At 55.9% G+C, this 114,280-nt stretch carries 106 protein-coding genes, 6 tRNA genes and 1 other annotated feature (1 of these 113 cut by a window edge); of the genes, 51 read left to right on the forward strand and 61 right to left on the reverse strand.

The features are described from left to right. Positions 1–95, forward strand: a 95-nt coding sequence (locus WFN87_RS10015; protein ID WP_000306640.1) for an IS1 family transposase, incomplete at its 5' end; no start/stop codon positions are given. Here the strand turns inward: WFN87_RS10015 and WFN87_RS10020 are convergent. From WFN87_RS10020 to WFN87_RS10035, 4 genes are all read right to left on the reverse strand, one after another. After that, positions 89–604 carry a hypothetical protein gene (locus tag WFN87_RS10020; protein ID WP_336982117.1) on the reverse strand — a complete coding sequence of 172 codons (516 nt, stop codon included), beginning with the start codon at positions 602–604 and terminating at the stop codon, positions 89–91. The genes WFN87_RS10015 and WFN87_RS10020 overlap by 7 nt on opposite strands. Before the next feature lie 32 nt (positions 605–636). Then, on the reverse strand, positions 637–2,820 hold the full coding sequence (locus WFN87_RS10025; RefSeq protein WP_336982115.1) for a sensor domain-containing phosphodiesterase: 2,184 nt from the start codon (positions 2,818–2,820) through the stop codon (positions 637–639). Positions 2,821–3,053: 233 nt separating this feature from the next. Beyond that, positions 3,054–3,129, reverse strand: a tRNA-Ala gene (locus WFN87_RS10030). A 46-nt stretch (positions 3,130–3,175) separates the two neighbouring features. Continuing rightward, a tRNA-Ala gene (locus tag WFN87_RS10035) sits at positions 3,176–3,251 on the reverse strand. A gap of 230 nt (positions 3,252–3,481) precedes the next feature. Between WFN87_RS10035 and WFN87_RS10040 the strand changes: the two genes are divergently transcribed. Together WFN87_RS10040 and WFN87_RS10045 are read left to right on the forward strand one after the other, a co-directional pair. Further along, on the forward strand, positions 3,482–3,838 hold the full coding sequence (locus WFN87_RS10040; protein ID WP_166990751.1) for a YfeC-like transcriptional regulator: 357 nt from the start codon (positions 3,482–3,484) through the stop codon (positions 3,836–3,838). Positions 3,839–3,886: 48 nt separating this feature from the next. Next, a complete protein-coding gene (locus WFN87_RS10045; protein WP_008459606.1) occupies positions 3,887–4,243 on the forward strand; it encodes a YfeC-like transcriptional regulator in 357 nt (118 codons plus the stop codon). 52 nt (positions 4,244–4,295) lie between these two features. On the opposite strand, the gene gltX is transcribed toward WFN87_RS10045, so the two are convergent. Next, the gene (gene gltX / locus WFN87_RS10050) at positions 4,296–5,711 is read right to left on the reverse strand and encodes a glutamate--tRNA ligase (protein WP_008459604.1); all 1,416 of its coding nucleotides are present in this window, start codon (positions 5,709–5,711) and stop codon (positions 4,296–4,298) included. A gap of 259 nt (positions 5,712–5,970) precedes the next feature. On the opposite strand from gltX, the gene WFN87_RS10055 reads away from it, so the two are divergent. The 5 genes from WFN87_RS10055 to WFN87_RS10075 all read left to right on the forward strand — a co-directional run bounded on the left by WFN87_RS10055 (position 5,971) and on the right by WFN87_RS10075 (position 6,993). Beyond that, positions 5,971–6,046: transfer RNA gene (locus tag WFN87_RS10055), tRNA-Val, on the forward strand. Positions 6,047–6,089: 43 nt separating this feature from the next. Then, positions 6,090–6,165, forward strand: a tRNA-Val gene (locus tag WFN87_RS10060). A 33-nt stretch (positions 6,166–6,198) separates the two neighbouring features. Beyond that, a tRNA-Val gene (locus WFN87_RS10065) sits at positions 6,199–6,274 on the forward strand. A gap of 2 nt (positions 6,275–6,276) precedes the next feature. Further along, positions 6,277–6,352: transfer RNA gene (locus WFN87_RS10070), tRNA-Lys, on the forward strand. Between the two features lie 275 nt (positions 6,353–6,627). Further along, a complete protein-coding gene (locus tag WFN87_RS10075) occupies positions 6,628–6,993 on the forward strand; it encodes a FlxA-like family protein (protein ID WP_008459602.1) in 366 nt (121 codons plus the stop codon). On the opposite strand, the gene WFN87_RS10080 is transcribed toward WFN87_RS10075, so the two are convergent. Next, positions 6,990–7,919, reverse strand: coding sequence for a LysR family transcriptional regulator (locus WFN87_RS10080; protein ID WP_336982112.1), 930 nt, complete (start codon positions 7,917–7,919; stop codon positions 6,990–6,992). The two genes, WFN87_RS10075 and WFN87_RS10080, sit on opposite strands and share 4 nt — an antisense overlap. A 90-nt stretch (positions 7,920–8,009) precedes the next feature. Between WFN87_RS10080 and WFN87_RS10085 the strand changes: the two genes are divergently transcribed. Continuing rightward, complete coding sequence (locus WFN87_RS10085; RefSeq protein WP_336982110.1) at positions 8,010–9,005, forward strand: bile acid:sodium symporter family protein; 996 nt, start codon at positions 8,010–8,012, stop codon at positions 9,003–9,005. Here the strand turns inward: WFN87_RS10085 and WFN87_RS10090 are convergent. The 3 genes from WFN87_RS10090 to zipA form a co-directional block, all read right to left on the reverse strand. Further along, entirely contained in the window at positions 9,002–9,217 is a 216-nt protein-coding gene (locus WFN87_RS10090; protein WP_336982108.1) for a DUF3820 family protein, read from the reverse strand. The two genes, WFN87_RS10085 and WFN87_RS10090, sit on opposite strands and share 4 nt — an antisense overlap. Continuing rightward, on the reverse strand, positions 9,218–11,236 hold the full coding sequence (gene ligA / locus WFN87_RS10095; protein WP_336982106.1) for an NAD-dependent DNA ligase LigA: 2,019 nt from the start codon (positions 11,234–11,236) through the stop codon (positions 9,218–9,220). 66 nt (positions 11,237–11,302) lie between these two features. Next, on the reverse strand, positions 11,303–12,259 hold the full coding sequence (gene zipA / locus WFN87_RS10100) for a cell division protein ZipA (RefSeq protein WP_336982104.1): 957 nt from the start codon (positions 12,257–12,259) through the stop codon (positions 11,303–11,305). Between the two features lie 232 nt (positions 12,260–12,491). Here zipA and cysZ point away from each other — a divergent pair, with 232 nt between their 5' ends. From cysZ to crr, 5 genes are all read left to right on the forward strand, one after another. Further along, positions 12,492–13,253: a sulfate transporter CysZ gene (gene cysZ, locus WFN87_RS10105; RefSeq protein ID WP_008459591.1), complete on the forward strand. Its 762-nt coding sequence runs from the start codon at positions 12,492–12,494 to the stop codon at positions 13,251–13,253. 159 nt (positions 13,254–13,412) lie between these two features. Next, positions 13,413–14,384 carry a cysteine synthase A gene (gene cysK / locus WFN87_RS10110; protein ID WP_008459590.1) on the forward strand — a complete coding sequence of 324 codons (972 nt, stop codon included), beginning with the start codon at positions 13,413–13,415 and terminating at the stop codon, positions 14,382–14,384. A gap of 371 nt (positions 14,385–14,755) precedes the next feature. Beyond that, positions 14,756–15,013 carry a phosphocarrier protein Hpr gene (ptsH, locus tag WFN87_RS10115; RefSeq protein ID WP_002913505.1) on the forward strand — a complete coding sequence of 86 codons (258 nt, stop codon included), beginning with the start codon at positions 14,756–14,758 and terminating at the stop codon, positions 15,011–15,013. A 44-nt stretch (positions 15,014–15,057) separates the two neighbouring features. Further along, the gene (gene ptsI / locus WFN87_RS10120) at positions 15,058–16,785 is read left to right on the forward strand and encodes a phosphoenolpyruvate-protein phosphotransferase PtsI (protein WP_045783391.1); all 1,728 of its coding nucleotides are present in this window, start codon (positions 15,058–15,060) and stop codon (positions 16,783–16,785) included. Between the two features lie 43 nt (positions 16,786–16,828). Next, positions 16,829–17,332 carry a PTS glucose transporter subunit IIA gene (crr, locus tag WFN87_RS10125; RefSeq protein ID WP_008459580.1) on the forward strand — a complete coding sequence of 168 codons (504 nt, stop codon included), beginning with the start codon at positions 16,829–16,831 and terminating at the stop codon, positions 17,330–17,332. 52 nt (positions 17,333–17,384) lie between these two features. Here the strand turns inward: crr and pdxK are convergent, their stop codons facing one another. Continuing rightward, positions 17,385–18,236, reverse strand: a complete 852-nt coding sequence (pdxK, locus tag WFN87_RS10130) for a pyridoxine/pyridoxal/pyridoxamine kinase (RefSeq protein WP_336982098.1) — start codon at positions 18,234–18,236, stop codon at positions 17,385–17,387. Between the two features lie 447 nt (positions 18,237–18,683). Between pdxK and WFN87_RS10135 the strand changes: the two genes are divergently transcribed. Further along, a complete protein-coding gene (locus tag WFN87_RS10135; RefSeq protein WP_336982096.1) occupies positions 18,684–19,895 on the forward strand; it encodes an oxalate decarboxylase family bicupin in 1,212 nt (403 codons plus the stop codon). 52 nt (positions 19,896–19,947) lie between these two features. Here WFN87_RS10135 and cysM read toward each other — a convergent pair whose 3' ends face one another. The 9 genes from cysM to WFN87_RS10180 form a co-directional block, all read right to left on the reverse strand. After that, positions 19,948–20,859: a cysteine synthase CysM gene (gene cysM / locus WFN87_RS10140; protein ID WP_039295805.1), complete on the reverse strand. Its 912-nt coding sequence runs from the start codon at positions 20,857–20,859 to the stop codon at positions 19,948–19,950. 70 nt (positions 20,860–20,929) lie between these two features. Then, positions 20,930–22,015 carry a sulfate/thiosulfate ABC transporter ATP-binding protein CysA gene (gene cysA, locus WFN87_RS10145; RefSeq protein ID WP_166990733.1) on the reverse strand — a complete coding sequence of 362 codons (1,086 nt, stop codon included), beginning with the start codon at positions 22,013–22,015 and terminating at the stop codon, positions 20,930–20,932. After that, positions 22,005–22,880: a sulfate/thiosulfate ABC transporter permease CysW gene (gene cysW / locus WFN87_RS10150; protein WP_336982094.1), complete on the reverse strand. Its 876-nt coding sequence runs from the start codon at positions 22,878–22,880 to the stop codon at positions 22,005–22,007. The genes cysA and cysW overlap by 11 nt, the downstream gene beginning before the upstream one ends. Continuing rightward, the gene (cysT, locus tag WFN87_RS10155; RefSeq protein WP_008459572.1) at positions 22,880–23,713 is read right to left on the reverse strand and encodes a sulfate/thiosulfate ABC transporter permease CysT; all 834 of its coding nucleotides are present in this window, start codon (positions 23,711–23,713) and stop codon (positions 22,880–22,882) included. Before cysT ends, cysW begins: the two co-directional genes overlap by 1 nt. Beyond that, the gene (locus WFN87_RS10160) at positions 23,713–24,729 is read right to left on the reverse strand and encodes a sulfate ABC transporter substrate-binding protein (RefSeq protein ID WP_039305348.1); all 1,017 of its coding nucleotides are present in this window, start codon (positions 24,727–24,729) and stop codon (positions 23,713–23,715) included. Before WFN87_RS10160 ends, cysT begins: the two co-directional genes overlap by 1 nt. A 157-nt stretch (positions 24,730–24,886) precedes the next feature. Beyond that, a complete protein-coding gene (locus WFN87_RS10165; RefSeq protein WP_166871987.1) occupies positions 24,887–25,786 on the reverse strand; it encodes a Dyp-type peroxidase in 900 nt (299 codons plus the stop codon). A 130-nt stretch (positions 25,787–25,916) separates the two neighbouring features. Then, positions 25,917–26,492 (reverse strand): RpoE-regulated lipoprotein, encoded by a 576-nt coding sequence (locus tag WFN87_RS10170; protein ID WP_336982091.1) that lies wholly within the window; start codon positions 26,490–26,492, stop codon positions 25,917–25,919. Between the two features lie 49 nt (positions 26,493–26,541). Beyond that, positions 26,542–26,994, reverse strand: a complete 453-nt coding sequence (locus tag WFN87_RS10175; RefSeq protein WP_336982089.1) for a DUF2919 domain-containing protein — start codon at positions 26,992–26,994, stop codon at positions 26,542–26,544. A gap of 20 nt (positions 26,995–27,014) precedes the next feature. Beyond that, positions 27,015–27,440: a GNAT family acetyltransferase gene (locus WFN87_RS10180; protein ID WP_008459564.1), complete on the reverse strand. Its 426-nt coding sequence runs from the start codon at positions 27,438–27,440 to the stop codon at positions 27,015–27,017. Between the two features lie 216 nt (positions 27,441–27,656). On the opposite strand from WFN87_RS10180, the gene amiA reads away from it, so the two are divergent. Beyond that, positions 27,657–28,529, forward strand: coding sequence for an N-acetylmuramoyl-L-alanine amidase AmiA (amiA, locus tag WFN87_RS10185; RefSeq protein WP_336982086.1), 873 nt, complete (start codon positions 27,657–27,659; stop codon positions 28,527–28,529). Positions 28,530–28,534: 5 nt separating this feature from the next. Then, entirely contained in the window at positions 28,535–29,440 is a 906-nt protein-coding gene (hemF, locus tag WFN87_RS10190) for an oxygen-dependent coproporphyrinogen oxidase (RefSeq protein ID WP_008459561.1), read from the forward strand. Between the two features lie 155 nt (positions 29,441–29,595). Here hemF and maeB read toward each other — a convergent pair whose 3' ends face one another. Further along, entirely contained in the window at positions 29,596–31,875 is a 2,280-nt protein-coding gene (gene maeB / locus WFN87_RS10195; RefSeq protein ID WP_008459558.1) for an NADP-dependent oxaloacetate-decarboxylating malate dehydrogenase, read from the reverse strand. Between the two features lie 256 nt (positions 31,876–32,131). On the opposite strand from maeB, the gene tal reads away from it, so the two are divergent. After that, entirely contained in the window at positions 32,132–33,082 is a 951-nt protein-coding gene (gene tal, locus WFN87_RS10200) for a transaldolase (protein WP_336982084.1), read from the forward strand. Between the two features lie 18 nt (positions 33,083–33,100). Then, positions 33,101–35,101, forward strand: a complete 2,001-nt coding sequence (gene tkt / locus WFN87_RS10205; protein WP_336982082.1) for a transketolase — start codon at positions 33,101–33,103, stop codon at positions 35,099–35,101. A 59-nt stretch (positions 35,102–35,160) separates the two neighbouring features. On the opposite strand, the gene WFN87_RS10210 is transcribed toward tkt, so the two are convergent. From WFN87_RS10210 to napF, 7 genes are all read right to left on the reverse strand, one after another. After that, on the reverse strand, positions 35,161–36,204 hold the full coding sequence (locus tag WFN87_RS10210) for a DUF1176 domain-containing protein (protein WP_336982080.1): 1,044 nt from the start codon (positions 36,202–36,204) through the stop codon (positions 35,161–35,163). 143 nt (positions 36,205–36,347) lie between these two features. After that, positions 36,348–36,923, reverse strand: coding sequence for a GDP-mannose pyrophosphatase NudK (gene nudK / locus WFN87_RS10215; protein ID WP_336982078.1), 576 nt, complete (start codon positions 36,921–36,923; stop codon positions 36,348–36,350). Between the two features lie 743 nt (positions 36,924–37,666). Further along, complete coding sequence (gene napC, locus WFN87_RS10220; RefSeq protein WP_008460173.1) at positions 37,667–38,269, reverse strand: cytochrome c-type protein NapC; 603 nt, start codon at positions 38,267–38,269, stop codon at positions 37,667–37,669. Positions 38,270–38,272: 3 nt separating this feature from the next. Beyond that, on the reverse strand, positions 38,273–38,722 hold the full coding sequence (gene napB, locus WFN87_RS10225) for a nitrate reductase cytochrome c-type subunit (RefSeq protein ID WP_166871960.1): 450 nt from the start codon (positions 38,720–38,722) through the stop codon (positions 38,273–38,275). An 86-nt stretch (positions 38,723–38,808) separates the two neighbouring features. Beyond that, complete coding sequence (gene napA / locus WFN87_RS10230) at positions 38,809–41,295, reverse strand: nitrate reductase catalytic subunit NapA (RefSeq protein WP_336982075.1); 2,487 nt, start codon at positions 41,293–41,295, stop codon at positions 38,809–38,811. Then, positions 41,292–41,555, reverse strand: a complete 264-nt coding sequence (napD, locus tag WFN87_RS10235; protein ID WP_039295845.1) for a chaperone NapD — start codon at positions 41,553–41,555, stop codon at positions 41,292–41,294. The genes napA and napD overlap by 4 nt, the downstream gene beginning before the upstream one ends. Further along, positions 41,545–42,036, reverse strand: coding sequence for a ferredoxin-type protein NapF (gene napF / locus WFN87_RS10240; protein WP_336982073.1), 492 nt, complete (start codon positions 42,034–42,036; stop codon positions 41,545–41,547). The genes napD and napF overlap by 11 nt, the downstream gene beginning before the upstream one ends. Positions 42,037–42,387: 351 nt before the next feature. Here napF and narQ point away from each other — a divergent pair, with 351 nt between their 5' ends. From narQ to acrD, 3 genes are all read left to right on the forward strand, one after another. Continuing rightward, positions 42,388–44,097, forward strand: a complete 1,710-nt coding sequence (gene narQ, locus WFN87_RS10245; RefSeq protein ID WP_336982071.1) for a nitrate/nitrite two-component system sensor histidine kinase NarQ — start codon at positions 42,388–42,390, stop codon at positions 44,095–44,097. A 19-nt stretch (positions 44,098–44,116) separates the two neighbouring features. Further along, positions 44,117–44,758, forward strand: a complete 642-nt coding sequence (narP, locus tag WFN87_RS10250) for a nitrate/nitrite response regulator protein NarP (RefSeq protein ID WP_166871949.1) — start codon at positions 44,117–44,119, stop codon at positions 44,756–44,758. A gap of 152 nt (positions 44,759–44,910) precedes the next feature. Further along, positions 44,911–48,021, forward strand: coding sequence for a multidrug efflux RND transporter permease AcrD (gene acrD, locus WFN87_RS10255; RefSeq protein ID WP_008460186.1), 3,111 nt, complete (start codon positions 44,911–44,913; stop codon positions 48,019–48,021). A 113-nt stretch (positions 48,022–48,134) separates the two neighbouring features. Here acrD and ypfM read toward each other — a convergent pair whose 3' ends face one another. Next, a complete protein-coding gene (gene ypfM / locus WFN87_RS10260) occupies positions 48,135–48,194 on the reverse strand; it encodes a protein YpfM (RefSeq protein ID WP_139827443.1) in 60 nt (19 codons plus the stop codon). Between the two features lie 202 nt (positions 48,195–48,396). Here ypfM and WFN87_RS10265 point away from each other — a divergent pair, with 202 nt between their 5' ends. From WFN87_RS10265 to WFN87_RS10275, 3 genes are read left to right on the forward strand one after another with little or no spacing between them, the layout of a single operon-like run. Next, positions 48,397–48,753 (forward strand): ArsC family reductase, encoded by a 357-nt coding sequence (locus tag WFN87_RS10265; protein WP_166990691.1) that lies wholly within the window; start codon positions 48,397–48,399, stop codon positions 48,751–48,753. Between the two features lie 4 nt (positions 48,754–48,757). Beyond that, positions 48,758–49,885 carry a succinyl-diaminopimelate desuccinylase gene (dapE, locus tag WFN87_RS10270; protein ID WP_166990688.1) on the forward strand — a complete coding sequence of 376 codons (1,128 nt, stop codon included), beginning with the start codon at positions 48,758–48,760 and terminating at the stop codon, positions 49,883–49,885. 27 nt (positions 49,886–49,912) lie between these two features. Continuing rightward, a complete protein-coding gene (locus tag WFN87_RS10275; RefSeq protein WP_008460189.1) occupies positions 49,913–50,101 on the forward strand; it encodes a YpfN family protein in 189 nt (62 codons plus the stop codon). Between the two features lie 42 nt (positions 50,102–50,143). Here the strand turns inward: WFN87_RS10275 and ypfH are convergent, their stop codons facing one another. From ypfH to dapA, 6 genes are all read right to left on the reverse strand, one after another. Beyond that, positions 50,144–50,839, reverse strand: a complete 696-nt coding sequence (gene ypfH, locus WFN87_RS10280) for an esterase (RefSeq protein ID WP_008460190.1) — start codon at positions 50,837–50,839, stop codon at positions 50,144–50,146. A 72-nt stretch (positions 50,840–50,911) separates the two neighbouring features. Beyond that, positions 50,912–52,897, reverse strand: coding sequence for a tRNA(Met) cytidine acetyltransferase TmcA (locus WFN87_RS10285; RefSeq protein ID WP_336982131.1), 1,986 nt, complete (start codon positions 52,895–52,897; stop codon positions 50,912–50,914). A 51-nt stretch (positions 52,898–52,948) separates the two neighbouring features. Next, positions 52,949–53,827 carry a KPN_02809 family neutral zinc metallopeptidase gene (gene ypfJ / locus WFN87_RS10290; RefSeq protein WP_034809797.1) on the reverse strand — a complete coding sequence of 293 codons (879 nt, stop codon included), beginning with the start codon at positions 53,825–53,827 and terminating at the stop codon, positions 52,949–52,951. A 139-nt stretch (positions 53,828–53,966) separates the two neighbouring features. After that, the gene (gene purC, locus WFN87_RS10295) at positions 53,967–54,680 is read right to left on the reverse strand and encodes a phosphoribosylaminoimidazolesuccinocarboxamide synthase (RefSeq protein ID WP_008460193.1); all 714 of its coding nucleotides are present in this window, start codon (positions 54,678–54,680) and stop codon (positions 53,967–53,969) included. Positions 54,681–54,777: 97 nt separating this feature from the next. Then, positions 54,778–55,812 carry an outer membrane protein assembly factor BamC gene (gene bamC / locus WFN87_RS10300; RefSeq protein WP_008460194.1) on the reverse strand — a complete coding sequence of 345 codons (1,035 nt, stop codon included), beginning with the start codon at positions 55,810–55,812 and terminating at the stop codon, positions 54,778–54,780. 16 nt (positions 55,813–55,828) lie between these two features. After that, complete coding sequence (dapA, locus tag WFN87_RS10305) at positions 55,829–56,707, reverse strand: 4-hydroxy-tetrahydrodipicolinate synthase (protein ID WP_008460195.1); 879 nt, start codon at positions 56,705–56,707, stop codon at positions 55,829–55,831. A gap of 146 nt (positions 56,708–56,853) precedes the next feature. On the opposite strand from dapA, the gene WFN87_RS10310 reads away from it, so the two are divergent. Together WFN87_RS10310 and bcp are read left to right on the forward strand one after the other, a co-directional pair. Further along, positions 56,854–57,408, forward strand: coding sequence for a glycine cleavage system transcriptional repressor (locus tag WFN87_RS10310; RefSeq protein ID WP_336706795.1), 555 nt, complete (start codon positions 56,854–56,856; stop codon positions 57,406–57,408). A gap of 15 nt (positions 57,409–57,423) precedes the next feature. Beyond that, the gene (gene bcp / locus WFN87_RS10315) at positions 57,424–57,894 is read left to right on the forward strand and encodes a thioredoxin-dependent thiol peroxidase (RefSeq protein ID WP_008460197.1); all 471 of its coding nucleotides are present in this window, start codon (positions 57,424–57,426) and stop codon (positions 57,892–57,894) included. 56 nt (positions 57,895–57,950) lie between these two features. Here the strand turns inward: bcp and WFN87_RS10320 are convergent, their stop codons facing one another. After that, on the reverse strand, positions 57,951–59,027 hold the full coding sequence (locus WFN87_RS10320) for an AI-2E family transporter (protein WP_008460198.1): 1,077 nt from the start codon (positions 59,025–59,027) through the stop codon (positions 57,951–57,953). A gap of 202 nt (positions 59,028–59,229) precedes the next feature. Between WFN87_RS10320 and bepA the strand changes: the two genes are divergently transcribed. Together bepA and arsC are read left to right on the forward strand one after the other, a co-directional pair. Next, positions 59,230–60,693 carry a beta-barrel assembly-enhancing protease gene (gene bepA, locus WFN87_RS10325; protein ID WP_008460199.1) on the forward strand — a complete coding sequence of 488 codons (1,464 nt, stop codon included), beginning with the start codon at positions 59,230–59,232 and terminating at the stop codon, positions 60,691–60,693. Between the two features lie 11 nt (positions 60,694–60,704). Next, a complete protein-coding gene (gene arsC, locus WFN87_RS10330; RefSeq protein ID WP_166990681.1) occupies positions 60,705–61,061 on the forward strand; it encodes an arsenate reductase (glutaredoxin) in 357 nt (118 codons plus the stop codon). Positions 61,062–61,093: 32 nt separating this feature from the next. Here the strand turns inward: arsC and opgB are convergent, their stop codons facing one another. Beyond that, a complete protein-coding gene (gene opgB / locus WFN87_RS10335; RefSeq protein ID WP_336982065.1) occupies positions 61,094–63,382 on the reverse strand; it encodes a phosphatidylglycerol--membrane-oligosaccharide glycerophosphotransferase in 2,289 nt (762 codons plus the stop codon). 433 nt (positions 63,383–63,815) lie between these two features. Between opgB and ahpC the strand changes: the two genes are divergently transcribed. After that, on the forward strand, positions 63,816–64,379 hold the full coding sequence (ahpC, locus tag WFN87_RS10340; protein WP_008460202.1) for an alkyl hydroperoxide reductase subunit C: 564 nt from the start codon (positions 63,816–63,818) through the stop codon (positions 64,377–64,379). A gap of 77 nt (positions 64,380–64,456) precedes the next feature. Further along, positions 64,457–66,025, forward strand: coding sequence for an alkyl hydroperoxide reductase subunit F (gene ahpF / locus WFN87_RS10345; RefSeq protein ID WP_008460203.1), 1,569 nt, complete (start codon positions 64,457–64,459; stop codon positions 66,023–66,025). 83 nt (positions 66,026–66,108) lie between these two features. Here the strand turns inward: ahpF and cysS are convergent, their stop codons facing one another. Beyond that, positions 66,109–67,494, reverse strand: a complete 1,386-nt coding sequence (gene cysS / locus WFN87_RS10350; protein ID WP_008460204.1) for a cysteine--tRNA ligase — start codon at positions 67,492–67,494, stop codon at positions 66,109–66,111. A 175-nt stretch (positions 67,495–67,669) separates the two neighbouring features. On the opposite strand from cysS, the gene ppiB reads away from it, so the two are divergent. The 5 genes from ppiB (at position 67,670) to mnmH (ending at position 71,826) form a co-directional block, all read left to right on the forward strand. Next, positions 67,670–68,164, forward strand: a complete 495-nt coding sequence (gene ppiB / locus WFN87_RS10355; RefSeq protein ID WP_008460206.1) for a peptidylprolyl isomerase B — start codon at positions 67,670–67,672, stop codon at positions 68,162–68,164. Next, positions 68,164–68,886, forward strand: coding sequence for a UDP-2,3-diacylglucosamine diphosphatase (lpxH, locus tag WFN87_RS10360; RefSeq protein WP_336706786.1), 723 nt, complete (start codon positions 68,164–68,166; stop codon positions 68,884–68,886). Before ppiB ends, lpxH begins: the two co-directional genes overlap by 1 nt. Positions 68,887–69,025: 139 nt before the next feature. Further along, entirely contained in the window at positions 69,026–69,535 is a 510-nt protein-coding gene (gene purE, locus WFN87_RS10365; protein ID WP_336982061.1) for a 5-(carboxyamino)imidazole ribonucleotide mutase, read from the forward strand. Continuing rightward, complete coding sequence (gene purK / locus WFN87_RS10370; RefSeq protein ID WP_336982059.1) at positions 69,532–70,602, forward strand: 5-(carboxyamino)imidazole ribonucleotide synthase; 1,071 nt, start codon at positions 69,532–69,534, stop codon at positions 70,600–70,602. Before purE ends, purK begins: the two co-directional genes overlap by 4 nt. Before the next feature lie 126 nt (positions 70,603–70,728). Beyond that, complete coding sequence (gene mnmH, locus WFN87_RS10375) at positions 70,729–71,826, forward strand: tRNA 2-selenouridine(34) synthase MnmH (protein ID WP_336982057.1); 1,098 nt, start codon at positions 70,729–70,731, stop codon at positions 71,824–71,826. On the opposite strand, the gene WFN87_RS10380 is transcribed toward mnmH, so the two are convergent. From WFN87_RS10380 to WFN87_RS10410, 7 genes are all read right to left on the reverse strand, one after another. Further along, entirely contained in the window at positions 71,816–73,024 is a 1,209-nt protein-coding gene (locus WFN87_RS10380) for an MFS transporter (protein ID WP_336982055.1), read from the reverse strand. The two genes, mnmH and WFN87_RS10380, sit on opposite strands and share 11 nt — an antisense overlap. Before the next feature lie 288 nt (positions 73,025–73,312). Continuing rightward, positions 73,313–73,531 carry a hypothetical protein gene (locus tag WFN87_RS10385; RefSeq protein ID WP_286180173.1) on the reverse strand — a complete coding sequence of 73 codons (219 nt, stop codon included), beginning with the start codon at positions 73,529–73,531 and terminating at the stop codon, positions 73,313–73,315. Positions 73,532–73,608: 77 nt separating this feature from the next. Next, the gene (locus WFN87_RS10390; RefSeq protein ID WP_336982052.1) at positions 73,609–74,280 is read right to left on the reverse strand and encodes a hypothetical protein; all 672 of its coding nucleotides are present in this window, start codon (positions 74,278–74,280) and stop codon (positions 73,609–73,611) included. 230 nt (positions 74,281–74,510) lie between these two features. Next, positions 74,511–75,170: a methionine ABC transporter permease gene (locus tag WFN87_RS10395; RefSeq protein ID WP_039295917.1), complete on the reverse strand. Its 660-nt coding sequence runs from the start codon at positions 75,168–75,170 to the stop codon at positions 74,511–74,513. Beyond that, on the reverse strand, positions 75,163–76,179 hold the full coding sequence (gene sfbB / locus WFN87_RS10400) for a virulence-associated ABC transporter ATP-binding protein SfbB (RefSeq protein WP_336982049.1): 1,017 nt from the start codon (positions 76,177–76,179) through the stop codon (positions 75,163–75,165). The genes WFN87_RS10395 and sfbB overlap by 8 nt, the downstream gene beginning before the upstream one ends. 55 nt (positions 76,180–76,234) lie before the next feature. Then, positions 76,235–77,071 (reverse strand): MetQ/NlpA family ABC transporter substrate-binding protein, encoded by an 837-nt coding sequence (locus WFN87_RS10405; RefSeq protein WP_336982047.1) that lies wholly within the window; start codon positions 77,069–77,071, stop codon positions 76,235–76,237. Between the two features lie 229 nt (positions 77,072–77,300). Next, on the reverse strand, positions 77,301–78,779 hold the full coding sequence (locus WFN87_RS10410; RefSeq protein WP_336982045.1) for an MFS transporter: 1,479 nt from the start codon (positions 78,777–78,779) through the stop codon (positions 77,301–77,303). A 117-nt stretch (positions 78,780–78,896) separates the two neighbouring features. Between WFN87_RS10410 and WFN87_RS10415 the strand changes: the two genes are divergently transcribed. Next, positions 78,897–79,910 (forward strand): helix-turn-helix domain-containing protein, encoded by a 1,014-nt coding sequence (locus WFN87_RS10415; protein ID WP_336982043.1) that lies wholly within the window; start codon positions 78,897–78,899, stop codon positions 79,908–79,910. 66 nt (positions 79,911–79,976) lie between these two features. Here the strand turns inward: WFN87_RS10415 and WFN87_RS10420 are convergent, their stop codons facing one another. The 3 genes from WFN87_RS10420 to ybbA form a co-directional block, all read right to left on the reverse strand. Then, positions 79,977–81,128 carry a porin gene (locus WFN87_RS10420; protein ID WP_008460227.1) on the reverse strand — a complete coding sequence of 384 codons (1,152 nt, stop codon included), beginning with the start codon at positions 81,126–81,128 and terminating at the stop codon, positions 79,977–79,979. Positions 81,129–81,348: 220 nt separating this feature from the next. Next, positions 81,349–83,763, reverse strand: coding sequence for a putative ABC transporter permease subunit YbbP (gene ybbP, locus WFN87_RS10425; protein WP_336982041.1), 2,415 nt, complete (start codon positions 83,761–83,763; stop codon positions 81,349–81,351). Further along, complete coding sequence (ybbA, locus tag WFN87_RS10430; protein WP_008460230.1) at positions 83,760–84,446, reverse strand: putative ABC transporter ATP-binding protein YbbA; 687 nt, start codon at positions 84,444–84,446, stop codon at positions 83,760–83,762. Before ybbA ends, ybbP begins: the two co-directional genes overlap by 4 nt. Between ybbA and tesA the strand changes: the two genes are divergently transcribed. From tesA to WFN87_RS10445, 3 genes are all read left to right on the forward strand, one after another. Next, a complete protein-coding gene (gene tesA / locus WFN87_RS10435) occupies positions 84,414–85,037 on the forward strand; it encodes a multifunctional acyl-CoA thioesterase I/protease I/lysophospholipase L1 (protein WP_336982039.1) in 624 nt (207 codons plus the stop codon). The genes ybbA and tesA overlap by 33 nt on opposite strands. Before the next feature lie 77 nt (positions 85,038–85,114). After that, positions 85,115–85,885, forward strand: a complete 771-nt coding sequence (locus WFN87_RS10440; RefSeq protein ID WP_008460234.1) for an SDR family oxidoreductase — start codon at positions 85,115–85,117, stop codon at positions 85,883–85,885. Positions 85,886–85,944: 59 nt separating this feature from the next. Further along, a complete protein-coding gene (locus WFN87_RS10445) occupies positions 85,945–86,799 on the forward strand; it encodes a co-chaperone YbbN (protein ID WP_166990630.1) in 855 nt (284 codons plus the stop codon). A gap of 41 nt (positions 86,800–86,840) precedes the next feature. Here WFN87_RS10445 and cfa read toward each other — a convergent pair whose 3' ends face one another. Beyond that, a complete protein-coding gene (gene cfa, locus WFN87_RS10450) occupies positions 86,841–87,992 on the reverse strand; it encodes a cyclopropane fatty acyl phospholipid synthase (RefSeq protein ID WP_166862309.1) in 1,152 nt (383 codons plus the stop codon). A 242-nt stretch (positions 87,993–88,234) separates the two neighbouring features. Between cfa and WFN87_RS10455 the strand changes: the two genes are divergently transcribed. Then, a complete protein-coding gene (locus WFN87_RS10455; RefSeq protein WP_008460237.1) occupies positions 88,235–89,149 on the forward strand; it encodes an SPFH domain-containing protein in 915 nt (304 codons plus the stop codon). Beyond that, the gene (locus WFN87_RS10460; RefSeq protein WP_166990627.1) at positions 89,146–89,592 is read left to right on the forward strand and encodes an NfeD family protein; all 447 of its coding nucleotides are present in this window, start codon (positions 89,146–89,148) and stop codon (positions 89,590–89,592) included. The genes WFN87_RS10455 and WFN87_RS10460 overlap by 4 nt, the downstream gene beginning before the upstream one ends. Here the strand turns inward: WFN87_RS10460 and cueR are convergent. Beyond that, positions 89,589–89,999, reverse strand: coding sequence for a Cu(I)-responsive transcriptional regulator (gene cueR / locus WFN87_RS10465; RefSeq protein WP_008460239.1), 411 nt, complete (start codon positions 89,997–89,999; stop codon positions 89,589–89,591). The two genes, WFN87_RS10460 and cueR, sit on opposite strands and share 4 nt — an antisense overlap. A 107-nt stretch (positions 90,000–90,106) precedes the next feature. Between cueR and copA the strand changes: the two genes are divergently transcribed. The 3 genes from copA to ybaK all read left to right on the forward strand — a co-directional run bounded on the left by copA (position 90,107) and on the right by ybaK (position 94,204). Beyond that, the gene (gene copA / locus WFN87_RS10470; protein ID WP_336982036.1) at positions 90,107–92,611 is read left to right on the forward strand and encodes a copper-exporting P-type ATPase CopA; all 2,505 of its coding nucleotides are present in this window, start codon (positions 90,107–90,109) and stop codon (positions 92,609–92,611) included. A gap of 104 nt (positions 92,612–92,715) precedes the next feature. Beyond that, positions 92,716–93,516 (forward strand): TraB/GumN family protein, encoded by an 801-nt coding sequence (locus tag WFN87_RS10475; RefSeq protein WP_336982034.1) that lies wholly within the window; start codon positions 92,716–92,718, stop codon positions 93,514–93,516. Between the two features lie 208 nt (positions 93,517–93,724). After that, the gene (gene ybaK / locus WFN87_RS10480) at positions 93,725–94,204 is read left to right on the forward strand and encodes a Cys-tRNA(Pro)/Cys-tRNA(Cys) deacylase YbaK (protein ID WP_008460244.1); all 480 of its coding nucleotides are present in this window, start codon (positions 93,725–93,727) and stop codon (positions 94,202–94,204) included. A 3-nt stretch (positions 94,205–94,207) separates the two neighbouring features. Here the strand turns inward: ybaK and ushA are convergent, their stop codons facing one another. Then, complete coding sequence (gene ushA, locus WFN87_RS10485; protein ID WP_166871867.1) at positions 94,208–95,860, reverse strand: bifunctional UDP-sugar hydrolase/5'-nucleotidase UshA; 1,653 nt, start codon at positions 95,858–95,860, stop codon at positions 94,208–94,210. Between the two features lie 188 nt (positions 95,861–96,048). Here ushA and WFN87_RS10490 point away from each other — a divergent pair, with 188 nt between their 5' ends. Both WFN87_RS10490 and ybaL read left to right on the forward strand, forming a co-directional pair. Next, positions 96,049–97,266, forward strand: coding sequence for an MFS transporter (locus WFN87_RS10490; protein ID WP_008460246.1), 1,218 nt, complete (start codon positions 96,049–96,051; stop codon positions 97,264–97,266). Between the two features lie 217 nt (positions 97,267–97,483). Continuing rightward, positions 97,484–99,160 carry a YbaL family putative K(+) efflux transporter gene (gene ybaL / locus WFN87_RS10495; RefSeq protein ID WP_336982031.1) on the forward strand — a complete coding sequence of 559 codons (1,677 nt, stop codon included), beginning with the start codon at positions 97,484–97,486 and terminating at the stop codon, positions 99,158–99,160. Positions 99,161–99,230: 70 nt separating this feature from the next. On the opposite strand, the gene WFN87_RS10500 is transcribed toward ybaL, so the two are convergent. From WFN87_RS10500 to adk, 3 genes are all read right to left on the reverse strand, one after another. Next, positions 99,231–100,535: an inosine/guanosine kinase gene (locus WFN87_RS10500; RefSeq protein ID WP_008460248.1), complete on the reverse strand. Its 1,305-nt coding sequence runs from the start codon at positions 100,533–100,535 to the stop codon at positions 99,231–99,233. Positions 100,536–100,595: 60 nt separating this feature from the next. Continuing rightward, entirely contained in the window at positions 100,596–101,561 is a 966-nt protein-coding gene (gene hemH / locus WFN87_RS10505) for a ferrochelatase (RefSeq protein WP_008460250.1), read from the reverse strand. 135 nt (positions 101,562–101,696) lie between these two features. Then, complete coding sequence (adk, locus tag WFN87_RS10510) at positions 101,697–102,341, reverse strand: adenylate kinase (protein WP_008460251.1); 645 nt, start codon at positions 102,339–102,341, stop codon at positions 101,697–101,699. A gap of 401 nt (positions 102,342–102,742) precedes the next feature. Between adk and WFN87_RS10515 the strand changes: the two genes are divergently transcribed. Further along, positions 102,743–103,093: a hypothetical protein gene (locus WFN87_RS10515; protein WP_008460252.1), complete on the forward strand. Its 351-nt coding sequence runs from the start codon at positions 102,743–102,745 to the stop codon at positions 103,091–103,093. Positions 103,094–103,247: 154 nt separating this feature from the next. On the opposite strand, the gene htpG is transcribed toward WFN87_RS10515, so the two are convergent. From htpG to WFN87_RS10530, 3 genes are all read right to left on the reverse strand, one after another. Then, positions 103,248–105,122, reverse strand: coding sequence for a molecular chaperone HtpG (gene htpG, locus WFN87_RS10520; RefSeq protein WP_336982028.1), 1,875 nt, complete (start codon positions 105,120–105,122; stop codon positions 103,248–103,250). 110 nt (positions 105,123–105,232) lie between these two features. Then, positions 105,233–105,838 (reverse strand): recombination mediator RecR, encoded by a 606-nt coding sequence (gene recR / locus WFN87_RS10525; RefSeq protein ID WP_008460255.1) that lies wholly within the window; start codon positions 105,836–105,838, stop codon positions 105,233–105,235. Between the two features lie 103 nt (positions 105,839–105,941). Beyond that, positions 105,942–106,811 (reverse strand): pirin family protein, encoded by an 870-nt coding sequence (locus tag WFN87_RS10530; RefSeq protein WP_008460257.1) that lies wholly within the window; start codon positions 106,809–106,811, stop codon positions 105,942–105,944. Between the two features lie 108 nt (positions 106,812–106,919). On the opposite strand from WFN87_RS10530, the gene WFN87_RS10535 reads away from it, so the two are divergent. Then, entirely contained in the window at positions 106,920–107,825 is a 906-nt protein-coding gene (locus tag WFN87_RS10535; RefSeq protein ID WP_336982026.1) for a LysR family transcriptional regulator, read from the forward strand. A gap of 40 nt (positions 107,826–107,865) precedes the next feature. Here WFN87_RS10535 and WFN87_RS10540 read toward each other — a convergent pair whose 3' ends face one another. From WFN87_RS10540 to WFN87_RS10555, 4 genes are all read right to left on the reverse strand, one after another. Further along, positions 107,866–108,195, reverse strand: a complete 330-nt coding sequence (locus WFN87_RS10540; protein WP_008460260.1) for a YbaB/EbfC family nucleoid-associated protein — start codon at positions 108,193–108,195, stop codon at positions 107,866–107,868. Positions 108,196–108,282: 87 nt separating this feature from the next. After that, on the reverse strand, positions 108,283–110,211 hold the full coding sequence (gene dnaX / locus WFN87_RS10545; protein WP_336982024.1) for a DNA polymerase III subunit gamma/tau: 1,929 nt from the start codon (positions 110,209–110,211) through the stop codon (positions 108,283–108,285). Then, positions 108,883–108,947, reverse strand: a sequence feature (DnaX frameshifting element). (Overlaps the previous gene by 65 nt.) A gap of 246 nt (positions 110,212–110,457) precedes the next feature. After that, positions 110,458–111,009 carry an adenine phosphoribosyltransferase gene (gene apt, locus WFN87_RS10550; RefSeq protein WP_008460281.1) on the reverse strand — a complete coding sequence of 184 codons (552 nt, stop codon included), beginning with the start codon at positions 111,007–111,009 and terminating at the stop codon, positions 110,458–110,460. A gap of 151 nt (positions 111,010–111,160) precedes the next feature. After that, the gene (locus WFN87_RS10555; RefSeq protein ID WP_166990606.1) at positions 111,161–111,538 is read right to left on the reverse strand and encodes a DUF454 family protein; all 378 of its coding nucleotides are present in this window, start codon (positions 111,536–111,538) and stop codon (positions 111,161–111,163) included. Between the two features lie 35 nt (positions 111,539–111,573). Here WFN87_RS10555 and priC point away from each other — a divergent pair, with 35 nt between their 5' ends. Together priC and rsmS are read left to right on the forward strand one after the other, a co-directional pair. Beyond that, positions 111,574–112,110: a primosomal replication protein PriC gene (priC, locus tag WFN87_RS10560; RefSeq protein WP_008460286.1), complete on the forward strand. Its 537-nt coding sequence runs from the start codon at positions 111,574–111,576 to the stop codon at positions 112,108–112,110. A 19-nt stretch (positions 112,111–112,129) separates the two neighbouring features. Beyond that, positions 112,130–112,297 carry a pleiotropic regulatory protein RsmS gene (rsmS, locus tag WFN87_RS10565; protein ID WP_008460289.1) on the forward strand — a complete coding sequence of 56 codons (168 nt, stop codon included), beginning with the start codon at positions 112,130–112,132 and terminating at the stop codon, positions 112,295–112,297. Here the strand turns inward: rsmS and mscK are convergent. Continuing rightward, positions 112,294–114,280, reverse strand: partial view of a mechanosensitive channel MscK gene (mscK, locus tag WFN87_RS10570; protein WP_336982021.1) — the 3' portion only. The gene runs 1,394 nt beyond the window's last position; 1,987 of the gene's 3,381 nt are visible here — the last part of the coding sequence; the start codon falls outside the window, past its right edge; its stop codon occupies positions 112,294–112,296. The genes rsmS and mscK overlap by 4 nt on opposite strands.

Consider the following 114,280-nt stretch of genomic DNA (forward strand, 5'->3'; position numbering starts at 1 on the left):
CACGGCTGGGACGGAAGTCGCTGTCGTTCTCAAAATCGGTGGAGCTGCATGATAAAGTCATCGGGCATTATCTGAACATAAAACACTATCAATAAGTTGGAGTCATTACCCGCGACATGTAATAAATGTTCGAAGAGAGACGGTTGCTCCCGCCTGCCAGCGGAAAGAGATCCTGAATGTCGCGCAGGGCCTGATATTCCCGCTGCGTGAGTTTTTCCCTTTCTTCTTTCGGCTTGTTTTTAAAAGGTTGCACGCTATCGGGGATCGGCAGGCTCTGGATATGCAGCGGCGACAGCGTCTCTTTATTGCTGGCCCGGGAAGCCAGCTGCGAGATCGGCGTGAACTGCGGCTCATTCAGCGTTTCAATGAACATGCGGCGGAGATAGCGCAGGTTGTCCATCTGATATTCAGATTTGCTTTCAAGCCTGGCGATCACGCTTTCGAGGTGGCTAAGCTGGCTGGTGCGATAGCCGTGGTTGAACAGCGCCCCCTGCTGCCAGAAAAGAAAGGTGATCAGCAAAAAGAGCGACAGAAAGCACACATGGGTGATGCGCAGTGTTTTTACCATCGGCAGACGAATATGGCTAATCAGCGACGTGCTCACGGTGATTCCTTTTTAGGGTGCAAAGGAGAGCGTCAGTGCTTAAGCTGCTGCAAAGGCTTGGGTCTCCCCACCAGATACCCCTGCAGGTATTGGACGCCAAGCTGCAGCAGGATGTCGCGCTGCTCTTCCGTTTCGACATACTCTGCGACGACGCTGAGCTCTCTGGCCGCCGCCAGTTCGCAAATGGACTTCACGATAAGCTTATCCATCACATCGCCGGTGATATCGCGGACAAAGCAACCATCTATCTTAATGATATCCGCCTGCAGCTTCTTCAGGCGCTCATAGTTAGCGTAGCCTGTTCCAAAGTCATCAATAGCAATCTTAAAACCTTTCTCACGCAGCAGGGCAATATTTTGGTTAGAGGTTTCTGAGTTTGAAAATGCCTGCTCTTCCGTCACTTCAATGACGACCGCGCTGGTCGGCACCTTGTAAACGTCAAACTGGGCAATAATCTGCTGGGCAATCTCTTTTTGCATTAGCGTGAGCGGCATCAGATTGACCGAAAAGCGCGTCTGCTGCACGTTGCCTGGGTGCTTTGCAAGCCAGGTCAGCAGCATCTTCATCACCATCATGTCAAAACGGGTGCTGAGGTTAAATTCGGCAACAATCGGAATAAATTTATCCGGGGTGATGTGCTGCCCATCAATCACCAGGCGGCTGAGGATTTCGTGATAGCCCTTCCCTTCGCAGTCGACAATGGGCTGCGCGTAGAGCTGAAAGGCTTCTTCGTCTATTGCCTGCTTAATCTTTTGCAGCAGCAGCACTCGCTCGGTTGTTTGCCCGGAGACCGCCTGCAGCCTGGCATCAAGGCCAAGTACGCGCTGCGTGTCGCTGGCTTTTTCAGCCAGATAGCTTAATTGCCCGAGCATGCGCTGCAGCTCTTTCGGTGAATCCACAATGCCCCAGGAAGCCCCATATTCAATTTCAAGGGTAACATTGTGCCAGGGGATTTTCTTATTATTCAGGTGTTCAACAAAATAGGTAAGCCGGGCTTCTGTTTCGCCTTCCCGTAAAAACAGAAGCAGCTCACTGCCCGGCAGCTGAAATATTTTTTCCCCTTCCAGCAGCCAGGGTTGTAATTCTCTGGCAATGGTTTTCTTGCAGTAAACACGCATCATCATGCCGTAATGTCGGCTAAGAAACTCAAAGTTCGCCATTCTCAGGCAGCAAAGTGCACCGGTTTGAAAGGTCTGAATATGTTCTTCAAGCGCGCGTAAATTAGGTAATTGCGTTAATGGATCGGTCTGCGCCTGGAGATGATAAACACGCTTCATCCATTCATTTTTATGGTATGAAGTGGCCATATACAACAGACATACGGTAAAGGAGATAAAGACTGACAGAATAAAGGAAAGAGCATATTGCGTATTTACGCCCTGCAAAAAACCCGTGTTGTAACTCAATAATACCCATGCCGAAATCCCCCACAACAGAGAAACAGGCCTCGCACCAAGGCGACGGATCCCCAGGGTAAGCAGCACAAAGACTAGCGGAACCAGATAGCCGGCAATCAGTTCACTATGCCACGGCGAACACATCAGCAGCAAATACGCCATCCAGACAACCAGCCAAATCGGCGTATAGAAACGGTTTTTATCCTGCCTGTAGTGCCGGACACAGCGCCGCCAGAAACCGACCGCAAAATGCGGGTTCAACAGCATACGCAGCGGGTAATAGAAAAGCGTTGTAAAGATTAGCGAGGCCACGACAAGGTTCAGCACATCAACAATCATGTAGATAACGGAACCGCCACCAAAGAATGGCGCCAGTTCTGGTGGGTACTCAATCACATTGCCTGTGAGGTACATCAGCAGTTTGATGGTAAACGGGGCGACAAAACCAAGCCAAAAAATACGCTGCCCCATGCCTTTATTGGGCAGCCCAAAACGCCAGCGACGGCCCACGTAGTGGCGGGTAATTAAACTGGCAATCAATAAGGGGAATAGCAGACAGAAAATAAAAGCAACCAGCGGCACAACGGCTAAATCAAGCAGCCAGCTGTAAACAACCAGCGACCCTAGCGTGAGCGGAATAATCGCAGACCGGCCATAAATAATAATCATTGCCATTATAAAGCTGAGCGGCAGATAGGCGAGGTAGGTTTTATGTCCATCAACAACGGTTGTCGGTGAAATATAACGAGAAAAGGGAATGAGAAGTAAACACAGCGCCAGGGAAACCGCTATTTTTTTTATCATCTTGTAAATAATCATAGGCCCTGGTGTTAATTTTATGTGATTGCTTAAAAAGGGTTTTTCGCTGGCAAGGTTACGTTTATTTATTGAGCGAATCAAGTTTCAGGCCTGCACAAAAGCAGAACTTACCCTACAGCAGAAATAATAGAACAAGCGGACATAAGTTGAGGTTTTTTTACCGAGGGTAGCCAAAAGCAGGTGTGTTGGAGTCTGAAAAACAAAAACCCCCGCCGAAGCGAGGGTTCAAATTTTGGTGGAGCTAAGCGGGATCGAACCGCTGACCTCTTGCATGCCATGCAAGCGCTCTCCCAGCTGAGCTATAGCCCCACTGACAGGTGCTGATTTTACGGTACCAAATCTGCTGGTGAAGATTTGGTGGAGCTAAGCGGGATCGAACCGCTGACCTCTTGCATGCCATGCAAGCGCTCTCCCAGCTGAGCTATAGCCCCAAACCGTAAAGACCTTGTCGTGTTGACGGGCGGCATAATATGAAACCCCACATAGCGTGTCAACGGCAATTTGTTCTTCCGCGATCAATCGCCTAAAAAGCCATCGCCTTCGGCAATTCTCGGTTGCATATCATCCCGTTGTAGTTAATTCTGTCACAGTTTCGCGTTAGTCAGTTCAATAAAATGAACCACTAATAAAGCCGTTTCGGTCGCAATGAAAAGGAATCACTGTGCTCAAGGAAAGAATGACACCAGAAGAACTGGCCGTGATCACCGGCTACAGCCGCCAGACCATCAATAAGTGGGTGCGTAAAGAAAATTGGGAGACCTCACCTAAACCCGGCGTTCAGGGAGGAAAAGCGAGGCTTATCCATATAGATGAGCAGGTCAGGGAATTTATCAATAGCACCCGACGAGTGACGGAAAATACAGCCCGCTACAGCACAACGGACGCCACCCTGGAAAATCTACTGCTCAACTCAGTGCAGCAAATGTCCGACAGCGAACAGAAAAAGATGTCTGCCATGCTGCTGCGGGACGGGATTGCCGGTTTACTTGCGCGGTTGGGGATCAGCGATAACGAATAATTGCCCGGCTATTGTCCTGTCGGCGTCAGGAAAAATAAAGGATTACTGATGTTCAAGGAAAAAATGACCGCCGATGAACTGGCGGAGATGACGGGTTACACCCGCCAGACAATTAATAAATGGGTACTAAAACATAACTGGGAAACCAGTAAAAAACGAGGCGTACCGGGTGGTAAAGCAAGATTTGTTTATATCTCCGAGCCGGTGAAAACGTTTCTCTCCAACACCAGCAAAATGAGTGAGAGAGTGGCATCTTATAGCGTCCTTCGAACGCCGCTGGAACAGCTGATGCTAAACACCCTGCGTACCTTATCCGAAGAAGAACAGCATAAAATGACCGAGATCCTTGAGAGTGAAGGCAGCGAAGGTTTGCTCAAGCGACTCGGAATTCAAAAGAATAAGTAAATAAAAAAGCCGGTGACTGAGCACCGGCTTTTTGCATCTACATTTGCGATGTTTACTGCTGAGCTTCACGCTCGCTGATGAAATCGAGCGCTTTATTAATGCGCGCCACGGAGCGCTGTTTGCCAATGGCATGCACGGTGACATCAAGGCCAGGAGACTGACCAGCCCCGGTCACGGCGACACGCAGCGGCATCCCCACTTTCCCCATCCCAACTTCCAGCTCATCAGCAGTAGCCTGTATAGCGTGATGAACGTTTTCTGCAGTCCAGTCGCTCAGCGCTGCCAGCTTGTCTCGCACCACTTCCAGCGGCTGACGCGCTACCGGACGCAGGTGTTTCTTCGCCGCATCGGCATCAAACTCGCTGAAATCTTCGTAGAAGTAGCGGCAGGTCTGCGCCATCTCTTTCAGGGTTTTACAGCGTTCGCCCAGCAGTTTCACCAGCTCAGACAGCTGCGGGCCGTTACGGGTATCAATATTTTCCTGCTCGATGTGCCATTGCAGGTGCGTTGCCACGTACTCTGGCTCCAGCGTATTGATGTAATGGTGGTTCAGCCACTGCAGCTTTTCAGTATTGAAGGCGCTGGCAGACTTGCTTACCGCGTTCAGGCTGAACATCTCAATCATCTCTTCGCGAGAGAAGATTTCCTGGTCACCGTGGGACCAGCCCAGACGCACCAGATAATTGAGCAGCGCTTCCGGCAGATAGCCGTCGTCGCGGTACTGCATCACGCTCACCGCCCCGTGACGCTTGGACAGTTTTTTACCGTCGTCGCCGTTGATCATAGAAACGTGGGCATAAAGCGGAACCGGCGCGTTCAGCGCCTTCAGGATGTTGATCTGGCGCGGCGTGTTGTTGATATGGTCTTCACCACGGATCACGTGGGTGATCTCCATATCCCAGTCGTCCACCACTACGCAGAAGTTGTAAGTTGGGGAACCATCGGTACGGCGAATGATCAGGTCGTCCAGTTCCTGGTTACTGAATTCGATCGGGCCACGGATCTGATCATCAAAGATGACGGAACCTTCCTGCGGGTTGGCGAAACGCACAACGCACGGTTCGTCATCAGCATGATGCTCATGGCTATGGCGGCAGCGACCGTCATAACGAGGTTTCTCGTTATTGGCCATTTGCTCTTCACGCAATGCCTCAAGGCGCTCTTTAGAGCAATAGCACTTATACGCCGTGCCCGCAGCAAGCATTTCGTCGATGGCCTGGTTGTAACGATCAAAACGCTTGGTCTGATAGTACGGGCCCTCATCCCACTGCAGGCTCAGCCAGTTCATCCCGTCCATAATCGCTTCGATGGCTTCCGGGGTTGAACGCTCGAGGTCGGTGTCTTCTATACGCAGCACGAACTCGCCTTTGTTATGACGAGCAAACAGCCAGGAGTAGAGAGCAGTACGGGCACCGCCAACGTGCAGATAGCCTGTTGGGCTTGGCGCAAAGCGAGTTTTGATTTTCATTAAACGGCCTTAGTTACACATATTTGCCGGCAAAGCGGCAATTGCCAGGGAAAATTAACAGGCAACATTCTATCACTGTGCGCTAATTCCTCAATGTTGATGCCTGTAGATAGCGGTAAAGCAGAGAATTTGATGATAAATCAAACGCCAATGCCTGTTTCTTGATCGCATCGTTTAATTTTAAGACGAACGAATAAAAACTTTAGAAAATGCGTTGACTCATTTTCAACTGTCCCTATAATGCGACTCCACAAACCGGGGGTGATTAGCTCAGTTGGTAGAGCATCTCCTTTACACGGAGGGGGTCGGCGGTTCGAGCCCGTCATCACCCACCACTCTTTAGAGTGACCCGGAATGTGAAGTAAGAGATTTAGAGATGGGTGATTAGCTCAGTTGGTAGAGCATCTCCTTTACACGGAGGGGGTCGGCGGTTCGAGCCCGTCATCACCCACCATCTCCTCTTATGAAATTAGCAGTACCGAAGTTTGGGTGATTAGCTCAGTTGGTAGAGCACCTCCTTTACACGGAGGGGGTCGGCGGTTCGAGCCCGTCATCACCCACCATCGGGTCGTTAGCTCAGTTGGTAGAGCAGTTGACTTTTAATCAATTGGTCGCAGGTTCGAATCCTGCACGACCCACCAATGTAGAAAGGCGCCCTAAAGGCGCCTTTTTGCTATCTGCGATTCGGGCAGGGTTCGAGCCTGCAGCAGGTTCGACAAAATCGCTTTTGATTTTGCGCGTCGCTTGCGTCGAGCCCGAAGGGCAATACCATCCTGCACGACCCACCAATGTGGAAAGGCGCCCTAAAAGCGCCTTTTTGCTATCTGCAGTATCTGAGAATCCCATCGTCAAAAAATTATCAACTTCCTCGCCGCCAGGCCGATAACTCCCTTACCATTCCATCAAAGGAGTTATGATGACTACAATATCCAGTAATGCTCTTCAGGGCTCTCAGCTGACCACCGGCACAGCTACCGGGTCCTCTTCTGCCTCCGGCGGCACTGATAACAGCACAGCCTCGCAGATTGCCCAAATCAGCAAAAAAATTACCCAGCTGACGGAGAAACTGAGAGAAGTCTCCAGCACGCCGGATCGTCCAGCTGAAGAGAAAAAGAAACAGGTCGAGTTACTTCAGACCGAGATTAAAATGCTGCAGGCCCAGCTGGCTCAGCTTCAGCGCAAGCAGGCTGAGGAAGCCCAGCAGAAGCAGGAACAGCAGCAGATCAAGGCCACCGGCGTGAACAAACCTTCCGACGATCACCAGATTGATATTTATATCTAGTCGTCCATAAATAGCGGGTCGCCAATCCGGGCCAGGGTTAACAGCCTGGCCTGTTCCCGCACCTCCTGCCAGATAGCTTCAGCCGCACGGGAAAGCGATCGGTTCTTTCGCCTGACCAGCATCAGCTGTCGGTTTATGACCGGCGTTAACCGCTTCACCACCAGCGGTCTCCCTTGTGGCAAAGGCAGCGCCAACGCGGGCAACACACTTAAACCAATCCCAGCTTCTACCATCGGGTACAGCGTTGCGGGGTGCCCAATCTGCTGAACAACGCTCACCTCTATCCCCTGCCGGACAAAAGCCTCATCAATCAACGGGCGGCTGCCCGAGGCATAATCTTGCAGCACCAGCTTTTGCCCCTGTAGCGCCAGCCAGTCAACCTGTTCCACTTTAGCAAACGGATGATCGCTGCGGCACAGCAGCAGAAAAGGCTCAGACAACACCGTTTCACACTCCAGATCGCTAGCCTGAACCGGATCGATAACTACGCCAAAATCAACTTCGCCCTGGCGGATACTCTGCAAAACCCACTGCTGGGAAGCATCATGCAGCATAAATCGAATATTCGGATAAGTCTCCGCGCTGGCAGCGATAGATTGCGGCATCAGGTGCGCGGATAGCGTCTGGCTGGCGGCCACGCGAACCGTGCCGCTAAGCTGATGCCCAACCACGCGAGCATCCAGCAACGTTGTGGTCAGCTCTTCCAGCAGCCGCTCAAGGCGAGGAGCCAGCAACTCTCCCGCAGGCGTAAGCACCACTTCCCTGGTAGTACGGTCAAGCAGCTTCACGCCCAGCTCGGCTTCCAGCTCCTTCAGGCTGTGGCTTACGGCTGACTGGCTAAGACCAATACTCTCCCCTGCCCGACTGAAACTGCCGGCATGGGCTACGGCCACGAACACGCGAAGCTGACGCAGGGAATAATTCATCTATTTTCTTCATCAATGCATTTAATAAATCAATTTTATTTCTGAAATTAGCAGAAACACAATAGCGCCCTTCACCTTTGAGGAATGGCTATGAAATTGCTCCGCATTGTCGACCCCTTTACGTTAACGCTGGTTTGTACCGTCCTGCTGGCCTCTTTCTTCCCGGCACAAGGCAGTTTTGTCGGTTTCGTCGAGGGGCTGACCACCGCCGCCATCGCCTTATTGTTCTTTATGCATGGCGCCAAACTGTCTCGCGAGGCGGTGATCTCCGGCGGCGGCCACTGGCGGCTTCATCTGTGGGTAATGTGCAGCACATTCGTCCTGTTCCCGGTGCTTGGCGTGTTATTTAGCTGGTGGAAACCGGTCAATGTCAGCCCCGAACTTTACAGCGGGTTCCTTTATCTTTGTATTTTGCCCGCCACGGTACAATCGGCCATCGCTTTTACCTCTATTGCCGGGGGCAACGTCGCGGCGGCTATTTGTTCAGCCTCGGCATCAAGCCTGCTGGGCATTTTTCTTTCGCCATTGCTGGTTGGCCTGGTGATGCACGTTCAGGGTGCAAGCGGCAGCCTGCATCAGGTGGGCAGCATTATGCTACAACTCCTGGTACCGTTCGTGGCCGGGCATCTGATGCGGCCCTGGATTGGTGCCTGGGTGGCAAAAAACAAGAAATGGATCGGCAAAACTGACCAAACTTCGATTCTTCTGGTGGTCTATTCCGCCTTTAGTGAAGCCGTGACGCACGGCATCTGGCATAAGGTTGGCGCGGGTTCGCTGCTGTTTATCGTAGCTTCCAGCCTCGTGCTGCTGGCCATTGTGATAGCGGTAAATATCTTTGTGGCGCGGCGCTTTGGCTTTAGCAAAGCGGATGAAATTACGATTGTTTTCTGCGGATCGAAAAAGAGCCTGGCCAACGGGATCCCGATGGCTAATATTCTATTTCCGGTTGCTGCCGTGGGAATGATGGTGCTGCCGCTGATGATCTTCCACCAGATCCAGCTGATGATCTGCGCCGGTATGGCCCGGCGTTACCAAAGAAAAGCGGCTGCAGCCGGTGAAAAACAGGCCGCAGCCATCAGAACCTAGTGCCGCTTGAGGGGCCGGACCAGGTTGTCCAGCCCTTCCACTTTAATCAGCAGCGTCAGGGCCATCAGCTCACCGAGATGGCCCGCGGGGAACTCCCCTTTGCGGGAAAACCACAGCAAATACTCTTCCGGCAAATCAATCAGCATCCGGCCTTTGTATTTACCAAAGGGCATGGCCATGTTGGCTATCTCAATGAGCTGTTCTTTGTCCATTTAGTCACCCAGCAAACGAATCATTTCCGCTTCGTCAATAACCTGAATGCCCAGCTCTTGCGCCTTGACAAGCTTGGAGCCGGCCGCTTCCCCGGCTATGACAAGATCGGTTTTTTTCGACACGCTTCCGGCCACTTTTGCACCGAGCGCGGTCAGCCGGTCTTTGGCTTCGTCACGGGAAAGAATGCTCAGCGAGCCGGTGAGCACCACGGTTTTCCCGGCAAACGGGCTGTCGATCTCTTCCGCTTTGACGACCACAGGCGCAGGCCAATGGACCCCGGCCTCTTCGGTGAGCTGACGGATAACATCCCGGTTGCTCTCTTCGGCAAAGAAGTTAAAGGTATGCGTCGCCACAACAATGCCGACATCCGGCACTTTTTGCAGCTCCTCAATGCTGGCCGAGATAAGCGCATCCAGCGTGCCGAAGTGCGCGGCCAGTCCTGCGGCGGTGGCTTCTCCGACTTCACGAATACCTAAGGCATACAGGAAGCGAGCAAAAGTTGTCTCTTTGGCTTTTTCCAGCGCATCCACAACGTTTTGTGCCGATTTAGGCCCCATGCGATCCAGCCCGGTAAGCTTACCCGCCGTCAGCTTGAACAGATCGGCTGGCGTGTGAACGTACTCTTTCTCCACCAGTTGATCGATGATTTTGTCGCCCATGCCGTCAACGTCCATCGCACGGCGGGACACAAAGTGCTTCAGCGCCTCTTTGCGTTGGGCACCACAAATCAGGCCCCCGGTACAGCGGGCAACAGCTTCGCCTTCCACACGCTCAATGTCTGAACCGCAAACCGGGCACTGCGTTGGGAAGACGATTGCCTGAGTGTCTTCCGGGCGTTCAGACTCCACCACGCCAACAACCTGTGGGATAACATCCCCAGCGCGACGGATCACAACTCTGTCACCAATGCGCAGGCCAAGACGCTCTATCTCATCGGCATTGTGCAACGTCGCGTTGCTTACCAGTACCCCAGCAACCTGCACCGGTTCCAGACGAGCGACGGGCGTAATTGCGCCGGTACGCCCTACCTGGAACTCCACGTCTCGCACGGTGGTCATCTGTTCCTGCGCCGGAAACTTAAACGCAACGGCCCAGCGCGGCGCTCTCGCCACAAAGCCCAGCGTTTCCTGCAGCGCAAGCGAGTCAACTTTGATAACCACGCCGTCAATATCAAAGCCCAGCGTTGGGCGATCGGCCTCTACCTGATGGTAAAACGCCAGCACTTCTTCCGGCGTGCCGCACAGACGGATGCGGTCGCTGACCGGCAATCCCCAGGCCTTAAACTGTTGCAAACGCGCCATGTGGCTGCCTGGCAGCTCACCGCCTTCGAGCAGCCCAACACCGTAGCAGAAGAAGGTCAGCGGGCGTTTAGCGGTAATGCGCGGATCTAACTGGCGCAGCGAGCCTGCCGCCGCATTGCGAGGGTTGGCAAACACTTTCCCGCCAGTACGGCGAGCTTCTTCGTTGATTTTTTCGAATCCTGCCTGCGGCAAGAAAACTTCTCCACGCACCTCAAGGCGACGAGGAATATTGTCTCCGTGGAGTTTAAGCGGTATCGCGCGAATGGTTCGGACGTTAGACGTGATATTTTCACCAGTTGTGCCGTCACCGCGTGTCGCGGCCCGCACAAGAACACCGTCTTCATACAGCAGGCTTACCGCCAGACCATCCAGTTTTAGTTCACAGCAAAACGTCAAAGCATCGCTGCTTTTGAGCCTGTCCAGCACGCGTTTGTTGAACGCCAGGTAGCTTGCTTCATCGAAAACGTTATCGAGGGACAGCATCGGCACTTCATGGCGTACCTGGGTGAACTCGCTCAGCGGCGCAGCACCGACACGCTGGGTCGGTGAATCCTGGGTAATCAATTCCGGATGCGCTTCTTCAAGCGCACGGAGTTCGCGCATCAGCCTGTCGTATTCCGCATCGGGAATTTCGGGATTATCCTGCACATGGTACAGATATTCATGATGGCGAAGCGTGGTTCGCAGGTGGTTAAGTTGTTGTTCGATTGAGTCCATATCGCACCATCAATGATAAAAAACCCCCGACAGGCGGGGGTTTAGGGGGAAGATTCAGGCCGGGATTCAGGCGTTGGCTTCAACAACCTCGCGGATCCTGTCCTGGTACTCGCGCAGCTTTTGCGGAGTCATCATGCGACGCTGATCGTCGAGCACCACGCCACCGACTTCATCGGCGATGTGCTGCGCAGACTGCAGCATCAGCTTAAAGTTTTGCGCTGCATTGCCGTAGGACGGCACCTGCATAAAGATGGTCACGCCTGGCGTGGCGAAATCCGCCATGTTCTCAGGGTCGAAAGACCCAGGTTTAACCATATTCGCCAGGCTAAACAGAACTGGACCGCTGCCATCAGGGCTAAGATGGCGGTGGAAAATATTCATTTCACCAAACTTGAAACCGGCCTGCTGAATGCTGTTCAACAGCAACTCGCCGTTTAACATCGTGCCAGCGTGGGCAGCGACGTTCATCACGATCACCGTCTCTTTTTTCACCGGTGCAGGCTGCGGCACTGGTTCAGCAGCCACAGGCTCTGGCGTTGGTTCCGCAGTGAGCTGTGGTGCAGGCTGAACGGGAGCGACCGGCTGTGGCTCAGGCACTGCCGCCGGAGCTGGCGCAGGAGGTGCGACAGGACGCACTGGTTCAACATGCTGAGGCGCGGGCTCAACGTGGTGCGGGGGAACCGGCTCAGGCTGGCGCGATTGCGGGGCAGGACGAGGTTCTGCTGACGCATACGGCGGCTCATAGTTGTGCTGAGGTGCCTGAGGCTGACGTGGCGCATTCGCTTCACGAGAGGCAGATTCCGGCACGGGCGCAGTACGACGCACGCGCACTTCACCGACGCCTTCTTCTTCCTCATCATCCTCTTCTTCGTATTCGTCACGCTTCGACTTCATACGTTTCAAAGGGCGATCGCGGAACACGGACGAGCGTTCCTTACGACTGGTCCACAGACCGTGAACCAGTAAGGCTATTATGGCGATTGCGCCAACAATGATTAATATCAGACGCAAATCCTGCATCATTATATTCTCTGTTGTTCTAACACCTTGCCACCGCGGCAAACATTTACTCACTAAGAGTATTTGCCCATCTGCTCAAGTGCAAGTGCGAGCACGGTTTTCTCACCATAAAGATAGCGTAAGCGCACCTTTTAGCTGATTTTTCGACCAATTCCTGGCAAGTTTTTCTGAATGCAGTCAGTTATGATAGCGAAGCAGCTAACTGCATTGACCTGATAAGGAGTCTGCTCAGATTATGGTTTCATCTTCCGGAACCCCGCCGCGCAGTGGCGTGTATTATTTTTCCCAGGGCTGGAAACTGGTCCGCGAACCCGGCATCAAGCGTTTCGTCGTGCTGCCGCTGTTGGTCAATATCATCTTGCTTGGTGGCGCTTTTTGGTGGTTATTCACGCGTCTTGATGTCTGGATCCCGTCGATGATGAGCCACGTGCCAGACTGGCTACAATGGCTGAGTTACGTACTCTGGCCACTGGTAACGCTCTCGGTGTTATTGGTGTTTGGTTACTTCTTTTCGACAATCGCAAACTTGATTGCCGCGCCGTTTAGCGGCCTGCTGGCAGAGCAGCTTGAAGCTCGCCTTACGGGCGCAACGCCACCGGATACGGGCGTGCTCGATATAATGAAAGATCTGCCACGCATCATGAAGCGTGAGTGGCAAAAGCTAGCCTGGTATCTGCCGCGCGCGCTAGTCCTGCTTCTGCTCTACTTTATTCCCGGCATTGGCCAAACCGTCGCCCCGGTCTTGTGGTTCTTATTTAGCGCATGGATGTTGGCGATTCAATACTGCGACTACCCTTTTGATAACCATAAAGTGCCGTTCAAACAGATGCGAGTGGCGCTTCGCGAGCAAAAGATCGTCAACATGCAGTTTGGCGCGCTGGTGAGCCTGTTCACACTGATCCCGGTTCTGAACCTGTTTATCATGCCGGTTGCCGTCTGCGGCGCGACGGCCATGTGGGTGGACTGCTATCGGGCAAAACACGCCATGTGGAAATAATGCTCTCATGAAGGGAAGCGGCTTATGCCATGGCTTATTCCATGTTGCATTGGCTTATTTCCCTTCCACATATAGATATGCTATTTCCTTACTTCCGCATATTTCCTGAGCGGGTATGCTGGACCGGTATCCCAAAATTCAGACAGTTAAGGACGAGCCATGAGCAAAATTTATGAAGACAACTCCCTGACAATCGGCCACACGCCGCTGGTTCGCCTGAACCGTATCGGCAACGGACGCATTCTGGCTAAGGTGGAGTCCCGTAACCCAAGCTTTAGCGTCAAATGCCGTATTGGTGCCAACATGATTTGGGATGCCGAAAAACGCGGCGTGCTGAAGCCTGGCGTGGAGTTAGTCGAACCTACCAGTGGCAACACCGGTATCGCTCTGGCCTATGTCGCGGCAGCGCGCGGCTACAAGCTGACGCTGACCATGCCGGAAACCATGAGCATCGAACGCCGTAAGCTGTTAAAAGCGCTGGGTGCAAACCTGGTGCTGACCGAAGGCGCTAAAGGCATGAAAGGTGCCATCCAGAAAGCCGAAGAAATCGTCGCCAGCGACCCGGCTAAATACTTACTGCTTCAGCAGTTCAGCAACCCGGCAAACCCAGAAATTCACGAAAAAACAACCGGCCCGGAAATCTGGGAAGATACCGATGGTGAAGTGGATGTGTTTATCGCCGGCGTCGGTACCGGCGGTACGCTGACGGGCGTCAGCCGCTACATCAAAAATACCAAAGGCAAAACCTCGCTCATTAGCGTGGCGGTAGAGCCAACGGATTCTCCGGTAATTACTCAAGCGCTGGCGGGTGAAGAACTGAAGCCTGGTCCGCATAAAATTCAGGGTATCGGGGCCGGATTTATCCCTGGTAACCTCGATCTGAAGCTTATCGACAAAGTGGTCACTATCAGCAACGACGACGCCATTGCGACCGCTCGCCGCCTGATGGATGAGGAAGGTATTCTCGCGGGTATCTCTTCCGGTGCCGCCGTGGCCGCCGCGCTGAAACTTCAGGAAGACGAAGCCTTTACCAATAAGAATATTGTGGTTATCCTTCCGTCCTCCGGGGAGCGCTATTTGAGTACTGCTTTGTTTGCCGATCTGTTCACTGAGAAAGAACTGCAACAGTAATGCCAGTATTTGATATATGCTTAAAAAAGCACCCGTGAGGGTGCTTTTTTGTGGCCTGCATCAAACTTTCACCCTCATCGGCATTGCGCTTACCCCCGCAGGTCTGGTATTTAACCAGCAATTATTTTGATGCGCGAAATTAATCAAGCTGTGAGATGCGCCTGCTGAATCGATTTAACGATTTGGTGCCTATCTGGTTTTCACGGCATAATGATGAAGAATCTGTGAAACGCTGTTGGCGTTTTTTTCACGATTCCCATGCATCCAGTGCCTCGTTCCTTTGACGATGGCGCTAACGATACAGGCTAAAGTGTGGCCGCCAGGCTAGACTTTAGTTCCACAACACTAAACCTATAAGTTGGGGAAATACAATGTTCCAGCAAGAAGTAACTATTACCGCTCCGAACGGTCTGCATACCCGCCCTGCTGCTCAGTTTGTTAAAGAAGCTAAAGGCTTCACTTCCGAAATCACTGTGACTTCCAACGGCAAAAGCGCCAGCGCTAAGAGCCTGTTCAAACTGCAAACTCTGGGCCTGACTCAGGGTACCGTAGTGACGCTCTCCGCCGAAGGTGAAGATGAGCAGAAAGCCGTTGAGCATTTAGTAAAACTGATGGCTGAACTCGAGTAAGTTCTGGGTTCTTCGTAAATATCAGTCACAAGTAAGGTAGGGTTATGATTTCAGGCATTTTAGCATCCCCGGGTATCGCTTTCGGCAAAGCACTTTTGCTGAAAGAAGATGAAATTGTCATCGACCGGAAGAAAATTTCTGCCGACAAAGTTGAGCAGGAAGTTGAACGTTTCCTCAGCGGGCGCGCCAAAGCATCCGAGCAGTTAGAAGCGATCAAAATTAAAGCTGGCGAGACCTTCGGTGAAGAAAAGGAAGCTATCTTCGAAGGCCACATTATGTTGCTGGAAGACGAAGAGCTCGAGCAGGAAATCATAGCCCTTATCAAAGACAAGCTGGTCACGGCGGACGCTGCGGCGTACGAAGTGATTGAAGGCCAGGCAACGGCTCTGGAAGAGCTGGATGACGAATACCTGAAAGAACGTGCGGCTGACGTACGTGACATCGGTAAGCGTCTGCTGCAGAACATTCTCGGCCTGAACATTATCGATTTAAGCGCAATTAAGGATGAAGTTATCCTGGTTGCCAAAGATCTGACCCCGTCTGAAACCGCACAGTTGAACCTGAAAAAGGTGCTGGGTTTCATCACCGACATCGGCGGCCGTACCTCCCACACTTCCATCATGGCGCGCTCCCTTGAGCTGCCAGCGATTGTGGGCACCGGTAGCGTCACCTCCGACGTGAAAAACGACGACTATCTGATCCTCGACGCGGTTAACAACAAAGTTTACGTTAACCCAACCAACGAGCAGATCGAAGAGCTGCGCGCCGTTCAACAGCAGGTTGCCTCTGAAAAAGCAGAGCTGGCTAAGCTGAAAGACCTGCCAGCCATCACCCTCGACGGCCATCAGGTCGAAGTGTGTGCCAACATTGGTACCGTGCGTGACATCGACGGTGCTGAGCGTAACGGCGCTGAAGGTGTGGGTCTGTATCGTACCGAATTCCTGTTCATGGACCGTGACTCACTGCCAACCGAAGAAGAGCAGTTTGCCGCGTACAAAGCCGTGGCTGAAGCCTGTGGCTCTCAGGCGGTTATCGTCCGTACCATGGACATCGGCGGCGACAAAGAGCTGCCGTACATGAACTTCCCTAAAGAAGAGAACCCGTTCCTGGGCTGGCGTGCCATTCGTATCGCCATGGATCGCAAAGAGATCCTGCGTGACCAGGTTCGCGCTATCCTGCGCGCCTCTGCGTTTGGCAAGCTGCGCATTATGTTCCCGATGATCATCTCTGTTGAAGAAGTGCGTGCCCTGAGAAAAGAGATTGAGATCTTCAAGCAGGAACTGCGTGACGAAGGCAAAGCATTCGATGAATCTATCGAAATCGGCGTGATGGTCGAAACCCCTGCGGCCGCGACGATTGCTCGTCATCTGGCCAAAGAAGTCGACTTCTTCAGCATCGGCACCAACGATTTAACTCAGTACACCCTGGCAGTTGACCGCGGTAATGATATGATTTCACATCTTTACCAGCCGATGTCACCGTCCGTACTGACTCTGATTAAGCAAGTTATTGATGCTTCTCATGCAGAAGGTAAATGGACCGGTATGTGTGGTGAGCTTGCGGGCGACGAACGTGCTACACTTCTGTTGCTTGGGATGGGCCTGGACGAATTCAGTATGAGCGCCATTTCTATCCCACGTATCAAGAAGATTATTCGTAACACGAACTTCGAAGATGCGAAAGTGTTAGCAGAGCAGGCTCTTGCTCAACCGACAACGGACGAGTTAATGACGCTGGTTAACAAGTTCATTGAAGAAAAAACAATCTGCTAATTCACGAGATGCTGCCCAAATTACTGCTTAGGAGAGAAGGCTAATGGGGTTATTTAGTAAACTGTTCGGTGACAAAGGCAATAGCGACACCGGAACCATTGAGATCGTTGCTCCACTGTCTGGCGAAATCGTTAACATTGAAGACGTGCCGGACGTCGTGTTTGCTGAAAAAATCGTTGGTGATGGCATCGCTATCAAACCAACCGGCAACAAAATGGTTGCTCCGGTTGACGGCACCATCGGTAAAATCTTTGAAACCAACCATGCCTTCTCTATCGAATCCGATAGCGGCATTGAGCTGTTTGTTCACTTTGGTATCGACACCGTTGAGCTGAAAGGCGAAGGCTTTAAGCGCATCGCTGAAGAAGGCCAGCGCGTGAAGAAAGGCGACGTGGTTATTGAGTTCGACCTGCCGCTGCTGGAAGAGAAAGCCAAGTCTACCCTGACACCGGTTGTTATCTCCAACATGGACGAAATCAAAGAGCTGATCAAACTGACAGGTAGCGTGACCGTGGGCGAAACCCCGGTTATCCGCATCAAGAAGTAAGATTCATGCAGAGAAAAAGGCACCCTGGGGTGCCTTTTTTATTGGCTGCGATTCAGCGAGGAAGAATCAGTTCATCTGAGCGCTGCCCCTGAGTCCAGGTCATCACTTCAAACACCCGATGCGCAGCTTCTCCTGCGGCAACCACCACCTGCTTGCCTGCAAGTATTCGGCTTACCAGCTCGGCGCAGAACAAATCCCCGGTGCCTTTCAGGTCGGTCACCACGCGAGCGTGGCTGGTCACATCGGCTTCATCAGCGGTCACCGTCACCACGGAAATAGTATCCGCGCAGTTCCCCGGCGCACTGGTTATTACCACCCAGCGCAGCGTTTCAGAGAGAAGACTTCTGGCCGCCATCACCGCCTGCTCCAGCGTATCGCAGGGCATTCCGGTCAGAATATGCAGTTCAAAGAGATTAGGCGTGATCCCCTGTGCATGAGGCAGCAGCGCCGCGCGATAAGCTTCAGGAATACCCGCCTTGACGTAAACACCGCTGTCGGTGTCCCCCATTACCGGGTCGACAAGTATCAACAGCTCAGGATGGCTTTTGCGTCTTTGACGCAGCCACTCCGCCAGCAGTTGGATTTGCTCCGCACTGCCCATGTAACCCGTCGTCACGGCCTTCAGTTCACGCAACGCATCCCGTTCTTCGAGCGCTCGCAGATAGCCGCTAAACCAGTCCGCCGGGATCACGCCGCCATAAAACGTATCGTAATGCGGCGTGTTGCTGAATAACACCGTTGGCACCGCCATCACCCGCCAGCCATGCTGCTGAATCGCCGGAACCGCGATACTGTTCCCGACGCTGCCGTAAACGACCTGAGATTGCACCGCCACAATATCGGCCTGCAGCGCCCGGCCTGCATCGTGAAACAGTACAGACTGTATATCGTTATCCTGACTCATATTTTCCCCTTGCCCGCCAGACAGCTAAGGTCTGAATTGCGAAGCGGCCATTATAGCCAGACCCGGGCGGTACAACCATGCTAAGAGCGCCCTCTTTATTCCGGCAATAGCAGAGATACAGCTACCATCCTTCAGATTTATCAAATTAACGACAAAAGTAATATTTTCTTTCAGCCGTTACACCTTGAAAATGTATCACCTGAATGATGAAGAAAACATTATTACCGATTAGTGCTGGATACCTGGAAATTAATAACTACCACTTAAACATCACATCAACAAAATATCCATTACATCATAAGGATATATCTTCTCCACCCGCTGTTTACATTGTCGACTCATGCCTGCCTTACAATTCCACAAGGTCAAACTCCATAATTTCACCTATAACAAAAGTTCCCTCCGGAGAATAAACCTCACTCTGCATGAATATAAGGAAGCTATTATATGAAAGATATATCCAGAAGAAGCTTCATGGCCTTTGCCGCAGGCGGTACCGTCGTATTAGCCGCCGGGCAGGCCCATGCCCACGATGACAAAGTAAAATCCTACCCGGCAAGCGTGCGCGATCCGGGCCCTCACGACCCCATCCGGGAAGCTGAAAACCCTGACATTGTTAACCCGCCCGCTACCGACAGCGGCACGTTGCCGAACCTGCGCTACTCCTTCAGCGATGCCCATGTCAGAAAAGGCACCGGCGGCTGGACCCGGCAAGTCACCAAGCGGGAGCTGGGGATTTCAACCACCATCGCCGGGGTAGACATGCGCCTGAATGCCGGAGGCATCCGCGAACTTCACTGGCACAAAGAGGGTGAATGGGCCTACATGACCTACGGCAATGCGCGGGTAACGGCCTTCGATGCAAAAGGAGGCTGGTTTGTGGATGATATCGGCGTCGGTGATTTATGGTATTTCCCGCCGGGCATTCCTCACTCCATTCAGGGTATCGGGCCTGACGGCTGTGAGTTTCTTTTGGCCTTCGACGACGGCGGATTTGATGAAGACAGTACGTTCCTGTTATCCGACTGGTTTAAACATATCCCTCCGGAGATATTAGCAAAAAATTTCCAGGTGCCCGTGTCTACATTTTCTAAACTGCCTTCACCTGCTGATGAATATATTTTCGCGGGTACAGTACCCGGCAACCTTGCCTCAGACAGTATTAATGGCGCAGCTAAATCAGAGATTAAATTCACCCACCATATGCTGGCTCAGGATCCGATCAAAGCCCCTGGCGGCACCGTCAGAATAACGGATTCATCTAATTTCCCGGTGTCGAAGACTATTGCGGCAGCCCTGGTAGAAATAGAGCCCGGCGGGCTGAGAGAACTTCACTGGCACCCAAATAACGATGAATGGCAGTACTATCTTGAAGGGGAAGGCAGAATGGGCGTTTTCGCCTCTTCGGGTCAGGCCAGAACCTTTGATTACCGCGCCGGGGATGTCGGCTACGTTCCCTTTGCGATGGGGCATTATATCGAGAATACCGGCACCACAACCCTGCGTTTCCTGGAACTGTTTAAAAGCGACTATTACGCGGATATTTCGCTTAACCAGTGGCTGGCCAGCACGCCGCCTGAGCTGGTGAAACAGCATTTACAGCTTGATGATACCTTTATGAAGGCGCTGAGCCTGCATAAAAACCCGGTTGTGAAGTAAGCCTGCTCTCAGGGAAAGATCGCCTCAGGCGACCTTTTCCTGGCTTACAGCGTCAGATGCCAGCGCCCTGAACGTAGCTCTCTTCCCCGAACACGCCGGTAGAAAGATAGCGATCGCCTCTGTCGCAAATAATAGCGACCACTACGGCCCCCGGATTTGCTTTGGCTACGCGCAACGCACCCGCCACTGCCCCGCCGGAACTTACGCCGCAGAAAATCCCCTCTTCCATCGCCAGGCGGCGCATCGTCTGCTCGGCTTCGGTCTGCGCCATGTCGATGACTTCATCCACCAGTGTCGGGTTGAAAATTTTCGGCAACCACTCTTCTGGCCAACGGCGGATCCCCGGGATGCTGCTGCCCTCTTCCGGCTGCAGCCCGACAATTCTCACCGGCTTGCTTTGCTCGCGCATAAAACGACTCACGCCGGTTATCGTGCCCGTCGTGCCCATGCTGGAGACAAAATGCGTGATTCGCCCTTCGGTCTGCCGCCAGATCTCCGGCCCGGTCGTCGTGTAATGCGCCAGCGGGTTATCCGGGTTATTAAACTGATCGAGGATCTTGCCTTCGCCACGGTCGGCCATTTGCTGAGCCAGCTCACGCGCGCCTTCCATGCCCTGAGCTTTGCTGACCAGAATCAGCTCGGCGCCGTAAGCCTGCATCGCCGCCTTGCGCTCCATACTCATGTTGTCCGGCATCAGCAGCTTAATACGGTAGCCTTTGAGCGCAGAGATCATCGCCAGCGCAATGCCGGTATTGCCGCTGGTTGCCTCAATCAGCGTATCGCCGGGTTGTATTTCCCCTCGTTTTTCCGCCTGAACAATCATTGACAGCGCCGCGCGATCTTTAACCGACCCTGCCGGGTTATTCCCTTCGAGTTTGACCCAAATCTCGCTGCCGTTCGTCAGCCCGCTGCGCTGCAGCCGGACCAGAGGAGTATTACCAATAGTGCTTTCTAAAGTGATCACTTGCCTGCCCGCAATAAATGAAAAAGCGGCCTCGGTGGGCCGCTAGTGCGTGTCCTGTCGGGGTAAATTATCAGGCGGACTGCGCCAGGTCTACACCCTGAATACGGTTGGCACCTTCATACAGGCGCGCGTTTTGTAATCCCACAAACAGACGCTCACCGCGCTGCGGAATTTGCTGTTCCTTCAGAACCACCGTCAGCGGTTCGTCATACCAGCCCAGCGGCTGCACAACCAGCTGCATGTAATGCCCGCGAGGGCTGACTTCCAGCACCTGCACCGGCAGAGGTGAATCTAGATTCGTGCGGCGGCTGACGTCCACTTCCCACGGACGCAGGAACAAATCAACATCCCCCTGATAGGCCGGCGTGAACCCCAGCGGCCAACGATGCGCGCCGACGTGGAACTGGCTCCCACGGATCACGCCTTTCAGGCGGTTAACTTCGCCGAGGAACTCCAGCACGAAGCGGGTCGCAGGCTCACGCCAGACCTGCTCAGGCGTATCGACCTGCTCGATATTGCCCTGGCTCATCACCACCACGCGGTCGGCAACTTCCATCGCTTCTTCCTGATCGTGCGTCACAAACACGCTGGTGAACTTTAACTCTTCGTGCAGCTCGCGCAGCCAGCGGCGCAGCTCTTTACGAACCTGTGCGTCCAGAGCGCCAAACGGTTCATCCAGTAGCAGGATTTGCGGCTCCACCGCCAGCGCACGCGCCAGGGCAACGCGCTGCTTCTGCCCGCCGGACAACTGCGCCGGGTAGCGGTCGGCCAGATGGGAAAGCTGCACCATTTCCAGCAGTTTCGTCACTTTCTGTTTGATCGCAGAGGCGGAAGGCCGTTCGCGACGCGGCAGCACCGTTAAGCCAAAGGCGATATTGTCGAATACCGACATATGGCGGAACAGCGCATAGTGCTGAAACACAAAGCCGACTTTGCGATCGCGGGCATGCATCCGGCTGACGTCGGTGCCGTGGAAGCTGATGCGACCGCTGTTCTGGTGCTCCAGCCCGGCAATAATACGCAGCAGCGTAGTTTTACCAGAGCCGGACGGACCAAGCAGCGCCACCATCTGACCAGAAGGGATATCCAGCGAGATATCGTTCAGCACCTGGGTGCGTCCAAATGACTTCTTAATATTGGCAATATCAATGCTCATGATTTTCCTCCTGCTTCAGGCGTTTTTCCTGATTATTCAGACGCCACTGCACCACACTCTTTAAGAACAAGGTCAGGACTGCCATCAGGGTCAACAACGCCGCGGCGGTAAACGAACCAACGGTGTTGTAATCCTGCTGCAGTAACTCAATCTGTAACGGCAACGAGAACGTCTCGCCGCGAATCGAACCTGACACCACCGACACCGCGCCAAATTCACCGATGGCGCGGGCGTTGGTCAGCACCACGCCATAAAGCAGGGCCCAGCGAATATTGGGCAGCGTCACGCGGCGGAACATCTGCCAGCCGGAAGCGCCCAGTAAAATCGCGGCTTCATCTTCCTGGCTGCCCTGGCTTAGCATCACCGGCACCAGCTCACGCACCACAAACGGGCAGGTGACGAAGATAGTCACCAGCACCATGCCCGGCCAGGCAAACATGATTTGCAGGTTGTGGGCATCGAGGAACCCCGCCAGCGGGCCGTTAGAGCCATAAAACAGCAGGTAAACCAGGCCCGCAACCACCGGGGAAACGGCAAATGGGATATCCAGCAGCGTCAGCAACAATTGGCGGCCAGGGAAGTTAAAACGCGTCACCAGCCAGGCCAGCAGCGTGCCGAACACCAGGTTTACCGGCACGGTAATCAGGGCAATCATCACCGTCAGCCAGATGGCGTGCAGCATGTCCGGGTTAGCGATATTTTGCAGCGCGGGCATCAGCCCTTTGGAAAAGGCTTCTACAAAAATAGACGCGACCGGCACCACCAGAATCAGGAAAGAGACGAGCACACCGATGGCGATCAGCGCCCATTTTCCCCAGTTAATGCGGGAGCGGGTATAGTTTTTCAAAGCAGTGACGTCCGTCATCAGTGACCTACCACGCGTCGACCAAAGCGACTCTGCAACGTGTTAATGGTGAACAGCAGCAGCAGCGACGCCGCCAGAATCACTGACGCAATGGCGCTGGCCGCCGGGTAATCAAACTCCTGCAGGCGCACGAAGATCATCAGCGAGGTCACTTCCGTCTTCCAGGCGATGTTTCCGGCGATAAAGATAACCGCGCCAAACTCCCCCAGGCTGCGGGTGAAGGAAAGCGCTACGCCCGCCATCAGTGCCGGAGAAAGCTCCGGCAACACTACGCGGCGGAAACTCTGCCAGCGAGTCGCGCCGAGCGTTTCAGCGGCTTCCTCGTATTCTGGCCCCAATTCTTCCAGCACGGGCTGAACGGTGCGCACCACAAACGGAATGCTGGTAAACGCCATCGCGACGGCAATACCCAGCCAGGTGTAAGTCACCTTAATGCCAAACTGCGCCAGCCACTCGCCGTACCAGCCGTTGACAGAAAACAGCCCGGCGAGGGTTAAACCTGCCACCGCGGTGGGCAGCGCAAAGGGTAAATCCATCAGCGCATCTAGCAGGCTGCGCCCCGGAAACTGATAACGCGTCAGGATCCACGCCATTAACAGGCCGAACACGCCGTTAAACACGGAAGCCAGCGCGGCGGAAAGCAGCGTGACTTTATAGGCGGCCACCACCTGCGGGTTGGTAATCACGTCCCAGTACTGGGAGAACGACATTTGCGCCAGCTGCATCACCAGCGCGCTCAGCGGCAGCAGCAGGATCAGGCAAACAAACAGCAGGCTGGTGCCGAGGCTAAGCGTAAACCCCGGCAATACGCGTTTTGAACGGCTGGCAAACATTAACTACGCCCCGCCGCTAACAGCTTGTCCAGCTCCCCGCCGGTAGCAAAATGCGTTTTCATCACTTCCGGCCAGCCGCCGAACGCATCTTCCACGCGGAACAGCTCGGTCTGTGGGAATTTATCTTTCAGCTTATCCATTACCTGCGGGTTATTCACGCGGTAGTAGTAATCGGTAATGATGGTCTGCGCCTGAGGGCTATAGAGATAGTTCAGGTAGGCTTTGGCCGCTTTTTCCGTGCCGTTGGCCTTCACGTTTTTATCCACCCAGGCAACCGGGAACTCGGCCAGAATGTTGACCTTCGGCACTACGACTTCATAACCGTCTTTGGCGTACTGGTTGCGGATATTGTTCACTTCTGATTCAAAAGAGATCAGCACGTCGCCCAGCCCACGCTCGACAAAGGAGGTTGTCGCCCCGCGGCCGCCGGTATCAAACACTTCGACGTTTTTCAGGAATTGCGTCATGAACTGCTCGGTTTTGGCTTTATCGCCGCCGTCAGCTTTGTCTGCCGCCCCCCAGGCTGCCAGATAGGTATAACGAGCGTTACCAGAAGTTTTCGGATTCGGGAAAATGAGCTTCACGTCCGGGCGCACAAGATCGCTCCAGTCGTGGATGTTCTTTGGGTTGCCTTTGCGCACCAGGAAAGCCATGGTGGAGTAGAAAGGCGAGCTGTTGTTGCCCAGACGGCTCTGCCAGTCCGCCGGGATCAGGTTGCCTTTGTCGTGCAGGATCTGCACATCGGTCACCTGGTTATAAGTTACAACGTCAGCTTTTAAGCCCTGCAAAATGGCCAGCGCCTGTTTTGATGACCCGGCATGAGATTGTTTTATCGTCAGCTTGTCGCCGTTATTCTCCTGCGCCCACTGTTTTTCAAACGGCGGGTTAAGCGCGGCAAACAGCTCGCGGGACACATCATAAGAGCTATTCAGCAGCTCGGTTGCATGGGCAGAGCCTGCCAGCAGCAAAGAGACAGCGAGCGCGTTCCATACTTTTTTAACTGACCTGATTGCCATGCTTCGCCCTTATAAATGTGATGAATGCCATAAAGTCATGACAGTCAGTGTATTTATAACGAGCGATAAAGCTGTAACGCTTTTATATACCGTTTGGCGATTTACAAGAAGAAAGGGATATAAGAAAACGGCGTAGCAAACGCTACGCCGGAGGGGATTACAGGCTCAGTAATTTATCGAGCGACGGCGCAAAGTAGTAACCGCCGGTGACCGGCTTAGTGAAGCGCAGCATACCGTCACGCTTCCCGTCAGCGTCGCCAAACATGCTCAACAGCTGCTGTTCAATGTTATGCAAACGCGCGCAATAGGCGATGAAATAGAGACCGTGCACGCCGCTGGCGGTGCCATAAGGCAGGCTCTGACGCACAATTTTCAGCCCCTTGCCGTCTTCTTTCAGATCGACCCGGCTCAGGTGAGAAGTGGCTGGCCGCGCGTCGCCGTCAATCTCTTCGTTTTCCTGTTTGGTACGGCCGAAGATCATCTCCTGGTCGTGCACGCTCAGGCGGTTAAGCTGTTTGAGGTTGTGTTCCCAGCGCTGAACCAGCACGTAGCTGCCCCCGGCATCCACGCCTTCGTTGATCACCGCCACCTGGCGACGATTTTCTTCGCCCTGTGGATTTTCGGTCCCGTCAACGAAGCCGCTGAGATCGCGCTCTTCTACCCAGCGGAAACCGTGAATCTCTTCTTCAATTTTCAGCGCATCGCCAAACGCGGCCAGCGCGGCCTGAGCCACGGAGAAGTTCACGTCATGGCGCAGAGAAAGAATGTGGATCATCACATCGTGCTGGGTTGCGGGCGCCAGGCCTTTGCCTAGTGGCGTAAAGTTTTTCAGCTCTGCGGCACCTTCGCCTTTGCTGAGGTCGCGCCACAGGTCGTGCCCGAAGCCAACGGTCGCCCCCAGCATCGCGTCAGGGAATTGTTCCTGGAAAGCATTCAACGCTTCAATAAAGGTTTTGCACCCTGCGCTCAGCGCGCTGAAGTCGCCCTGGACAGAAGCTTCCAGCCAAACGGCGGCACGACAATGTTCCGGCAGAATGCCGCTTTGAACCCGAGACATGATTCCTCCTGAAAAAAATGCCACCAAAGGTGGCACATAACTATGATGACTCCGAACGGAGGCATTTATCGGGCTATTCTAACCTGATTTATTCACGCCGACTTGCGACGGCGCAAACCCGGCGCAAATTTTATCGACGCCAGATAATTTTGTTAAGCGTCCATTTCTTCAGCGTATCATCCGACGGCATCAATCCTTCCGGCCCGTGCCACTCGCCTGTAAACAGATAGCTGATGTGCTGGCTGTTCGGCGCCTGGCAGAGAACGCCTGCCGCATCGTCGCCGGTCGCTTTTTCGCAGACCCCAAACGCTTTCTGATACAGTTCGCTGAAAGGCGTGCCGATTTTCACGCCGCTGGCGGTTTTGATGTCAGCATCCATCACATCTACGCGACTCACGGTGCCTTTTTCGCCGTTCACCACCAGCTTAACGTCTTTGTCTTTCATCGCCTCAAAGTAGCGCACGATGGTGCCGTTTTCAGTTTTCATGCCGCTGCGCAGACGATAATTGTCATTCAACCCCTCGCTCACGGCCTTCTCATCCATCGCGGTGGCTGAAGTCAGTTTCCCCACGCCCTGCTCGCTCACCTCAACGGAAGAGCCAAACCAGTTCCACGGATAAGCCGCAGACCAGTTAACGGAGGACAGCGTGGAACACCCGCTCAGAACCAGCGGCAGGCCTAGCATCATCAGGCGCAGAGATTTCATTGATCATTCCTTTTCAAAAAATGGTAACGGCCTTTGGAGTACGGGGACGTCAAAAAGTGCCGCTTAACTCGTTTTTCAGGGCAAAGTAATCCCGCAGCCGGCGGTTAGTCAGCAGCCACCAAAGCGCGAACAGATCGATAATCAGCAGAACAACGGTGGTACCGGTCAGCGTTTCATCCCCGGCCAGCAGCGCCAGTTGCCACGTCAGCAGCCCAACCTGGGCGGCAATCAATATCCAGCGAAACGCCCGCCAGAACCGGGGCCAAAGGTGGCGACGTCCGCTGAGCAAAAAGGCCAGCGCAGCCGGAATACCGGGGATCAGCCCCAGCCAGAAGTTATCGCGATCGGGATAAAACAGGCCCAGCAGCGCATCGCCCTGCTGACGAGAAGCCCCCGCCAGCACCAGCAAAACCCAGGTGCGGGCCTGTAACAACAACACCGCCCAGAACAGCAGCGGTGCTTTTAAGTTACCCTGTGAATCATAATCAGCAGGCAAATACATGGCATGAACACATTTGAAAATTAATATTCCTGATCTTCTATCAGCCGTTTGCCGAGCAAAATGGTGTCCTGATGCTCGTAATCGAGCTTTTCATAAAGGCCGATAACCAGATCGTTCTCTTCGCGCACCATGATGTGGATCTTCGGGCAACCGCGGGCAATCAGCTTCTTTTCCAGCCGGTTCAGCAAGGCGTTAGCAATGCCGCGGCCCCGAAACTCCGGGTGCACGCCCAGGTAATAGGCTGAACCCCGATGGCCGTCATACCCGCCCATCAACGAACCGACGATCTCGCCACCCACCTCAGCGACTAAAAACAGGTCCGCATCGTGATGCAGCTTACGTTCAATGTCCATTTCCGGGTCATTCCATGGGCGCAGTAAATCGCAGCGCTCCCAAAGGGTAATGACCTCTTCGAAATCTTCCTGGCGAAAAACGCGAATTTCCATGGTATTAGCCACCTTAAGCCGTAAAAGGTTGATTATGGCGTTAACCGTCCGTTAAGCCAATAACTGCCGCAAAAGCGCGAAAAAAATGGCATAATCTCCGACCAGTCATGAAATGAAACGAATGGATATACATTTCTGACGCCAGAGTGTCGTTTGCATGAAGCCGATACGTTATAACTTCCCATCTGGACTCCATAAGATAAATAATTCATCCGCATGAGCAAAATTAAATCGCTAACGCAACTTACGACGCGCCGCCAGATCCTGCTCACAGGTTTAGCAGCGTTGACGCTAACCGGTATGAACCAAGCGCTGGCAAAGGAAGAAGCCAAATCGCTGAAAACCACCAATTCCCACAGTAAAGTGGCCAAAAAATCCGGGGCAAAACGCATTGTTATGCTCGACCCGGGCCACGGTGGGATTGATACCGGCGCCATCGGCCACAACGGCTCGAAAGAAAAACACGTGGTGCTGGCCATTGCCAAAAACGTGCGCAGCATCCTGCGCAGCAACGGGATCGATGCCAGGCTGACTCGCACCACGGACGAATTTATTCCGCTGTACGATCGCGTTGAAATCGCCCACCAGCACGGCGCAGATCTGTTTATGTCGATCCACGCGGATGGCTTCACCAGTCCAACCGCCGCAGGTGCCTCCGTATTCGCCCTGTCTAACCGAGGCGCAAGTAGCGCTATGGCGAAATATCTTTCAGACAGAGAGAACGCCGCGGATGACGTAGCGGGTAGCAAAGTGAAAGACAAAGATCACTACCTGCAGCAGGTGCTGTTTGACCTGGTGCAGACCGACACGATTAAAAACAGCCTGACGCTCGGCTCGCATATTCTGAAACAGATAAAGCCGGTGCATAAGCTGCACAGCCGCAACACGGAACAGGCAGCCTTCGTCGTTCTGAAGTCGCCGTCCATTCCGTCCGTGCTGGTTGAAACCTCGTTCATCACCAACCCGGGCGAAGAAAAGTTGCTCGGCACCACCGCCTTCCGCCAGAAGATTGCCACCGCCATCGCCTCCGGCGTGATGAGCTATTTCAACTGGTTTGATAACCATAAAGTCCACGGTAAGAAGCGTTAATTTTTATGACTGAGCCCGATATCCACGCCGTAAAACAGTTCCTGCTCTCCCTGCAGGATACGATATGCCAGCAGCTTTCCGCCCTTGATGGCGCCGTCTTCCAGGAAGACAACTGGCAGCGAGAAGGTGGCGGCGGCGGGCGCAGTCGAGTTTTGCGCGGCGGCGCGGTGTTCGAACAGGCTGGCGTGAACTTTTCTCACGTTCACGGCGACGCCATGCCGGCGTCTGCCACGGCCCACCGCCCGGAACTGGCGGGCAGAAGCTTTCAGGCCATGGGCGTTTCGCTGGTGGTACACCCGAACAACCCTTATGTGCCGACCAGCCACGCCAACGTGCGTTTCTTTATTGCCGAAAAACCTGGCGCCGATCCGGTCTGGTGGTTTGGCGGCGGCTTCGACTTAACGCCTTACTACGGCTTCGAAGAAGATGCGGTGCACTGGCACCGCACGGCGCGTGACCTGTGTCAGCCGTTTGGTGACGACGTTTTCCCGCGTTATAAAAAGTGGTGCGATGACTACTTCTTTATCAGACACCGCAACGAGCAGCGCGGCATCGGCGGGCTGTTTTTCGACGATCTGAACAAGCCAGACTTTGACTACGGCTTCCGCTTTATTCAGGCCGTCGGACAAGGATTCCTGGACGCTTATCTGCCGATTGTTGAACGCCGCAAGGATCATCCCTTCGGCGAACGCGAGCGTGACTTCCAGCTCTATCGCCGTGGGCGCTACGTTGAGTTCAACCTGGTGTGGGATCGCGGCACGCTGTTTGGCCTGCAAACCGGCGGGCGCACCGAATCGATTTTAATGTCGATGCCGCCGCTGGTGCGCTGGGAGTATGACTATCAGCCCGAAGAAGGCAGCCCGGAGGCTGCGCTGTATCGTGATTTCCTGCCAGTGAAGGAGTGGGTGTAGCTTTCGCGTTTTTGCCCTCACCCTCTCCCTAAAAGGGAGAGGGGATTTTTAGTGCTCGCTGTCCTCCATATCCCTTTGGGGAAAGATGACTCTATTATCCGCTTTACTCGGTTTTCCCCCTCGCCCCTCCGGAGAGAGGGCGAGGGGGAGTTCAATCACAGCGGTGCGGTTTGCGCCTCCACAACCGCCAGCGCCACCATATTCACAATGCGGCGCACCGAAGCAATCGGCGTCAACACGTGAACCGGCTTCGCCACGCCCATCAGGACCGGTCCAACGGTCACCCCTTCAGAACTCGACACGCGCAGCAGGTTGTAGCTAATACGCGCCGCCTCAACGTTCGGCATGATAAGGATGTTGGCAGAGCCTTTCAGCGGGCTGTCCGGCATACGCTCATGGCGAATACTTTCAACCAGCGCGGCGTCTCCGTGCATCTCCCCGTCAATTTCCAGGTCAGGCGCACGCTCACGCACCAGATCCAGCGTTTTGCGCATTTTGCAGGCGGCTTTGCTGTTGGAAGAACCGTAGTTGGAGTGGGAAAGCAGCGCGACTTTCGGCTCAATGCCAAAGCGGCGCACCGTTTCCGCCGCCAGCAGCGTGATTTCCGTCAGTTCTTCCGGAGTAGGGTCATCGTTCACATAGGTATCCGCGATAAAGGTGTTGCCGCTCGGCAGCAGCAGAGCGTTCATCGCCCCGGCAGCCTTCACGCCTTCGCGGTAGCCAAACAGCTTCTCTACCACGTCAAAGTGCTCGTGATATTCGCCGATTGTCCCGCATATCAGCGCATCCGCTTCACCACGATGCACCATGATCGCCCCGATTACAGTCGTGTTGCTGATCACCGCCCGCTGCGCCTGCTCCTGAGTGATCCCACGGCGCTTCATGATGTTGTAGTACTCGTGCCAGTACTCTTTGAAACGCGGATCCGATTCGTTATTCACGATCTCAAAATCTTTGCCCGGCTGAATTTGCAGGCCCAGCTTTTTGATACGCATTTCGATAACGCTTGGGCGACCAATCAGGATAGGCTTCGCCAGCCCCAAAGTGATCAACTCCTGTGTGGCATGCAGCACGCGCGCTTCTTCCCCTTCGCTTAACACCACACGCTTCGGCTCTTTGCGCGCCTGGGAGAAGATCGGCTTCATAAACAGGTTGGTTTTGTAGACAAACTCTTCCAGCTTCTCGCTGTAAGCATTGAAATCCTGAATCGGGCGCGTGGCCACGCCGGAGTCCATCGCTGCTTTGGCTACCGCCGGGGCAATTTTCACGATCAGGCGCGGGTCAAATGGCTTAGGAATGATGTATTCCGGGCCGAACGTCAGTTCCTGCTCGCCGTAGGCGGAGGCCACCACGTCGCTTTGTTCAGCGTGAGCCAACTCGGCTATCGCATGTACCGCAGCCAGCTTCATCTCTTCGTTAATTGCCGTGGCGCCCACGTCCAGCGCGCCACGGAAGATGAACGGGAAGCACAGCACGTTGTTCACCTGGTTCGGGTAGTCCGAACGGCCGGTACAGATAATGGCTTCCGGACGCACCTCTTTCGCCAGCGGCGGCAGAATTTCAGGCTCAGGGTTAGCCAGCGCCAGAATCAGCGGCGCTTTGCCCATTTTCTTCACCATTTCCTGGGTCAGCACTTTCGGGCCGGAGCAGCCGAGGAAGATGTCCGCGCCTTCAATCACGTCGTCCAGCGTCCGCTTGCCGCTGTCTTCTACGGCATAGGCGGCTTTGGTTTCGGCCATGTTCTCTTCGCGGCCTTTATAAATAACGCCCTTCGAGTCGCAAACCACGATGTTGTGTTTTTGCATTCCCAGCGCGACCAGCAGGTTCATACAGGCGATTGCCGAAGCCCCCGCGCCGGAAACCACCAGCCGTACATCGGTAATGTTCTTTTCAACCACGCGCAGGCCGTTCAGCACTGCGGCGGTACAAATAATCGCGGTGCCGTGCTGGTCGTCGTGGAACACCGGAATGTTCATGCGCTCGCGCAGCTTCTGCTCTATGTAGAAACACTCCGGTGCCTTGATATCTTCCAGGTTAATGCCGCCGAAAGTGGGTTCCAGCGCGGCCACCACGTCGATAAGCTTGTCCGGATCCATCTCATCAATTTCGATATCGAAGACGTCGATACCGGCGAATTTTTTAAACAGGACGCCCTTACCTTCCATGACCGGCTTGCCTGCCAGCGCGCCGATATTGCCTAGCCCGAGCACCGCGGTACCGTTAGAAACCACGCCCACAAGGTTGCCACGCGCGGTGTATTTGTAGGCGGCGAGCGGGTCCTTTTCAATTTCAAGGCAAGGTGCCGCTACGCCCGGCGAATATGCCAGCGCCAGGTCACGCTGGGTAGCAAGGGGTTTGGTCGGAGAAACCTGAATTTTCCCCGGAATTGGAAACTCATGGAAATCGAGGGCACTTTGCTTCAGTTGTTCATCCATTGCATCGTTCCTTTTTGGGTCTTCTTTATTGTTACGTCAGCCGCCTAGTATCACGCGGGCACGTTTCGCAAACTTTGAAGGTAGCCATACTATTAAGATTAGGCGTGATTATTGTTAGCTAACTATAGAACCGATGTTAGCGGCTGCCCCGTCATCGCCCCCATCTGCTATGCTTTTGGGTTATGCAAAGCGTAAGTTTTCACGGCGAGCGACACGGAACGCTCAGGTAAGACGTTGCTTTTTCAAGGAGATAGTAATGAATCAGTTAGACAGCATTAAACAGTACACCACCGTGGTTGCAGACAGCGGTGATATCGACTCTATTCGCCACTACCAGCCTGAAGACGCCACCACCAACCCTTCATTGTTGTTAAAAGCCGCGGGGCTTGAGCAATATCAGCCGCTGATTGATGATGCCCTGGCCTACGGCAAACAGCACGGCGGCAGCAGGGAACACATTGTGGCCGAAGCCAGTGACAAACTGGCGGTCAATGTCGGTGCGGAAATTCTGAAAAGCATTCCAGGTCGCGTGTCTACCGAAGTGGATGCCCGCCTCTCCTACGACAAAGAAAAGAGCATCAGCAAGGCTCGTCGCCTGGTGGACCTGTACGCCGAACAGGGGATCGATAAATCCCGCATTCTCATCAAGCTGGCGTCGACATGGGAAGGCATCCGCGCGGCGGAAGAGCTGCAAAAAGAAGGCATCAACTGCAACCTGACACTGCTGTTCTCTTTTGCTCAGGCGCGTGCCTGTGCGGAAGCGGGCGTTTTCCTGATTTCCCCGTTCGTGGGCCGTATTTACGACTGGTATCAGGCGCGTAAACCGATGGATCCGTATATCGTTGAAGAAGATCCGGGCGTGAAATCCGTGCGCAATATCTACGACTACTTCAAGCAACATAACTATGAAACCATCGTCATGGGCGCCAGCTTCCGTCGTAAGGAACAAATCCTCGCCCTGGCGGGCTGCGACCGGCTGACCATCGCCCCTAACCTGCTGCAGCAGCTGCAGGACAGTGAAGAAGAAGTTATCCGTAAACTGATCCCATTCTCACAGGGCTTCCGCCGTCCGGCCCCCATGAGCGAAGCGGAATTCCGTTGGGAACATAGCCAGGATGCTATGGCCGTGGAAAAACTGGCCGAAGGGATCCGCCTGTTCGCCATAGATCAACGCAAACTGGAAGACCTGCTCGCCGCCAAACTTTAACAAGACCTGGAGTGAAACATGTCATCACGTAAAGAGCTTGCCAACGCCATTCGCGCCCTCAGTATGGATGCGGTCCAGAAAGCCAATTCCGGCCACCCCGGAGCGCCCATGGGCATGGCCGATATCGCCGAGGTGCTGTGGAATGATTTCCTCAGCCATAACCCGTCTAACCCGCACTGGGCCAACCGCGACCGCTTCGTGCTGTCGAACGGCCATGCGTCGATGCTGCTTTACAGCCTGCTGCACCTGAGCGGCTATGACCTGCCGCTGGAGGAGTTGAAAAACTTCCGCCAGCTTCACTCCAAAACGCCCGGCCACCCGGAAGTGGGCTATACCCCCGGCGTGGAAACCACCACCGGCCCGCTGGGCCAGGGGTTAGCCAACGCCGTGGGGATGGCGATTGCCGAGCGCACGCTGGCCGCGCAGTTTAACCAGCCGGGCCATGACATCGTTGACCACTACACCTATGTGTTCATGGGCGACGGCTGCCTGATGGAGGGCATTTCCCATGAGGTATCTTCCCTTGCCGGGACGCTGGGTTTAGGCAAGCTGATCGGCTTCTATGACCATAACGGGATTTCCATCGACGGGGAAACCGATGGCTGGTTTACCGACGACACGGCCAAACGCTTCGAGGCCTATCACTGGCACGTGATCCATGAGATTGACGGCCACGATCCGGCAGCGCTGAAAAAAGCCATCAAAGAAGCCCAGAGCGTGAAGGACAAACCGTCCCTCATCATCTGCCGCACCGTGATCGGTTTTGGTTCGCCAAACAAAGCGGGCAAAGAAGAGGCTCACGGCGCACCGCTGGGTGAAGAAGAAGTCGCCCTGGCGCGCAAGCAGCTCGGCTGGAAATACCCGCCGTTTGAGATCCCAAAAGAGGTCTATCACGCCTGGGACGCCAAAGAGGCAGGCGAAAAAGCGGAGGCCGCCTGGAAAGAGAAGTTTGCCGCTTACGCAAAGGCTCACCCTACCCTGAGCGCCGAATTTAAACGCCGTACCGAAGGTAAACTGCCGGATAACTGGCAGAAAACAGCCCAAAGCTACATTGAACAACTGCAGGCGAACCCGGACAAAATCGCCACCCGCAAAGCTTCGCAGAATACCCTTAACGCCTTTGGTCCGTCGCTGCCGGAACTGCTTGGCGGCTCCGCCGACCTGGCCCCGAGTAACCTGACCATCTGGAAAGGCTCGAGGTCGATTAAAGAGGACACCGCCGGGAATTATATCCACTACGGCGTACGCGAATTCGGTATGACCGCCATTGCCAACGGCATCGCCCTGCACGGCGGCTTTATCCCTTACACCGCCACTTTCCTGATGTTTGTGGAGTACGCCCGTAACGCGGCACGTATGGCGGCGCTGATGAAAGCCCGGCAGATCATGGTTTATACCCATGATTCCATCGGCCTTGGGGAAGATGGCCCGACACACCAGGCCGTCGAGCAGTTAGCCAGCCTGCGCCTGACGCCCAACTTCAGCACCTGGCGGCCTTGCGATCAGGTTGAGGCCGCCGTGGCCTGGAAATCCGCACTTGAGCGCCAGACCGGCCCAACTGCGCTGATCCTGTCTCGCCAGAATCTGGCCCAGATGGACCGTACGCCCGAGCAACTGAAAGCGATCGGCCTAGGGGGTTATATTCTGAAGGACAGCGACGGCAAACCAGACCTCATCCTGATTGCCACAGGCTCTGAGATTGAAATCACCGTCGAGGCCGCGGCAGCATTGAGCAAAGAAGGGCATAAGGTTCGCGTCGTGTCTATGCCGTCCACCGACGTGTTTGATGCTCAGGATGAGGCGTATCAGGAGTCCGTCCTGCCTTATGCGGTTCGCGCTCGTGTGGCAGTTGAGGCGGGTATAGCCGACTACTGGTATAAATACGTCGGTCTCAAAGGCGGGATTGTGGGTATGACAACCTTTGGCGAATCCGCGCCTGCCGGGAAGCTGTTCCCGTTCTTTGGCTTTACGGTAGAAAACATCGTAGCCGTAGCGAAAAAATCACTCGGCAAGAAATAGCCTACACTGCCAGCCCTCTCCTCATGGGGAGAGGGTTCTTCTTATTCCATGAATCCACCCTATTTGGTGACCCACAGCGTCGGCCAGCCGCCCGCTTTATGCCAGCTATCACAGGCAGATTCAGCGCCATAACGCACAAGCCGGAAACGCTGCCCGTCAAAGCGCCAGCGCGTGGCCACGCCGCAATCGCCGGGCCCGCGCCCTTTCGCCAAAGTCGTTAACTCTTTGTTGTGCTCATCAAATCCCACGTTCATCAGCTCCAGCTCTGAACTCCCGTCGGCCGGTACGAAGGGCAACCGCAGGTGAATCGTCCTGGCGACAAACGGCTTTTGCCGGGAGATGACCCAGGCCAGATAAACCACGTTATAGGCACCTGCTTCACAGCTGGTAAGCATCAAGGCTTTATCGTCAGTCAGAGGAAAAACGCGCACTTCCCGGCGCTGCGGATCGAGCGAGCACTGGCTGTTATTCATCCGCCATGTGCCGTAATCCAACAGGTCGTTCAGTTCATCGTGTGAAAGTGGCGTTGTTGGTGCCGTAGCTGCAGCCACTTCTTTGAGCGGTGGAGCCGGAGGCACGCTGAGCGGAGGTCCGTCGCCTTTTTTAATCCATGCGGTTTCGCTGCCGATACGCTTTTGCTGGCTGTCGATAAAGAGTAGCGCCGCTTTGAGCCCGCTGAGTGAAATGATGCCCCTGCCGTCGGCAAGGGTAATTTTATCGCCGTTCATAACAGCGTCTAGCAGACCGTTGATCGCCTCCGGATTATTGGTCATCAAATGATGAGGCGACACTTTCCACTCGCTGGGCTGGATAGCAAGCGGCGCGTCGTCAAACCGCAGCCTCGGTGCTACAGGCGAGACTGTAACGTCCGCACTCTCCATATTCCCCAGGTCGATGCGCAAACTGGCGTCAGTGCGAGCCCCGGCACCCCGGGTAATCGTCATCACCAACCCCTGATGCAGTCCGGTATTACGGGTGCTGCAAAAGTTCTGGTTATTGCAGGTCACCTGCCAGTCGGAAAACTGCTTTTGCGCTGGCGCGGCAAATGCAGCATTGGCTACCAGCAATGCAAGCATAAGCAAGGAGGATGTCCGATAGAACATTGAAGGCTGCCCTAAAAAGCGAAGCGTGAAAAACGTACGATGGTGCGACGTATCTTCGGCCCACGAGACAGCCTGCTCAATCGGATTTGTCGGATAGCTTTATATCAATATTAAAAATCGCAATAACATGATTTTATGGAGTTTTACCCCATAATATTGCGCAACTGTAGCTGTTGAAGCAGTATCACTGTCTTCCCGTCGCGAATGTCCCCATTCTTCACCATCGCCATTGCCTGGCTAAACGGGATTTCCAGCACGTCGATATCTTCATCTTCCACGCCGCCGCCGGCGCCTTCTCGCTGAGAATCACTGTATTCTGCCAGATAGAAATAGACGATTTCGGTCACGCCGCCGGGAGACATATACAACTCAAAGACTTTCTCAACCTCTCCTACCTGAAAGCCCGTTTCTTCCATCGCCTCTTTGCGGGCGCAGACTTCCGGCTCGTCGGCATCCAGCAGCCCAGCACAGGCTTCTATCAGCATGCCGTCTTCATTCCCGTTAACCCAGGTCGCGACGCGGAACTGGCGTGTTAGCACCACACTTTTCTTTTCGCGGTTATAAAGCAGAATGGTCGCCCCGTTGCCCCGGTCATAAACTTCGCGCTTATGACGCACGCTTTCGGCCCCGTTACGAGACAGGTCATAGGTAATATTGCGCAGGATGAAGTAGTTATCAGACAGGACTTTATCTTTGATGACTTCGATACGTAACGACATACGGTCTCCACAAGGCGGTAAGGGAGCTGACAATCATATGCCGTTCTGTGAGCATTGTCGCGTGGCGTTAGGTTTGTTTGTTGGGTGTGTTTTTTGGGGGTGATTTTATTTATGTTAACCAGATAGTAGCTCCGTTCACTTCCAGCCCTTTTTTATATGTAACCCGGCATAGGTGAACGTCTTAGGGGAGTCACCGTCACTCCCCTAAGAACCCGGACTCCCGGCCAAATAAATCGACCGCTGAAGCGGCAAACCTCCGTTTTATCTCCCAGTCCTGGGTCGGCTGAGATGTGTTCCCGACGCTCTCAGCCTCCGGCCGTTCCCGACGGCCGGCCCCTGGCCAGTCGGAGAGAAAACGGAGGCGATTTAAGCCGGAACCGTGCCTCGCTTTAAACCCGCAGCCACTCTGAACGTTTGGATAGCTGCAAGTCTCACAGCCACGCCCTTGTTCCCGGCTCTCAGCGCCCCCGGCTATGACCCAACTCAGGCGGGGTTGAGCTGTCGGGAACAGCGAAAGAGAGCGATCGTCGGGAACGAATCGCGAACGACCCCGAATGTTTGGGTGATAGCCGGTGGGTTTACCGCTTCAGCGGCGATGAGCTCGCCGGGCGCCGGGGGTTGTCAGGGGGCATGGCGTAATGCCCCCTGACACGTTCACCGTGCTCTGAGCGTACATGGGGAATCGATCTACGGGTGAACGGAAATATGCCTGGCTTACAGAAATAAGAAATCCAGAATATTAATCAAAACCCCGCCTCAACCTCTCGCATATCCGGCAGCTTATGCGCTATGCCTTTATGGCAATCAATACAGGTTTTTCCGTCTTTGATCGCCTCATCGTGCATTTTGGCCGCCACGGTTTTCTGCGCGGTGAAATCCATATAGTCGAAGTTATGGCAGTTTCGACACTCCTGGGAGTTATTGTTTTTCATCCGCCGCCACTCGTTTTGCGCCATCGCCAGGCGGTGATCGTCAAACTTCTGCGGCGTGTCTATCAGCCCAAAGGCCTTGGCGTACAGCTCCTTGCTGGCCTGAATTTTACGGATCATTTTCGGCACCCATTCGTGCGGCACATGGCAATCCGGGCAAGTCGCACGCACGCCACTGCGGTTGTTGTAATGCACCGTGCCCATGTATTCCTCATACACGTTATTGCGCATTTCATGGCAGCCGATGCAGAACTCTTCGCGGTTGGACATTTCCATCCCGGTGTTGAAACCGCCCCAAAAAATTATCCCGGCAGCAAAGCCAATCAGCAGCAACGTGCCTAGCGCTAACCGGCTCGGCCTGCGCCACCACTGCCACACGCGTTTAATGATGCCGGGTTGACGAGTTGATTTATCCATAACTTATTTCCCAAACCCTTTGGATGGCTCGAAGGTATTTTCAACAATCGGGGCAACATCCGCCTGGGGCACGTGGCATTGCAGGCAGAAATAGCGGCGAGGCGCCACGTTCGAAAGCACCTTGCCGTCGCTATCCATAAAGTGCGTTGGGCTGACGCGCGGAGCTCCCGTGGTGCGGTAACTTTCAACACCGTGGCACTGCAGGCAGCGGTTACTGGTCGTCGTGACCTGGTAGCCGTCCACGCTATGCGGGATCATCGGCGGCTGGTTAACGTAGTTCAGCGCCATCCGCTGCTGCTGCTTTGGCATCAGCACAGCCCCTTCCGGGGTGCCGGACACTTCAGGCGATTGCTTAAGATCCACGCCAGTTGCCGCCCAAAGCGCACCGCTGACAACCAGAGTGAATGCCGCTCCCCATTGAAACAACGCCTTCATCAGGCCTTGGTTATTCATGATTTAGCTCCCAGGCTCCATCGAATTGTTATTCTGAAAACACCCTCCGGATACTTAGCGATGCCGCGACCGAAGGGCATTGCGCGTTACACCTTCGCCAGCTTTACGGCGCACTTCTTGAAATCCGCCTCTTTGGAGAGCGGGTCGGTGGCGTCGAGCGTCAGGTTATTCACAAGCTGCGCGGCGTCGAAGAACGGCATGTAGACCAGGCCTCGGGGCGGCTTATTGCGGCCACGGGTTTCGACGATGGAAACCACTTCACCACGGCGAGAAATCACCTTCACTTTGTCGCCACGGCGCAGACCGCGCGCCTGGGCATCCAGCGGATGCACAAACGTGACGGCCTCGGGGAAGGCACGATGCAGCTCCGGCACGCGGCGCGTCATGCTGCCGGTATGCCAGTGCTCGAGCACACGCCCGGTAGATAGCCACAGGTCGTACTCCTGGTCCGGGGCTTCTGCCGCCGGCTCGAACGGCAGCGCGAAGATCACCGCTTTCCCGTCCGGTTTACCGTAGAACTTGAAGCCTTCCCCGGCCTTAACGTACGGATCGTGGCCCTCGCTGTAGCGCCACTGGGTTTCTTTCCCGTCGACCACCGGCCAGCGTAAGCCCCGGGCTTTGTGATACTCGTCAAACGGGGCCAGATCGTGCCCGTGCCCGCGGCCAAAGCTGGCGTATTCCTCAAACAGGCCTTTTTGCAGGTAGAAGCCCAGCTCGCGGGATTCGTCGTTTAGCTGCTCTGCTGCCAGTTCGGTCACCGGGAACTTGCGGACCGCATCGCTGGCAAACAGCACGTCGAACAGGGTTTTGTCCCGGTATTCTGGTTTTTTCTCGAGAAGCTCAGCAGGCCAGACATCCTCGACCTTGAAGCGTTTTGCGAAGGTCACAAGTTGCCAGAGATCGGACTTCGCCTCGCCCGGCGCGCTCACCTGCTGACGCCAGAACTGCGTACGGCGCTCGGCGTTACCGTAGGCGCCCTCTTTCTCAACCCACATTGCCGTCGGCAGGATCAGGTCCGCCGTTAACGCGCTGATGGTCGGATAAGGATCGGAGACGATGATGAAATTACGCGGATCGCGCCAGCCCGGCATACGCTCTTCGGTGATATTCGGCCCGGCCTGCATGTTGTTGTTGCACATCACCCAGTACACGTTGAGCTTGCCGTCTTTCAGCGCCCTGTCCTGCGCCACTGCGTGCAAACCCACTTTGGCTGGAATGGTGCCGGCGGGCAGCTGCCAGGTTTTTTCGACGATCTCCCGGTGCTTTTCGTTGGTGACGACCATGTCTGCCGGTAAGCGGTGTGCAAAAGTGCCCACTTCACGCGCGGTGCCGCAGGCGGACGGCTGCCCCGTCAGCGAGAATGGCCCGCAGCCTGGCTGAGAGATTTTCCCGGTCAGAAGATGCAGGTTGTAAACCAGGTTATTCGCCCAGACGCCGCGCACGTGCTGGTTAAAGCCCATCGTCCAGTAGGAAATCACTTTCTTATTCGGGTCAGCGTAGAGCTTCGCGAGCGCTTCAAGCTGGTCTTTCGGCACCCCGCTCATTGCAGCGGTTTTCTCCAGCGTGTACTCGGCGACAAACGTTTTGTATTCGTCGAAGCTCATCGGCTCGGAAGCGTCAGATCCCGGATTCTTCGCGGCCTTTTCCAGCGGGTGCGTCGGGCGCAGCCCATAGCCAATATCCGTCACGCCACAGCGCAGGTTAACGTGCTGCTTAAAGAACGACTCGTTCACCGCGTTGTTCTGAATGATGTGGTTGGCGATGTAGTTCAGGATCGCCAGATCGCTTTGCGGCGTGAAGACCATACCGTTGTCCGCCAGCTCGAAGCTGCGGTGCTGGAAGGTCGAAAGCACGGCAACCTTGACGTTTTCATCGGTCAGGCGGCGGTTAGCGATGCGTGACCAGAGCACCGGATGCATCTCTGCCATGTTGGAGCCCCAAAGCACAAAGGCGTCCGCCTGCTCAATATCGTCATAGCAGCCCATCGGCTCATCCATGCCGAAGGTGCGCATAAAGCCCACGACGGCAGACGCCATGCAGTGACGCGCGTTCGGATCGATGTTGTTCGAACGGAAGCCTGCCTTGAACAGCTTCGCGGCGGCGTAGCCTTCCCACACCGTCCACTGCCCGGAGCCAAACATGCCGATACCGTCCGGGCCTTTCTCTTTCAGGGCGTTCTTGAATTTATCTTCCATCACGTCGAAGGCTTTTTCCCAGCTTACCGGCTGGAACTCGCCCTCTTTGTGGTACTGCCCGTCTTTCATGCGCAGCAGCGGCTGGGTGAGACGATCTTTTCCGTACATGATCTTTGGCAGGAAGTAGCCCTTAATGCAATTCAGCCCTCGGTTGACCGGCGCTTCCGGGTCGCCCTGGCTTGCGACGACGCGGCCGTTTTGGGTCCCCACCAGCACGCCGCAGCCGGTACCGCAGAAGCGGCACGGCGCTTTGTCCCATTTAATGGCATCGGGTTTGCCGACCACCGCACGAGCCACGCCCGGTGCGCTGAGGCCCGCCGCCGCGGCAGCTGCGGCAACGGCATTCGCTTTCATAAAGCTACGACGACTGAGTTTCATGGTGCTTCCTCACCTTGTTCATTCTGCTGGTGATAAACCAGCGACACCGCCAGCACGCCGGAGATATTGCGTGCCCGCTCAATTTGTTCCAGCAGCGTGTTGCTTTCGGCGGCTTCAATAACCACCGCAAGTTTGCCGCTGTCGATATCGTCAACCGCAACCTCGCTGCCGGGCAGCGAGTTGATCGCGCTGCGTACGGCAGCAACATGTTCAGGTCTGGCCTGAACCACCAGGCCGCATACGTGCCAGTCAGTGTGCATTTTGTGGCCTCAGGGTGATGGCTGACGTTGGGCACCCGGCAACACAAGCGCCGCAGCCGTGACAGGCAGACAAAGAAATCTGTGGACGGGAAACGTCCTGCAGAGTGGGGATGAACCGGATGGCCTGCGGTTCACAGGCATCTTCGCAGCTGCGACATTCCACCTGATGCCAGGCCAGACAGGTTTCGCCGAGCTGTAAAGTCAGTGCCCAAGGTTGCGCTGATTGCGGGGCAAAAAGCCGCTGAGGGCAGGCGTCCGCGCACGCGTAGCAGAAAGTGCACTCCCCCCGGCTAAAGTCGATTTCGGGGTAGCCGCCCTGGCCACGGCGAAGCACCCGGCTCTGACAGGCGGTCACGCAGCTATCGCAGCGCGTGCAGTCCAGAAGAAAATGGTTTTCATCGCCGCTCCATGGAGGGCGAACAGCGGGAGTAGAACTGTGCCAGCCCCCGGTCAGCAGGCCACGACGGGTCAGTTTAGCCATTGGGCAGATCCTTGCTCAAAATGCCCGGCCAGGTCGCCACCGGGTAGAAACGTTATTCTTTTTATCCGCGTATTCTCTGCGGTTTTTACGGCACTTAAGGTATGTGATGAGGGGTTACAAAAGCATCCCCATAAAGGGGTAAATGCCGTTGTCGGATCAAAGAGGTGCACGGTTTCGGCGTGACGAGGAGGAATCAGCAGATGTAAGGCAGACGTTATGCTGTCGCAAAGCTTGCGTTAAATACGGCTGCATTTTTCGCGCTGGGGCGAAAAAGTCACCGCCAGGCGTTTGCGTCTCAGGCAGATTCTGGTAGGTTTCGCTCCACCGCATACTTTAAAGGGTTATTCCCCAGTGACAGTCAAACGCTCGGTCTCCACCAGCCTTGCCCGCGCTTTCTTTTCGATTGTTTTGCTGTCATTGCTTTCCACCGGCATCGCAATGCTGACGCTCGCCAGCAGCCTGAAAGACGCAGAAGCGGTGAACATTGCGGGCTCGCTGCGTATGCAGAGCTACCGTCTGGGCTACGATCTTCAGAGTAACCCCAGGGCTATTCCGGCACATTTACAGCAGTTTCAACAGTCGCTGAACGCCCCAACATTGCTGCAGCTTAACCGGTTTTGGGTGCCTGCTGAGGTGCAAGCCCGCTATAACGCTCTGCAGCAGGCCTGGCAGCAAATGCAACAGCATATTCAGAACGAAGACATCGACTGGTACCGCTATAACATTGCCGCCTACGTGGAACAAATCGACCTGTTCGTGCTGGCGCTGCAGCATTATGCCGAGCGAAAAATGATGCAGGTTGTCGCGGCTTCGGTGGTCGGTTTTATCGCTATTTTTACCCTGGTATTCTTCACTTTGCGCCGCATCCGCCAGCAGGTGGTCATGCCGCTCAATACCATGGTGGAAGCGAGTAAAGCTATTGAGCGCGGCGAATTTACCCTCCCGAACCTTGACCGCTCTCTGCCCAATGAGCTGGGTGCCCTGGCACAGGCTTTTATCCGCATGGCGGATGAGCTGCAAAAACTTTATCGTTCCTTAGAGCAGCAGGTGGAGCAAAAGACCCTGCGCCTGCAGGAAGCCAACCGCATGCTCGAAGTGCTGTACAGCTGCTCCCAGGCGCTGAACGTCAGCACCATCAATCGCGACTGTTTCATGCAGATCCTGCAAATCATCCACCAGCATGAGGCGGTCAGCGCCCTGGAAATGCAGGTGGGTGAAAACTGGCGGCTGACGGAAGGCTCCCCGGTCCCGGACGAAAAATGGCATACCCTGCCGCTGGTTCAGCAGGACAGCGCTTTTGGCACGCTGCGCTGGCAGTCACCGGATAAAGCCCCTTCCCAACAGCTGATGAAAAGCGTGGCCACCATGCTGGGGCGAGGTGTGTACTTTAATCAGGCACAAAAACACTACCAGCAACTGCTGTTAATGGAGGAACGGGCTACGATTGCCCGCGAGCTGCATGACTCTCTGGCCCAGGTGCTCTCATATCTTCGTATCCAACTGACGCTGCTCAAGCGCGCGGTGCCCGAGGAAAACCTGCCCGCACAGCGAATTGTCGGGGATTTTTCACAGGCCTTAAACGACGCCTATCGCCAGCTACGCGAGCTGCTCACCACCTTCCGCCTGACGCTGCAGCAGGCAGATTTACCCGCCGCGCTGCAGGAGCTGCTTGAACCGCTGCGCGAGCAAACCCAGGCAGACATTAGCCTGAAATGCAGCATGCCGACTCAGGTTCTGGACGCTTCGCAGCAAATCCACCTGCTGCAAATCATCCGGGAGGCGGTACTGAATGCGATTAAACACGCCAATGCGAGCCATATTGAGGTGGTTTGCCGCTCAGAAAGCGGCGGCGAGCATTTCGCTTCGGTATTTGACGACGGGCACGGGATTGCCAGCCTTGAAGAGCCGGAAGGTCACTACGGGCTGAATATCATGCACGAACGCGCAGGCCGACTTGGCGGCCTGCTGACAATATCCCGTCCGCCAGAGGGCGGAACGCGAGTAGAAGTCCACTTTACCTCTGCGCCTCTGGCTGACGCCGGGAGCCATAACAATAATTAGCTTTATTCAGGAGTTAGCAATGTCTGAGAAAACGGTATACCAGGTTTTAATCGTGGACGATCACCCGCTGATGCGGCGCGGAGTGCGCCAGTTGCTTGAGCTGGACAGCACGTTTACGGTCGTCGGTGAAGCCAGCAGCGGTGCGGAGGCCATCAGTTTAGCGAATCGCCTTTCGCCGGATTTGATTCTGCTCGACCTGAACATGAAGGGCCTGAGCGGCCTCGATACGCTCAACGCCCTGCGCCGGGACGGGATCAGCGCCCGCGTGGTTATCCTGACCGTGTCCGACGCCCGCAGCGATATCTTTACGCTGATTGATGCCGGGGCCGATGGTTACCTGCTGAAAGACAGCGATCCGGAGGTTTTATTGCAGGACATTCACCGCTGCCTGACGGGTGAAAAAGCATTTAGCGAGCAGGTACGCGAGTATCTGACCAACCGTGGGAGTGAGCGGCAGAGCAGCGATCCGTTTGCTATTCTCACTGAGCGTGAGCTGGACGTGCTGTCAGAGGTGGCCCGTGGGCTGTCAAATAAGCAAATTGCCAGCGGGCTGCATATTTCAGAAGAGACGGTAAAAGTGCATATCCGTAACCTGCTTCGTAAGCTGCAGGTAAGGTCACGCGTCGCGGCCACGGTATTATTTTTGGAAAGCCGGGGTTAAAACGACCCAATAAACGGTATGGTTACAAATCCTGCCAATTCCAAAGCATATTTACACTATCTCCTAGATTTCTCCACGTTTGACTAAGCGGTTAAAGCTACAGTGATGCGGTTATTGATAACAATTAGAAGCTTTTAAGGGGTCCTGACCGCATGGCGAATTTTTTCATTTCTCGCCCCATTTTTGCCTGGGTGCTGGCAATTTTACTTTGCCTGACCGGGGCACTGGCTATTTTTTCACTGCCCGTCGAACAATATCCCGATCTTGCGCCACCCAACGTAAGGATCACCGCCAACTATCCAGGTGCTTCCGCGCAAACCCTGGAAAACACCGTCACGCAGGTGATAGAGCAAAGCATGACCGGCCTGGACAACATGATGTACATGTCGTCCCAAAGCAGCAGCGCCGGTCAGGCCACCATTACCCTGAGCTTTAAGGCCGGGACGGACCCGGACTCTGCGGTACAGCAGGTGCAAAACCAGCTGCAGTCTGCGGTAAGAAAGCTGCCGCAGGACGTGCAGACTCAGGGCGTCACGGTGAACAAGACCGGTGACACCAATATTCTGATGGTGGCCTTTGTTTCCACCGACGGCAGCATGGATAAGCAGGACATCGCTGACTACGTGGCCAGTAACGTACAGGACCCGATGAGCCGCGTGAACGGCGTCGGCAGCGTCGATGCTTACGGCTCGCAGTATTCCATGCGTATCTGGCTCGACCCGAATAAGCTCATCAACTACCAGATGACCACCCAGGACGTGGTCACCGCCATCAAATCCCAGAATGCGCAAATTGCCGTGGGCCAGCTTGGCGGCACGCCGTCGCTGGACAAACAGGCGCTGAACGCCACCATCAATGCCCAGTCGCTCCTGCAAACACCGCAGCAGTTCAAAGACATTACGCTGAGGGTGAATCAGGACGGTTCGCTGGTCACGCTGGGGGATGTGGCGGACGTTGAGATGGGGGCGGAGAAATATGACTTCCTGAGCACCTACAACGGGCAGCCCGCTTCCGGGCTTGGCATTAAGCTGGCTTCCGGTGCCAACGAAATGGAAACCGACAAGCTGGCCCGCGCCAAGATCGAAGAGCTTTCGCAGTTTTTCCCACACGGTCTGGAAGCTAAAATCGCCTACGAAACCTCCCCGTTCGTAAAAGCCTCAATCACCGACGTGGTGAAAACGCTGCTGGAAGCGATTCTGCTGGTGTTCCTGGTGATGTACCTGTTCCTGCAAAACTTCCGCGCCACGCTTATCCCGACGATTGCCGTACCGGTGGTGCTGCTCGGCACCTTTGCCGTGCTGTATGTCTTCGGCTACAGCATTAACACGCTGACGATGTTCGCCACCGTGCTGGCTATCGGCCTGCTGGTGGATGACGCCATCGTGGTGGTAGAAAACGTCGAGCGAATTATGAGCGAGGAAGGCCTCTCCCCTCGGGAGGCGACACGCAAATCCATGGGCCAAATCCAGGGAGCGCTGGTCGGCATCGCCATGGTGCTCTCCGCCGTGTTCGTGCCGATGGCGTTCTTTGGCGGCACAACCGGGGCGATTTACCGCCAGTTCTCGGTCACTATCGTCGCCGCCATGGTGCTCTCGGTGCTGGTGGCGATGATCCTCACCCCAGCCCTGTGTGCAACCATTCTTAAGCCGCTGCATAAAGGTGAGCATCACGGCCAGAAAGGCTTCTTTGGCTGGTTTAACCGCACCTTCAACCGCAGTGCCGAACGCTACGAAAACGGCGTGGCAAGAATCCTCTCCCGTAGCCTACGCTGGATGCTGATTTATGCCCTGCTGCTTGGCGGCATGGTGTTCCTGTTCCTCAAACTGCCGACGTCATTCCTGCCCCAGGAAGACCGCGGCGTGTTCACCACGTCAGTACAGCTTCCGAGCGGCGCAACGCAGCAGCAGACAACCAAAGTGGTGCAGCAGGTGGAGCAGTATTACCTCACCAAAGAGAAAGACAACGTCGTGTCGGTGTTCTCCACCATTGGCGCAGGCCCGGGCGGGAACGGGCAAAACGTGGCGCGCATGTTTATTCGCCTGAAGGACTGGGACGAACGCAGCGCCGACGGCAGTTCGTTTGCCATCATTGAACGGGCCACCAAAGCCTTTAATAAGATCAAAGAAGCGCGCGTCATTGCCAGCAGCCCGCCCGCGATTAACGGTTTGGGCAACGCCGCAGGCTTTGATATGGAGCTGCAGGATCATGCCGGCGCGGGGCACGATGCGCTCATGCAGGCGCGTGACCAGCTGTTGGAAATGGCCGGCAATAACCCGCAGCTCACGCGAGTGCGCCACAACGGCCTGGACGACAGCCCGCAGCTGCAAATCGATATCGACCAGCGTAAGGCTCAGGCGCTGGGCGTCTCCATCGATGATATCAACAACACCCTGCAAACGGCCTGGGGCTCAAGCTATGTGAATGACTTTATGGATCGCGGGCGCGTGAAGAAAGTGTATGTCCAGGCTGCGGCCAAGTACCGCATGCTGCCGGACGATATCAATAGCTGGTACGTGCGTAATAAAACAGGCGGCATGGTGCCGTTCTCCGCCTTTGCCACTTCCCGGTGGGAAACAGGCTCGCCTCGCCTGGAGCGATACAACGGCTATTCCGCGCTGGAAATTGTCGGGGAAGCGGCACCTGGGTTAAGTACCGGTACCGCCATGGACATTATGGAAGATCTGGTCAGCAAGCTGCCGAACGGCTTTGGTCTCGAGTGGACGGGCATGTCCTACCAGGAACGCCTCTCCGGCGCGCAGGCACCTGCCCTGTATGCCATTTCATTGCTGGTCGTATTCCTGTGCCTTGCGGCGCTGTACGAGAGCTGGTCCGTGCCGTTCTCCGTCATGCTGGTGGTACCGCTTGGGGTGATTGGCGCCCTGCTCGCCACCTGGATGCGAGGCCTTGAGAATGACGTTTACTTCCAGGTCGGGCTGCTAACGGTGATCGGCCTTTCGGCGAAAAATGCCATTTTAATCGTCGAATTTGCCAACGACCTGAACGCCAAAGGCCAGGACCTGGTTGCCGCCACGCTTGAGGCCTGCCGCCAGCGACTGCGCCCGATATTAATGACGTCCCTGGCGTTTATTTTCGGGGTTCTGCCGATGGCGACCAGCACCGGGGCAGGCTCCGGCAGCCAGCATGCGGTAGGCACCGGCGTGATGGGCGGGATGATTTCCGCCACCGTGCTGGCCATCTTCTTTGTGCCGCTGTTCTTTGTCCTGGTGCGCAGACGCTTCCCGCTCAAAGAGCACCACGACTAAACTCTCGGGCAATAAGCCACAAAAAAGGCGGCCTTTTCAGGTCGCCTTTTTGCTGATGTTCGCAGAGTATTCAGTACCAGAATATCGCGCCGTTGCTTTTTATGCCGGAACGCTTATTTGCGCAACATACCTTCGATGAAGTCTTTCCACTGCCCTAATTCGTGCTCGATCATAACCGCCTCTCTTGATGTTGGCGCAAGTATACGCGGATATATCCTGCAGTTGAACCTTTTTTGAGCGGTCAACTATTGAGCGCCATCACAAATATATCGTTAGCAGAATAACGGTTTAGCACTGAATCGCGGCTCGATAATTCCCCTCACCTGCGGCAGAATGGTTGCCCTATGGCAAACTAAAACGGAACCGACCGCCACTATGATCACCATGTACGGCATTAAAAATTGCGACACCATCAAAAAGGCGCGCCGCTTTTTAGAAGCTCAGGGCGTGGATTACCAGTTTCACGACTATCGAGCTGACGGGCTGGATGCCGCGCTGCTGAACAGTTTTATCTCTGAGCTTGGTTGGGAAGCGCTGCTAAATACGCGGGGCACAACCTGGCGCAAGCTGGATGAGGCCCATCGCGCATCCATCAATGACGCACAAAGCGCGGCGGCGCTGATGCTGGAGATGCCGGCAATCATCAAACGCCCATTGCTCTGCGCGCCCGGTCAGCCTATGCTGCTGGGTTTCAACGAAACTCATTATCAGCAGTTTATCAACGAGGTATAGTCCTATGTCCTGCCCGGTTATTGAGCTGACGCAACAGCTTATTCGTCGTCCTTCCCTGAGCCCCGATGATGCCGGTTGCCAGGCGCTGCTGATTGAGCGCCTGCGCGCGATTGGTTTTACCGTTGAACACATGGATTTTGGCGACACCCAGAACTTCTGGGCCTGGCGTGGGCAGGGTGAGACGCTGGCGTTTGCCGGGCACACCGACGTGGTGCCATCAGGGGATGCCGACCGTTGGATTAACCCGCCGTTTGAGCCCACGATTCGCGACGGAATGCTGTTTGGTCGTGGCGCGGCGGACATGAAAGGTTCGCTGGCGGCGATGGTAGTAGCGGCTGAACGTTTTGTCGCCCAGCACCCCAATCATAAAGGCCGTCTGGCATTCCTGATTACCTCCGACGAAGAAGCCAGCGCAACCAACGGCACCGTGAAGGTTGTTGAAGCGCTGATGGCGCGCCGCGAGCGTCTGGACTACTGCCTGGTTGGCGAGCCGTCCAGTACCGAAGTCGTTGGCGACGTGGTGAAAAATGGCCGTCGCGGCTCCCTGACCTGTAACCTGACCATTCACGGCGTCCAGGGCCACGTTGCCTACCCGCATCTGGCAGATAACCCGGTACATCGCGCAGCGCCAATGCTGGCAGAGCTGACGGATATTGAGTGGGATAAGGGCAACGAGTTCTTCCCGGCCACCAGCATGCAGATTGCCAACGTTAAAGCCGGCACCGGCAGCAACAACGTTATTCCGGGCGATATGTTTGTGCAGTTTAACTTCCGCTTCAGCACCGAGCTAACCGATGAAGACATCAAACAGCGCGTCGTCGCCCTGCTGGATAAGTACGAACTGCGCTACACCGTCGAGTGGTGGCTTTCCGGCCTGCCGTTCCTGACGTCACGCGGTAAGCTGGTGGATGCGGTAGTGAACGCCGTTGAGCACTATAATGAAATTAAACCGCAGCTGTTAACCACGGGCGGTACATCTGACGGGCGCTTTATCGCCCGCATGGGTGCTCAGGTTGTTGAGCTGGGGCCGGTGAATGCCACCATTCATAAAATCAATGAATGCGTTAACGCCGCCGACCTGCAGCTGCTGGCCCGGATGTATCAGCGCATTATGGAACAGCTTGTCGCCTGACGGGCAGCCAACTGAAGAGGTATCAGCATGGAATGGCTATCGCATTACTGGTGGATTATCGTCCTGGTGTTATTGCTGGGGATCTTTATTAACGTCATTAAAGACCTGAACCGAATCGATCCGAAGAAGTACATGGCAGACAAGCCTGAGCTTCCGCCGCATCGTGACTTTAACGATAAGTGGGATGACGAGGACGACTGGCCTAAGAAGAAATAGCAGTCTGTCTCACTCCGGGCGATTCCGGAGTGAGACGGATATTTACAGCAGCTCAATCAGATCATCATCTTTCGGTGCCGCGCCGCCGCTCAAAGCCTCATCAAAATAGTGCTTCGGCACGGTGTAGCGCAGGTGATCCAGCGCCGCCTTCATGCTGCGGTCGTCTATCGCATGCCCCAGATCGTCAATCAAATCCAGCGTCACGTCCCCGCCCAGGCTAAGTAACTTCTCGGCGGCATCCACCGCGTGTGTCGCGTGGATCACTTTGTCGTTGTCGCCATGGATAAGATGGATTGTGGTGCTGGTGGAGGCCTGCTGCGGCAGCTCCGCATAACGCCCGCTAAAAGCAATGACCCGAGCCGCAAGACCCGGCTGAGCCTTAATGCTCTCCAGCGCCATAATAGCCCCCTGCGAGAAGCCAATCAGCGCCGTCGCCGTGGGCGGCACGCCGCTTTGCCGCTGCCAGTCACGCACGGCGTCAATAAACTCAGGCATCGCGGCATCCACGCGCTGCTGACGGTTTTCTTCCGTCACGCCTGCCACCGAAAACCACTCCCGGCCTGCGCCACTTTGATTCGGCCCGCTAATACTGACCACCAGAGCATCAGGAAACTCTGGTGCAAACCAGCTCCCGATTTCGCCCATGGCTTTAGCCGTGTCGCCTACGCCGTGGAACAGCAGTACCAGCTGGCTGGCTGGCGTTGCGGGGCTCTGGACAACAAAATGGTCATGTTTCATGGTTTTCTCCTGGTTAATGGAGACAACTATACGCCGCTGCATGGGGATGACCATGCCGTTTCATTGAACAAGTTAGTGGAATTTTTGCAATTGCATAATGCCGTGGTGCAGCTCCGCCGTACGATCCCGATCGAGATTTTCCAACGCACTTTGGGCTTCCTCACGCATCAGTGCAAGCAGGGCTTTTTTGCCGGCAAGCCCCAGCCGCTGGCTGAGCGCCTCGTTGCTTTCATGTTGCTGCAGGCGCCCACGAAGCGCATGCAGCGGTAAAACGGACGCCAGCAAAAGGCGATTCAACGCCCCCAGACAGGCTTCCAGCGGACGATGCGCGAAAGCAAAACCGGATAACTCTTCCCAGTCTTCGGCCAACAGTTCTGTTGGACAATCCGCGGTAAGAGGCAAAGACAATTCCAGCCAGTCTTTTTGCCAAGGCCAGTCTCGCCGTAGCCGCCGCCGCTCATTTTCTGCCAGCAACCTGCCTTCGGGGGTCAGAGGCAATAGTGCCATAGCGCTGTAGCAGCCGCTGCTGGCCTCTTTGTGGCTTCCGATTCGCACCAGCTCAAAACCACAGCGTTGCCAGAAGCGCCACAGTTCATCGGTATAGCCGAAGCTGACCGAAACATAATCACATTGATGATTCACCGCCTGCCGCGCATGTTCAATCATGCTGGCACCAATATGCTCGCGCTGACGCAGAGGATGAACCGCAATGCGGCTGATACGCAGCCCGCGAAGCGTAGCGGCCAATGGGCTTCCGCCATGTGCCGCCAGCGATTGTGCCACCAGATTGCCTCTCGGGCGCCGGAACCCGGCCCACACGCAACGGCTTAGCGTTGCATCAAGTCCACCTTCTTCAACCAGCCACAAAGCGCCTGCACACTGCTCTTTGATAATGGCCGCGATAAAATGCTGGCCGGGCGCATCAAGCATCCGCCGCCAGTCGAGCGGTGAGGTACGGTAATGTGCGCCCGAAAGCAGCCGATACATCTGCTTTAATTGCTCAGGGTTACTAAGCCAGTCTGCCTGCTCAACAACCTGTAAAACGGGATTGCCTTGCGGGAATTGCGCCAGATCCTGCTCATCAAAAAGCATGATCTTGTCAATCACCTGCTCCAGCGGATCGTTCGGCGCCCAGCGGATCGGCGTATTCAGCGTGAAAAGCTTGAGGGACGGAAATGCCGCACAGAATTTCAGTAAAAATCCGCGCCCGGTTCCCTCGTATCCCTGCACCGTCGTGGTCAGTAAAACGCGGTGGAAACGCTCCATTAGCTGGCGTAGCAGCGGGGTCGGAATAGCGGCGGCCTCGTCCACAATCAGCCAGTCATATGCCGCGAATTCACGCTCTGCGGCCAGCGCGTCCGGGGCCATAAACTGAAATGATTCGCCCGCATAGCTTGCCAGCACGTCGGTGGCGGCCTTCGCGGGCGCTGTCACGAGACAAGCACCTGGTGTCCGGTCAACGAGCATGCCCGCCAGCGCAGATTTCCCCCGGCCTCTGGCCGCCGTTACTACCGCCACGCCGCGCGCCATCCCGGACAAATTATCAAGGATAGCGGCCTGCTCTTGCTCCGGCGCACCGCTGGCGGGCTGCCAGACCGGGCGGTGCGCAAAAGGATTCAGGGTGAATGATTTATGCTGCTGCCACAGCACGGCTTCTGAATCTTGCCGTATGCAGCGCTGAAGATGGGAAACAAAATGGGGAGTCGGAATCGCCTGTGGCGCATCGCTCCAGCGGCCGGAATCTTCATCCGGAAGCGAAGCCCAGCGCGACCACTCAGGCGTCAATAGCAGCAACCAACTGCCCGCTTTGAGCATCCCGGAAAGCGCAGCGAAGGCGGCGGCATCCAGGCCTCGCCTGGCATCAAAAACGGCATGCTGAAACTCACGCCCAAGCATGCTGCGCACTGCCGAGGGCGCGCAATGCAAAGGCAACTCAGGGGAAGAGCCAACCCACAGCCAGTCTCCGGGTAAAGAAGTCGACAGCGTTGCAACCTGCTCGCTGCTCCACAGACTATCACCGGCCAGCACCATCAGCCGGCGGATGCCCGTCTGCCACATATGCGCCGTTGCCTGCTGCATCGGCGCGATGAAAGTTGCTGCGGTCATCGATTAACGGAGCGTATTGCCGAAGGTGTTGCACTGGGCCGGATCGCCGCTGTCAAAACCCCGTTTGAACCAGGTATAGCGCTGCTCGGAAGTGCCGTGGGTAAAACTGTCCGGCACCACTCGGCCCTGGCTTTGCTGCTGCAGGCGGTCGTCCCCAATGGCTTCAGCAGCATTGAGCGCTTCTTTCAGGTCACCTGAATCAAGCACCTGCTGTTTCTGCATGCTGTTCCCCCAGACGCCGGCGAAGCAGTCGGCCTGAAGTTCCATTTTTACCGACAGGCGATTAGCTTCGGCCTGAGAAGCATTCTGCTGTAGCTGGCGCACTTTCGGTTCAATACCCAACAGCTTCTGCACGTGATGCCCCACTTCGTGAGCAATGACGTAGCCCTGGGCAAAGTCGCCGCCCGCCCCAAGTTTGTTGCGCATATCATCGTAGAAGGAGAGGTCGATATAAACGGTGCTGTCCGCCGGGCAATAGAACGGCCCCATCACGGACTGGCCGGTACCACAGCCGGTGCGCGTTGCCCCGCGGTACATCACCAGCTTAGGCTGCTGGTAGGTACGCCCCATCTTCTGGAAAATTTCACCCCATGTATCTTCGGTTGTCGCCAAAATGACCGAGGTAAATTTGGCGGCTTCGTCGTCTTTCGGGCTGATGGAGCGCTGCTGGGAAGACTGCTGAGAAACCTGCGGCTCGCCGGACAGGAAGGAAGTAAGATCGACGCCGTAATAGCTTGCCACAATGACCACGACCAGCAGCACCAGCCCGCCTTTTCCGCGTGGGATGCGAAAACCGCCGCCGCCCATGCTCATTCCAGGGCCAGAGGCGTCATTGCGCCTGTCTTCTACATTGTCGCTTTCGCGACGTCCTTGCCAACGCATACGCTCGTCCTCATTAACAATCACAACATGTAATGGATAGATCGTAGGTGGTTACCGGCAGGATTACCATAAGAACAGACAGCGAAAAAACAGGGTGCGCAAAAACGCACCCCATTGCGCAACGTAAACGATTGCGTAGTTAGTCTAATTTAACGCCGAGACGGTGAGCAACTTCCTCGTACGCTTCAATCAGGCCACCCAGACTCTGGCGGAAACGGTCTTTGTCCATTTTATCAAGCGTTTGCTTGTCCCACAGGCGGCTGCCGTCCGGGGAGAATTCGTCACCCAGCACCACTTCGCCTTTGAACAGCCCAAACTCCAGCTTGAAGTCAACGAGGATCAGGCCAGCGTCATCAAACAGTTTGCTCAGTACGTCGTTAGCTTTGTAGCTCAGTTCACGCATGCGGGCCAGATTCTCTTTGCTCACCCAGCCAAAGGTTTCGCAGTAAGATTCATTGACCATAGGGTCATGCATGGCGTCGTTTTTCAGGAACAGATCGAACAGCGGCGGGTTCAGCTCAATACCTTCTTCAATACCAAGGCGCTTCACCAGTGAACCCGCGGCGCGGTTACGAATCACGCACTCTACCGGCACCATGTCGAGTTTCTTCACCAGCACTTCGTTGTCAGAAAGCAGCGCTTCCATCTGGGTCGGGATACCCGCTTCTTCCAGCTTGGCCATAATGAAATGGTTAAACTTGTTGTTTACCATGCCTTTACGGTCGAACTGCTCGATGCGCGCCCCGTCACCTGCTGACGTATCGTTACGGAATTCGAGCACCAACAGATCCGGATTTTCGGTACTGTAAACGGTCTTCGCTTTGCCGCGATACAACTCAGCTTGCTTTTGCATCTTTCTTACTCCAGGTATAGCGATCGCTTGCGCAATCGAGGTGGGTTAATACATAAGGCTTAAATAACAAGGGCCGGAATTAACCGGCCCTTGAGTATTACTTGCTGAATGCTGCCTGGAAGACAGCGACCAGTGCATCGTTCTGAGACTGCGTCAGCGGGTGCCCTTTCGGATCGATGAACTGCAGGCTGCTGCGGTTATCGAGGTCGCCAACCTGCAGCTTATAGTCGCCGTTGGTGAGCCCAGGATCTTTCGCCCCCAGATCACTCCAGCTGCTGTCAGACAGCGCTTTGTAGGTTACCGCGATATTGCCCTGAGAGCGGGTTGTATCGGTGACCTTCATGCCCACTTTTTCAAGCGCGGCCGGCAGGCGGTTCCACACGACGTTGAACGGCGCACGAACGACCAGCATTGGCAGCCCGGTATCATCCGCGGCACTCTGCACGTCAAGCTGTGCTGAGCTGCGGTTGTCCAGCGCATTCTGGCGGGTCGTTTCAGACTTATCGAGACCGGCACTGATGATGTTCAGCATTTGCGCGCTATAACGCTGCAGAGATGAAGCATCCGCCACCGGCTTGCCGCCCTGCTCCAGGTTCAGCAGCTTAACAACGACTGACTGCTGGTAGCCCTGAGGCTGCACGCTAATCTGGTAGCGGCCACGATACTGGACGTCTTCGTCAGCGCGGTTCCACTGAACCCAGTCGGTTGTCAGGGTCTGGCTGGCATCGTTGCGCTGGGCAATAGCGTAGTTCCCGGCTTGCAGGATACTGACCACCTGAGGCCAAAGGCCGCTTGCCTTGTTAGCTTCAACCTGCAGCGTGGCGGTATCACCGGTGAACTGAGTACGAGCCCCGTTCACCAATGCCAGCGCCTGCGCCGGCGGGCGAATATCCAGCTGCTTGCCTACAGCACCGCTGCCGTTGGTGACCGGAATGTTGTAGTCGCCATTCTGAATCGGCAGGATCATCCCGGCCGGAGAGTGGATTTCCGCAAGTGGGGTCGCATCCAGGTAGGACTCATCGCCGCTAACCTGACGCTTGTAACGCTGATCGGAACTGCACGCCGCTAACAGCATGGCGAGCGAAACAACAGCAACTTTTGCCACCGTCGACTTCTGTACTGAGTAAGCCATCAAATCTCCCTAAGCTTTACAGCAGACCGGCATGCTTAAGCGCGCTGATAATCACCGGGCGACTGGCGTCGGTCAGCGGCGTCATCGGCAGGCGTAAGGTGTCGGTTGCCACAAGACCCAACTCCCTCGCGGCCCATTTCACCGGGATAGGGTTAGGTTCTACAAACAATTTATGGTGCAGCGGCATCAGACGCTGGTTAATTTCGCGAGCCTGTGCAAATTGCCCTGAGGTGGCAAGTTTACACATTTCTGCCATTTCACGCGCGGCTACGTTTGCCGTCACGGAAATCACGCCGTGGCCGCCAAGCTGAATGAAGTCCAGCGAGCTGGCGTCATCACCGCTCACCAGGATGAAGTCATCTTCAACCAGCTCTTTGATCTGGTTTACGCGGCTTAAGTTCCCGGTGGCTTCTTTGATACCGATAATATTTTTGATTTTCGCCAGGCGGCCAACGGTTTCCGGCAGCATGTCACAGCCGGTACGCGACGGCACGTTATACAGCATCTGCGGCAGATGGGTGCTTTCAGCAATCGCTTTAAAGTGCTGGAACAGACCTTCCTGAGTAGGACGGTTGTAATACGGGGTGACCGTCAGGCAGCCCACAATGCCGCTGTCCTGCAGGTGATGCGTCAGGGAAATCGCTTCGGAAGTGGCGTTAGCCCCGGTACCGGCAATGATCGGGATACGCCCGTCCGCCAGTTCCACGGTAAGCTTCACTACATCGACGTGTTCGTCGTGGCTTAAGGTAGCCGATTCGCCGGTAGTCCCTACCGAGACAATCGCCGATGTTCCGCTGGCGACATGGTAATCAATCAGTTTTTTCAGGCTGGACCGGCAGACATTACCTTTCTCATCCATCGGCGTAATTATCGCGACAACACTTCCCGTAAACATTAGCCACCCTCTGTGCAAACATGTTCTCCAATGTTACGTTTGGTGCCATAGCAAAAGCAAGCCGCCAGAAGGCGCTAAGCGGTTGGCAGCATACTTTTTTTATGCTTTCCTAATGTGAATCTCACCGATTGACAGGAAGAACACGTTTGACACCCTCATCACACCATTATTTGGTTATCACAGCCCTGGGGGCGGACCGTCCGGGTATCGTCAATACCATCACACGTCACGTAAGCAGCTGCGGCTGTAATATCGAAGACAGCCGGCTGGCGATGCTGGGTGAAGAGTTCACCTTTATCATGCTGCTTTCCGGCACCTGGAACGCGATAACCCTGATCGAATCCACTCTGCCGCTAAAGGGCGCCGAACTCGATCTGTTAATTGTGATGAAACGCACAACCGCGCAGGAAAGACCGGCCACGCCGGCCACGGTTTGGGTGCAGGTTGAAGTGGCAGACTCGCCGCACCTGATTGAGCGATTTACCCATCTGTTTGATACCCATCAAATGAACATTGCCGAGCTTGTTTCCCGCACTCAGCCCGCTGACAACGGCGTGGGGCCACGTCTGTATATTCAGATCACGGCCCACAGCCCCGGTTCACAGGATGCGACAATTATCGAGCAAGCGTTTAAAGCCCTATGTACAGAACTGAAAGCAGAAGGCACTATTAACGTGGTTAACCCACAGCAAGATGATTAAAGACGGAGAGTAGTGATGAGCCCACTGAAAGCCGGTGATATTGCACCGAAATTTAGCTTGCCCGATCAGGACGGCGAACAAGTAAATTTAACCGACTTCCAGGGACAGAGAGTTCTGGTTTATTTCTATCCAAAAGCGATGACACCAGGCTGCACCGTGCAGGCATGTGGTTTGCGCGACAACATGGATGAGTTGAAAAAGCGTGGCGTGGAAGTGCTGGGCATCAGCACCGACAAGCCGGAAAAACTTTCCCGTTTTGCCGAGAAAGAGCTGCTTAACTTCACCCTGCTTTCTGATGAAGACCACGAGGTTTGCAATCAGTTTGGCGTGTGGGGCGAGAAATCTTTTATGGGTAAAACCTACGACGGCATTCACCGCATCAGCTTCCTGCTGGACGGCGACGGTAAAGTGGAAAAGGTGTTTGACGATTTCAAAACCAGCAACCACCACGATATCGTTGTGAACTGGCTGACCGAAAACGCCTAAGTACAGATAAAGAACAGATAAAAAAGCCGACATCTTAGTCGGCTTTTTTCTTCCTGTTACTCCCGACTCGTCGCGTCATCCACCGCTGAAGCATCCGGCCAGGCGTGAACCACGGCTTTAATCAGCGTTGCCAGCGGGATTGCAAAGAACACGCCCCAGAATCCCCACAGCCCGCCAAAAATCACCACTGACAGAATAATCACCAGCGGATGAAGATTCACCGCCTCCGAGAACAGCACCGGCACCAGCAGGTTGCCGTCCAGCGCCTGAATAATCAGATACACGCCAAAGAGCGTCCAAAACTCAGTGCCCAGGCCAAACTGGAACAGCGCCACGCAAATCACCGGAATAGTGACCACAAACGCGCCGATGTAAGGAATTAGCACCGAGAAGCCAACCAGCACCGCCAGCAGCAGCGAGTAATTCAGCCCGAAAATAATAAAGCCGATATAGGTCGCCACGCCCACGACAATCATCTCCAGCACTTTGCCGCGAATATAGTTGGTGATTTGCTGGTTCATCTCCAGCCAGACTTGCCCGGCCAGACCACGGTTGCGCGGCAGAACACGGCGCACGGCATTCAGCATCTGCTCTTTGTCCTTCACCAGGAAGAACACCATCAGCGGCACCAGAATCAGGTAAATAGCCAATGTCAGCAGCCCAACCAACGACGCCAGCGAGAATTTCACCACCTGGTCGCCCATGCCGGAAAGCCGACTGCGAACGTTTTCGGCCATGGCGTCAATAATGCCCGCATCCACCAGCGCCGGATAACGCTTCGGCAATGTGGCGGCAAAATCGGAAAGTTTGTTGAGCATCCCCGGCATATCACGAATCAGGTTGATGCCCTGCTGCCAGGCGACGGGCGCCACAAACAGCACCATCAGCAGCAAAATGCCGACAAACAGCACCAGCACAATGGTGGTGGCCCACGTTCGGGAACAGCCAATACGCTCGAGGCGCACCGTAGGCCACTCAAGCAAATAGGCCAGAACGATGGCAACCAGCAGCGGTGCCAGCAGACCGTGCAGGAAGAACAGGATGCAAAAACCCGCCACCAGAATAACCAACAGGGCAATCGCCTCCGGGTCGCTGAAGCGACGGCGATACCACTGCAACAACATGTCGAGCATACATCCCTTCCGTGAAGTTTTTTTTGATGCCGAATTGTATCGAAATGTCACCGCAAAGACTTTGCTTTTTACGGCGGATTACAAAGGAGAATCCACCAAATAAAATCTTCGCAGCTTCAACGCCCTACAGTACACTTCTTTAAGCGAACAAACTTGTACTCATCGTGTCAAAATCTGACAACGACTAAACGGGACAGTAGTTATGGTTAGGCAGTTGAAAAAGACCCTGATTGCAACACTTACGGCCTCACTGCTGGTAGGAACCCTACTGCCAGCGCGCGCGGATGTGACTGACCAACTCCCAGATATGGGAACATCCGCGGGCAGCACGCTGTCTATCGCGCAGGAAATGCAGATGGGCGATTTTTACGTCCGCCAGCTGCGCGGTAGCGCCCCGCTGATTAACGATCCGCTGCTGACGCAGTACATCAACTCACTGGGCATGAGGCTGGTTAGCCACGCCAATTCGGTGAAGACCCCGTTCCACTTCTTCCTGATCAACAACGACGAAATCAACGCCTTCGCCTTCTTCGGCGGCAATGTGGTACTGCACTCGGCGCTGTTCCGTTATGCCGATACGGAAAGCCAGCTGGCTTCTGTTATGGCTCACGAAATCTCCCACGTCACCCAGCGCCACCTCGCGCGTGCGATGGAAGATCAAAAGAAAAATGCGCCCCTGACCTGGGTGGGAGCCTTAGGCTCAATTCTGCTGGCAATGGCCAGCCCCCAGGCCGGGATGGCCGCCCTGTCCGGAACGCTGGCCGGGACGCAACAAGGCATGATCAGCTTTACGCAGCAGAATGAGCAGGAAGCTGACCGCATCGGTATTCAGGTACTCCAGCGTTCGGGGTTTGATCCTCAGGCGATGCCTGGCTTCCTCGAAAAGCTGCTCGATCAGGCCCGCTACTCCTCTCGTCCACCGGAAATTCTGCTGACCCACCCATTGCCGGAAAGCCGCCTGGCGGATGCCCGCAACCGCGCCAACCAAATGCGCCCGGTGGTGGTTCAGTCCTCGGAAAGTTTCTACATGGCAAAGGTTCGCACCCTGGGGATGTATAACTCGGGCCGCAATCAGCTAACCCCGGATCTGCTGGATGCCTGGTCAAAAGGCAACGTGCGTGAGCAAAACGCGGCGCAATATGGTCGCGCGCTGCAGGCTTTGCAGGCGGATAAATACGACGAGGCAAGAAAAACGCTTCAGCCACTGATTAGCGCCCAGCCGGGCAACCCGTGGTATCTCGATCTGGCCACCGATATCGATCTCGGCCAGCACAAAGCCAACGACGCGATCAACCGGCTGAAAAACGCCCCGGACCTGAAGAATAACCCGGTGCTGCAGCTGAACCTCGCCAATGCTTATCTGGAAGGCGGGCAGACCGCCGAGGCAGCAACGCAGCTTAATCGCTACACGTTCGCTCACCCTGACGACACCAACGGCTGGGATTTATTGGCTCAGGCTCAGGGGAAACTGGGCAACCGCGATCAGGAGTTAGCGGCTCGCGCTGAAGTCATGGCGCTCAATGGCCGCCTGGATCAGGCCATTTCAATGCTCAGTAGCGCCAGCTCGCAGGTGAAACTCGGCAGTCTGCAGCAGGCGAGGTACGACGCCCGGATCGATCAGCTGCGCCAGCTTCAGCAGCGCTTTAAACCTTATATGAAGATGTAACAGGAGTCCGTATGTCCACGAAGGTCGAAATTTATCACAACCCGCGCTGCTCCAAGAGCCGTGAAACGCTGAACCTGTTGAAGGAAAAGGGCGTCGAGCCCGAAGTGGTGCTCTACCTTGAAACGCCTCCTGACGCAGCTACCGTCAAATCACTGCTGAAGAAACTGGGCTTTACCAGCGCCCGGGAGCTGATGCGCCGCAAAGAAGACTTGTACAAAGCACTGAAGCTGGACGACGCCAGCCTCAGCGAAGAAGCGCTCATTCAGGCGATGATTGAGCACCCGAAACTTATCGAGCGCCCAATCGTACTGGCCAACGGCAAAGCCCGCATTGGCCGCCCGCCGGAACAGGTGCTCGAGATCCTCTGACCTGCCCCGCCCGTTCCCTCTCCGGGAACGGGTTAGCCGCTCACCGGCACAATTTTCAGCTCAGCCAGCCCCACGCCAATCTTACGCGGTTCATGCCCCAGAATATTGCCTTCGTTGGACAGCTGCGGCTTCGGCGGCTCAATAGTCAGCACTTTGCTGCCTGCCGGGTTATCAAAACGCAGCGTGACGGTAGAAAGCTGGTCGCCAAAAGTAATGGTTTGCTCTTCATCCCCCACCTTAACCGAAACCGGCTCGCCGACGTTTGGCCCAAAGGCTTTGGCCACCAACACCAGATCAAACGTGGTCGGCAGCGGATCCTGATACTCAATGGTCACCACGGGCGCCATATTGGCGTTCGACCAGCGGCCCCAGGCTTCCGGGCGTGAAATGCCGCTGAACTGCTTCACGCTTTGCGGCGCCCCAGCCACGTTAAAGATAAAGCTGTCCGCCTGGTAGCGAATGTTGTTCTCATCCGCCTTCAGCAGAGCCACATTATTTTTGAAACGATCGTTACTCAGCGTTTGCTCGTCAAACTGCACGTTGTATTCATCCAGCGGTTTGTCCACCAGCCGTACCGTTGGCTCTCCACCAAGCTGCCCCTGGGCCACGCACAGCCCGGTAGAAAGCGCGAGCTGCGGTTCCCACAGGCGCGCCATTTTGTAGCAGCGGTCAGCCCAGATAAACCGGTCATCGCTTTTAAAATCCGCCAGCTGATAGCGCAGCGGCGCGGAGTACTCGCTTTCCGGCAGCGGTTCAATTTTGCCTTTACCGATTTTCAGCAATAACGGCAGCTTGAAGTGCGCGCCAGAATAACTGAACGTGTTCTTCTTCTGATCGATGCTGTAGCGGCTGATGGTTTTCGGGAAGTTCCACAGATCGATCACGTCCGGTTTCCACTCGGTAACCTTCTCTTTCAGGTTGGTAAAGACCATCGACAGAGACTCGCCCGACAGGCTGCTGCGCCCCAGGCCGATGTAGTTCCCCCCGCCGAGGATATCCAGCACCGTCGCGCCGTTATCCATCGTGTTACGCTTCACGGCTTTTATTTCCGCCTGCGGTTTATCGCCGCGAATGACAAAGAACAGGTTCTGCCTGTCCTGCTTCGTCAGGTATTTATACGCCGTGTTGTTCATCGCCAGATGGTCGGAAGAGACCACGATCACCGTGTTACGGAAATACGGCGAGGCTTTGATTTTGTCTATCAGCGCCGCGATATGCTCCTGGCTGCAGGAAACGGCGCTGAAAGATCGGTTTTCTTTGCCCCCGTAGCTGTAGCTGCGGCGGTTACATGTTCTCGAGATAAAGCCATCGGGATGATGGGTATCGACCGTCAGGGTAAACAGCGAGAAACGCTTCCCGGCTTTAGAAAGCTCGATAAACTTGTCATAAGCTTCGTCCAGCACCGTATCGTCGTAAAAGCCCCAGTTATTCTTGTAATTCGGGTCCGCCACCATTCCCTTCAGCTCCTGCGCGCCGTACATATGCTCGAAGCCGTGGGACTGCAGGAAAATGTCTTTACCCGCAAAGCGCAGGTCCGCGCCCTGGATAAAGTAGTTTTGATAGCCGGATGCCTTAAGAATATCCCCGAGGCAGATGTTCTTCGGGAAGAAGCTCGACATTGACGCCGAGGAGTTCCCCTCGAAAGGTGCAAACAGCGGGATCCCGCACTGCGAGGCCACAATGCCCGCAATGGTGTAGTCCATCCCCGCCATCTGCCCGGTATGGCTGAAATCGATCGCCTGGCTTTTCAGAGCGTTCAGCTCGGGCGCTAAGCCAGGAAACGTCTGCTCATCAAAATAGGTGCGTTCCAGACTTTCGCCGTAGATATAAACCAGGTTGAGCTTCGGCTGTTTAATGGTGCCTTCCGGGACTTTATACCAGTCGGCAAAGTCAGACGTGCCGGTGCGGGTCTGGGATTTAATCAGCGACACCACCTGCTGGTAGGCAGGCGTTGTTTTGATTGAAAACAGGGCCAGAAACAGCGCCAGGGCACTGTAGCCCAAATGATGAGGATGATTCTTCCGGCGTAAAATCCAGGTCAGACCGCCCAAAATCGCAATCAACCCCACGGCGAGGCCCAGCCCAGGCAAAATGTATTTGCCGACGCCCGCGCCTGTCATGCTGCTGGTGAGCGTATAGAGCACCGCGTCGTTAATGCCTTCGCCGGTAAAATAATTACTGGCCAGCAACGTCACGTTGAGCACGATAAACAGGCCGAGCATCAGCAGGATGATCGACAGCCACCAGATATTTCGACCCGCCTTTACCGCATATACGGCAATAGCTGCCAAAAACAGCACCAAAGAAAGCAATTCGGACAATGCCAATACCTCAACCCTCGCGCAGCCTGGCGCGATTATTCATGCAGAAAAATAACAGCCGGTAATTTAACCTTACCGTCATATAGCTGCAATTCCCCTGACATTACTTTGCTCACCACCTAGACTTTTCAGAATATCCCGCGAATTTTAGGACTGATGACCTTTAATAGTTTTCAACGATTACAACCATCGCTACTACAACGAACCGGGGAATTGACCTTTTTAAGGCTAAAGTGCTGTAATTTCGCCGCTGTTATAATTTTTTAAAGTGGAATTGTAACGCGCAACACCGGCCACCCCCGCAACGGGTGGCCTTTTTTATGCCCGCCGCATAGCTGTTAGGAAATACCTCTTGATTCAATAAAGCCTACCCATTAGTGACGCAGTTCAAAATTCGGTACCTTTCTCCCATCGCAAAACGGAGGAAGTTTAGATGTCTTTAATTAATACCAAAATCAAACCATTCAAAAACCAGGCTTTTAAAAACGGCGAATTCGTTGAAGTTACGGAAAAAGATACCGAAGGCCGCTGGAGCGTTTTCTTCTTCTACCCGGCTGACTTCACTTTCGTTTGCCCGACCGAACTGGGCGACGTGGCTGACCATTACGAAGAACTGCAGAAACTGGGCGTAGACGTGTATTCCGTTTCTACCGACACCCATTTCACCCACAAAGCGTGGCACGGCAGCTCTGAAACCATCGCTAAAATCAAATACGCGATGATCGGCGACCCAACCGGCGCGCTGACCCGTAACTTCGAAAACATGCGTGAAGACGAAGGTCTGGCAGACCGCGCTACCTTCGTGGTTGACCCACAGGGCATCATCCAGGCTATCGAAGTGACCGCCGAAGGCATTGGCCGTGACGCGTCTGACCTGCTTCGTAAAGTGAAAGCGGCTCAGTACGTGGCTTCTCACCCAGGCGAAGTTTGCCCGGCTAAATGGAAAGAAGGTGAAGCGACTCTGGCTCCATCTCTGGACCTGGTCGGCAAAATCTAAGTTTTACCCGCGTTACCCTCTTTTATTTTACGGCTGCTCCGGCAGCCGTTTTTTTCTCGCCACCAGGGAGACTGACCATGCTCGACACAACAATGAAAACCCAGCTCAAAGCCTATCTTGAGAGACTAACGAAACCTGTTGAGTTGATTGCCACGCTGGACGACGGCGCGAAATCATCTGAAGTAAAAGAACTGCTGGCAGACATCGCTGAGTTATCCGATAAAGTTTCTTTCAGCATTAATAACGACCTGCCGGTGCGCAAACCGTCGTTTTTAATCACTAACCCAGGCTCAAGCCAGGGCCCGCGCTTTGCCGGCTCTCCGCTGGGTCACGAATTCACTTCCCTGGTGCTGGCTTTGCTCCAGGTCGGCGGTCACCCGTCCAAAGAATCTCAGGATCTGCTGGCGCAAATCCGTGAGATCGACGGCGACTTCCACTTTGAAACCTATTACTCCCTCTCCTGCCACAACTGCCCGGACGTTGTGCAGGCGCTGAACCTGATGAGCGTGCTGAATCCGCGCATCACCCATACTGCTATCGACGGCGGCGTTTACCAGAATGAAATTCAGGCACGCAATGTGATGGGCGTGCCTGCCGTGTTCCTGAACGGCAAAGAATTTGGTCAGGGCCGTATGACGCTGGCTGAAATCGTGGGCAAAATTGATACCGGCGCAGAAAAACGCGCGGCGGAAGCGCTGAACCAGCGTGAGGCTTATGACGTACTGATCGTCGGCAGCGGCCCTGCGGGCGCGGCGGCGGCGGTCTATGCGGCGCGTAAAGGCATCCGTACTGGCCTGATGGGCGAACGCTTCGGCGGCCAGGTGCTGGATACCGTGGATATCGAAAACTACATTTCCGTGCCGAAAACCGAAGGCCAGAAGCTGGCGGGCGCGCTGAAAGCCCACGTGGACGACTATGACGTGGACGTGATCGACACCCAAAGCGCCAGCAAGCTTATCCCGGCGAAAACCGAAGGCGGCCTGCACCAGATCCAAACGGCATCAGGCGCCACGCTGAAAGCACGCAGCATTATCGTGGCGACCGGCGCAAAATGGCGCAACATGAACGTGCCGGGTGAAGATCAGTACCGCACCAAAGGCGTGACCTACTGCCCGCACTGCGACGGCCCGTTGTTCAAAGGCAAGCGCGTGGCGGTCATCGGCGGCGGGAACTCCGGCGTGGAAGCGGCCATTGACCTGGCGGGTATCGTTGAGCACGTCACCCTGCTGGAATTTGCCCCGGAAATGAAGGCCGATCAGGTTCTGCAGAACAAAGTGCGCAGCCTGAAAAACGTCGACATCGTGCTCAACGCCCAGACGCTGGAAGTGAAAGGCGACGGCAGCAAAGTGACCGGCCTGCAGTATAAAGACCGCGTGACCGAAAGCGTGCATGACGTTGCCCTGGCCGGCATCTTCGTGCAAATCGGCCTGCTGCCGAATACCACCTGGCTGGAAGGCAGCGTGGAGCGCAACCGCATGGGTGAAATTATCATCGACGCGAAATGCGAAACCACCGTGAAAGGCGTATTCGCCGCGGGCGACTGCACCACCGTGCCTTACAAACAGATCATCATCGCCACTGGCGAAGGCGCGAAAGCCTCCCTGAGCGCGTTTGATTACCTGATTCGCACCTCAGCCCCGGAATAAAGCACCTGCCAATCAGGCCGCGCCACAGCGGTCAGCCATAAAAAAAGCGGCCTGTCATAGGCCGCTTTTTCACGTTATAAATCTTACTTACGACGCCAGGTCGTGCCACCCGCGCCGTCTTCCAGCACAATGCCCATCTCGTTCAGGCGGTCACGCGCCTGGTCCGCCAGCGCCCAGTCTTTCGACTGACGCGCATCGTTACGCTGCTTGATCAGCGCTTCGATTTCCGCCACTTCGCCGTCGTCCGCCTGCGCGCCGCCCTGCAAGAACTGCTCCGGATCCTGCTCCAGCAGGCCCAGAATTGCGGAGAGCTTACGCAGCGCCGCCGCCAGTCCGTTTGCCGCCGCAAGATCTTCCGCTTTAAGGCGGTTCACTTCGCGGGCCATATCGAACAGCACGGAGTAGGCTTCCGGGGTGTTGAAGTCATCGTCCATCGCTTCGCGGAAGCGGGCTTCGAAGGCTTCGCCCCCGGCTGGCGCCACGCTACTGTCGGTCCCACGCAGCGAGGTGTACAGACGCTCCAGCGCCGAGCGAGCCTGTTTCAGGTTCTCTTCACTGTAGTTGAGCTGGCTGCGGTAGTGGCCGGACATCAGGAAGTAACGCACGGTTTCCGCGTCGTAATACTTCAGCACGTCACGCACGGTAAAGAAGTTACCCAGGGATTTGGACATCTTCTCGCGGTCAACCATCACCATCCCGGAGTGCATCCAGGTGTTGACGTACTCGCCGTCGTGGGCACAGGTAGACTGCGCGATTTCGTTCTCGTGGTGCGGGAACATCAGATCGGAGCCGCCGCCGTGAATATCAAAGTGGTTGCCCAGCTCTTTGCAGTTCATGGCGGAACATTCGATATGCCAGCCCGGGCGGCCTTCGCCCCACGGAGAAGTCCATGCAGGCTCGCCTGGCTTGGACATTTTCCACAGCACGAAGTCCATCGGGTTGCGCTTCACGTCAACCACGTCCACGCGCGCACCCGCCTGAAGCTGATCCAGATCCTGGCGAGACAGCAGGCCATAATTCGGGTCGGTCAGCACCGAGAACATCACATCGCCGTTTTCCGCCACATAGGCGTGATCGCGAGCAAGCAGCTGTTCAACAATTTCGATGATTTCCGGAATGTGTTTGGTCGCACGCGGCTCGCTGTTCGGGCGTGAAATGTTCAGCGCGTCGAAATCTTTGTGCATTTCGACGACCATGCGGTCGACCAGCGCCACAAAGTCTTCGCCATTTTCATGGGCGCGCTTAATGATTTTATCGTCGATGTCGGTGATGTTACGCACGTAGTTCAGCTCATAGCCGAGAGAACGCAGGTAGCGCGCCACCACGTCGAACGCAACAAAAGTACGGCCATGGCCGATATGACAGAGATCGTAAACGGTGATACCACACACGTACATGCCTACCTTTCCGGCATGAATAGGTTTGAATTCCTCTTTTTGGCGAGTCAGTGTATTAAATATTTTTAACATCAGGGGATTCCATGTAAGCGTGTGGAAGAATACTCCCGGTTATCTTACCCGATTATTTTCCCCGACGGCAGTCTGCTTTGCATTACTGACTATGATGTAGCGTTATGCTATAACAGCGTGCTGGTACGATGGCACCGTTTGCCGCCGTACTCTCTGACACTCATAGGATGCAAGCATGGTTACTTTTCACACTAATCACGGCGACATCGTCATCAAAACTTTTGATGATAAAGCGCCTGTTACCGTTAAAAACTTCCTGGACTACTGCCGCGAAGGCTTCTACAACAACACCATTTTCCACCGTGTGATCAACGGCTTTATGATCCAGGGCGGCGGTTTCGAACCGGGTATGAAGCAGAAAGCGACCAAAGACACCATTCAGAACGAAGCGAATAACGGCCTGAAAAACACCCGTGGTACGCTGGCAATGGCTCGTACCCAGGCTCCGCACTCTGCTACCGCACAGTTCTTCATCAACGTGGCCGACAACGACTTCCTGAACTTCAGCGGCGAAAGCCTGCAGGGTTGGGGCTACTGCGTGTTCGCAGAAGTGGTTGAAGGGATGGACGTGGTTGAGAAAATCAAAGCCGTTTCCACCGGCCGCAGCGGTATGCACCAGGATGTACCGAAAGAAGACGTTATTATCGAAAGCGTGACCGTCAGCGAATAATGTCGACGCTGTTTATTGCAGATTTACACCTCTGCCCAGAAGAACCGGCGATCACCGCCGGTTTTCTGCGTTTCTTAGCCGGTGAAGCCCGCCAGGCGGATGCGCTCTATATTCTTGGCGATCTGTTCGAAGCCTGGATTGGCGACGACGCGCCGGAGCCGCTCTACCAGCAAATCGCCGCGGCCATTAAAGCGGTGGTTGATACCGGCATTCCCTGCTATTTCATTCACGGCAACCGGGACTTTTTACTCGGCAAGCGCTACGCCAAAGCCAGCGGCATGACGCTGCTGCCGGAAGAAAAGCTCCTCGATGTTTATGGCCGAAAAATCCTGATCATGCACGGCGACACGCTGTGTACCGACGACGCAGGCTATCAGGCGTTTCGCCGCAAGGTTCATCAGCCGTGGCTGCAGAAGCTCTATCTCGCCCTGCCGCTGTTTATTCGCCAGCGTATTGCCGACCGCATGCGCGCCGACAGCCAGGCGGCGAATAATATGAAATCGCTGGAGATCATGGATGTGAACCCGCAGGCGGTGGTCGACACTCTTACCCGCCACAACGTTCAATGGCTGATTCATGGGCATACCCATCGTCCGGCTATTCACGAACTTGAGGCTAACGGGCAACCCGCTTTCCGCTGCGTGTTAGGCGCGTGGCATAAAGAAGGGTCGATGATCAAAGTCACGCCGGAAAACGTCGAGCTGATTCATTTTCCTTTCTGACCTAAAAGCCCGCTTTTTTGCCGATTCGTTAACCACGCAACCGTTTTCCTTGCCAGAAGTTCGTGCTATTCTCTGAGCCCTTCTGAACGGGCGCCCGTCGCCCGATGATGTCTGCACACCCACAGGAGTTTTGAGACGCATGTCTTCTGAGCACACCCCGGCGCGTATCGCCATTGTTATGGGTTCCAAAAGTGACTGGGCCACCATGCAGTTCGCCGCTGAAATCCTTACCGCCCTGAATGTCCCTCACCATGTCGAAGTCATCTCCGCCCACCGCACGCCGGATAAGCTTTTCAGCTTTGCCGAGCAGGCCGAAGCCAATGGCTACCAGGTGATCATCGCCGGAGCCGGTGGCGCAGCGCACCTGCCGGGTATGCTGGCCGCGAAAACCCTGGTCCCGGTGCTGGGTGTGCCGGTTCAAAGCGCTGCCCTCAGCGGCGTGGACAGCCTGTATTCAATCGTCCAGATGCCGCGCGGCATTCCGGTCGGCACGCTGGCTATCGGTAAAGCCGGAGCCGCCAACGCCGCCCTGCTGGCCGCGCAGATCCTGGCCCTGCATGACGCGGAACTGAGCCAGCGCCTGACAACCTGGCGTCAAACCCAGACCGACGAAGTGCTGGATAATCCGGACCCACGGAGTGAAGCATGAAGCGCGTCTGTGTCTTAGGTAACGGCCAGCTGGGGCGCATGCTCCGCCAGGCCGGTGAGCCGCTGGGCATCGCCGTTTACCCTGTCGGGCTGGACGCCGAGCCGGAAGCCGTGCCGTTCGCCCAGAGCGTGATCACCGCCGAGATTGAGCGCTGGCCGGAAACCGCGCTCACCCGCGAACTGGCGCGCCATAACGCCTTCGTTAACCGCGATATCTTCCCGATCATCGCCGACCGCCTGACGCAAAAACAGCTGTTCGATAAGCTCGGCCTGGCCACCGCGCCCTGGCAGTTGCTCTCCGGCAGCCACGAATGGCAGGACGTGTTCAGCCAGTTGGGCTCTCTGGCTATCGTGAAGCGCCGCGTGGGCGGCTACGATGGCCGCGGCCAGTGGCGCTTACGTGCCGATGAAACCGACCAGCTGCCGGCAGAGTGCTACGGCGAATGCATCGTCGAGCAGGGCATTAACTTCTCCGGCGAAGTTTCTCTGGTAGGCGCGCGCGGCCACGACGGCAGCACGGTGTTCTACCCGCTGACCCACAACCTGCATCAGGACGGCATTCTGCGCACCAGCGTTGCCTTTCCGCAGGCCAATGCCGAACAGCAGCGCCAGGCCGAAACCATGCTCACCGCCATTATGAACGAGCTGGGCTACGTCGGCGTGATGGCGATGGAGTGCTTCGTCACGCCAGCCGGCCTGCTGATCAACGAGCTGGCCCCGCGCGTGCACAACAGCGGGCACTGGACGCAAAACGGCGCCTCCATCAGTCAGTTCGAGCTGCACCTGCGCGCCATCGTGGATTTGCCGCTGCCGCAGCCTGTCGTTAATGCCCCGTCGGTGATGGTGAACCTGATCGGCACCGACCTGAACTATGCCTGGCTGAAGCTGCCGCTGGTGCACCTGCACTGGTACGACAAAGACGTTCGTCCGGGCCGTAAAGTCGGGCACCTCAACCTGAACGACACCGACACCGGCCGCCTGAGCGCCTCGCTGGAAGCCCTGGTTCCCCTGCTCCCGGCCGAATACGCCAGCGGCATTGCCTGGGCACAGAGCAAGCTGGTGAAGTAAAACCGCACCTCGTCTGACCCTCTGTTTGACTTTAGAGGGTCAGACCATTTTCCCCCTTCCCCTTTCCTTTGCCCGACCAGAAGCGCACAATCCCCCCGTTTCGCCGCTTCAGACTAAGGTTATGCCATGGAAAAACGCCCCAATACGCAGGACTACGACCGCCTGCTGCTCAACGACATTCCGCTGATTGACGTTCGCGCCCCGGTAGAGTTCGCTCAGGGTTCAATGCCCGCCGCCCATAACTTACCGTTGATGCTGGACGACGAACGCGCGCAGGTCGGGACGTGCTATAAACAGCAGGGCCAACAGGCCGCCGTCGAACTGGGGCACCGGCTGGTCAGCGGCGAGCGAAAAGCCGGCCGAATCGAACGCTGGCTGGAAAGCTGCCGCCAGCAGCCGGAAGGCTATTTATGCTGTGCCAGAGGCGGAATGCGCAGCCACATCGTGCAGCAGTGGCTGCGGGAGAGAGACCTCGAGTACCCGCTGGTCACCGGCGGCTACAAAGCCCTGCGCCAGCATGCCATGCAGGTAATCGACACCCGTTCTCAGTCGCCGATGATTATCGTCAGCGGCAACACAGGCTGCGGCAAAACGATTCTGATCCGCTCGCTGCCGACGGGCGTTGACCTTGAAGGGCTGGCGCACCATCGCGGCTCGTCGTTTGGCCGCACGATTGTCGCCCAGCCTTCTCAGGCCAGCTTCGAAAATAACCTCGCCGTCACCCTGCTGAAAATCAGCCCGACCGAGTCAAAAACGCTGGTTGTGGAAGACGAGGGCCGGATGATTGGCTCCCGCCATATCCCCGAAGCCTTCAGAGAACAGATGCTGCGCTCGCCGATTGTGGCCATCGACGATCCGTTCGAAGTGCGGCTGGAGCGCCTCAAAAACGAATATTTCCGGCAGATGAGCGAGGCGTTTTTATCCGTCAACGAGGAAGAAACCGCGTGGCATGATTACGCCGAATACCTGCACCACGGCCTGTTTGCCATCCGCCGCCGCCTGGGCATGGAACGCTTCCAGCAGTTCACCGCCAGGCTGGACGAGGCGCTGCTCACCCAGCGAAAAACCGGCTCCTGCGAAGGCCATCTGGCCTGGCTGTCGCCGCTGCTGAAAGAGTATTACGACCCGATGTACCGCTATCAGCTCAGCCAGAAGGCCGACCAGATCGTCTTCCGGGGGGATTACCAGCAGGTCGAAGCCTGGCTGCGCAGCGTCAACGAGTAGCCGATTTTTCCCCGGCGGCGAGCGTCAGCCCTAGTCCGGTCACCGCCAGCCCAACCAGCGGAATGCCCACTGCCCACGGCAACGTAAACGCCAGCGCGAACAATGCCGTGCCGGTAGCCGGCCCCACCGATCCCTGCAGATCGCTCACCACCGAAAGTGCCGCCATGTAGGTCGCGCGCAGCCGCGCCGGGGCTAACTTGTTCACCGCCGTCGGGATCAGCGGGCCGATCATCATCTGGGACAGAGAATAAAGGCAGACCGCCATCACCAGCGTGACGACGTGTGGATGAGCCAATAGCAAAACAAAGGCAGCGATCAGCGCCAAACCCGCACTGAGCGTGATAAACAATGCAGAGCGTCGGGCCAACAGCTTCGTTAAGGCCAGCTGGCCGACCGTGTTAATCCCCGCCCCGAACGCGAACAAATAGCCGATGCTGGCGGCGCTCATTCCCATCTGATTGCTGGCATACAGCGGCATGACGGCCTCCACCCAGCTCCCGGCGACGCCCAGCAGCAGCACCCAAATCAGCAGCCCGGCCAGACGGCGGTCCCGAAACGCGGGCAGCAGCGCGCTGAGCCCTTCTTCATCGTCGGCCTCATCGCCCACTCCAGCGGCCAGCGGACGCGTTTCCGCCAGAGAGATCGCCAGCATCAGGCCGCCGGTCACCATCACCGAACCTCCAGCCAGAAAAACGTAGCCCAGCCCCTCCTGCACCAGCACCGTCCCCAGCAGCGGCCCGGCAATCGCGCCTGCACCGGAACACACGCGCATGATGCTGAACTGGCGGCGGTGCTCCGAGGCTGGCGTGGCGTCCGCCACCACGGTGTAGATAGTCGGGTGCAGCACGGATTCAAACAGGCCAATAACGATCAGCACGGCAGCGGCGGCAAATACGCCGTGCGCAAAGAACAGCGCAATAAAGCCCGCCCCGACGCCGGTCGCCGAAATAATCAACACGGGCCTTCTGCCCACGCGGTCGGCAATGCCGCCGATAAACGGCGCGGCCACCAGCTCGCCCCCGGCATAGCAGCCGAACAGCAGGCCAATAAACTCCACCGGGATAGCGGCAGACTGCTGCGCCCACAGCGGGAAAAAAGGCACAATGGCGCCGTCGACCAGGCCAACGATGAAATAGAGGATAAAGCCCAGAACGTGGGGCTTGCGGTACGAAACAACGGGGGGTGCGAATAGTGCCATGATATTACCCAAGTACAATTACCCCGAATGCCGGGGAGAATATGTACGTTGGATAACGTTAACGTTTACGACTTGCGAGAAGCTGGAGCGATACTAGCCAATCTCTGGGGAAAGGGCAACTGTGAGATTTGGGGCAACCTGGATACAAATTTTCAAAGATACGCCGCCCCCTATGTCACCAAGTTCTCTGAACCGCAAACTATCACCCACACATCAAAACATCTGCGTGGGCTCGGAATAAACATGAAATCTAAATTCAGCTAAAGGTTACCAAAATCCAAATGAGTTTTATTTGGCAAAGAAAAAAAGGAAAGCCAATACTGTCATGATCGCCGCTGCCCATTTCCATTTTTTCGATTGCTCAAAGTAAAAAAATAGCATCTGAGATAGAGATATAAAGAGTAATATTACCCCTGAAAAAACGACATCATTATTGCTGCCATTACCTAATGCCCCCCTGGGAAATGCCGAATCCATATCATATATGACATCATATTTATCAACCATAGATAAATACATCGCAACCATACACAATAGATAAAACAGAACAAGTACAACCCTAATAAACACTCTCATTCTGCCCCCTACTGCAAAACCAGTCTGTTAAAGTGCGGCCAATGCTTGACAATAAAATCACCATATCGCGTATCTTTTTTTATATTTTCCAGACTCGGACTCGTACCACGGTTATATCTCGCCCCAATAATTTTCACATCATTAATACTAAGCCGCGAAGGTAACCTGTCATAGTCGGCAAGTTGGCGTAAATGCATAGCAGCAAGATTGATATTATAGGTGTCTTTTTCAAGGCACTGAGACAGGGAGCGAAGCTCTGATGTGCTCATTGTGTCAGCATCCAGCCCCATAGTTTGAGCGGCAGTACGCAACTGCATACTGACAAATCCAAACGAGGTTTTAGCCGGAGGGGAGGTTATTGTGAAATAACGATCGGTATACGCAGGCCCGCTCCAGTCGATGGCTCGAACCTCAAAAGCAAAACGATCTATGATATTTGGGTCACCGCCTACCTCTATCCAGCAAACACCCGCGAGCAATTCTGGCGGAAGTTTATAGCGAAACGCTGCAGCTCTGATAAGAGTACGATTTTTTTTGACCCATGCATCTTTAAAATCTCGGGCATAAGATCTGCCGCCGCCGAATTTTTCGGGAAGTATTTTCCAGCGAAAGACATCAAGAAAAGTCCATGATGGTGATTTCGTCATCCCTCTACATTGTTGGAAATTACGCATATCCATATAAAAATCTCCATTATTCGGGGGCGCTTCTTTTTCCGGCTTTGACCGGGTTTATCTCTTGCTCATCCCTCCGATCATACTGGATGGCTGCACAGTCATATAGCTTAAAAATCAGGCAGAATGGCAAAATTCGAGGCGGCTCGCAGGAATGATGAAACGCTTCGGGGAATTGCAGATTGGGGGTTTATGAGGCAGAAAACAGGCCGAGCGAATGCCCGGCCAGAAGAAGGTTAATGCCTGTCGCGCTTGTCCGCGCGTTTGGCGAGATAGTCGCCAAACATTTGCACGATCTGCACCAGCACAATCAGCGCCACGACCGTGACCACCATGACCTGGGTTTCGTAGCGGTAATAGCCGAAGCGGATCGCGAGGTCGCCCACGCCGCCGCCGCCGACAATCCCCGCCATTGCCGAGTAACCGATCAGGCTGACCAGGGTTATGGTTAAGCCGCGCAGCAAACCGGCGCTGGCTTCCGGCAGCAGCACGGTGCAGATGATGCGCATCGGGCTGGCACCAAAGGCCTCCGCGGCCTCAATAATACCTTTGTCCACTTCCCGCAGCGCGCCGTCCACCAGGCGGGCGTAAAACGCAATCGCCGCCACCGATAACGGCACAGAAGCCGCAATCGGCCCAATGGTGTTGCCGAGCAGGAACTGCGTCAGCGGCAACAGAAGCACCAGCAGAATGACGAACGGCACCGAGCGCACAATGTTCACCAGAACCGAGCTGATGATGTTCAGCGAGCGGTTCTGCCAGAACAGATTGCGGTCGGTCACGAAGATCAAAAAGCCCAGCGGCAGGCCGCCGATAATCGCCAGCAGCGTGGAAATACCCAGCATCTGGAAGGTTTCGCCAAAGGCAATCGTCAGGTCCGCGACTAAATCATCCATTCAGCACCTCCACACAGGCCGTATGTTTCCGAATATGGTCGATGGCATCCCCTACCGCCGCCGGGTTGCCGGGCGCGGTGATCGCCACCACCAGAATGCCCAGCGCGCGGTCGCTGATGTACTCAATCTTGCCGTGCAGAATGTTCACCGCCACACCGTATTTCACCGCCGCGAAGGAGAGCACCGGCTGTTCAGCCGAGTCACCGACGAACATGATTTTCAGCAGCGCGCCGCGCATGTTGTCCAGCAGGCGCACCGGCAGCGTCAGGTTCAGCGTGTGGGACACCAGCTGGCGGGTAAATTCATGCTGCGGATGCGCGAAGATGTCGAACACCTCGCCGGACTCCACCACTTCCCCGCCGGACATCACCGCCACACGGTCGCAAATCGTCTTGATCACGTTCATCTCGTGGGTGATCAGCACGATGGTGATCCCCAGTTGCTGGTTGATTTTCTTCAACAGCGCCAGAATGGTGGCCGACGTTTCCAGATCCAGGGCGGAGGTCGGTTCATCACAGAGTAAAACATCCGGGTGGTTCGCGATGGCGCGCGCAATGCCCACGCGCTGTTTCTGCCCGCCGCTCAGCTGCACCGGGTAGCGGTTCGCTTTGTCGGCCAGGCCCACCAGCTCAAGAATTTCGGCCACGCGCGGGCCGATTTTACTGCGTTCCCAGCCTGCGGCTTTGAGGCTGAACGCCACGTTCTGCCTGACCGTCCGGGTGTGCATCAAATTGAAGTGCTGGAAAATCATGCCGATACGCTGACGCGCTTTGCGCAGCTCGGCCCCTTGCAGCGCGGTGATCTCGGTCCCACCGATTTTTACGCAGCCCTCACTCGGGCACTGGAGCGCGTTCAGAGTACGTAATAAGGTACTTTTCCCGGCTCCGCTGGTGCCGACAATGCCAAAAATCTCCCCCGCGCCAATGCGCAGCGAAACATCGTTCACCGCACGGCTGGTCTGGCTACGGCCCGTGGGGAAGTCCACGCAGACCTTTTCAATCTCAATCATGACAACCTCAAATCAGCGACAAAAGGCAGGCATCCCGCCTGCCCGCTTTGCTCTATTACTTTTTATCCGCGGCAACCATCCAGTCCGGTTTCTGGAAGGCGTTGAAAATATTCTGCGGATCGTCGATCGCTTTTTCGTAGGCCGGGGATTTCACGGTCTCCACGATGTCTTTGGCGAACGGTTTATCCGCATCTTCGGCACGCACCGCGATGATGTTTTTGAGGTTCTCGTCCAGGTGTTCCTGTTTCAGCGCGGAAGAGAGTTTTAGCCCGGCGGCAATGGCAAAGTTACCGTTGACCAGCGCAGCGCTGGCGCTGTCCAGCGTGCGCGGCAGCTGTGCGGCTTCCAGCGATTTAAACACCAGGCCTTTCGGGTTGGTGGCGATGTCGCGCTCGGAGGCTTTAGTCGGGTCAATGTTCTCTTTGATGGTGATAAGCTGCATCGACTGCAGGAAACGCAGCCCACGGGCCAGGTTGGTCGGGTCGTTAGACAGGGTGACAATGTCGCCCTGCTTCAGCTCGTCCAGGCTTTTGACTTTATGGGAATAAATGCCCATCCCGGCGGTTGGCACGGTAATCAGCTTCGCCAGCTTGAGGTTTTTGTCGGCGGTGAATTTGTCGAAGTACAGCGAGTGCTGGAACAGGTTGGCGTCGATGCTGCCGTTGGCCAGCGCCATGTTGGGCTGCACGTAGTCGCTGAACTCACGCACCACGACTTTATAGCCTTTCTCTTTTAACGGCGGGGCGATGGCCTGTTTGACCATGTCGCCGTATGGCCCCGGCGCTACGCCGAAGACGATGGTGTGCGGGTCGCTGTTGGCCTGAGCAAACTGCAGACCGCTGGCCAGAAGTAAAGCGCCGGTCGCCACGCGCCAGCCGAAATGATTTCCCATGGGTATTCTCCCTTACAGAATGATGTGTGGTGTCCTGAGGCGAGCCTCTTTCACGGGCCGCTTACTAAGTTGTTGATCCAACTGGACAGAATAAGATGGCACATTCCGTTAACAGGGTTAATTGAAAATATTTCATCTTGCTCGCAGGAGAAGGCGCGGCGGGCATGAACAGGGCTTTTGCGAATAACAACCAAGCAAAGCGGAAAACCCGCTTTGCATTGAGATGAGCTTAATCCGCGCAGGATTCCGCCCTTTTGCGCTTAACGTTTGTTTTGACATTGAACAGCAAATAACTCGCCAGCGACAAACAGCCCACGCCCACAGCGCCGTAGGCCAGCACGCCGGAAAAACCGTTATTCAGCGCCTGAACAATCATGTCGCTGCTGAGCATGGCTCTGGTGCCGCCGGCTATTTGTTCGGCCAGGGCATATCTTTCGCTCACGCTGTCGATATGGCTCTGTAAGCTTTCGGCTATCCCCGCCACCAGCAGGCTCCCCATTAACGCAATATTAACGGCGAGGGTAATTAGGCGTGAACTGATATCAATCCCGGAAGCCATGCCCACGCGGTTAGCGCCCACGGAGCCGGTGGTGGTGTTGGTGACCGGGGTATTGATTAACCCCAGCGCCATGCCCGAGAGTATTGCGCCGGGCAGTAAACTGACGTGATAGATAACGCCCAGCCTCATCAGCACAAATCCCAGGCCGATAGCAAGCAGCCCCAGCGGGATGATGCGTGCGGCCCCAAAGCGCAGCACGAGTTTTTCACCGACCGGCGGCATTAATAGCGTGGGCAAAGTGTAGGCCAGCAGCGCCATGCCGGTCTCCATAATGCTGTAACCCTTCCCAATCTGGTAATAAACCGGCAGATAAATCATCAGCGGCCAGAAGCTGAAATTCATCCCCACAGATCCCATCAGCGCGCCGGAGAAAGGTCTGATCCGGAAGACGGAGAAATCAAACATAGGATGCGGGTGGCGTAACTCAATAATGACGAACAGCGCCAGGCTGATAAACGTGCCCAGCAAGATGAACTGGGCTTCACGGCTGGTCCAGCCGATGCTCCCGCCCTGGGTGATGAGCCACGTCGCCCCCACCACGCCCACGCTCAACGTCATCAGGCCAGCGACATCCAGCGGTTTCGTGGTATTTTCCCGCGACTCGACGACATTTTTCAGCGTCAGGGCCAGGGTGAGCAGCGCAATAACGCCGTGGATCAGAAATACCCATTGCCAGCCAAACCACGCCTCCAGCACGCCGCCGATGACGGGGCCAAATCCCAGTCCAAAACCAAACGTGATCCCCCAGGCGGAAAACGCCCGGCTGCGCGCTTTTCCTGCCGGAAACTGAACCGACAGGATGGCAATCAGGCTGGTTAACATCGCCCCGCCGCTCAGTCCCTGCAAAAAGCGCCCCACAATAAGCCATTCCGGCGTCCGGGACAGGCCACAGAGGATCGACGTCAGGCCAAACCCAATAATGCTGATAATAAAAATACGCTTGCGGCCATATTTATCCGCCAGCGTCCCCGTGGCCATCAGCACCGCGGTGCAGGAGAGGGTGTAAGCATTCATGATCCATTGCAGTTCACGGAAATTAGCCTGCATCTGCTTTTCCAGCACCGGCAGGATAACCGGGACGCTGGATATTTCCAGGCCCGACATCAACGCAGCTAAGCAGACCGCCATCAACGCTAAGAGATTTTTCATACTGATTTCCTGCCAAACGTTAAGAAGGTGCCAGCATGAAAGATTCGGGGTGGAGTAGAAATCGACGCTCAGGTCAGATATCGTCAAGATCGTGCCATTTTTAGAGACAGGACAACCATGCCGGGCATCTCCCCAGATCAAGACCGCACTTTTAGACCGAAAAATCGACGGCTGGTTGTGCTGGCCTATCAGTGTCTCTGCACTTTTGAGTTTGGGATTGCCGTCGAAGCTTTTGGCCGCGTGGACGAAGTGCTCGGCCAGCCTCTCTATGACCTGCGCGTCGCGTCGTTAGAGAACGGCGTTTTTGACGCTCAGGGCGGCGTGCGTTTAGTGGTGGATGGCGGGCTGGAGCTGCTGGAAGACGCAGGAACCATTATCATCCCCGGCTGGCGAAATGTTTTTGAACCGGCCCCGGAGCCGCTGATTGCCGCCTTACAACGCGCCCATCAAAACGGTTCCCGCATAGTGTCGATTTGCGCCGGCAGTTTTATTCTCTGCGAAACAGGATTACTGGACGGCAAGCGAGCCACCGCCCACTGGAACAGCACCGAGATCCTCGCGAACAGGTTCCCTGCGGTACAGGTGGAGCACAGCATGATCTACGTCGATGAGGGCAGCCTGATCACCTCCGCAGGCGGTGCCGCCGGGGTCGATCTCTGCCTGCATCTTATCCGTCGTGATTACGGGATTGAAATCGCCAACCGGACTGCGCAGCGCATGATTACGCCCCCGTTACGGGAAGGCAATCAGGCACAGTGGGTCCAACAGCCCGTTCCTAAACGCAGCACCAAAAGTCTGGCGCCGTTGCTGGACGACTTGCGCCACCATCTCAATGCGCCCCTGGTGATTGAGCAGTTAGCCAGGCAAGCGGGCATGAGCCGCCGCACCTTCATCCGCCGGTTCAAAGATGCCACCGGCACCACGCCGGGCGAGTGGATGCTCAGCCTCCGGCTGGAAAAGGCTTGTGCGCTGCTGGAAAGCGAGAAAATCAGCATTGACCAGGTGGCAGAGCAGTCTGGATTCGGCTCAGCGGAAACACTCCGGCATCACTTCAGGCTGCGTTTCAAAACCACGCCCACAGAGTGGCGCAAAGCCTTCAGGGCCCGAACATGCTTACCCGTTTCTGGATAGATAAAAAATAAGGCAGGAAACGCTGAATGAGGCGGGCAGCAAGGCTGCCACCCGCCAGAGGCACGATTAGAAATCGTAGCGCAGACGAACCAGGTTCATGTCGCCCAGGTTGTCGGTGCTGGAGGTGAAGACGTGCTCGTAGTCCACCTGGAAGCCGTAATCCAGCTTGAAGCTCACGCCCACACCGTTGTCGATGCGCTGGTAGCTGCGGCCGGTCACGTACTGCAGACGGTCACCCATGAAGTATGGCTGTACGGATTTCACCGCGTACTGGCCAACCGGGATGGTGTAACCCGCGAAGTACTCGATGCCCCACGCGTCGCCGGAGAAGTAGTTGTTCACGTCTTTCAGCTTGGTGGTCAGGAAGTTCTGGTACCAGCCGCCGCCGAAGCTAAACGTCCAGTTGTCCGGTTTCCAGCTCAGCGCCGTACCGTAGATGTTCTGGTTGTAAGACTTGCTGTCGCCGTCGGTCGGGTTACGCATGTCGGCACGGGTGTAGTTCCATGCGGTACCCCAGGTCAGGTCTTTGGTGATGTGGTAATCCACGCCCAGAGAGCCGCCGCCTTTACGCTTGTAGCGCATGCCGTTGGTGGCACGGATGTCGTGATCTTCAAACAGGTAAGAAGCGTACACGTCCGCATCGCCGAAGGTGTTTTTGTACTTCAGCATGTTGCGGGAACGGTAAGAACCGTCGTAGTCGCCGTTCATGCCGTTACCTGGAGCCTGACCGATCATGTCGTAGTCCCAGATATCGGTTTTCGCGCCAACCACATCATAGTAGATGCTGTTTTGCTGGCCGTAGGTCAGCTGACCCCAGGTTTTGCTTTTCAGACCGGTGTACAGCATACGGCGAGTAGTATTGTTCGCGCCTTCTGCATAGTGGTTGTCCCACTCGAAGACCGCCGGAATATTCACGCCCAGCTCGTAATAGCTGATCCAGCTAATATCATCGAACAGATAATAATCGGCCGCGAAGCGGAAACGGGTGCCGCCATCAAAGCCATTACGTTTGTAAGAGCCTTTATCGCCGTCGCCGGACATCATATTAAACTGTGGACGAATACTGCCGCCCACGGTGAAATTGAGGCGGCTGAGCGGGTTACCGGCCTGCGGATCTTGCTTCAGGACAGTGATTTCTGCGTTAGCAGCGAAAGATGCCATACCTGCAAGCAGGCCGGCCCCAATCAGTAATGGTAAAGCGCGCAAATTTGCTTTCATGTGGATCCCTGGTAAACGTATTTATTATAAGCGGGGGCATATTAACGCTTATTAAGTCCGATTTCTGAGGGATTTTTATTAATTCGTGCGGTTATCCATCAGTCTTTTCTTAATAGATATTAAAAAAACACCAATAAATGCAGAAAATATGTTCTAACGCAATAAATAGCGAAATATAACAAAGTTTATAGCGGTAGCCTGGCATCCCTGCCCGGCCTCCTCAGACGACAAACTGGCGGAACAGCGCCTTCCCTTTCAGCAAACGAACGCCCAGCCAGCCGCCGCAAAGCGACAGCAATACCGCCCCGGTGACCGGCAGTACGATCCACAGACGCAAATCTGGCTCCCACGGGAAGTCGAACACGTGCGTTTGCAGTACGCCCAGCGCCGTTTCCGCGCCGATGGCCGCTACCAGACCGGACACCAGCCCCAGCACGGCAAACTCGCACCACAGCGTGGTTCTGAGCAGCTTTTTACCCGCGCCCAGCGTGCGGTAAACCACCAGCTCCTGATGACGCTGGCGCATACCCACCTGTACCTGAGCCAGCAACAGCAGCAGACCGCAGGCGGTCACCAGCACCACCATCACCTCAAGCGCGCGGCTGACCTGCTCCAGCACCTGGCCGATTTGTTTCAGGATAGCCCCTATATCCAGCAGGCTGACGGTCGGGAATTCGCGGTTAAGCTGGGTCAGCAGGCCGTTATTCCCCTCCCAGCGGAAGCTGGTGAGCCAGCTCTGCGGCTGCCCGTCCAGCGCGCCCGGCGGGAAGATAAAGTAGAAGTTTGGCCGCAGGCTTTCCCAGTCCACTTTGCGCAGGCTAGTCACCTTCGCGGTGAAGTCCTGGGTATCCCCCATAAAGGTCACGCTGTCGCCGAGTTTAATGTTCAGGCGTTTCGCCACGCCGTCGTCCATCGACACTTCCCCGGCCTTCGGCGGCCAGCTTCCCGCCAGGATAGGGTTATGATCCGGCTTCTGGCTCTGCCAGGTCAGATTCAGCTCGCGGTTCAGCGCCTCATCCGGGTTGCCTTCGGTGGACTGGCCGTTAATCGCCGTCATGCGCGCCCGTACAATGGGATAGAACGACTCCGGGATCACCTGATGGTCGGCAAGGAAGGTTTTCACCGGCTGAACCTGCTCCGGCGCAATGTTCACCAGGAAGTAGTTCGGGCTTTCCGGCGGCAGCTGCTGCTGCCATCTGTCCAGCAAATCCCCCCGCAGCACTAACAGCAATGCCAACAGCATAAACGACAGCGAGAACGCCGCCAGCTGGCTGAGCGTCGCCCACGGCTGGCGCAGCAGGCGGTTAACCGCCAGGCGCAGGGCCAGGTTTTTCAGCGTCAGCTTTTTCAGCAGCTTCAGGACGCCCCAGCCAACGAGGCCGCACAGCGCCGCCAGCACCAGCGTGCCCGCCAGCACCGCCCACAGCAGCGAACTGCCGCCCATTAGCAACGCGAGCAGCACCACCACCACTACGCTGATGACCGGCAAATAAATTTTCAGTGGCCAGACGTTGGCCACGGCGTCACGGCGTAGCACACGCAATGGCTGAGTGGCCAATAACAGCCGGTACGGGCGCAGCCCCACCAGCACGGAGATTGTGACCATCGCGCCGATAGCCCACACCCACGGCCACAGGCTCGCTGGCGGCAGCGCGGCAGGCAGCACCGGCTTCAATAGTTGCATCAGCGCGGCTTCGAACAGCAAGCCGACGGCGCCTCCGGCAATAGCCGAGAGCACCAGCACCATCAGCCACTGGCCGATAATCAGCTTCCGGAGCGCCGCCCTGCCCGCCCCCAACGTTTTCAGGATTGCTACCAGGTCGTAACGGCTGCGGCAGTAATGGCTCATCGCCACGGCAATCGCCGCCACGGCCAGCAGCAGCGTCAGCAGCGCAGAAAGCAGCAGGAACTGCTGCGAACGCTCCAGGGATTTGCCCAGCGCGCCTTCGTCCTGCTCCATGCCGATCCAGCGCTGCTCCGGCTTGAGCTTAGGCAGCAGGTAGTTTTCATACTGCAGCAGCTGCTGCGGGTTACCACCAAACTTGTAGCGCCAGCTAATACGGCTGCCGGGCTGCACCGCCCCGGTTTTCTCGACGTCGGCCAGGTTCATCATCAGGCGCGGCGCAATCTGGAACGGGTTAAATCCGGCGTCCGGCTCCTGAATCACCTGCCCGACAATACGCAGCGTGGCGTCGCCCACGTCAATGTTGTCGCCCACTTTCAGGTTAAGCAAAGCCAGCAGGCGCGGGGCAAGCAGTGCGGTGCCTGGCTCAGGCTTCAGGCCCGGCGGGCTGGTTTCCAGTTCCCCGTACATCGGATACACGCCGTCGACCGCTTTCACATCGGCAAGCTGCGGCGTGTCCCCGGCAAAGGTCATGGTGGCGAAGCTCAGCTGTTTGCCGACCTTTAAGCCGTCGCTTTGCGCCTGAGTCAGCCACTCGTCCGGTACGGCGCGGGCGCTGCGCAACGTCCGGTCGCCCGCCATGTATTCGCGGCTTTGCTGGCTGAGCCCTTTTTCCATTCTGTCGCTGATGCTGCCCAGCGCCAGCACGCAGGCCACCGCCAGACTAAGCGCCAGCCAGACAATCAGCAGCGAGGGAGAGCGCCACTCGCGCCAGAACCAGCGGGCTATCATGCTTCCTCCCACAGTTTGCCTTCGCGCAGCCGCAGGCGGCGATCGCAGCGTGCCGCCAGCTGTTCGTCGTGGGTGACGAGGATCAGCGTGGTGGCGAAATCACGGTTGAGGGAAAACAGCAGGTCGGCAATGCGATCGCCGGTTTGCCTGTCGAGGTTGCCGGTGGGCTCATCGGCAAACAGCACGCCCGGCTTGCCGTTAAACGCGCGAGCCAGCGCCACGCGCTGCTGCTCCCCGCCAGATAGCTGAGCTGGCAGGTGATCGAGGCGTTTGCCTAAGCCCAGCTGTTCCAGCAGCGCTTTAGCCTGCGCCCGGCTGGCCGAACTGTTTTCGCCGCGCAGCAGCGAAGGAAGTTCCACGTTTTCCAGAGCATTAAGGGTGGGCACCAGCATAAAGGACTGAAACACAAAGCCAACGTTCTTCGCGCGCAGCGCCGCCCGGGCCTCTTCATCCATGCTGTGCAGCGGCTGCCCGCAAAGGTGGACTTCGCCGTCCGTGCCGTCATCAAGCCCGGCCAGAATCGCCAACAGCGTGGACTTGCCCGATCCTGACTCGCCAATCAGGGCGATGGTTTCGGCCGGTTTGACAACCAGCTCAACTCCGGTAAGGATGGAAAGCTCGTGTTCACCCTGACCCACGGACTTACTAAGATGATGAACTTCAACAATGTTTTCCGCTGGCATTTGCCCTTCCTGTTTCTGGCTTTGATGACTTTCCGCGCCGCCGCGGCGGACACGCTATTGATTTTAGGCGATAGCCTGAGCGCCGGTTACCGTATGGCGGCCACCAGCGCCTGGCCCGCCCTGCTGGGTGCCAAATGGCAGCCGCAGGGTACAAAAGTCGTGAATGCGAGCATCAGCGGCGATACCGCGGCGCAGGGCCTGGCTCGCCTGCCGGCGCTGTTAAAACAGCACCAGCCCCGCTGGGTTTTAGTGGAGCTTGGCGGCAACGACGGCCTGCGTGGGTTCCAGCCTCAGGCGGTAGAAAAAACCCTCAACCAGGTTATCACCGACGTGAAGGCTGCCGGTGCGCAGCCGATGCTGATGCAAATTCGCCTGCCCGCCAACTACGGACGCCGCTATAATGAGGCGTTTAGCGCTATTTATCCGCAGCTTGCCAAAGCGTTTGATATTCCCCTGCTCCCGTTCTTTATGGAGGAGGTATATCTGAAACCGCAATGGATGCAGGATGACGGCATTCACCCTAATCGGGATGCTCAGCCGTTTATCGCCGACTGGATGGCGACGCGGCTGACTCCGTTACTCTCTAAATAACCGGCGCAGCCGCGTCGGATACAACGAGATAGTTAAACACGACTGATAAATAATCGGGGCGCCCTTCGGGTAAAGTTATGCAAAAATCCGTTTTAATTACAGGCTGCTCCAGCGGGATTGGCTTAGCCAGCGCGCAGGAGCTACAGAAGCTTGGCTATAACATTCTCGCCGCCTGCCGCAAACCAGCCGATGTAGAGCGCATGAATCAGCTTGGGTTTACCGGCATTGAGCTCGATCTTGACGATGCGGAAAGCGTCCAACGCGCCGCCGCCGAAGTGATTGCCATCACCGGCAACCGCCTGTACGGACTGTTTAATAACGGTGGCTACGGTGTGTATGGCCCGCTGAACGCCATTTCCCGCGAACAGCTTGAGCAACAATTTTCCACCAACTTCTTCGGCACGCACCAGCTCACCATGCTGCTGCTGCCGGCCATGCAGCCTCATCAGGAAGGCCGCATCGTGATGACCAGCTCGGTGATGGGGCTGATTTCCACGCCGGGTCGCGGGGCCTACGCCGCCAGTAAATATGCACTTGAAGCGTGGTCCGACGCGCTGCGCATGGAGCTTCGCCACAGCGGGATTAAAGTCAGCCTGATTGAGCCGGGGCCGATCCGCACCCGCTTTACCGATAATGTCAATCAAACCCAAAGCGACAAACCGGTAGAGAATCCGGGGATTGCCGCACGGTTTACCCTCGGCCCGGAGGCGGTGGTAGCGAAAGTACGCCATGCTTTTGAAAGCCCAAGGCCGAAGCTGCGCTACCCGGTGACCGTGGTAACTCACGTGATTACCGTGCTCCGCCGCCTGCTGCCAGCGTGCGTAATGGACAAAATTTTACGGAGCTGAGTTGAAGTCCCGGCCTCAGCCCCCATGTAAAAAAACAAATGCTTAACAGAGAATCGCCCATGTCCGCAGAAAACATTATTAACATTACCGAAGCGAACCTGCATCAGACGCTGGAACAGTCCATGGCTAAGCCGGTGCTGTTTTATTTCTGGTCTGCCCGCAGCCAGCATTGCGAGCAGTTAACGCCGATCCTGGACAAGCTCGCGGCCCAATACAGCGGCCAGTTTATTCTCGCTAAAGTTGACTGCGACGCCGAGCAAATGGTGGCTTCGCAGTTTGGCCTGCGCTCCATTCCTACCGTCTATCTGTTCCAGAACGGCCAGCCGGTGGACGGCTTCCAGGGCCCGCAGCCGGAAGAAGCGATTCGCGCCCTGCTCGACAAAGTGCTGCCGCGTGAAGAAGAGCTGAAAGCCCAGCAGGCCGTAGAGCTGATGCAGGAAGGCAAGCACGCCGAAGCCCTGCCGCTGCTGAAAGATGCGTGGCAGCTGTCCGGCCAGAACAGCGAAATTGGCCTGCTGCTGGCGGAAGTGCAGATTGCCCTGAACCGCAGCGAAGACGCAGAAGCGGTGCTGAAAACCGTGCCTCTGCAGGACCAGGACACCCGCTATCAGGCGCTGGTTTCCCAGATTGAACTGCTGAAACAGGCCGCCGACACGCCGGAAATTCAGCAGTTGCAGCAGCAGGTTCAAAACGAGCCGGACAACGCCCAGCTCGCCAGCCAGCTCGCGCTGCAGCTGCATCAGGTTGGCCGGAACGAAGAAGCGCTGGAGCTGCTTTACACTCACCTGAAAAAAGACCTGGGTGCCGCCGACGGCCAGGCACGCAAAATGATGATGGAGATTCTGGCCGCGCTGGGCACCGGCGACGCGCTGGCGTCCAAATACCGCCGTCAGATTTATGCGTTGATGTATTAAGCAGAGAGAACGAAAAAAGGCCGGATATTCCGGCCTTTTGTTTATCGGTAAACGCGGATCCCGCCGTCCACCCCATTAGGGCTCAGCAATACCTGCCAAAGCTGAATATTCCTCGCGCGAAATGCGCCCGCACAGGCGTTCAAATAATAGCTAAACATCCTCTTGAAGCGCTCGTCATAATTACGCGAGATATTAGGCCAGCAGCGGAGGAAATTATCGTACCAGGCCATCAGCGTTCTGTCGTAATCGGCCCCGATATTGTGCCAGTCCTCCATAATAAAATGTTTTTCACTGGCGCTGGCAATGTGGCGCACCGAGGGCAAACAGCCGTTAGGGAAGATGTATTTGTTGATCCACGGATCGACGTTCAAATCCGTTTCATTCGACCCAATGGTATGCAGCAGGAACAGGCCATCAGGTTTTAAATTGCGGGCTGCAACTTCAAAATAGGTATTGTAGTTTTTTGGCCCGACGTGTTCGAACATGCCCACGGAAACAATGCGATCAAATTTGCTGTTGAGGTCCCGATAATCCTGCAGCAGGATCTCGACGTCCAGGCCCCGGCAGCGATCCTGGGCCATTTTTTGCTGTTCCGCCGAAATAGTTACGCCGACGACGGAGACACCATATTCCTGCGCCGCATACTGCGCCAGTCCGCCCCAGCCGCAGCCGATATCCAGCAGCTTCATGCCCGCTTTGAGCTGCAGTTTTTCGCAGATCATCCGCAGCTTGTTACGCTGCGCCTCTGCCAGATTTTCCGCGTCTTTCCAGTAGCCGCAGGAATATTGCATATACGGATCAAGCATCGCGGCAAACAGATCGTTGCCAATATCGTAATGTTCTTTGCCGACTATCCAGGCGCGTTTGCGAGACTGCAAATTAAAGACTCTGGCCCCGGCAATACGCAGCAGGTCGGAGAAATGCTTCGGCATTTTGCTGTCCAGGCCGTGGCGCAAAATATGGGTAAATAAAATGTCCAGCCGGTCGCAGTCCCACCAGCCATCCATATAACTTTCACCCAGGCCGAGAGAACCTTCCTGTAATATTCGCTTGAAGAAGTCTGGATTGTTCACCCGAATATCTGCCGGGCCGTTGCCGTCAATATCAATCGCCATGGGTGAAATTAATTCTTCCACAATTTTCTGCCAGCGGTTGTTATTCGCCTGATGCTGCTCAGCTATTATTGTTCCCATTGCTTCCTCACCGGGATAAGTGTTCTTGCCAAATACCGCCCGCCCGATAGCGCGAGCTGCCGAAGCATTCGATACTACGCCTGCTGACACCATGCGTGAAATGAACTTACTCCATGAAAATCATTCCATTTAGGCATAATAAAAATAAAAACAGCAATTAATTCTTCTCGGGTACAGGGATGTTGCTGAATGTTTCAAATTAAGCAGTTAGACTGAATGCAAAACAAACAGGAGGTTTTTTAATGCTTATCGTGATCCCCGTATTAATTCTCGTGGCGCTGGTGATTGTGGCTGCCGGGGTAAAAATCGTGCCCCAGGGCTTCCAATGGACCGTCGAACGCTTTGGCCGCTACACCAAAACCCTGATGCCAGGCCTGAATCTTGTGGTGCCGTTTATGGATCGCGTAGGCCGCAAAATCAACATGATGGAACAGGTGCTCGACATCCCTTCTCAGGAAGTCATTTCCAAAGACAACGCCAACGTCGCCATTGACGCCGTGTGCTTTATTCAGGTGGTTGACGCCCCGCGCGCCGCCTATGAAGTCAGCAACCTTGAGCTGGCGATCATCAACCTGACGATGACCAACATCCGTACCGTGCTCGGCTCGATGGAGCTGGATGAGATGCTGTCCCAGCGCGACAACATCAACACTCGCCTGCTGCACATCGTCGACGAAGCCACCAACCCGTGGGGCATTAAAATCACCCGTATCGAAATCCGTGACGTGCGCCCACCGGCTGAGCTGATTGATGCGATGAACGCCCAGATGAAAGCCGAGCGTACCAAGCGCGCCTATATTCTTGAGGCCGAAGGGATCCGCCAGGCGGAAATCGTCAAAGCCGAAGGTGAAAAGCAGTCGAAGATCCTGAAAGCTGAGGGTGAGCGTCAGTCGGCTTTCCTTGAGGCGGAGGCCCGCGAGCGTAGCGCTGAAGCAGAAGCTCGCGCCACGCAAATGGTGTCCGAAGCTATCGCCAAAGGGGATATTCAGGCGGTGAACTACTTCGTGGCCCAGAAATACACCGACGCGCTGCAGCAAATCGGGTCGGCCAATAACAGCAAAGTGGTGCTGATGCCGCTGGATGCCTCCAGCCTGATGGGCTCCATCGCCGGAATCAGCGAACTTATTGCCCAGAGCGGCACCGAGCGTAAAAAATGATCGACAGCATTCTCGCGCACCCACACGTCTTCTGGCTTGCGCTTGGCGGACTGCTGCTGGCGGCGGAGATGCTCGGCGCCAGCGGCTATCTGCTGTGGAGCGGCGTGGCGGCAGTGATCACCGGCCTGCTGGTCTGGCTGCTGCCGCTTGGCTGGGAAACGCAGGGCGTTTGTTTTGCCCTGCTGACGCTGGTCGCCGCCTTTCTCTGGTGGCGCTGGCTGTCCAGCCGCAGGCAGCAAATTCCAGGTGAAGTGCTGAATCAGCGCGGGCAGCAACTGGTTGGCCGCCGTTTCCGCCTGGAAGCGGCACTGGTCAATGGCCGGGGACATGTTCGCGTGGCCGACAGCAGCTGGCCAGTCACCGCCGATGAAGATCTCCCGGCGGGCAGTGAAGTTGTGGTGCTGGCCGTGGAAGGCATAACGCTCAAAATTAAAGCGGTTTAGTTTATCTCGTGGCGATGGCAGCAGCCGGAAAGATTGTCGATGATCGGGCAATCGGCGCTGTCATCGCCCGGGCAGGCTTCCGCCAGCGTGAGCAAATGCTGGCGCATATTCTGCAGCTCAATAATGTGCCGCTCGATATCCGCGACTTTCTGCAAAGTGCGGGCTTTTACGTCCGCGCTGTGCCGGGCCGGATCGTTAAACAGGCTCACCAGCTCTTTGCACTCTTCCAGATTAAACCCAACCTGACGGGCCTGGCGCAGCAGCGTCAGCTCATCGAGATGCTTTTGCGTATAGCTGCGGTAGCCGTTGTCGGCGCGAAACGGCGGCGTGACCAGCCCTTTCTCTTCGTAAAAACGAATCGCCTTGCTGGTTAGCCCGGTTTTTTTCGCCACATCGCTAATATTCATTTTTGCTCCTTGACCTTCCCCTTGAAGGAAGGTTTAACCTCTTTCATAGTTAACCGAATCATCCTTTCGGTCAATATTTCACCTTACCATCATACAGGAGTCTCGCGATGTCACACATTGTGGATCTGAATCTGGATGGCCTGACCTGCGGCCATTGTGTTAAACGCGTCAAAGAGAGCCTCGAGCAGCGTGCAGACGTTGAGCAGGCTGAAGTCACCCAAACCCACGCCCGCGTTACCGGCAGCGCTACGCCGGAAGCGTTAGTGGAAACTGTCCAACAAGCGGGATACGGCGCAGAAGTCGCCAGCCACCCAAAGGCTGAACCGCTGGCAGAGTCATCAACTCCGTCGGAAGCACTGACAGCGGTCGCCCCTTCGCTTCCGGCAGCGTCTACCGACGATGACAGCCAGCAGTTGCTGATCGGCGGTATGAGCTGCGCCAGCTGCGTCTCCCGGGTGCAAAATGCCTTACAAAATGTACCGGGCGTCAGCCAGGCACGGGTTAACCTTGCGGAGCGTAGTGCGCTGGTGATGGGCACCGCCTCCGCAGAATCGCTGATCAAAGCCGTGGAAAGTGCCGGCTACGGTGCCGAAGCGATTGAAGACGATCAGAAACGCCGCGAGCGCCAGCAAGAAACGGCGAACGCCGCCATGAAACGCTTCCGCTGGCAGGCGATTGTCGCCCTCGCCGTCGGGATCCCGGTGATGGTCTGGGGCATGATCGGCGACAACATGATGGTTACCGAGAGCAACCGCTCCCTGTGGCTGACCATCGGGATTATTACCCTTGCGGTGATGGTCTTTGCCGGCGGTCATTTTTACCGTAGCGCCTGGCGCAGCCTGATGAACCGCTCGGCCACCATGGATACGCTCGTCGCCCTCGGTACCGGCGCGGCCTGGCTCTACTCAATTACCGTAAATATCTGGCCGCAGCACTTCCCGATGGAAGCCCGCCACCTCTACTACGAGGCCAGCGCGATGATCATCGGCCTGATAAATCTCGGCCATATGCTGGAACTGCGCGCCCGTCAGCGCTCTTCTAAAGCACTTGAACGCCTGCTGGACTTAACGCCGCCGACCGCGCGAGTAGTGACGGAAGAAGGCGAGAAAACTTTACCGCTGGCGGAAGTCACCGCCGGAATGACGCTGCGCCTGACCACCGGCGACCGCGTGCCCGTTGACGGGGAAATCACCCAGGGCGAAGCCTGGTTCGACGAAGCGATGCTGACCGGTGAACCGGTGCCGATGCAAAAATCAAACGGCGACGGGATTCACGCCGGGACCGTAGTGCAGGACGGCAGCGTGCTGTTCACCGCCACCGCCACCGGCAGCCACACCACGCTGTCGCGCATTATCCGCATGGTTCGCCAGGCGCAGAGCAGCAAGCCGGAAATCGGCCAGCTTGCCGATAAAATTTCTGCCGTGTTTGTGCCGGTCGTCGTCGCTATCGCGCTGATCAGTGCCGCCATCTGGTACTTCGTCGGCCCTGCACCGCAAATTGTTTACACCCTGGTCATTGCCACCACGGTGCTGATTATCGCCTGCCCTTGCGCCCTGGGCCTTGCCACGCCGATGTCGATTATTTCAGGCGTGGGCCGTGCCGCCGAATTTGGCGTTCTGGTTCGTGATGCAGATGCCCTGCAGCGCGCCAGCACGCTGGATACCGTGGTCTTTGATAAAACGGGCACGCTGACCGAAGGCAAACCGCAGGTGGTCGCCGTGGAAACCCGCGCCGGCGTGGACGAGGTGCAAGCGATACGGCTGGCGGCCGCACTTGAGCAGGGTTCAAGCCACCCGCTTGCTCGCGCCATTATTGAAAAAGCAGGCAGTTCAACGCTGCCGGAAGTGACCTCGTTCCGTACTTTGCGCGGGCTGGGCGTCAGCGGTGAGGTGGACGGGCATAAACTGCTGCTGGGCAATAAAGCATTGCTCGATGAGCAGGGCGTGGACACGCAGCCGCTTGCCGACAGCATTGACGCTCAGGCTCGTCTGGGCGCAACCCCGGTGCTGCTGGCGGCAGACGGCCAGCTCATGGCGCTGTTAGCCATCCGCGATCCGCTTCGTAGCGACAGCATCAGTGCGCTCCAGCGCCTGCACCGTAACGGCTACCGCCTGGTCATGCTCACCGGCGATAACCCGGTGACCGCCAACGCTATCGCCAAAGAAGTCGGCATTGATGAGGTGATTGCGGGCGTGCTGCCGGACGGCAAAGCTGACGCTATCAAGCAGTTACAGCAGCAGGGCCGCCAGGTGGCGATGGTCGGCGACGGCATTAACGATGCCCCGGCGCTGGCTCAGGCCGAGGTAGGGATTGCGATGGGTGGCGGCAGCGACGTAGCCATTGAAACCGCCGCCATTACGCTGATGCGTCACAGCCTGGTGGGCGTTGCCGATGCGCTGGCTATTTCCAAAGCCACGCTGCGGAACATGAAGCAAAACCTGATGGGGGCGTTCGTTTACAACTCGCTTGGCATTCCGATTGCCGCGGGCGTGCTCTACCCGCTGACCGGCACGCTACTCAATCCGGTGGTTGCCGGTGCCGCGATGGCGCTGTCTTCCATCACCGTGGTGAGCAACGCCAACCGCCTGCTGCGCTTTAAACCGAAAGACTAACCTCTCTGCGGCCTTCCCTTCTCCTTTTGAGCGGAAGGCCGACTTTTTCCTTTCCCCTTCCAGCCCAGGGCGTTAGCATGGCTTTTTAGCCAGGGAATCGCGATATGGGTTTGTTCCAACGTCTTAGCGCACTGCTTTCCAGCCTGACAGCCTCTACTTATCCCTGGCCTGCCCTTGATATCACGCTCCCCGGCAAGCGCCATTTGCACCTCGTGGGCAGCATTCATATGGGTACCCGGGACATGGCTCCGCTTTCCTCACGCCTGGTGGACAAACTTCGCGCGGCAGATGCGCTGATCGTCGAGGCAGATATCCGCTCTGGCGATTCGCCGTTCAGCGAAATAGTGGAGGACATCGACCTGGAGGCTCGTCTGGCTCCAGACGATTACCACCAGGTGCTAGGCCTGTGCAGCGAGTTAGGTATTTCACTGAGCAGCATTGAGCACCAGCCCGCCTGGCAGGTGGCACTGATTTTACAGGCACATCAGGCTCAGCGGCTTGGCCTTCGCCCTGACTACGGCATCGACTATCAGCTGCTGGAAGCTGCACAGCGCTACGGCGTGCCTGTCACCGAGCTTGAAGGCGCGCAAAGCCAGATAGAATTATTGAAGGGGTTGCCTGACGGTGGGCTGCCGCTGCTGAACGACACGCTGGAGCACTGGCACACCAACGCGCGGCTGCTGCAGATAATGATTGGCTGGTGGCTGGAAACGCCGCCGCAGCAGGGCAATATTGCGCTACCGAACACCTTTGGCGATGCGCTGTATGACGTTTTGATGCATCAGCGAAACCGCCAGTGGCAGGCGTTTCTGCAACAGCTGCCCGCCGGGCGCTATGTGGTTGCGGTCGGCGCGTTGCACCTTTACGGCGAAGGTAACCTGCCAGAAATGCTGAAAAAAGGATAAAAAAATGGCCAATATTTCTATTGGCCCGTCAAAGAGGAATTTCATTTATTATTCTGTTTATCCCGGCTGCCGAAGCAACCGAAGCTGAATTGTCGCTTAATGTGATGGTTTACGCCATCACTATTATGTAGCGCTATATTACTCGTCAAGTATATCACTATGATTACTATTTTGTGCGTTTTCAAAACAACGAATAAAGAAGGAAACCATGACTCCCGCGGTAAAACTCCTCGAAAAGAACAAAATCAGCTTTCAAATTCATGCCTATGAGCACGATCCGCTGGAAACCAACTTTGGTGACGAAGTGGTCCGTAAGCTGGGGCTAAATGCCGACCAGGTCTATAAAACGCTGCTGGTGGCGCTGAATGGCGACATGAAACACCTCGCCGTGGCAGTGACGCCGGTTGCCGGGCAGCTTGATCTGAAAAAGGTCGCTAAGGCGCTGGGCGTGAAGAAGGTTGAAATGGCGGACCCGATGGTCGCGCAGCGAATCACCGGTTATCTGGTGGGCGGCATTAGCCCGCTGGGGCAGAAAAAACGCCTGCCAACGGTGATTGATGCTCCGGCACAGGAGTTTGCCAGCATCTACATTTCCGGCGGCAAGCGCGGGCTGGATATCGAACTCGCGGCAAGCGATCTGGCGAAACTGCTGGATGCCAGCTTCGCCGATATCGCCCGCCGCGATTAACGCTTAGTTCCAGCTTACCTCGCCCTTAGGTTGGTAAGCATTTACGTCCAGCGGGGAGTTCTGTTCGATGTACTGCTTCAGGACTTCCGCATCGACAAACCCGGTGTTGACGTAGCCCGGCTTTTTATCGATTTCCGGGTAACCATCGCCGCCGGTGCCGTTGAAGCTCAGCGTGGCCATGCGGTAAGTTTTGGCCGGATCAATCGGCTGGTCTTTGATTTTCAGGTTACTCAGCTTGCCGCCGGTTGAGGTGAAGCTGACGTTAGAGAACTGCGGGTAAGCGCCGGAGTCCGGCGTTTTCTGCGCCACCGCCGTCAGGTATTCCTCAACGTCTTTGCCGTTCATGTCGATATAAACCACGGTGTTGCCGAACGGCTGCACCTTGAGCACATCTTTATAGGTAATGTTCCCGGCTTCGATAGAATCGCGCACGCCGCCACCGCTCATCACCGCAAAGTCCGCGCTGGTTCGGGCCATTTGTGCCGCCAGCAATACGCGCGCCAGGTTGGTCTGCACAAAGCGCACTTTGCTGCGGTCCCCTTCCAGATGCCCGTTCACGCTGCCTACTTTCACCTTCAGCGCGGCCTGGCCTTTGTTCTGGAACGGCGTCAGCAGGGAAAGCATCTGCTGGCTTTCGGCGATTTCAGGCGTGTAAAGTACGCGCTCACTTTGCCCGTTGTCGTAGGTGATTTTCTTTTTCAGGTTGATGGGGATCAGCTGATAGTGCACCAGCTTCATCTCGCCGTTGCGGAACTCAAAATCTGCCCGCCCGACGTATTTCCCCCACTCATGCGCCTGCACAATCCAGGTGCCATTTTGCCTGTCCGGCGCGCATGGTGTGCCCGGCACATAATCTTTCTGCTTCTGGTTTTCCTGCGCCATGCAGACCGGATCCTGTGAGTGACCACCCACAATCATCGTCAGCGCGCCTTCCGGCAGGCTTCTTGCCATTTCGACATCGCCCGGCGCATTCGAGCCGTGGTTGCCGTTATCATAGTGGCCCATATGGGTTGCGGCGATGATCACGTCCGGTTTTTCGGTGCCCTGTAGCTCCTGGATCACCAGTTTGGCTTCCTCCGCAGGTTTGCGGAATTCGATGTCGGTGAAGTATTCCGGATTGCCGATTTTAGCCGTATCGTCGGTGGTCAGGCCGATAACCGCCACCTTAATGCCCTGAGGTTTGAAAATCGCATAAGGCTTAAACAGACGCTCGCCGGTACTTTTTTGATAAATGTTGGCGGACAGCAGCGGGAACTTTGCCCATTTTTCCTGCTGGCGCAGCACGGATAAGGGGTTGTCGAATTCGTGGTTGCCGACGGCCATGGCGTCATAGCCAATCAGGCTCATGCCGCGAAAATCCGGTTCAGCATCCTGCAGGTCTGATTCCGGCACGCCGGTGTTGATATCCCCGCCGGACAACAGCAGCACGCTGCCGCCTTCCGCCGCGACTTCTTTACGCACGCTGTCTACCAGCGTTTTTTGCGCTGCCAGCCCGTATTCTCCATACTCATTCCGCCAGAAGTGACCATGGTGGTCGTTAGTATGAAGAATGGTAATTTTATAGGTCTTGTCTTTTTCCCAGGCCAGCGCTGAAGCGCTGGTTAAACTCAATGCCACCAGCAGCGCCGTGGTTATTGTTTTCGCAGCAAACCGCATTGCAAATCTCCATGTCAAAATGTAACTGCGCAGAAATAACAGATAGCGTTCAGGATAGACAGCTATCTTTTCCGAAATGCGACTTTCTTCAAATCCCCCGCGCGAGTATGTTAGCAGGGTAAGAATTTCTTCCGGGCGATCTCCTGCGCCGCCCGCTCTAAAAACAATAACCGTTCGTATAGGTAATTATGGCAAGCTCTCAAACCCTCACCCAGCCGGGTACGCCCCCGGAGCAAAAAAAAGCGCGCACCGCATTTGGGATCCTTGGCGCTATAAGCCTCTCCCACCTGCTTAACGACATGATTCAGTCGCTGATTCTGGCTATTTACCCGCTGCTACAGGCCGAGTTCTCCCTAAGCTTTATGCAAATCGGGATGATCACCCTGACCTTCCAGCTCTCTTCATCGCTGCTGCAGCCGCTGGTGGGCTACTACACAGACAAATACCCGATGCCGTGGTCATTGCCGATCGGCATGTGCTTTACCCTTTGCGGGCTGGTGCTGCTGGCGCTGGCGGGCAGCTTCCCGGCCGTTCTGGTCGCCGCGGCGCTGGTAGGCACAGGCTCTTCGGTATTCCATCCTGAGTCCTCACGCGTGGCGCGTATGGCGTCCGGTGGCCGTCACGGGCTTGCGCAGTCGCTGTTCCAGGTGGGCGGTAACTTCGGCAGCTCTCTGGGGCCATTGCTGGCGGCTATTATTATCGCGCCTTACGGCAAAGGTAACGTGGCGTGGTTCGTGCTCGCTGCTCTGCTGGCTATCGTGGTTCTGCTGCAAATCAGCCGCTGGTACGCCGCTCAGCATAAAATCGCCAAAAGCCGCCCTGCCGTGCCGGTGGTCAACCCGCTGCCGCGCAACAAAGTGATTCTGGCGGTCTCGATTTTACTGCTGCTGATCTTCTCTAAATACTTTTATATGGCGAGCATCAGCAGCTACTTCACTTTCTACCTGATGCAAAAATTCGGATTATCCGTACAAAATGCCCAGATTCACCTGTTCGCATTCCTGTTTGCCGTCGCGGCAGGCACGGTGATTGGTGGCCCCGTGGGGGATAAAATTGGCAGAAAATACGTAATTTGGGGCTCTATCCTCGGCGTCGCGCCATTTACCCTTGTTTTACCCTACGCATCACTTTACTGGACGGGCGTCCTGACGGTGATCATTGGCTTTATTTTGGCCTCCGCTTTCTCGGCCATCCTGGTGTATGCTCAGGAACTGCTTCCTGGCCGTATCGGTATGGTTTCCGGGCTCTTTTTCGGCTTCGCCTTTGGGATGGGCGGCCTGGGTGCAGCCGTACTCGGGTTAATTGCTGACCACACCAGCATCGAGTTGGTCTACAAAATATGTGCCTTCTTGCCGTTACTCGGCATTATGACAATATTCCTGCCCGATAATCGCCACAAAGCGTAGATTTTAGCGGCCAAAGTATTGCTTTGGCCGCATCCTGTCCCCATACCCTTCTGGCAGTCGCCTCAGATAACTGAGTTAAATGCTACTCAGAGCCTATTTTTTATCGAAATGCGCTTTTTATTCAAAATTCAACAATTATTCATAAACGCCGATAAAGAATTTGTCATAAACTGTGTAACAGAACGTTTTGGAACATCGGCCAACCAAAGGAGACGGAATGCATCACGCCACACCGCTTATCACCACCATTGTTGGTGGTCTCGTGCTCGCTTTTTTACTGGGTATGCTGGCTAACAAGCTGCGCATATCTCCGCTGGTGGGCTATTTATTAGCTGGTGTGCTGGCGGGACCTTTTACCCCTGGTTTTGTTGCTGATACCAAACTTGCCCCTGAGCTGGCGGAGTTAGGCGTGATTCTGCTGATGTTCGGCGTCGGGCTGCATTTTTCATTGAAGGATTTGATGGCGGTAAAGGCCATCGCCATCCCCGGCGCCATCGCGCAAATAGGCGTCGCGACGCTGCTGGGCATGGCGCTTTCCTGGCTGATGGGCTGGTCGGTGATGACCGGTATCGTCTTTGGGCTTTGTTTATCGACGGCAAGTACCGTCGTGCTGCTGCGCGCGCTTGAAGAAAGGCAGCTAATTGATACTCAGCGAGGGCAAATAGCCATTGGCTGGCTGATTGTCGAAGATCTGGTGATGGTGCTGACTCTGGTGCTGCTGCCAGCCGTCGCCGGCATGATGGAAAAAGGCAACGTTGGGCTGGTTTCCCTGAGCCTGGATATGGCTATCACCATCGGAAAGGTCGCGGCGTTTATCGCCCTGATGATGCTGGTTGGCCGCCGCCTTGTGCCGTGGATTCTGGCTCGCAGCGCAGCGACAGGTTCCCGCGAGCTGTTTACCCTTTCCGTGCTGGCGCTGGCCCTGGGCATCGCATTCGGCGCGGTTGAATTGTTTGATGTCTCCTTTGCGCTGGGTGCCTTCTTTGCCGGTATGGTGCTGAATGAGTCAGAGCTAAGCCACCGCGCGGCACACGACACCCTGCCGCTGCGCGATGCGTTTGCGGTGCTGTTCTTTGTTTCCGTCGGCATGCTGTTTGATCCGCTGATCCTGATTCAGGAACCGCTGGCGGTACTGGGCACGCTGGCCATCATCATCTTCGGTAAATCCCTGGCGGCGTTCCTGCTGGTGCGCATGTTTGGTCACTCCCAGCGGACCGCGCTGACCATCGCCACCAGCCTCGCGCAGATCGGTGAGTTCGCCTTTATTCTGGCCGGCCTCGGCATGGCGCTGAACCTGTTACCACAAACGGGGCAAAATTTGGTGCTGGCTGGCGCAATTCTGTCGATTATGCTGAACCCAATTCTGTTTGCCGTGCTTGAGCGCTACCTCGAGAAAACCGAAACGCTGGACGAGCAAACCCTGGAAGAAGCCATCGAGGAAGAGAAACAAATCCCGGTGGATATCTGCAACCACGCTCTGCTGGTGGGCTATGGCCGCGTCGGTAGCCTGCTTGGCGAGAAGCTTATTGCCGAAGGTGTGCCATTGGTGGTGATCGAAACCTCCCGCAGCCGAGTGGATGAGCTGCGCGAACGCGGGATCCGCGCCGTGCTGGGCAATGCTGCTAACGAAGAGATCATGAGTCTGGCCCATCTGGACTGCGCCCGCTGGCTGCTGCTGACCATTCCTAACGGCTACGAAGCCGGTGAAATCGTCGCGACGGCCAGAGCAAAATGCCCGGATATCGAAATCATCGCCCGCGCACATTACGACGACGAAGTGGATTACATCACCGAGCGTGGCGCTAATCAGGTTGTGATGGGAGAAAGGGAGATTGCCAATACCATGCTTGGGCTGCTGGTGCCGCCGGTCGCACAAGAAGCGGTGACGGGTTAATGGTCTTTTGGGCAGGTCTTGCACCTGCCCGTTTCAACAAAAGCTGAGCGTTATAGCTCAGCGCTTCAACTTAACGTTCCCAGTAAGACTCTTCGAGACTGTCTTCCCGCTCGGGCAGGCCGCGCGTCAGGCGTGGCGAATGCTGATTCAGGACCTGATAACTCACACGGTTGGCGTATTTGCACACCTGGGCCAGCGAGGAATAAGTCAGCCAGGTCAGCTTGTGTTTGCTGGAATTCGGCACGTTACTGCGGTGGTAATTGTTCGCGGTGATATCGTGCAACAGCGCCGCAAGCGCCCCGTCTCCCGCGCCGTTGGTGTTCATGATCTTCTCCGGGCCGCCCATATATGGCGCGATGTGGGAGTAGATTCGCAGCGGCTCAGCGCAGTCTTTCAGGCGCATCGCGCGGCTAAATTCGAACTGGTTAAATTCGGCAATCGCACCAGGCAGAAGTGGGTGCTGGGTTTTACGCTTCGCGGTCTCTTCGGTATAACCCGCCATATAAAGGCCTACCGGCCCGGCGGTGCAAAGCACCAGGTCAACCCAGTCCAGCGCCTTGTCGGCGGCCAGCAGCGGATCGCTTTCACCGGTTAGCGCTTCACCCTCTTCTTCGTTCATCGCCAGGATCGAAACGTGCTCGCTCAGGAAAGCCTGCCACCAGGTCGGGTTTTCGGCAATCACGTATTTGGTGCCCAGAGTCAGTACCACCGGCACGTTGTGTTTCTTCGCCCAGGCAATCGCCTGCATGGTGGCCTCCGGCATCGGCTCGCCCGGCTTACAGCGCACCAGATAAGAGGTCAGCACCAGCGCGGATGCCCCGGCAATCACTTCTTCCGGAATGCTATCCGCACGTAGCTGGTTCATGTGGCCCGGGCTGATGGCAAAAGTACGCTCGCCCTGGTCGCCAATCAGCGTAAAGCAGCGGCCAATCGGGCCATCAACGCCCTGCAAATAGTTAAGGTCGGTCCGGCTGGAGGTATTGCAGAGGTAGCGGTAGGCGTAGCTACCGATCTCGACATTGCGGCACATTACGCCGAGCAGCACCGAGCGGTCATCGGCCAGCACTGAGTAATTGTGCATGGTATTGCCGATGGTGCCTCCGGCAAACTGGTGGGTAATCAGGTTGTTGTCGACCAGCTCTTTGTAGAGCGCGTCGGCCACATCATCCTCAATCACCAGAGAATGGCCAAAACTCAGCCCGTAGCGCTGTACAAACTCATCGTCCACTTTGGCTTCAATGTCGACCAGCGTTTGGTCGATGCCGACCACCCAGGAAGAGCCGCTTTCTGCTTCAGGCTGAGTTTGCTGTAAGAGCGGGTCGCGGGCGCTGACGGGGAAGTAGTGTTTGGATTTGCGTTTACCGGGAAATTTCATGGTGTCGTTACGGGGCTGGATAATAAGGCGGAGAATAGTAGCATTCCCCGCCTCAGGTTTCTATTTGCGATACCGCTCCACCAGATTCATCATCATCGCGATATGGGCCGGATCGTCATTCAGCGCCGGAATGTACTCGTATTTCGTCCCGCCCGCCTCGATAAACACTTCCCGGTTCTGGACCGCCATCTCTTCCAGCGTTTCCAGGCAGTCAGCGGAGAAGCCCGGGCACATCACCTGAATATGCTTCACGCCCTTTTCGGCCAGCATTTTCAACGTTTCGTCGGTGTACGGCATCAGCCAGGGTTCGCGGCCAAAGCGGGACTGGTAGGTCATCATCACTTTTTCCGGCGGCAGCTCAAGGGCGCTCAGCAGTTCGCGGGTGGTGTCGCGGCAGCGCTGCGGGTAATCATCGCCTTCATTCGCGTAGCGCTGCGGAATACCGTGATAGGAAAGCAGCAGCACGTCCGGTTCACCGTGTTCGGCAAAAGAGCGTTTGACCGAGGCCGCCAGCGCGTTGATGTAAGCCGGCTCTGTCGCGTAGTCGCGAATCAGGGAAATAGAAGGCAGACTGCGGTAATCGGCGAAGATACGCCCCAGCTCGTCCCATACCGCCGCCACGGTTGAGCAGGAAAACTGCGGATAAAGCGGCAGCACCACAATGTGCGTCACGTTCTGCGCCAGGAGGTCGTCCACGGCGCTTTTGAGCGACGGTTCGCCGTAGCTCATCCCTAGCGCAACCGGCGTGTCCGGCAGCTGCTGCGCCAGCGCTTTTTCCTGCCGACGGCTGTATACCATCAAGGGCGAGCCCTCTTCCATCCAGATGGACTGATAGAGTTTGGCGACACGCGGTGAACGGATCGGCAGAATGACGCCGCGCAGCAGCGGCCACCAAAGCAGGCGGGGCGTATCTACCACGCGCTTATCGCTGAGGAACTGACGAAGATAGCGGTTGACCGCCGCCGGTGTCGGGGCGCTCGGCGTACCAAGGTTAGCCAGTAAGATGCCAATTTTTTCCTGATTCATTCCCACCCCTTATCTGTAAATTGCCGTCAATTGTAACGTAAAAGAGCGAAACGAGAACCGATTACAGTGAAAGGGGAAAATAGGGGCAAAAAAATACCAGGGCATGCCCTGGTATTTTTTTGCCGCTACGGGAAATTATCCGAGGATTTTTTCCAGTTCAGCGCGCACGTCAGCCACGGCCTGGGTGCCGTCAACTTTAGCGTATTGGGTGTTACCCGCCTGCGCTTCTTTAGAGTAGTAGCCGATCAGCGGCGCGGTCATCTGATGGTATTCCACCAGGCGTTTACGCACGGTTTCTTCCTGATCGTCTTTACGGGTAGTCAGCTCTTCGCCGGTCACGTCGTCTTTACCTTCAACCTTAGGCGGGTTGAATTTAATGTGGTAAACGCGGCCGGAAGCAGCGTGCACGCGGCGACCCACGATGCGGTCAACGATCAGCTCGTCAGGTACGTCGAACTCCAGCACGAAATCAACCTTGATGCCCGCTTCTTTCATGGCGTCTGCCTGCGGGATAGTGCGTGGGAAACCGTCCAGCAGGAAGCCGTTACGGCAGTCTTCCTGCGCAATGCGCTCTTTAACCAGGGCGATAACCAGCTCATCGGTCACCAGTTTGCCAGCATCCATGATGTCTTTGGCCTGTTTACCCAGCTCTGAACCAGATTTAACCGCAGCACGCAGCATATCACCGGTGGAGATTTGCGGAATACCGTATTTCTCCATGATGAACTGAGCCTGAGTCCCTTTACCTGCGCCCGGTGCGCCGAGCAGAATGATACGCATTGCGTAATTCCCCATACATTTAATTATTCAATCGAATTTGAGGCGAAAACCATACCACTAAAGGCGGTATCATCACAAGAAAGGGAGGTGCTCAGGCTGAAGCCCCGGGCCTCGATTTCGCCTGAATCCCGACCACTTAGCGGCCCTGATGGAAGCCAGAATCGGTTCAGCCAAACAGCATTTTTATTTTTCAACAGCGGCCTTATCCCTTATCTCATCGGGGGAATAATAAGGTTTTCGCCTGGTAATTTATGAACCGTCAGGCTGGCTGAAAAAGGCCTGCTATATAGATTAGGTTTATGTACAGCAATTATAATGACGGCCAACACAGCCTGCCGACGCTGTTTGGCGTCAGGCTGTTAACCAGGAGATCTATTTTGCTAAAAGGAAGAGCGCCCGCCATGAATAAGCCCTTAATTGCCATTATCTGTTGTTTGCTGCTAAGCGGGTGCACATCTCAGTGGGTAAAAACCCGCAGTAACGCGCAGGAGTACACCAGCGCACGAGGAGACTGTGAAACCCAGTCCCAGCAGGCTTTTCCGGTAAGGAATGAGGTTGCACAACGAACTAAGTACACCACTTACTACGAAGCCTGTACTAAAAAAGATGAGTGTGATGGCGAGAAAACCCGGGCGGTAAAAAAGCCAGAAATTGAAAGCTATGTGATGGACGTGAATAGCGAAAGCCGGGACCGGTTATTTAATCAATGCATGGAACTGAAAGGTTGGGAAAGCAAAATAAAGTGGCTGTAATATCTGAAATTCAACATCCATAGCCCGTATTCCGACAGAAAAATAACCTTACTTTTTAAAGCATGAAATTTTCTGCAGTTACTGTGCCTGAATATTTAAGTGAAAAAAAACCACCTGTCGATACAGGTGGTTGTTGTCAGATAATCAATCCGACTTAAGAAACCAGCAGCTGGTTCATGCGGCGGATGAACTGGTTAGGATCTTCCAGCTGGCCGCGTTCAGCTAACAGCGCCTGGTCAAGCAGCAGCTCAACCCACTCGCTAAACTGCGCGTCATCCTGCGTATCCGCAGCGCGTTTCACCAGCGCATGCTCAGGGTTAAGCTCGAAGATGTACTTCACTTCCGGCACTTCCTGGCCCGCAGCGGCAAACAGTTTCGCCATCTGGGTGCTCATGTCGTTGCTGTCGGTGGTGACGATCGCCGGGGTATCGGTCAGGCGATGCGTCAGACGCACTTCCTTCACACGCTCGCCCAGCAGGGTTTTCACGCGGTCCACGAACGGCTCCAGCGCCTTCTCAGCTTCTTTCGCTTCTTCGGTTTCTTCGTCCGTCAACTTATCCAGTGATTCATCGGTCTTGCTGACGGACTGGAACGCTTTCCCGTCGAACTCGGTCAGGTAGCTCATCATCCACTCGTCGATGCGATCGGAAAGCAGCAGGACTTCGATGCCTTTCTTACGCAGCAGTTCCAGGTGCGGGCTGCTCTTCGCCGCCGCGTAGCTGTCCGCGGTGATGTAGTAGATCTTCTCCTGGCCTTCTTTCATGCGGGAGACATACTCTTCCAGCGACACGGTCTGCACGGAGGAGTCGTTGTGCGTGGTCGCGAAGCGCAGCAGTTTAGCGATAGCTTCCTGGTTCGCGTTATCTTCCGCCGGGCCTTCTTTCAACACCAGGCCAAAGTTTTTCCAGAAGGTCTGGTATTTCTCAGCATCGTCTTTCGCCAGCTTGTCCAGCATCTGCAGCACACGCTTGGTCAGCGCGCTGCGCAGGTTCTGGGTCACGCGGCTGTCCTGCAGGATTTCACGGGAAACGTTCAGCGGCAGATCGTTAGAATCTATCAGGCCACGCACGAAGCGCAGGTAGTTCGGCATGAACTGCTCGGCATCCTCCATGATAAACACGCGCTGCACGTAGAGTTTCAGCCCGTGTTTGTGGTCACGGTTCCACATATCCCACGGCGCCTGCGCAGGGATGTACAACAGGCTGGTGTACTCCTGCTTCCCTTCTACACGGTTGTGGCTCCAGGCCAACGGGTCGGTAAAGTCGTGAGCGATGTGCTTGTAGAACTCTTTGTATTCGTCATCGCTAACTTCGGATTTGCTTCGGGTCCACAGCGCCTGAGCTTTGTTGATTTTTTCCCAGCTAACGATGGTCTCACCGTCTTTTTCTTCCTGCTGTTCAATCTCAACCGGCAGAGCGATGTGATCAGAATATTTGCTGATGATGGAGCGAACGCGCCAGTCGTCGAGGAACTCATCTTCGCCTTCACGCAGATGCAGCGTGATTTCGGTACCACGATCGACTTTCTCAATGTCGGCCACGGTGTATTCACCCGCGCCTTCAGACTCCCAGAACACGCCCTGCTCCGCGCTGGCACCGGCGGCGCGAGTGCGAACGGTGACTTTGTCCGCCACGATAAACGCAGAATAGAAGCCTACGCCGAACTGGCCGATAAGCTGGCTGTCTTTCGCCTGGTCAGACCCCATGGACTCGAGGAAAGCCTTGGTGCCGGATTTAGCAATGGTGCCCAGATGATCGATAACTTCATCACGGGTCATGCCGATGCCGTTATCGGCAAGAGTCAGGGTACGGTTGTCTTTGTTAAAAGAGACGCGAACGCGCAGTTCACCGTCACCTTCGTAAAGGCTGGCGTCAGACAGGGCGCGGAAGCGCAGCTTGTCTGCCGCATCGGAGGCGTTGGAGATCAGCTCACGCAGGAAGATTTCTTTGTTTGAATAGAGAGAATGGATCATCAGGTGCAGAAGCTGTTTTACCTCTGACTGAAAACCGCGGGTCTCTTGTCCTTTCATGGTCATTGATACCTCAACAAAATCATACGGGATGAAGAAAACGTTGAGGGGGATATGGTAGCGATTTGTGCCTTTTCAAGCTGGAGGAGGCAAAAACCTCCCCCAACCGATTAAAAATTAATCTTATGGCGACCCAGCAGCGAGTGTGACAGCGTGGTGCCATCCACCATTTCCAGCTCGCCGCCCACCGGCACCCCGTGGGCGATACGGCTGGCTTCAACGCCGTACTGCGCGCACAGCTCGGCAATGTAGTTCGCCGTGGCTTCGCCTTCTACCGTCGGATTAGTGGCAAGAATAACTTCTTTCATCGGCTCGCTGGCAAGGCGCTGCTCAAGGCGATCCAGTCCAATATCGTTCGGGCCAATGCCGTCCAGCGGCGAGAGGTGCCCCATTAAGACAAAGTAGCGGCCTGAGAACTGACCGGTTTGCTCGATGGCGTGAATATCCGCCGGGCTCTCCACCACGCAAATCTGGCCGTTTTCCTGGCGACGTGGATTGGAGCAAATGGAGCAAACTTCCTGCTCGGTAAAGGTACGGCAATCCGCACAGTGGCCAATCTCGGACATGGCGCGGGTCAGCGCCTGAGCCAGACGCATGCCGCCGCTGCGGTCGCGCTGCAGCAGGGCAAACGCCATACGCTGGGCGGATTTCGGGCCAACGCCGGGCAGGCAGCGCAGGGATTCCATAAGGGCTGAGAGTAAAGGACTGGTTTGCATCGCTCGGGCTTGTGAGAAAAAAGTGGGCTATAGCCTAACATTAGCCCCGCGGATGGGTATAGGAAAAGATATCCCCCGCACGAAGGCTCGCCGGGGGAAATGTTTACGCGATGTCTTTGCCGAAACGGCCCTGATTAAAATCATCGATGGCCTGATGAATCTCCTCTTTGGTGTTCATCACGAACGGGCCATAACCCACCACAGGCTCATTCAGAGGCTCACCGCTGAGCAACAGAACCACCGCGTCATTATTGGCTTCGAGGGTCACGCTTTCGCCTTTGGCATCCAGCACTACCAGCTGTGCTTCACGCGCCACCTCTTCACCGTTGACCAGCACCGTGCCTTTCAACACCACCAGCGCCGTGTTCCAGCCGTCTTTCACCGCCAACTGCGTAACGCCTTGTGGGTTCAGGCGCAAATCCCAAATGCTGATTGGCGAGAAGGTCCTGGCCGGGCCTTTGGTTCCGTCAAACTCACCGGCAATCACGCGAACCTTACCGGCATTGTCCGGCAAATCGACCACCGGAATATCGCCGTCGGTAATCGGCTGATAGCCAGGCGCGGTCATTTTGTCTTTTGCAGGCAGGTTAACCCACAGCTGCACCATTTCCAGGCTGCCGCCCGCTTCGCTGAATGCCGGAGAATGGTATTCCTCGTGAAGGATGCCGCTCCCGGCGGTCATCCACTGCACGTCACCCGGGCCAATCACACCGCCGTTGCCCGCGTTATCGCGATGCGCCACTTCGCCTTTGTAGACGATGGTCACGGTTTCAAAGCCACGATGCGGATGCTGATCCACGCCGCGCTGGCCTTTATTGCTCGGCTTAAATTCCGCCGGGCCCGCGTAGTCCAGCAGCAGGAACGGGCTAAGCTGCTCGGCAAATTTTGAGTACGAAAACAGCGACCGAACCGGGAAACCATCCCCCACCCAGTGGGAAGCCGGTGCGGTGTAGACGCCAAGAATTGATTTCATGATTCTCTCCACAAGGGTTGTTTCTGATGGGATAAAGCTTACCCGTCAGACGCTCAGCCCGGTAGAGTGCTAAAATGGACTCAGTGTTCCATAATCAGGACAATAGAAATGCAGGACCTAAACGATCTGTGGTACTTCGTGCAGGTGGTAGACCACGGCGGTTTTTCCCCCGCCAGCCGGGTTATCGACATTCCAAAGTCCCGCCTGAGCCGCCGCATTGCGCTGCTGGAAGAGCGGCTTGAAACCCGCCTGCTGCAGCGCTCGACGCGGAGCTTCACGGTCACCGAAGCCGGGCATATTTTCTACCGCCACTGCAAGGCAATGATGATTGAAGCAGAAGCGGCGCAGGAAGCCATCGACACGCTCAAGTCAGAGCCGCGAGGGCTGATCCGCCTCACCTGTCCGATAGCGCTGCTGCATGTCCACGTCGGCGATATGCTGGCGCGCTTTATGCATCTTTATCCGCAGATTGTGATTCAGCTTGAGGAAACCAACCGTCGCGTGGACGTGCTGAACGAAAACGTTGATTTAGCTATTCGCGTGCGTCCTTTGCCGCTGGAAGACAGCGACCTGGTGATGCGCAAGCTGGCCACCCGCAGCATGTGCCTGGTCGCCAGCCCTGATCTGGTCGCCCGCCAGGGTATGCCTGCGGCACCTACAGATCTCGCCCACTGGCCAAGCCTGGCGCTGGACAGGCCGCAGCAAACTTATCGCTGGTGCCTGTTTGGCCCGGAACAGCAGGAGGTGATTGTTCACCACAAGCCCCGCTATGTGACGACGGATATGATCGCGCTGCGTACCGCGGCGCTGAACGGGATTGGCGTCGTGCAGCTCCCGAAGCTGATGCTTAACGACGCGCTGGCGCGGGGCAAGCTGGTTCACGTGTTGCCAGAATGGCGAGCAAGAATGGAGATCGTGCATGCGGTCTTCCCTTCACGACGAGGGCAGTTACCTGCGGTGCGGGCGTTGATTGATTTTCTGGCGGAGAGCTATCAGGCGCTGGACGAGGAGTAAGAAAACGGCCTTCTCCCGGGCGGGAGAAGGCGGAAAATCATCAGAATGGCATTTTGAAGCCCGGTGGCAACTGCATGCCGTTGGACACCCCAGCCATTTTTTCTTTCTGCGCTTCGCCGATACGGCGAGCGGCATCGTTGAAGGCTGCGGCAACCAGGTCTTCAACCATCTCTTTGTCATCTTCCATCAGGCTTGGGTCGATTTCGACACGGCGGCAGTTGTGCGCCCCGTTGATGGTGACTTTCACCAGGCCCGCGCCGGACTCGCCGGTGACTTCCATGTTGGCGATTTCTTCCTGAGCCTGGGCCATTTTTTCCTGCATCTGCTGGGCCTGCTTCATCAGGTTACCCAGACCGCCTTTTCCAAACATAATCTTCTCTCTTTCATCGGGCCAGCCCTCACAGAATGCGAGAGTGGCTATCAGGGTTTCACACTATGCCGCGCCAGGCGAGGCATATCAAACAGGGCGAATACTATCTTCATCCAGCTCAGCATCAAAGAACCTTTGCAGAGTCTGAATATTGCTGTCGTTGCTCATCGCCTCGCGCGCCTGCGCCAGCTTCTCTTCGTAGATAGCCTGACGCCACTCCAGCGGCGTACGGCGAACCAGATTATCATCTTCAATAATAGTCAGTTCTATCGCTTCGCCATGGTGCGAACTCAGGGCATCTGACAGCGTTTTTTGCGCCGATGGCGAATTCAGGTGGCGCTGGCCAGGACGCAAATGCAGGCAAACCCGGTTGCCGTCCACCTCTTTCCAGGCGTTAAGCGCCAGCTGTTGTACCAGCTTTGGCAGCACCAGCTGATTGATTTCCGCCGCCCATTCATCGCGCTCGATAGCCTCTTCGGCCAGCTTCTGCGCTAGCTCCGGCGTTTTTTCATGCTCAAGCGCCTTTTTCAGCGCCTTGGGCGTAGCGACCGGTTCAGGGGCGACTTCCGTCGGATTTTGTGCCTTCCAGCGATAGGCTTCAGGCTTCGCTGGTTTTTCCAGCGCCGTCGGCGCAGGGCGCGCCTGAACGCGTTCGGTCACCGAGGCCAAACGTTCCAGCGCGGAGCTTTTTGCCGGCCGCGCTAGTCGTTGCGCTGCCGGCTCATTCTTTTTTGCTTTATCAGCCTCCTGCTGGCGCATCAGTTGGCTGCGCGCCTGGAGGATCTGGCTGGTGGCATCCGGCAGCGGAGGGGCTTCCCGGTCCGGCGGCGGTGCCGCCTGCTGCTGCCTTACCGCTGGCTGGTGTGAGACCGGGTTAATCACCGGAATGCTTGCCGCCTGGCGAGGTGCTTCCGGCTCAGGCAGCGGCTTGCGCGGATGGAAAGCCAGCGCGCGCAGCAGCGTCATTTCTACGCCCATGCGGCGATCCGGCGCCCACGGCAGCTCTTTGCGGCCAATCAGCAATGTCTGGTAATAAAGCTGCACGTCGGCCGGGGGAACAACGCGGGCAAGCTCTCGCATGCGCTGTTCGATGGCTGCCATATCGCTGCCAAGGGCAGATGGAGAAAGCTGAACCATCGCCACGCGGTGTAGCAGCGCGGACATTTCTACCAGCAGAGCTTCCCACTCCACGCCGCGAGCGGCTGCGTCGTTAAGCAATGCCATGACTCGCTGGCCGTCAGCCTGGACGACAGCTTCAATCAGCGACAGCGCCTGGTCATCATCCAGCGTGCCGAGCATAGCGCTGACGGCGGCGGTGGTGACCTTCCCGTCGCCGCTGGCAATCGCCTGGTCGGTGAGGCTCAGCGCATCACGCAGGCTGCCGTCCGCCGCGCGGGCTAACAGCTGCAGCGCGCGGGGCTCGCTCACGACCTTCTCTTCACCAAGAATATGCTCCAACTGATGGCGGATCTGTTCGACGTCCAGCGCTTTCAGGTGGAATTGCAGGCAGCGAGAAAGAATGGTCACCGGCAGCTTTTGCGGATCGGTAGTTGCCAGCAGGAATTTTACGTGCGGAGGCGGCTCTTCCAGCGTCTTAAGCAGCGCATTAAAGCTGTGGCGCGAGAGCATGTGCACTTCGTCGATAAGGTAGACTTTAAAGCGGCCACGCGCGGGGGCGTACTGCACGTTGTCCAGCAGATCGCGGGTGTCTTCTACTTTGGTGCGCGAGGCGGCGTCTATCTCAATCAGGTCGACAAAGCGGCCCTGTTCTATTTCGCGGCAGTTATCGCAGACGCCACAAGGGGTCGCGGTAATACCGGTTTCGCAATTCAGCCCTTTCGCCAGCAGACGGGCGATTGAGGTTTTCCCCACCCCACGAGTGCCGGAAAAAAGATACGCATGGTGGATGCGGCCCAGCGACAAACCATTAGCCAGCGCGGTCAGTACGTGTTGCTGGCCGACAACATCAGCAAAAGTTTGGGGGCGCCATTTGCGGGCTAAGACCTGGTAGCTCATCTGGAGTTAGGCTCTGGTTCGCGGGAAAGGTGAATCGAGGGGGTAATGCTAACATAAGCCCCGCCCGCAGGGCGAGGCTTGTGATATCTGACTGGATATTGACGCTTTAAAAGCATTCTCTTCGCCTCAAAAAAGCAAAGGATATGAACTTTTGGCTTGCCCAAACGCCTAAAAACCACGTTTTTTGGGCGTTTGTCTCTAAACTAAAGCCCCGCCCGCTGGGCGAGGCCTGTAGGTCGAAGAAGCTTAGTGGCCCGGGAAAGGCACCAGGCAGAAGCTTTTCACGCCCATGTTTTCCAGACGCTGCTCGCCGCCGAGGTCAAACAGGTTGATAACGAAAGCGGCATCAGTCACTTCCCCACCGAGGCGGCGAATCAGTTTCACCGTCGCTTCAATGGTCCCGCCTGTAGCCAGCAGATCGTCCACGACCAGCACTTTATCGCCCGGTTTGATGGCATCTACGTGGATTTCAAGGCTGTCGGTGCCGTATTCCAGCTCGTAGCTTTCGGCGATGGTTTCGCGCGGCAACTTACGAGGTTTGCGCACGGGAATGAACCCCACGCCCAGCTCCAGCGCAACCGGAGCACCAAACAGGAAGCCACGGGCCTCGGTGCCCACCACTTTGGTGATACCGGCGTCTTTGAAACGAGAAACTAACAGCGCAATGCTGGTGGCATATGCTTTCGGATCTTCCAGCAAGCTGGTCACGTCACGGAACAGAATTCCTGGTTTTGGGTAATCAGGAACGCTTTTAATGCTGTTTTTGAGATATTCAAGCTGCTGCGCAGTCGCGGTCATCGGTTTATGCCTGCTAAAAACATGATACTAAACAGAGTACCTGTGGGTTCAAATGTGAACCACTGGTTAACGGTTAACCAGCTGTACCCGTGCTCGAAAACGCTCGAATTTACTGGCTGGACGCGACAATTGCAACAGCTTCTGCTGCGGTTTATCGCTTTTGTTGCGCTTCATCAACCACCGGAATGCGCCACATAAAGATCAACAGCGCACAAAGTATCACCAGCAGCAAAATTCTAACCCACACTATCTTCACCAGCCATAGCGAAAGCGCGAAGGTGGCAAGAATAAACAGGATAGCTTTTGGCTTAGATCCGCGGGGCATCGCGCGGTGCGTTTGCCAGTGCCGCAGATAGCTGCCAAACCATGAACGGTACAGCAGCCAGTGGTGAAAACGCGGCGACGAGCGGGCAAAACACCACGCGGCCAGCAGCAAAAATGGCGTGGTCGGCAACAGCGGTAATATCACGCCCAGCGTCGCAAGCACTACCGCCAGCCAGCCGATGATGAGTAGAATAAGACGCTTCATGCTGTAACCTCTGACAATCCCTGGAGAGCCATTCTGTGAAAACCGCTTCGCTGTTACAAGCCCTGGAAACCCGGGTCGCCGAGCTGGCCGCCGCCGTTGAGCCGGTCGCCCTGCTTCGGGCAAGCCAGGCGCGCTTCGACCGCAAGCTTTTCCATACCCACAGCACGCAGCTGAAAGACTATCTCCAGGAAGCTCAGGCTAATCTCGCCCAGCTTCAGCTTAGCGTCAGCCACGGTAAAACGGACCAGGTGGCATTTATCGCCGAAAAGCTGGTGGCACAGATTGCCGCGCTACAGCGGGAATTGGCCACCGCGCATTTACGCCAAAGCGAGCCGCAGCAAAAGGTGCAGGAAAACCTGTACGAAAAACTGGCTACCCATCAGGATTACGAACGCAGGCTGCTGGCGATGGTGAGCGATAGAGAAAGCCAGCTTTCCCTGCAAACCACGCTTGCTGGCCAGCAAAAGCTTCAGCGAGAACTGGCCGCGCTGGAAGGCCGCCTGCAGCGCTGTCGTCAGGCGCTGACCCGCATAGAAAAAGCCATTGAAAGACGCGAACGCGGGCTGAGTTAACCCCAACTAAGGAGCAAGAATGTCGCTGGATAACGCCCCGGACGAGGTCAAACTGGCCGTCGATTTAATCATGCTGCTGGAGCAGCACCAGATCCCAACGGACACCGCCCTCGCGGCGCTGGACATTGTCCGTCAGGATTTTCTGCGTAAGCAGCGGGAAGCACAAACGCCTCCCGCCGGCGATTAAGGCTGGCTGGTCGGCGGCGGCAGACCGCCGTTTTTGCCTAAATCACGCTTCACTTCCGTTAGTTCATCGCCTTTTTCATTGTGCAGATGCACTTCAAGCTGGTTAAAGGCGATGTTGATATTGTTTTCACGGCACAGTCTGTCAATGGCGCGGTTCAGCTCATCCACGGTAATGCTGCGGTCGCGTAGTTCACGGACATACAGGCGCAGTTCATGGTCAAGCGTGCTGGCGCCAAACGTGGTGAAGTACACCGCTGGTTCCGGGTCGTGCATCACTCTCGGATGTTCCATCGCCGCCTTCAGCAAGATCGCTTTCACTTTATCGAGATCGGATCCATACGCCACGCCGAGCTTGATCACCACGCGGGTGATCGTGTCCGTCAGCGACCAGTTGATCAGTCGTTCGGTCACAAACGCTTTGTTCGGAATGATCACTTCTTTACGGTCAAAGTCGGTGATTGTCGTCGCACGGATGCGGATCTTACTGACGCTACCGGAGAATGTCCCGATGGTAACGGTATCGCCGATGCGGACCGGGCGTTCAAACAGGATGATCAGGCCGGAAACGAAGTTACCGAAGATCTCTTGCAAACCAAAGCCCAGGCCCACCGACAGTGCCGCCGCCAGCCACTGCAGTTTGTCCCACGACACGCCCAGCGAGCCAAACACCGTCATCGCTCCAATCACGATAATGGCGTAGTTGAGGATGGTCGTAATGGCGTAAGAGGCGCCCTGGCGCATTTTCAGCCGCGACAGAACCAGCACTTCCAGCAGGCCCGGCAAGTTTCGAATCAGCGCCCAGGCGACCATCGTCGCCACTATCGCGAACAAGATGCTGCCCATCGTAACGTTTTTCATCACCGTGGCGCCGGCTTCGCTGCCGGTGTAATGCCACAGCACGATGCTGTCGAGATAGGCAAAGACGGTAATTAAATCCGACCAGATGGCGTAGAACACCACGCCGAACAGGGCGAACATCAGCAGCATGGTCAAACGCATGGTTTGCTGGTTGATCTGATCCAGCGCCAGCGGCGGCTCTTCGACCGGCTCTGCGCCCTCTGCCCCCTCTTTAACCATATTCTGGCGGCGAGCCAGCGCGCGGCGGTAGGCAATACGGCGTGCCGCAACGCTCAGACCACGAATCACCGTCTGGTGAATCAGGTTCCAGATAATGACCAGATAAACTGTGTCTATCCAGCGATTAGCCAGGCGCAGCGTGGTATAGAAATAGCCGGTTGCGGTCAGCACCAGCAGCGCGACCGGCACAATGGAGAGCACCGTAATGGTCAGCAGCCGCATCGGATGGGACTCTTTGTCCCGCCAGTTGTCGCGGCACATCGGGATAACCAGCGCGGTGATCAGCAGTAGGTTAAGGAGGATCATAAACTGCCCGAGCACATCGTCCATCAGGTTCAGCGGTGACATCTCGCCGACGACAGACCAGAACAGCAGCGGCAGCAAGGCAAAGCTGATGCGCACGATTTGGCGGCGATAATGACGGGTCAGGTGCTCCGGCATGTTAAACCAGATCACGGCCAGACCGCGGCTGCTCAGAATGCGCCAGGCCATGCCAAACACCAGCCAGAACAGCGCCAGCTCTTTGGCAAACGCCCACAGCAGCTCACTGATATTGAGCTGCATAAACAGCAATACCAGCCCCACCGAGAGAATGGCCATCGTCAGCGGCAGCACTTTCAGGAAGTTGAGCAAAATCGCCTTAGGCGTGTTGAGCTGGGTATCCGTGCGCAGCTGCCCGACCTCCGAGGCCAGCTTAGCCAGCTGCCTGTCGATCCACTTGTAGCGCCAGCGCAGCAGCCCGGCCAGCAGCATTAACGGCAGCGCGGTGAACAGCGACATAAACAGCCCGTCCAGCACTTTGTGCCAGCTGATATCCAGCTTCATGCCTTTGATTTGGTCGTGCAGCGCGCCCGGGAAGGATTTGATCCACTCCCAGTTCATCGGTTTGTTACTGTTCACCCAAAAG

Origin of the sequence: Cedecea sp. AS113 (assembly GCF_037152415.1) — a bacterium.
GTDB lineage: Bacteria > Pseudomonadota > Gammaproteobacteria > Enterobacterales > Enterobacteriaceae > Cedecea.

Excerpts from the sequence above, each read along its gene's own strand:
- lpxH (WP_336706786.1), top strand. The coding sequence starts at position 68,164 with ATGTCGACGCTGTTTATTGCAGATTTACACCTCTGCCCAGAAGAACCG.
- ptsI (WP_045783391.1), top strand. The coding sequence starts at position 15,058 with ATGATTTCAGGCATTTTAGCATCCCCGGGTATCGCTTTCGGCAAAGCA.
- cysW (WP_336982094.1), bottom strand. The coding sequence starts at position 22,880 with ATGACGGACGTCACTGCTTTGAAAAACTATACCCGCTCCCGCATTAAC.
- apt (WP_008460281.1), bottom strand. The coding sequence starts at position 111,009 with ATGACCGCGACTGCGCAGCAGCTTGAATATCTCAAAAACAGCATTAAA.
- WFN87_RS10285 (WP_336982131.1), bottom strand. The coding sequence starts at position 52,897 with ATGTGGCAGACGGGCATCCGCCGGCTGATGGTGCTGGCCGGTGATAGT.
- cysS (WP_008460204.1), bottom strand. The coding sequence starts at position 67,494 with ATGTTAAAAATATTTAATACACTGACTCGCCAAAAAGAGGAATTCAAA.
- WFN87_RS10165 (WP_166871987.1), bottom strand. The coding sequence starts at position 25,786 with ATGTCTCGGGTTCAAAGCGGCATTCTGCCGGAACATTGTCGTGCCGCC.
- pdxK (WP_336982098.1), bottom strand. The coding sequence starts at position 18,236 with ATGAGTCAGGATAACGATATACAGTCTGTACTGTTTCACGATGCAGGC.
- ybbA (WP_008460230.1), bottom strand. The coding sequence starts at position 84,446 with ATGCCAGCGGAAAACATTGTTGAAGTTCATCATCTTAGTAAGTCCGTG.
- maeB (WP_008459558.1), bottom strand. The coding sequence starts at position 31,875 with ATGGATGAACAACTGAAGCAAAGTGCCCTCGATTTCCATGAGTTTCCA.
- WFN87_RS10210 (WP_336982080.1), bottom strand. The coding sequence starts at position 36,204 with ATGTTCTATCGGACATCCTCCTTGCTTATGCTTGCATTGCTGGTAGCC.
- WFN87_RS10515 (WP_008460252.1), top strand. The coding sequence starts at position 102,743 with ATGAATAAGCCCTTAATTGCCATTATCTGTTGTTTGCTGCTAAGCGGG.
- tesA (WP_336982039.1), top strand. The coding sequence starts at position 84,414 with ATGATGAACTTCAACAATGTTTTCCGCTGGCATTTGCCCTTCCTGTTT.
- WFN87_RS10445 (WP_166990630.1), top strand. The coding sequence starts at position 85,945 with ATGTCCGCAGAAAACATTATTAACATTACCGAAGCGAACCTGCATCAG.
- WFN87_RS10320 (WP_008460198.1), bottom strand. The coding sequence starts at position 59,027 with ATGCTCGACATGTTGTTGCAGTGGTATCGCCGTCGCTTCAGCGACCCG.
- htpG (WP_336982028.1), bottom strand. The coding sequence starts at position 105,122 with ATGAAAGGACAAGAGACCCGCGGTTTTCAGTCAGAGGTAAAACAGCTT.
- amiA (WP_336982086.1), top strand. The coding sequence starts at position 27,657 with ATGAGCAAAATTAAATCGCTAACGCAACTTACGACGCGCCGCCAGATC.
- WFN87_RS10455 (WP_008460237.1), top strand. The coding sequence starts at position 88,235 with ATGCTTATCGTGATCCCCGTATTAATTCTCGTGGCGCTGGTGATTGTG.
- WFN87_RS10420 (WP_008460227.1), bottom strand. The coding sequence starts at position 81,128 with ATGAAAGCAAATTTGCGCGCTTTACCATTACTGATTGGGGCCGGCCTG.
- napC (WP_008460173.1), bottom strand. The coding sequence starts at position 38,269 with ATGGATAAATCAACTCGTCAACCCGGCATCATTAAACGCGTGTGGCAG.
- WFN87_RS10440 (WP_008460234.1), top strand. The coding sequence starts at position 85,115 with ATGCAAAAATCCGTTTTAATTACAGGCTGCTCCAGCGGGATTGGCTTA.
- WFN87_RS10555 (WP_166990606.1), bottom strand. The coding sequence starts at position 111,538 with ATGAAGCGTCTTATTCTACTCATCATCGGCTGGCTGGCGGTAGTGCTT.
- purC (WP_008460193.1), bottom strand. The coding sequence starts at position 54,680 with ATGCAAAAGCAAGCTGAGTTGTATCGCGGCAAAGCGAAGACCGTTTAC.
- cysA (WP_166990733.1), bottom strand. The coding sequence starts at position 22,015 with ATGAGCATTGATATTGCCAATATTAAGAAGTCATTTGGACGCACCCAG.
- WFN87_RS10025 (WP_336982115.1), bottom strand. The coding sequence starts at position 2,820 with ATGATTATTTACAAGATGATAAAAAAAATAGCGGTTTCCCTGGCGCTG.
- hemF (WP_008459561.1), top strand. The coding sequence starts at position 28,535 with ATGACTGAGCCCGATATCCACGCCGTAAAACAGTTCCTGCTCTCCCTG.
- purK (WP_336982059.1), top strand. The coding sequence starts at position 69,532 with ATGAAGCGCGTCTGTGTCTTAGGTAACGGCCAGCTGGGGCGCATGCTC.
- WFN87_RS10075 (WP_008459602.1), top strand. The coding sequence starts at position 6,628 with ATGACTACAATATCCAGTAATGCTCTTCAGGGCTCTCAGCTGACCACC.
- WFN87_RS10390 (WP_336982052.1), bottom strand. The coding sequence starts at position 74,280 with ATGGATATGCGTAATTTCCAACAATGTAGAGGGATGACGAAATCACCA.
- ypfJ (WP_034809797.1), bottom strand. The coding sequence starts at position 53,827 with ATGCGTTGGCAAGGACGTCGCGAAAGCGACAATGTAGAAGACAGGCGC.
- sfbB (WP_336982049.1), bottom strand. The coding sequence starts at position 76,179 with ATGATTGAGATTGAAAAGGTCTGCGTGGACTTCCCCACGGGCCGTAGC.
- napA (WP_336982075.1), bottom strand. The coding sequence starts at position 41,295 with ATGAAACTCAGTCGTCGTAGCTTTATGAAAGCGAATGCCGTTGCCGCA.
- WFN87_RS10540 (WP_008460260.1), bottom strand. The coding sequence starts at position 108,195 with ATGTTTGGAAAAGGCGGTCTGGGTAACCTGATGAAGCAGGCCCAGCAG.
- bepA (WP_008460199.1), top strand. The coding sequence starts at position 59,230 with ATGGTTAGGCAGTTGAAAAAGACCCTGATTGCAACACTTACGGCCTCA.
- WFN87_RS10275 (WP_008460189.1), top strand. The coding sequence starts at position 49,913 with ATGGAATGGCTATCGCATTACTGGTGGATTATCGTCCTGGTGTTATTG.
- WFN87_RS10160 (WP_039305348.1), bottom strand. The coding sequence starts at position 24,729 with ATGGCAATCAGGTCAGTTAAAAAAGTATGGAACGCGCTCGCTGTCTCT.
- crr (WP_008459580.1), top strand. The coding sequence starts at position 16,829 with ATGGGGTTATTTAGTAAACTGTTCGGTGACAAAGGCAATAGCGACACC.
- WFN87_RS10090 (WP_336982108.1), bottom strand. The coding sequence starts at position 9,217 with ATGGACAAAGAACAGCTCATTGAGATAGCCAACATGGCCATGCCCTTT.
- mnmH (WP_336982057.1), top strand. The coding sequence starts at position 70,729 with ATGGAAAAACGCCCCAATACGCAGGACTACGACCGCCTGCTGCTCAAC.
- cfa (WP_166862309.1), bottom strand. The coding sequence starts at position 87,992 with ATGGGAACAATAATAGCTGAGCAGCATCAGGCGAATAACAACCGCTGG.
- napF (WP_336982073.1), bottom strand. The coding sequence starts at position 42,036 with ATGGCTAAACTGACCCGTCGTGGCCTGCTGACCGGGGGCTGGCACAGT.
- WFN87_RS10080 (WP_336982112.1), bottom strand. The coding sequence starts at position 7,919 with ATGAATTATTCCCTGCGTCAGCTTCGCGTGTTCGTGGCCGTAGCCCAT.
- purE (WP_336982061.1), top strand. The coding sequence starts at position 69,026 with ATGTCTTCTGAGCACACCCCGGCGCGTATCGCCATTGTTATGGGTTCC.
- dnaX (WP_336982024.1), bottom strand. The coding sequence starts at position 110,211 with ATGAGCTACCAGGTCTTAGCCCGCAAATGGCGCCCCCAAACTTTTGCT.
- dapE (WP_166990688.1), top strand. The coding sequence starts at position 48,758 with ATGTCCTGCCCGGTTATTGAGCTGACGCAACAGCTTATTCGTCGTCCT.
- acrD (WP_008460186.1), top strand. The coding sequence starts at position 44,911 with ATGGCGAATTTTTTCATTTCTCGCCCCATTTTTGCCTGGGTGCTGGCA.
- WFN87_RS10170 (WP_336982091.1), bottom strand. The coding sequence starts at position 26,492 with ATGAAATCTCTGCGCCTGATGATGCTAGGCCTGCCGCTGGTTCTGAGC.
- WFN87_RS10180 (WP_008459564.1), bottom strand. The coding sequence starts at position 27,440 with ATGGAAATTCGCGTTTTTCGCCAGGAAGATTTCGAAGAGGTCATTACC.
- copA (WP_336982036.1), top strand. The coding sequence starts at position 90,107 with ATGTCACACATTGTGGATCTGAATCTGGATGGCCTGACCTGCGGCCAT.
- bcp (WP_008460197.1), top strand. The coding sequence starts at position 57,424 with ATGAGCCCACTGAAAGCCGGTGATATTGCACCGAAATTTAGCTTGCCC.
- WFN87_RS10385 (WP_286180173.1), bottom strand. The coding sequence starts at position 73,531 with ATGGTTGATAAATATGATGTCATATATGATATGGATTCGGCATTTCCC.
- ahpF (WP_008460203.1), top strand. The coding sequence starts at position 64,457 with ATGCTCGACACAACAATGAAAACCCAGCTCAAAGCCTATCTTGAGAGA.
- WFN87_RS10405 (WP_336982047.1), bottom strand. The coding sequence starts at position 77,071 with ATGGGAAATCATTTCGGCTGGCGCGTGGCGACCGGCGCTTTACTTCTG.
- WFN87_RS10530 (WP_008460257.1), bottom strand. The coding sequence starts at position 106,811 with ATGAAATCAATTCTTGGCGTCTACACCGCACCGGCTTCCCACTGGGTG.
- narP (WP_166871949.1), top strand. The coding sequence starts at position 44,117 with ATGTCTGAGAAAACGGTATACCAGGTTTTAATCGTGGACGATCACCCG.
- WFN87_RS10460 (WP_166990627.1), top strand. The coding sequence starts at position 89,146 with ATGATCGACAGCATTCTCGCGCACCCACACGTCTTCTGGCTTGCGCTT.
- WFN87_RS10380 (WP_336982055.1), bottom strand. The coding sequence starts at position 73,024 with ATGGCACTATTCGCACCCCCCGTTGTTTCGTACCGCAAGCCCCACGTT.
- hemH (WP_008460250.1), bottom strand. The coding sequence starts at position 101,561 with ATGAATCAGGAAAAAATTGGCATCTTACTGGCTAACCTTGGTACGCCG.
- dapA (WP_008460195.1), bottom strand. The coding sequence starts at position 56,707 with ATGTTTACGGGAAGTGTTGTCGCGATAATTACGCCGATGGATGAGAAA.
- cueR (WP_008460239.1), bottom strand. The coding sequence starts at position 89,999 with ATGAATATTAGCGATGTGGCGAAAAAAACCGGGCTAACCAGCAAGGCG.
- WFN87_RS10045 (WP_008459606.1), top strand. The coding sequence starts at position 3,887 with ATGTTCAAGGAAAAAATGACCGCCGATGAACTGGCGGAGATGACGGGT.
- WFN87_RS10500 (WP_008460248.1), bottom strand. The coding sequence starts at position 100,535 with ATGAAATTTCCCGGTAAACGCAAATCCAAACACTACTTCCCCGTCAGC.
- WFN87_RS10410 (WP_336982045.1), bottom strand. The coding sequence starts at position 78,779 with ATGAAAAATCTCTTAGCGTTGATGGCGGTCTGCTTAGCTGCGTTGATG.
- WFN87_RS10415 (WP_336982043.1), top strand. The coding sequence starts at position 78,897 with ATGCCGGGCATCTCCCCAGATCAAGACCGCACTTTTAGACCGAAAAAT.
- ybaK (WP_008460244.1), top strand. The coding sequence starts at position 93,725 with ATGACTCCCGCGGTAAAACTCCTCGAAAAGAACAAAATCAGCTTTCAA.
- ligA (WP_336982106.1), bottom strand. The coding sequence starts at position 11,236 with ATGGACTCAATCGAACAACAACTTAACCACCTGCGAACCACGCTTCGC.
- ybaL (WP_336982031.1), top strand. The coding sequence starts at position 97,484 with ATGCATCACGCCACACCGCTTATCACCACCATTGTTGGTGGTCTCGTG.
- cysT (WP_008459572.1), bottom strand. The coding sequence starts at position 23,713 with ATGTTTGCCAGCCGTTCAAAACGCGTATTGCCGGGGTTTACGCTTAGC.
- ppiB (WP_008460206.1), top strand. The coding sequence starts at position 67,670 with ATGGTTACTTTTCACACTAATCACGGCGACATCGTCATCAAAACTTTT.
- nudK (WP_336982078.1), bottom strand. The coding sequence starts at position 36,923 with ATGTCGTTACGTATCGAAGTCATCAAAGATAAAGTCCTGTCTGATAAC.
- gltX (WP_008459604.1), bottom strand. The coding sequence starts at position 5,711 with ATGAAAATCAAAACTCGCTTTGCGCCAAGCCCAACAGGCTATCTGCAC.
- WFN87_RS10535 (WP_336982026.1), top strand. The coding sequence starts at position 106,920 with ATGCAGGACCTAAACGATCTGTGGTACTTCGTGCAGGTGGTAGACCAC.
- arsC (WP_166990681.1), top strand. The coding sequence starts at position 60,705 with ATGTCCACGAAGGTCGAAATTTATCACAACCCGCGCTGCTCCAAGAGC.
- ahpC (WP_008460202.1), top strand. The coding sequence starts at position 63,816 with ATGTCTTTAATTAATACCAAAATCAAACCATTCAAAAACCAGGCTTTT.
- WFN87_RS10395 (WP_039295917.1), bottom strand. The coding sequence starts at position 75,170 with ATGGATGATTTAGTCGCGGACCTGACGATTGCCTTTGGCGAAACCTTC.
- napD (WP_039295845.1), bottom strand. The coding sequence starts at position 41,555 with ATGCACACTGACTGGCACGTATGCGGCCTGGTGGTTCAGGCCAGACCT.
- adk (WP_008460251.1), bottom strand. The coding sequence starts at position 102,341 with ATGCGTATCATTCTGCTCGGCGCACCGGGCGCAGGTAAAGGGACTCAG.
- ushA (WP_166871867.1), bottom strand. The coding sequence starts at position 95,860 with ATGCGGTTTGCTGCGAAAACAATAACCACGGCGCTGCTGGTGGCATTG.
- ypfH (WP_008460190.1), bottom strand. The coding sequence starts at position 50,839 with ATGAAACATGACCATTTTGTTGTCCAGAGCCCCGCAACGCCAGCCAGC.
- tal (WP_336982084.1), top strand. The coding sequence starts at position 32,132 with ATGAATCAGTTAGACAGCATTAAACAGTACACCACCGTGGTTGCAGAC.
- WFN87_RS10475 (WP_336982034.1), top strand. The coding sequence starts at position 92,716 with ATGGGTTTGTTCCAACGTCTTAGCGCACTGCTTTCCAGCCTGACAGCC.
- WFN87_RS10490 (WP_008460246.1), top strand. The coding sequence starts at position 96,049 with ATGGCAAGCTCTCAAACCCTCACCCAGCCGGGTACGCCCCCGGAGCAA.
- tkt (WP_336982082.1), top strand. The coding sequence starts at position 33,101 with ATGTCATCACGTAAAGAGCTTGCCAACGCCATTCGCGCCCTCAGTATG.
- cysK (WP_008459590.1), top strand. The coding sequence starts at position 13,413 with ATGAGCAAAATTTATGAAGACAACTCCCTGACAATCGGCCACACGCCG.
- WFN87_RS10265 (WP_166990691.1), top strand. The coding sequence starts at position 48,397 with ATGATCACCATGTACGGCATTAAAAATTGCGACACCATCAAAAAGGCG.
- WFN87_RS10085 (WP_336982110.1), top strand. The coding sequence starts at position 8,010 with ATGAAATTGCTCCGCATTGTCGACCCCTTTACGTTAACGCTGGTTTGT.
- WFN87_RS10135 (WP_336982096.1), top strand. The coding sequence starts at position 18,684 with ATGAAAGATATATCCAGAAGAAGCTTCATGGCCTTTGCCGCAGGCGGT.
- bamC (WP_008460194.1), bottom strand. The coding sequence starts at position 55,812 with ATGGCTTACTCAGTACAGAAGTCGACGGTGGCAAAAGTTGCTGTTGTT.
- cysZ (WP_008459591.1), top strand. The coding sequence starts at position 12,492 with ATGGTTTCATCTTCCGGAACCCCGCCGCGCAGTGGCGTGTATTATTTT.
- ybbP (WP_336982041.1), bottom strand. The coding sequence starts at position 83,763 with ATGATAGCCCGCTGGTTCTGGCGCGAGTGGCGCTCTCCCTCGCTGCTG.
- recR (WP_008460255.1), bottom strand. The coding sequence starts at position 105,838 with ATGCAAACCAGTCCTTTACTCTCAGCCCTTATGGAATCCCTGCGCTGC.
- rsmS (WP_008460289.1), top strand. The coding sequence starts at position 112,130 with ATGTCGCTGGATAACGCCCCGGACGAGGTCAAACTGGCCGTCGATTTA.
- napB (WP_166871960.1), bottom strand. The coding sequence starts at position 38,722 with ATGAATAACCAAGGCCTGATGAAGGCGTTGTTTCAATGGGGAGCGGCA.
- ptsH (WP_002913505.1), top strand. The coding sequence starts at position 14,756 with ATGTTCCAGCAAGAAGTAACTATTACCGCTCCGAACGGTCTGCATACC.
- zipA (WP_336982104.1), bottom strand. The coding sequence starts at position 12,259 with ATGATGCAGGATTTGCGTCTGATATTAATCATTGTTGGCGCAATCGCC.
- WFN87_RS10175 (WP_336982089.1), bottom strand. The coding sequence starts at position 26,994 with ATGTATTTGCCTGCTGATTATGATTCACAGGGTAACTTAAAAGCACCG.